The 115,343-nt window shown below is 72.4% G+C and carries 76 protein-coding genes and 2 tRNA genes (2 of these 78 only partly in view); 30 read left to right on the top strand and 48 right to left on the bottom strand.

Annotated elements, in window-relative coordinates; translation table 11 throughout:
- The 3 genes from ACZ63J_RS07540 to ACZ63J_RS07550 all read right to left on the bottom strand — a co-directional run.
- On the bottom strand, positions 1 to 516 hold the 5' portion of the coding sequence (locus ACZ63J_RS07540) for an MBL fold metallo-hydrolase (protein ID WP_465305366.1). 195 nt of this gene lie to the left of the window's left edge; the window shows 516 of its 711 coding nt (coding positions 1-516); it begins with the start codon at positions 514 to 516; the stop codon falls past the left edge of the window.
- A 17-nt stretch (positions 517 to 533) separates the two neighbouring features.
- Complete coding sequence (gene srmL / locus ACZ63J_RS07545) at positions 534 to 1,646, bottom strand: PheS-related mystery ligase SrmL (protein ID WP_465398505.1); 1,113 nt, start codon at positions 1,644 to 1,646, stop codon at positions 534 to 536.
- A 790-nt stretch (positions 1,647 to 2,436) separates the two neighbouring features.
- Positions 2,437 to 2,949 (bottom strand): DinB family protein, encoded by a 513-nt coding sequence (locus ACZ63J_RS07550; RefSeq protein WP_465398506.1) that lies wholly within the window; start codon positions 2,947 to 2,949, stop codon positions 2,437 to 2,439.
- A 44-nt stretch (positions 2,950 to 2,993) separates the two neighbouring features.
- Between ACZ63J_RS07550 and ACZ63J_RS07555 the strand changes: the two genes are divergently transcribed.
- The 3 genes from ACZ63J_RS07555 to ACZ63J_RS07565 are packed head-to-tail and all read left to right on the top strand — an operon-like array spanning position 2,994 to position 7,396.
- Positions 2,994 to 3,854, top strand: coding sequence for a DMT family protein (locus tag ACZ63J_RS07555; RefSeq protein ID WP_465398507.1), 861 nt, complete (start codon positions 2,994 to 2,996; stop codon positions 3,852 to 3,854).
- Positions 3,855 to 3,908: 54 nt separating this feature from the next.
- Positions 3,909 to 5,579, top strand: a complete 1,671-nt coding sequence (locus tag ACZ63J_RS07560) for an ABC transporter ATP-binding protein (RefSeq protein ID WP_465398508.1) — start codon at positions 3,909 to 3,911, stop codon at positions 5,577 to 5,579.
- The gene (locus ACZ63J_RS07565) at positions 5,576 to 7,396 is read left to right on the top strand and encodes an ABC transporter ATP-binding protein (RefSeq protein WP_465398509.1); all 1,821 of its coding nucleotides are present in this window, start codon (positions 5,576 to 5,578) and stop codon (positions 7,394 to 7,396) included. Before ACZ63J_RS07560 ends, ACZ63J_RS07565 begins: the two co-directional genes overlap by 4 nt.
- Here the strand turns inward: ACZ63J_RS07565 and ACZ63J_RS07570 are convergent.
- Entirely contained in the window at positions 7,327 to 8,184 is an 858-nt protein-coding gene (locus ACZ63J_RS07570; RefSeq protein WP_465398510.1) for a LysR family transcriptional regulator, read from the bottom strand. The two genes, ACZ63J_RS07565 and ACZ63J_RS07570, sit on opposite strands and share 70 nt — an antisense overlap.
- Before the next feature lie 75 nt (positions 8,185 to 8,259).
- On the opposite strand from ACZ63J_RS07570, the gene ACZ63J_RS07575 reads away from it, so the two are divergent.
- Positions 8,260 to 8,868, top strand: a complete 609-nt coding sequence (locus ACZ63J_RS07575; RefSeq protein WP_465398511.1) for a dihydrofolate reductase family protein — start codon at positions 8,260 to 8,262, stop codon at positions 8,866 to 8,868.
- A gap of 40 nt (positions 8,869 to 8,908) precedes the next feature.
- On the opposite strand, the gene ACZ63J_RS07580 is transcribed toward ACZ63J_RS07575, so the two are convergent.
- The 4 genes from ACZ63J_RS07580 to ACZ63J_RS07595 form a co-directional block, all read right to left on the bottom strand.
- On the bottom strand, positions 8,909 to 9,118 hold the full coding sequence (locus tag ACZ63J_RS07580) for an MbtH family protein (protein ID WP_465305384.1): 210 nt from the start codon (positions 9,116 to 9,118) through the stop codon (positions 8,909 to 8,911).
- A gap of 10 nt (positions 9,119 to 9,128) precedes the next feature.
- Positions 9,129 to 10,154, bottom strand: coding sequence for an ABC transporter substrate-binding protein (locus tag ACZ63J_RS07585; RefSeq protein WP_465398512.1), 1,026 nt, complete (start codon positions 10,152 to 10,154; stop codon positions 9,129 to 9,131).
- 99 nt (positions 10,155 to 10,253) lie between these two features.
- Positions 10,254 to 10,664 (bottom strand): aspartate 1-decarboxylase, encoded by a 411-nt coding sequence (gene panD, locus ACZ63J_RS07590; RefSeq protein ID WP_465339757.1) that lies wholly within the window; start codon positions 10,662 to 10,664, stop codon positions 10,254 to 10,256.
- Complete coding sequence (locus ACZ63J_RS07595) at positions 10,649 to 28,681, bottom strand: amino acid adenylation domain-containing protein (protein ID WP_465398513.1); 18,033 nt, start codon at positions 28,679 to 28,681, stop codon at positions 10,649 to 10,651. The genes panD and ACZ63J_RS07595 overlap by 16 nt, the downstream gene beginning before the upstream one ends.
- Before the next feature lie 136 nt (positions 28,682 to 28,817).
- Between ACZ63J_RS07595 and ACZ63J_RS07600 the strand changes: the two genes are divergently transcribed.
- The 3 genes from ACZ63J_RS07600 to ACZ63J_RS07610 are packed head-to-tail and all read left to right on the top strand — an operon-like array spanning position 28,818 to position 31,735.
- A complete protein-coding gene (locus tag ACZ63J_RS07600; RefSeq protein WP_465339759.1) occupies positions 28,818 to 29,855 on the top strand; it encodes a FecCD family ABC transporter permease in 1,038 nt (345 codons plus the stop codon).
- Position 29,856: 1 nt separating this feature from the next.
- A complete protein-coding gene (locus ACZ63J_RS07605; RefSeq protein ID WP_465398514.1) occupies positions 29,857 to 30,915 on the top strand; it encodes a FecCD family ABC transporter permease in 1,059 nt (352 codons plus the stop codon).
- A 4-nt stretch (positions 30,916 to 30,919) separates the two neighbouring features.
- The gene (locus ACZ63J_RS07610) at positions 30,920 to 31,735 is read left to right on the top strand and encodes an ABC transporter ATP-binding protein (RefSeq protein ID WP_465339762.1); all 816 of its coding nucleotides are present in this window, start codon (positions 30,920 to 30,922) and stop codon (positions 31,733 to 31,735) included.
- A gap of 56 nt (positions 31,736 to 31,791) precedes the next feature.
- Here ACZ63J_RS07610 and ACZ63J_RS07615 read toward each other — a convergent pair whose 3' ends face one another.
- Complete coding sequence (locus ACZ63J_RS07615) at positions 31,792 to 33,111, bottom strand: lysine N(6)-hydroxylase/L-ornithine N(5)-oxygenase family protein (RefSeq protein WP_465398515.1); 1,320 nt, start codon at positions 33,109 to 33,111, stop codon at positions 31,792 to 31,794.
- Between the two features lie 115 nt (positions 33,112 to 33,226).
- Between ACZ63J_RS07615 and ACZ63J_RS07620 the strand changes: the two genes are divergently transcribed.
- The 5 genes from ACZ63J_RS07620 to ACZ63J_RS07640 all read left to right on the top strand — a co-directional run bounded on the left by ACZ63J_RS07620 (position 33,227) and on the right by ACZ63J_RS07640 (position 39,470).
- Complete coding sequence (locus ACZ63J_RS07620) at positions 33,227 to 34,171, top strand: methionyl-tRNA formyltransferase (RefSeq protein WP_465398516.1); 945 nt, start codon at positions 33,227 to 33,229, stop codon at positions 34,169 to 34,171.
- 56 nt (positions 34,172 to 34,227) lie between these two features.
- A complete protein-coding gene (locus ACZ63J_RS07625) occupies positions 34,228 to 36,315 on the top strand; it encodes an alpha-galactosidase (protein WP_465398517.1) in 2,088 nt (695 codons plus the stop codon).
- A gap of 112 nt (positions 36,316 to 36,427) precedes the next feature.
- Entirely contained in the window at positions 36,428 to 37,699 is a 1,272-nt protein-coding gene (locus ACZ63J_RS07630) for an extracellular solute-binding protein (protein ID WP_465398518.1), read from the top strand.
- Positions 37,681 to 38,652, top strand: coding sequence for a carbohydrate ABC transporter permease (locus ACZ63J_RS07635; protein WP_465398519.1), 972 nt, complete (start codon positions 37,681 to 37,683; stop codon positions 38,650 to 38,652). The genes ACZ63J_RS07630 and ACZ63J_RS07635 overlap by 19 nt, the downstream gene beginning before the upstream one ends.
- Complete coding sequence (locus ACZ63J_RS07640; RefSeq protein WP_465398520.1) at positions 38,649 to 39,470, top strand: carbohydrate ABC transporter permease; 822 nt, start codon at positions 38,649 to 38,651, stop codon at positions 39,468 to 39,470. The genes ACZ63J_RS07635 and ACZ63J_RS07640 overlap by 4 nt, the downstream gene beginning before the upstream one ends.
- Here the strand turns inward: ACZ63J_RS07640 and ACZ63J_RS07645 are convergent.
- The 4 genes from ACZ63J_RS07645 to ACZ63J_RS07660 form a co-directional block, all read right to left on the bottom strand.
- Positions 39,467 to 40,840 carry a GNAT family N-acetyltransferase gene (locus ACZ63J_RS07645; RefSeq protein ID WP_465398521.1) on the bottom strand — a complete coding sequence of 458 codons (1,374 nt, stop codon included), beginning with the start codon at positions 40,838 to 40,840 and terminating at the stop codon, positions 39,467 to 39,469. The genes ACZ63J_RS07640 and ACZ63J_RS07645 overlap by 4 nt on opposite strands.
- Positions 40,837 to 41,901, bottom strand: coding sequence for a hypothetical protein (locus tag ACZ63J_RS07650; protein WP_465398522.1), 1,065 nt, complete (start codon positions 41,899 to 41,901; stop codon positions 40,837 to 40,839). The genes ACZ63J_RS07645 and ACZ63J_RS07650 overlap by 4 nt, the downstream gene beginning before the upstream one ends.
- Positions 41,902 to 41,984: 83 nt before the next feature.
- Positions 41,985 to 42,470: a GNAT family N-acetyltransferase gene (locus tag ACZ63J_RS07655; RefSeq protein ID WP_465439350.1), complete on the bottom strand. Its 486-nt coding sequence runs from the start codon at positions 42,468 to 42,470 to the stop codon at positions 41,985 to 41,987.
- The gene (locus ACZ63J_RS07660) at positions 42,467 to 44,104 is read right to left on the bottom strand and encodes an ABC-F family ATP-binding cassette domain-containing protein (protein WP_465398524.1); all 1,638 of its coding nucleotides are present in this window, start codon (positions 44,102 to 44,104) and stop codon (positions 42,467 to 42,469) included. Before ACZ63J_RS07660 ends, ACZ63J_RS07655 begins: the two co-directional genes overlap by 4 nt.
- Before the next feature lie 148 nt (positions 44,105 to 44,252).
- On the opposite strand from ACZ63J_RS07660, the gene ACZ63J_RS07665 reads away from it, so the two are divergent.
- From ACZ63J_RS07665 to ACZ63J_RS07685, 5 genes are all read left to right on the top strand, one after another.
- Positions 44,253 to 45,164, top strand: a complete 912-nt coding sequence (locus tag ACZ63J_RS07665) for a PaaX family transcriptional regulator (protein WP_465339769.1) — start codon at positions 44,253 to 44,255, stop codon at positions 45,162 to 45,164.
- 2 nt (positions 45,165 to 45,166) lie between these two features.
- The gene (locus tag ACZ63J_RS07670; RefSeq protein WP_465398525.1) at positions 45,167 to 45,946 is read left to right on the top strand and encodes an enoyl-CoA hydratase/isomerase family protein; all 780 of its coding nucleotides are present in this window, start codon (positions 45,167 to 45,169) and stop codon (positions 45,944 to 45,946) included.
- Between the two features lie 149 nt (positions 45,947 to 46,095).
- Positions 46,096 to 48,351 carry a glycosyl hydrolase family 18 protein gene (locus ACZ63J_RS07675; RefSeq protein WP_465398526.1) on the top strand — a complete coding sequence of 752 codons (2,256 nt, stop codon included), beginning with the start codon at positions 46,096 to 46,098 and terminating at the stop codon, positions 48,349 to 48,351.
- A gap of 187 nt (positions 48,352 to 48,538) precedes the next feature.
- Positions 48,539 to 49,717 carry an alginate lyase family protein gene (locus ACZ63J_RS07680; RefSeq protein ID WP_465398527.1) on the top strand — a complete coding sequence of 393 codons (1,179 nt, stop codon included), beginning with the start codon at positions 48,539 to 48,541 and terminating at the stop codon, positions 49,715 to 49,717.
- A gap of 136 nt (positions 49,718 to 49,853) precedes the next feature.
- Positions 49,854 to 49,927, top strand: a tRNA-Pro gene (locus ACZ63J_RS07685).
- Between the two features lie 210 nt (positions 49,928 to 50,137).
- Here the strand turns inward: ACZ63J_RS07685 and ACZ63J_RS07690 are convergent.
- On the bottom strand, positions 50,138 to 50,314 hold the full coding sequence (locus ACZ63J_RS07690; protein ID WP_465398784.1) for a hypothetical protein: 177 nt from the start codon (positions 50,312 to 50,314) through the stop codon (positions 50,138 to 50,140).
- Positions 50,315 to 50,594: 280 nt separating this feature from the next.
- The gene (locus ACZ63J_RS07695) at positions 50,595 to 50,861 is read right to left on the bottom strand and encodes a tyrosine-type recombinase/integrase (RefSeq protein WP_465398528.1); all 267 of its coding nucleotides are present in this window, start codon (positions 50,859 to 50,861) and stop codon (positions 50,595 to 50,597) included.
- 560 nt (positions 50,862 to 51,421) lie between these two features.
- Here ACZ63J_RS07695 and ACZ63J_RS07700 point away from each other — a divergent pair.
- Positions 51,422 to 52,234, top strand: coding sequence for an SAM-dependent methyltransferase (locus ACZ63J_RS07700; protein ID WP_465398529.1), 813 nt, complete (start codon positions 51,422 to 51,424; stop codon positions 52,232 to 52,234).
- Here ACZ63J_RS07700 and ACZ63J_RS07705 read toward each other — a convergent pair.
- The 3 genes from ACZ63J_RS07705 to ACZ63J_RS07715 all read right to left on the bottom strand — a co-directional run bounded on the left by ACZ63J_RS07705 (position 52,224) and on the right by ACZ63J_RS07715 (position 54,313).
- A complete protein-coding gene (locus ACZ63J_RS07705) occupies positions 52,224 to 52,580 on the bottom strand; it encodes a ClpX C4-type zinc finger protein (protein ID WP_465398530.1) in 357 nt (118 codons plus the stop codon). The two genes, ACZ63J_RS07700 and ACZ63J_RS07705, sit on opposite strands and share 11 nt — an antisense overlap.
- Before the next feature lie 26 nt (positions 52,581 to 52,606).
- Entirely contained in the window at positions 52,607 to 52,996 is a 390-nt protein-coding gene (locus tag ACZ63J_RS07710; RefSeq protein ID WP_465305649.1) for a hypothetical protein, read from the bottom strand.
- A 93-nt stretch (positions 52,997 to 53,089) separates the two neighbouring features.
- The gene (locus tag ACZ63J_RS07715) at positions 53,090 to 54,313 is read right to left on the bottom strand and encodes a GDSL-type esterase/lipase family protein (protein ID WP_465398531.1); all 1,224 of its coding nucleotides are present in this window, start codon (positions 54,311 to 54,313) and stop codon (positions 53,090 to 53,092) included.
- 152 nt (positions 54,314 to 54,465) lie between these two features.
- On the opposite strand from ACZ63J_RS07715, the gene ACZ63J_RS07720 reads away from it, so the two are divergent.
- Positions 54,466 to 54,738 (top strand): hypothetical protein, encoded by a 273-nt coding sequence (locus ACZ63J_RS07720; protein ID WP_465305471.1) that lies wholly within the window; start codon positions 54,466 to 54,468, stop codon positions 54,736 to 54,738.
- On the opposite strand, the gene ACZ63J_RS07725 is transcribed toward ACZ63J_RS07720, so the two are convergent.
- The 3 genes from ACZ63J_RS07725 to ACZ63J_RS07735 all read right to left on the bottom strand — a co-directional run bounded on the left by ACZ63J_RS07725 (position 54,735) and on the right by ACZ63J_RS07735 (position 59,687).
- Complete coding sequence (locus tag ACZ63J_RS07725) at positions 54,735 to 55,574, bottom strand: GH25 family lysozyme (protein ID WP_465398532.1); 840 nt, start codon at positions 55,572 to 55,574, stop codon at positions 54,735 to 54,737. The genes ACZ63J_RS07720 and ACZ63J_RS07725 overlap by 4 nt on opposite strands.
- A 91-nt stretch (positions 55,575 to 55,665) precedes the next feature.
- Positions 55,666 to 57,114, bottom strand: coding sequence for a radical SAM protein (locus tag ACZ63J_RS07730; protein ID WP_465398533.1), 1,449 nt, complete (start codon positions 57,112 to 57,114; stop codon positions 55,666 to 55,668).
- Positions 57,114 to 59,687, bottom strand: a complete 2,574-nt coding sequence (locus ACZ63J_RS07735; RefSeq protein ID WP_465398534.1) for a glycosyltransferase — start codon at positions 59,685 to 59,687, stop codon at positions 57,114 to 57,116. The genes ACZ63J_RS07730 and ACZ63J_RS07735 overlap by 1 nt, the downstream gene beginning before the upstream one ends.
- A gap of 139 nt (positions 59,688 to 59,826) precedes the next feature.
- Here ACZ63J_RS07735 and ACZ63J_RS07740 point away from each other — a divergent pair, with 139 nt between their 5' ends.
- The 5 genes from ACZ63J_RS07740 (at position 59,827) to ACZ63J_RS07760 (ending at position 67,180) form a co-directional block, all read left to right on the top strand.
- Positions 59,827 to 60,909 (top strand): sensor histidine kinase, encoded by a 1,083-nt coding sequence (locus ACZ63J_RS07740; protein ID WP_465398535.1) that lies wholly within the window; start codon positions 59,827 to 59,829, stop codon positions 60,907 to 60,909.
- Positions 60,906 to 61,550: a response regulator gene (locus ACZ63J_RS07745; protein WP_465398536.1), complete on the top strand. Its 645-nt coding sequence runs from the start codon at positions 60,906 to 60,908 to the stop codon at positions 61,548 to 61,550. Before ACZ63J_RS07740 ends, ACZ63J_RS07745 begins: the two co-directional genes overlap by 4 nt.
- Before the next feature lie 99 nt (positions 61,551 to 61,649).
- Entirely contained in the window at positions 61,650 to 62,039 is a 390-nt protein-coding gene (locus ACZ63J_RS07750; protein WP_465305483.1) for a hypothetical protein, read from the top strand.
- A gap of 1 nt (position 62,040) precedes the next feature.
- Positions 62,041 to 63,336, top strand: a complete 1,296-nt coding sequence (locus ACZ63J_RS07755) for a DJ-1/PfpI family protein (RefSeq protein WP_465398537.1) — start codon at positions 62,041 to 62,043, stop codon at positions 63,334 to 63,336.
- Between the two features lie 196 nt (positions 63,337 to 63,532).
- Positions 63,533 to 67,180 (top strand): family 78 glycoside hydrolase catalytic domain, encoded by a 3,648-nt coding sequence (locus ACZ63J_RS07760; RefSeq protein WP_465398538.1) that lies wholly within the window; start codon positions 63,533 to 63,535, stop codon positions 67,178 to 67,180.
- A 57-nt stretch (positions 67,181 to 67,237) separates the two neighbouring features.
- On the opposite strand, the gene ACZ63J_RS07765 is transcribed toward ACZ63J_RS07760, so the two are convergent.
- Positions 67,238 to 67,582, bottom strand: a complete 345-nt coding sequence (locus ACZ63J_RS07765) for a hypothetical protein (RefSeq protein WP_465398539.1) — start codon at positions 67,580 to 67,582, stop codon at positions 67,238 to 67,240.
- A gap of 189 nt (positions 67,583 to 67,771) precedes the next feature.
- Between ACZ63J_RS07765 and ACZ63J_RS07770 the strand changes: the two genes are divergently transcribed.
- From ACZ63J_RS07770 to ACZ63J_RS07780, 3 genes are all read left to right on the top strand, one after another.
- Entirely contained in the window at positions 67,772 to 69,031 is a 1,260-nt protein-coding gene (locus tag ACZ63J_RS07770; protein ID WP_465398540.1) for a cation:proton antiporter domain-containing protein, read from the top strand.
- Between the two features lie 133 nt (positions 69,032 to 69,164).
- The gene (locus tag ACZ63J_RS07775) at positions 69,165 to 69,347 is read left to right on the top strand and encodes a CsbD family protein (protein ID WP_465305493.1); all 183 of its coding nucleotides are present in this window, start codon (positions 69,165 to 69,167) and stop codon (positions 69,345 to 69,347) included.
- A gap of 63 nt (positions 69,348 to 69,410) precedes the next feature.
- Complete coding sequence (locus tag ACZ63J_RS07780) at positions 69,411 to 70,292, top strand: alpha/beta fold hydrolase (protein WP_465398781.1); 882 nt, start codon at positions 69,411 to 69,413, stop codon at positions 70,290 to 70,292.
- Here ACZ63J_RS07780 and nrfD read toward each other — a convergent pair.
- From nrfD to ACZ63J_RS07810, 6 genes are all read right to left on the bottom strand, one after another.
- Complete coding sequence (nrfD, locus tag ACZ63J_RS07785; protein ID WP_465398541.1) at positions 70,270 to 71,193, bottom strand: NrfD/PsrC family molybdoenzyme membrane anchor subunit; 924 nt, start codon at positions 71,191 to 71,193, stop codon at positions 70,270 to 70,272. The two genes, ACZ63J_RS07780 and nrfD, sit on opposite strands and share 23 nt — an antisense overlap.
- On the bottom strand, positions 71,190 to 72,035 hold the full coding sequence (locus ACZ63J_RS07790; RefSeq protein WP_465398542.1) for a 4Fe-4S dicluster domain-containing protein: 846 nt from the start codon (positions 72,033 to 72,035) through the stop codon (positions 71,190 to 71,192). Before ACZ63J_RS07790 ends, nrfD begins: the two co-directional genes overlap by 4 nt.
- Complete coding sequence (gene fdh, locus ACZ63J_RS07795; protein WP_465398543.1) at positions 72,028 to 75,255, bottom strand: formate dehydrogenase; 3,228 nt, start codon at positions 75,253 to 75,255, stop codon at positions 72,028 to 72,030. Before fdh ends, ACZ63J_RS07790 begins: the two co-directional genes overlap by 8 nt.
- Positions 75,256 to 75,293: 38 nt before the next feature.
- Positions 75,294 to 77,018, bottom strand: coding sequence for a SelB domain-containing protein (locus ACZ63J_RS07800; RefSeq protein ID WP_465398544.1), 1,725 nt, complete (start codon positions 77,016 to 77,018; stop codon positions 75,294 to 75,296).
- Complete coding sequence (gene selA / locus ACZ63J_RS07805; protein WP_465398545.1) at positions 77,009 to 78,292, bottom strand: L-seryl-tRNA(Sec) selenium transferase; 1,284 nt, start codon at positions 78,290 to 78,292, stop codon at positions 77,009 to 77,011. The genes ACZ63J_RS07800 and selA overlap by 10 nt, the downstream gene beginning before the upstream one ends.
- Positions 78,292 to 78,386, bottom strand: a tRNA-Sec gene (locus ACZ63J_RS07810). The genes selA and ACZ63J_RS07810 overlap by 1 nt, the downstream gene beginning before the upstream one ends.
- Before the next feature lie 54 nt (positions 78,387 to 78,440).
- Here ACZ63J_RS07810 and selD point away from each other — a divergent pair.
- Complete coding sequence (gene selD / locus ACZ63J_RS07815) at positions 78,441 to 79,433, top strand: selenide, water dikinase SelD (RefSeq protein WP_465398546.1); 993 nt, start codon at positions 78,441 to 78,443, stop codon at positions 79,431 to 79,433.
- 31 nt (positions 79,434 to 79,464) lie between these two features.
- On the opposite strand, the gene ACZ63J_RS07820 is transcribed toward selD, so the two are convergent.
- Positions 79,465 to 79,746 carry a ribosomal protein L7/L12 gene (locus tag ACZ63J_RS07820; protein WP_465398547.1) on the bottom strand — a complete coding sequence of 94 codons (282 nt, stop codon included), beginning with the start codon at positions 79,744 to 79,746 and terminating at the stop codon, positions 79,465 to 79,467.
- Between the two features lie 53 nt (positions 79,747 to 79,799).
- Here ACZ63J_RS07820 and ACZ63J_RS07825 point away from each other — a divergent pair, with 53 nt between their 5' ends.
- Complete coding sequence (locus tag ACZ63J_RS07825) at positions 79,800 to 80,366, top strand: isochorismatase family protein (protein WP_465398548.1); 567 nt, start codon at positions 79,800 to 79,802, stop codon at positions 80,364 to 80,366.
- 347 nt (positions 80,367 to 80,713) lie between these two features.
- Here ACZ63J_RS07825 and ACZ63J_RS07830 read toward each other — a convergent pair whose 3' ends face one another.
- Together ACZ63J_RS07830 and ACZ63J_RS07835 are read right to left on the bottom strand one after the other, a co-directional pair.
- Positions 80,714 to 81,610, bottom strand: coding sequence for a serine hydrolase (locus ACZ63J_RS07830; RefSeq protein ID WP_465339790.1), 897 nt, complete (start codon positions 81,608 to 81,610; stop codon positions 80,714 to 80,716).
- Positions 81,607 to 82,485: a LysR family transcriptional regulator gene (locus ACZ63J_RS07835; RefSeq protein WP_465439352.1), complete on the bottom strand. Its 879-nt coding sequence runs from the start codon at positions 82,483 to 82,485 to the stop codon at positions 81,607 to 81,609. Before ACZ63J_RS07835 ends, ACZ63J_RS07830 begins: the two co-directional genes overlap by 4 nt.
- Positions 82,486 to 82,592: 107 nt before the next feature.
- Between ACZ63J_RS07835 and bla the strand changes: the two genes are divergently transcribed.
- The gene (gene bla / locus ACZ63J_RS07840; protein WP_465339792.1) at positions 82,593 to 83,504 is read left to right on the top strand and encodes a class A beta-lactamase; all 912 of its coding nucleotides are present in this window, start codon (positions 82,593 to 82,595) and stop codon (positions 83,502 to 83,504) included.
- Here bla and rimO read toward each other — a convergent pair.
- From rimO to ACZ63J_RS07925, 17 genes are all read right to left on the bottom strand, one after another.
- On the bottom strand, positions 83,495 to 84,880 hold the full coding sequence (gene rimO, locus ACZ63J_RS07845) for a 30S ribosomal protein S12 methylthiotransferase RimO (protein WP_465439354.1): 1,386 nt from the start codon (positions 84,878 to 84,880) through the stop codon (positions 83,495 to 83,497). The two genes, bla and rimO, sit on opposite strands and share 10 nt — an antisense overlap.
- A gap of 4 nt (positions 84,881 to 84,884) precedes the next feature.
- Positions 84,885 to 85,202, bottom strand: coding sequence for a hypothetical protein (locus ACZ63J_RS07850; RefSeq protein ID WP_465339794.1), 318 nt, complete (start codon positions 85,200 to 85,202; stop codon positions 84,885 to 84,887).
- Between the two features lie 95 nt (positions 85,203 to 85,297).
- Positions 85,298 to 85,918 carry an NAD(P)H-dependent oxidoreductase gene (locus ACZ63J_RS07855; protein WP_465439356.1) on the bottom strand — a complete coding sequence of 207 codons (621 nt, stop codon included), beginning with the start codon at positions 85,916 to 85,918 and terminating at the stop codon, positions 85,298 to 85,300.
- Positions 85,915 to 86,853 carry a TauD/TfdA family dioxygenase gene (locus tag ACZ63J_RS07860; protein ID WP_465439358.1) on the bottom strand — a complete coding sequence of 313 codons (939 nt, stop codon included), beginning with the start codon at positions 86,851 to 86,853 and terminating at the stop codon, positions 85,915 to 85,917. The genes ACZ63J_RS07855 and ACZ63J_RS07860 overlap by 4 nt, the downstream gene beginning before the upstream one ends.
- A complete protein-coding gene (locus ACZ63J_RS07865) occupies positions 86,850 to 88,112 on the bottom strand; it encodes an ATP-grasp domain-containing protein (RefSeq protein WP_465439360.1) in 1,263 nt (420 codons plus the stop codon). Before ACZ63J_RS07865 ends, ACZ63J_RS07860 begins: the two co-directional genes overlap by 4 nt.
- Positions 88,109 to 89,362 (bottom strand): ATP-grasp domain-containing protein, encoded by a 1,254-nt coding sequence (locus ACZ63J_RS07870; RefSeq protein WP_465439362.1) that lies wholly within the window; start codon positions 89,360 to 89,362, stop codon positions 88,109 to 88,111. The genes ACZ63J_RS07865 and ACZ63J_RS07870 overlap by 4 nt, the downstream gene beginning before the upstream one ends.
- Positions 89,359 to 94,767, bottom strand: a complete 5,409-nt coding sequence (locus ACZ63J_RS07875; protein ID WP_465439364.1) for a non-ribosomal peptide synthetase/MFS transporter — start codon at positions 94,765 to 94,767, stop codon at positions 89,359 to 89,361. Before ACZ63J_RS07875 ends, ACZ63J_RS07870 begins: the two co-directional genes overlap by 4 nt.
- Positions 94,764 to 97,748: a non-ribosomal peptide synthetase gene (locus tag ACZ63J_RS07880; RefSeq protein WP_465398559.1), complete on the bottom strand. Its 2,985-nt coding sequence runs from the start codon at positions 97,746 to 97,748 to the stop codon at positions 94,764 to 94,766. The genes ACZ63J_RS07875 and ACZ63J_RS07880 overlap by 4 nt, the downstream gene beginning before the upstream one ends.
- Before the next feature lie 11 nt (positions 97,749 to 97,759).
- Positions 97,760 to 103,036, bottom strand: a complete 5,277-nt coding sequence (locus tag ACZ63J_RS07885) for a type I polyketide synthase (RefSeq protein ID WP_465398560.1) — start codon at positions 103,034 to 103,036, stop codon at positions 97,760 to 97,762.
- On the bottom strand, positions 103,033 to 106,485 hold the full coding sequence (locus ACZ63J_RS07890; protein WP_465398561.1) for an acyl carrier protein: 3,453 nt from the start codon (positions 106,483 to 106,485) through the stop codon (positions 103,033 to 103,035). The genes ACZ63J_RS07885 and ACZ63J_RS07890 overlap by 4 nt, the downstream gene beginning before the upstream one ends.
- A 66-nt stretch (positions 106,486 to 106,551) precedes the next feature.
- A complete protein-coding gene (locus ACZ63J_RS07895; RefSeq protein ID WP_465398562.1) occupies positions 106,552 to 109,989 on the bottom strand; it encodes a beta-ketoacyl synthase N-terminal-like domain-containing protein in 3,438 nt (1,145 codons plus the stop codon).
- 412 nt (positions 109,990 to 110,401) lie between these two features.
- Positions 110,402 to 110,632: a hypothetical protein gene (locus ACZ63J_RS07900; RefSeq protein WP_465305653.1), complete on the bottom strand. Its 231-nt coding sequence runs from the start codon at positions 110,630 to 110,632 to the stop codon at positions 110,402 to 110,404.
- 104 nt (positions 110,633 to 110,736) lie between these two features.
- Entirely contained in the window at positions 110,737 to 112,002 is a 1,266-nt protein-coding gene (locus ACZ63J_RS07905) for a PucR family transcriptional regulator (protein WP_465305527.1), read from the bottom strand.
- 9 nt (positions 112,003 to 112,011) lie between these two features.
- On the bottom strand, positions 112,012 to 112,725 hold the full coding sequence (locus tag ACZ63J_RS07910) for an alpha/beta fold hydrolase (RefSeq protein WP_465398563.1): 714 nt from the start codon (positions 112,723 to 112,725) through the stop codon (positions 112,012 to 112,014).
- Between the two features lie 11 nt (positions 112,726 to 112,736).
- Positions 112,737 to 113,840: an FAD-dependent oxidoreductase gene (locus ACZ63J_RS07915; protein ID WP_465398564.1), complete on the bottom strand. Its 1,104-nt coding sequence runs from the start codon at positions 113,838 to 113,840 to the stop codon at positions 112,737 to 112,739.
- Positions 113,840 to 114,526, bottom strand: a complete 687-nt coding sequence (locus ACZ63J_RS07920) for a TetR/AcrR family transcriptional regulator (protein ID WP_465339808.1) — start codon at positions 114,524 to 114,526, stop codon at positions 113,840 to 113,842. Before ACZ63J_RS07920 ends, ACZ63J_RS07915 begins: the two co-directional genes overlap by 1 nt.
- 94 nt (positions 114,527 to 114,620) lie before the next feature.
- Positions 114,621 to 115,343, bottom strand: the 3' portion of a protein-coding gene (locus tag ACZ63J_RS07925; protein ID WP_465398566.1) for an ATP-binding protein. The gene runs 36 nt beyond the window's last position; the window shows 723 of its 759 coding nt (coding positions 37-759); the start codon falls outside the window, past its right edge; its stop codon occupies positions 114,621 to 114,623.

Below are 115,343 nucleotides of genomic sequence, written 5' to 3' on the forward strand. Positions count from 1 at the left end.
GGTGCGGCCACAGCCTTCGAGGAACAGCGTGTCCCCCGAGACGAGCTTGTCCTCGACGAGGAAGCACTGGCTGCCCGGCGTGTGCCCGGGCGTGTGCAGCAGCCGGATGGGGATGCCGCCGACCTCGAGCACGTCGTCGTGGTCGTGCGCGCGCAGATCGGTGTCGGAGACCCCGGTGACCCGGCGGACCCACTCGCTCTCGGCCCCGTTGACGTGGATCGGCACCGGCTGGAGGGCGAGCAGCTCGGCGATGCCGGGCAGGGAGAAGCCCATCATGTCGCCGCCGACGTGGTCGGGGTGGTGGTGCGTGGCGAGCACCCCGGTAAGCCGCATCCCATCGGCCTCAAGGACCCCCAGCAGATCCTGGACGGCGTAGGCCGGGTCGACGAGCACCGCGTCCCGCGTCTCCCGATCGCCGATGAGGTAGGCGAAGTTCACCATCTGCGTCGCAACGGGATCCCCGACAGCGAAGTCCCGCCCGGCGAGCAGCTGCCGGAAGTAGAGCCGATCTGCCATGGCCACACCCTACGGGGTCACTCCGCCGCCCACTGGTGGGCGCTCCCCTGGTGCAGGGCCGCGTAGACGCGGTCGCGCAGGACGTTCGCCTCGTGGTCGGACAGCGTGGTGCCCAGCGGGCGGAGGACCAGCCTGACCAGCAGGTTCTTCTGGTCCGGACGAGCGCCGAGGCGGGCCAGCGCCGGCGGCGGCAGCTGTGCGCACGGTGTCTCCTCGCGGATCTCGACCGACTCCACGACGGCCGCGTCTTCGCCGAGCGCGTCGCGGACGCGGTCGCCGAGGTCTTCGGCGCGGTCGTGCGCCGCGACCACGATGGACAGGTCGCGGCGGACCGGGGGCAGAGCCGACACCGGACGGTAGGGCGCGAGGTCGGTGAGCTGCGCGGCGACCGCCGGGTCGGGTGAGCGCAGGAGGCGGATGTCCGGGATGCCCTTGAGCAGCATCAGCATCCGGTCGAGGCCCAGGCCGAGCGCGAGGCCCGACCAGCCGTCGCGCAGGCCGGCGCGCTCGAGGACCGCGGGGTGGGCGAGGCCGCACTCGGCGATCTCGACCCACTCGCCGTCGTGGTCGACGTCGAGCTGGGCGCCGTCCACTGTGTACGGGTGGCGGCGGTCCTCGAGCCGCCAGTTCCGGTTCGGCAGCAGGGCTTTTAGCAGCGACGTCACCATGTCTTCCAGGTCGGCGCGGCCCAGCGGCCGGCGGGTGAGGCGCCACAGGTCGAGCTGGTGCGGGGTGCCACTGTGGAGCCGGTCGATGCTGTCGCGCCGGTAGACGACGCCCGGGCAGACGAGCAGGACGTCGTCGGCCGGGCTCGCGGCCAGTGCCCGCAGCGCCGCCGGGACCATCGCGCTGGAGTGGCTGCGCAGCATGTGGCCGTCGTCGACGTAGCGGGTGTAGCGCGCGTCGCGGGTGACGTCGGCCGGGTCGTAGCCGAGGTTGTCGTAGTTGTCGGCGACCGTGACCACGCGATCGCCGGGCCACCACCGGACGGCGCAGTCCCACCGGCCGGCCACCGCGGCGACGGCGTGGTCGACGACAAGCTGGACGGCGTGCGGCCCGGCGGCCGGATCGGTGAGATCACGGACGGCGAGATCGCGGATGAGCTGGGCGCGGGTGAGGGTTGCGGGCATGACGGACCTCCGGAGCGTGCGGATCGGTTGAGGGAGATGAGCTCCCCCTGGCCCGGACACCCGGCAGGTCGGTGCGACGGCGATCATGGTGGATCGGACGGGCGCCGTTCAGGCAGCGCCGGCCGCGCGCGTGGCACCAAAACCCCGCTGGCACCCGGAAAGGGCCAGGGGGCCGGTAAATCGGCGGTATCCCGCAACGACGGCCACGGAGTCAGGTTAGCGAGCCGGTCACGCGATTTTCCGCGCTGCCCGAGGCAGCCTCGAACCGCGCGGAAACCGCACCGCGGCAGACCGCCCGTGCCGCCCAGACCAACTGGCGGCCGCTTCGATCGCCGCCCCAGCCGCACTCGCCCGAAACAGAGACCGATCGGCCGCACTTCCCGAACCGGCCCGCGCTGGTCGAGCAAGGCGGCCACCGCCCGAAGTCGGCCGGCACTGACGCAGCACCGGCCCGGCCGCTTGCCTCCGCGAACCAACCCGCATCAACCGGCAAGGCGGCCTCGCCCGGCCACCGAAGCGACCCCGCCCAGTCACCGCGCCCGCGCACCACCGGCGACCTGGCCCGCGCCGCCCGGCCGCAATGCCCGCACCGCCCGGCCACTTCGCCTGCGCCGTCCGACCTGCCCGCACCGCCCGGCCAACCGAAGCGACCCGCCCAGCCAACCGAACCAGCCCGTCTCAACCGGCAAGGCGGCCCCGCACGGCCAGGTCGCCTGCGCCGCCCGCGACCTTGCCAACCGGAGCGACCGCCCAGCCGCCATCCCCGCGCCGCCCCAACCTCACCCCTCCCTCACTCACCCACCTCCCCATCCGCCAACTCCCTCAGCACATCCAAATGCCCCAAATGCCGCGCAGTCTCCTGAACGACATGCGCCACCACCCACCGCACCGTGAACTCCGACCGCCGCCGGGTCTTGTCGTCCGGACCCAACCTCCGTAGCGACTTCTCCGACCGGGCCCACTCCGCGCGATACGCCGCCACCACCGACGCCGGAGTGTCCTCCGGAGCCAAATCCCAGCTCGGGTCCGGCGTCCCCACCCACAGCGACGGCAGGTCCACTCCCCCCGCCTCGATCGACAACCACCACCGCTCGACCGCCGTCAGGTGCTTCAGCACCCCCAGTGCGCTCAACCGGGGTGACGTCGGCAGCGGGGTCGCCGCCGCCTGGTCGCGGGTCAGGCCCGCCACCTTGTTCACCGCCGTCGCTCGGAGGAACTGCAGGAAGTCCAGCTGGAGGCGCAGCTCGTCGGTGGCCAGCGGGGCGGGCCACGACCGGTGCGTCTTCGAACTCGTGTTCGACATGACCGGAACCTACCCCACGGGTCCGACAAAATAGAGTGATCGGCATGTGGTGGGGTCTGCTCTGCGCCTTGGGCGCGGCATGTGCATACGGCGTCGCGTCCGTGATGCAGTCCGTCGCCGCGCAGGCGACCGAGACGGGCGGCGACGGCGTCGACCCGAAACTGCTGGTGCGCGTGCTCGGCCAGTGGAAGTTCGTGCTCGGGCTGTCGCTCGACGTCCTCGGCTTCGTCGCGCAGATCGTCGCCCTGCACGTGCTGCCACTGTTCGTCGTGCAGGCCGCGCTCGCCGCGAGCCTCGCCGTGACCGCCGTCGCCGCGCGGTTCCTCGGTGTCCGGCTCGGACGGCGGGAGTGGGCCGCCATCGCCGTGGTGTGCGCCGGGCTCGGGCTGCTCGGCGCCGCCGCGGAAAGTGAGGGGTCGGACCCCGTCGGGCTCGGGTTCCGGCTGGTCCTGATCGGCGCCGTGCTCGTGCTGGCCGGCGCCGGGGTCGTCGCCGGGAAGGCGCCACGCCGGGTGCGGACACCCGCGCTCGGGCTCGTCGCCGGGCTCTGCTTCGGTGTTGTCGCGATCTCCGGGCGGATCATCCCCAGCCTCGCGCCGCTGGACCTGCTCACCGACCCCGCGACCTACACCGTCGCGGTCGCGGGCGGGCTGGCGATGCTGTTCTACGCGACGGCCCTGCAACGCGGGAGCGTCACCACCTCGACCGCGATGATGGTGCTCGGCGAGACGGTGTTCCCCTCGCTGGTCGGCGTGCTCGCGCTCGGCGACCGGACGCGGCCCGGGTTCGTCGTGGTCGCGATCGCCGGGTTTGCGCTCGCCGTGCTGGCGGCGCTGGCGCTCGCCCGCTTCGGGGAGCCGGCGACCGAATCGCGAACTGAGACGAAGCCGACCGTTTCCCCGTGAGTTCCTTACTTAGACTAGCCTTACCTATCCATAGAGCTGGACAGGGAGGCGCGGGTGAGCACGACCGGACGGGAAGTCCTCCGCCGTTCGATCGCCGGGCAACGGAAGTCGGTGGCGCTCGCGTCGCTGCTGACCGCGGGCCATCAAGGCGGTGAGGCGCTGGTCCCGGTGGTGATCGGCGTCGTGATCGACCAGGCGGTCGCCGGGGGGTCGGTGGGCACGCTGCTGCTCTGGCTGGCGGTCCTGGCGGTGCTCTTCGCCGGCCTGTCGACCAGCTACCGCCTGGGCGCCCGCTTCGGCGAACGCGCCGCCGAACGCGCCGCCCACGACCTGCGGCTCGACGTCGGCCGCCGCGTGCTGCACCCCGGTGGCGGCGCGGAGTCCGGCAACCTCGCCGGTGAGCTGGTGAGCATCGGGACGTCGGACGCGAAGCGTGTCGGCCAGCTCAACAGCGTGCTGCCGTTCGCCGTCGCCGGGCTCGCCGGGCTGCTCGTCAGCGCCGTCGTGCTGCTCACGATGTCGGTCCCGCTCGGCCTGCTGGTGCTGCTCGGCACGCCGCCGATGCTCTACCTCGCGCATCTCGTCGGAAAGCCCCTCGAACGCCGCAGCGAGGCGGAGCAGGAACGCTCCGCCTTCGCCTCCGGCATCGCCACGGACCTCGTCGCGGGCCTGCGGGTGCTCAAGGGGGTCGGCGCGGAACGGGCGGCCGTCGACCGCTATCGGCGGACCAGCCAGGACTCACTCAGGGCGACGCTGAGAGCCGCCCGCGCCCAGGCCTGGCACAACGGCGCGCTGCTCGGCCTCACCGGCATCTTCATAGCGTTGGTTGCGCTGGTTGGCGGAAACCTCGCCGCGGCCGGCGACATCAGTGTCGGCGACCTGGTCGCCGCGGTCGGGCTCGCGCAGTACCTGATCACGCCGTTCTCGATCTTCGCCTGGGTCAACGGCGAGCTCGCGCAGGGCCGGGCGTCGGCCGGGCGCATCGCCGACGTGCTCACCGCGCCGCCCGCGGTCGGCGAAGGTTCCGCGACGCTGCCCGAGCCGTCGAGCGGCCACGTGCGGCTGTCCGCGCTGAGCCGCGGCGCCCTGCGTGAGGTCGACTTCGAAGCGCGGCCGGGTGAGCTGCTCGGGGTGGTCGCCACCGACCCCGCCGCCGCGACCGACCTGCTCGACTGCCTCGGCCGCGCCGCCGATCCCGCGGCCGGCTCGGTGTCGGTCGACTCGGTCGACCTGTCCACTGTGGACCCGAGCCGGGTCCGGGAGGTGGTGCTGGTCGCCGCACACGACGCGGACCTCTTCGCCGGGACGCTCGCCGAGAACGTCGAAACCGGGCCCCGCAGCGGCGAAGCGATGGCCGCGGCCGCCGTCGACGAGGTGGCGAGCGCGCTGCCCGACGGCGTCGCGACCGCCGTCACCGAACGCGGGCGGTCACTGTCGGGCGGCCAACGCCAGCGGGTCGCGCTGGCACGCGCGCTGGCCGTGGACGCGCCGGTGCTCGTGCTGCACGACCCGACGACCGCCGTCGACACCGTCACCGAGGCCCGCATCGCCGCGGGCCTGGCCGAGCTGCGGCGTGGCCGCACGACGATCCTCGTGACCACCAGTCCGGCGCTGCTGGCCGCCACCGACCGCGTCGTCCTGCTCGACGACGGGCGGATCGCGGGCGAAGGCAGCCACCGCGAGCTGGCCGGTCGCGCCGACTACCGGGCGGTGGTGCTGTCATGACCCGCGAACTCCTCCCCGTGGCCGACGGCCGCCGGATCCGCGCCGTCGTCGGCGAGCTGCTCGGCCGATCCAAGGGCCGGGCGACCGCCGCGGCCACGATGCTCGTCGCGGCCACCGCGATCGGCCTGCTCACCGCTCCCCTGCTGGGCCGCGTGGTCGACCTCGTCGCGACGCGCCACCCCGCGAGCGATCTCGTCACGCCCATCGTCGGCCTGGTGCTGGTCGCGCTCGCCCAGGCGGTCGCGACCGCGATCGGCGTCTCGATGGTGGCGCGCCTCGGCGAGACGATCCTGGCCGAGCTGCGCGAACGGTTTGTCGAGCGCGCCCTCGGCCTGCCGCTGGAACAGCTCGAGCGAGCCGGCTCCGGCGACCTCACCGCGCGCGTGACGAACGACGTCTCGGTGGTCGCGGAAGGCGTCCGGCAGGCGCTGCCCGAGCTGGGCCGCTCGGTGCTGACGGTGCTGCTCACGCTGGGCGCGCTGGCCGTGCTCGACTGGCGGTTCCTGCTCGCCGCGCTGGTGGCCGTGCCGATCCAGCTGTGGACCGTCCGCTGGTACGTGCCGCGTGCGAAGCCGTTGTACGCCAGGCAGCGCGAGGCCGTCGGCGCCCAGCAACAGCAGCTGCTGGACACCATCGGCGGCGCGAAGACCGTCCGCGCGTTCCGGCTGGCCGACACCCACCTCGACCGGGTGCGCAAGCGGTCCGACACGGCCGTCGACCTGGCGCTGCGCGGGATCCGGCTGGTGACGCGGTTCTACGCGCGGCTCAACCTGGCGGAGTTCGTCGGGTTGTCGGCGGTGCTGGCGATGGGGTTCCTGCTCGTCGGGGCCGACGCGGTGACGGTCGGGGTCGCGACGGCGGCGGCCCTGTACTTCCACAGCCTCTTCGGGCCGATCACGACGGCGCTCGCGCTGGTCGACGACGCCCAGGCGGCCGCGGCCAGCCTCGCGCGGCTGATCGGCGTGGCCGACCTGCCCGCGGAAGCGGAGCCCGCGCACCCGGCGCGTCCGGCCGACGCGTCGGTGAAGACGGCGGCGGCCGGCTATTCCTATGTGGACGGTCATCCGGTGCTGCGGGACATCGACCTCGGTGTCGCACCTGGTGAACGCGTCGCGCTGGTCGGGGCGAGCGGGGCCGGCAAGACCACGCTGGCCAAGCTGATCGCCGGCATCCACCGCACGGACACGGGTTCGGTCACGCTCGGCGGCGTCGGGCTGGACGAGCTGGGCCCGGAAGCCACCCGCCGGACGGTCGCGCTGATCAGCCAGGAGGTCCACGTCTTCGCGGGCCCGCTGGCCGACGACCTGCGCCTCGCGCGCCCGGCGGCGACCGACGCCGAGCTGCGGGCCGCGCTGGCGAAGGTGGGCGCGCTGACCTGGGTCGACAGCCTGCCGGACGGCCTCGCGACGGTGGTCGGCGAAGGCGGTCACCAGCTGACCGTGACGCAGTCCCAGCAGCTGGCCCTGGTCCGCCTGGTGCTGGCCGACCCGCCGATCGCGATCCTCGACGAGGCCACGGCCGAGGCGGGCAGCGCGGGGTCGCGGGTGCTGGAGGCCGCGGCCGCGGCGGCCCTGGAAGGCCGGACCGCGCTGGTGGTCGCGCACCGCCTCACCCAGGCGGCGGCGTCGGACCGGATCGTGGTCCTCGACGCGGGCGCCGTGGTGGAGTCCGGGACGCACGACGAGCTGGTCGCCGCCGGCGGTCAGTACGCGACGCTCTGGGCGGCCTGGTCAGGACAGCGTGCCGGTCACCCGGTCGCTTCGGCGAGCGCGTCCAGCACCGCCGCGACGGCGGGCGGGTCGGGCGGGTCGCCATAGGTCGCGGCGTGGATCCGGCGGCTGACCCCGGTCTCCGTCGTGTGGATGCCGGGACGGCGGTGGGCTTCCAGCGCGAGCCCGGGCAGGATGGCGACGCCCGCGCCGGCGGCGACCAGTGACTGCACCACGACCATGTCGTCGCTGAGCGAGGCGATGCGCGGGGTGAAACCGGCTCGCGCGCACACCGTGTCCAGCTCTTCACGGCACCGGGCGCAGCCGCCGATCCACCCGGAGTCGCGGTGGTTCTCCAGGCGGTCGCCGGGTTCCCGGGTGACGAGGTGGATCGGATCGTCACCGAGGTGACGCAGCCGGAAGCCCTCCTCGCCCGGGCCTGCGACGTGGTTGAACACGACGGCGATGTCGATTTCGCCGTGGCGCAGCATGCGGAGCGCTTCGACCGGGTGCTCGTCGACGAGGCTCAGCTGGAGTCCCGGATGCACCAGCGCCAGCTTCGCGGCGGCTTTCGGCACGATCGTGGCCAGCGTGGAGGCGTTGGCGGCGAGCCGCACGACTCCCGCCCGCAGGCCGACCTGCGACGCCAGCTCGGTGGCGGCCGCGTCGACCCGGCCGACGATCTCCGCGGCCCGGTGGGCCAGCAGCCTGCCCTCCGGGGTCAACCGGATGCCGCGGCCGACCCGCTGGACGAGCCGGGCGCCGGTGGCGGCCTCCAGCCGGGACAGGTGGTGGCTCACCGACGGCTGCGAATAGTGCAGCTCACGCGCCGCCTCGGTCACCGAGCCGTGCCGCGCCACCGCGGCCAGCACCTCGAGCTGGACCAGGTTCAGCATTCATCAACATTATCAATGTGTCGGCGCCCGGTTTGGCATTGGACGCCATGGGTCCGGCCCGCCAAGCTGGTGCTCATGACGACGGTGACCTGCGACCTCACGATCTCCCTCGACGGCTACGCCGCCGGGGCGAACCAGACCGAACAGCGCCCCTTCGGCGACGACGGTGGCGACGGCTGGGGCGACAAGCTGCACGCCTGGTTCGGCGAAGGCGCCGAGACGCACCCGGACGAGTTCGCGAGGATGATGACCGCGAAGGCGTTCATCATGGGCCGCAACATGTTCGGCCCCATCCGTGGCGACTGGGACCGGCCCTGGACCGGCTGGTGGGGCGACAACCCGCCGTACCACGGCCCGGTCTTCGTGCTCACCCACCACCCGCGCGACCCGCAGCCGATGGAGGGCGGCACCACGTTCCACTTCGTCACCGACGGGATCGAGGCCGCCTTCGCCCGCGCCCGTGAGGCGGCCGGCGACGGGGGCATCTCCATCCACGGGGGCGCCCACACCGTGAACCAGTACCTCGCCGCCGGGCTGATCGACGAGATGCGGCTGCACGTGGCCCCGCTCATGCTCGGCGCCGGGTCCCGGCTCTTCGACGGCGTCCCGCCGCTCGATCTCGAGCAGATCGACGCGCGGGCCGCGAAGTCGGTCACGCACCTGCGTTACCACGTCCGGCACTGACAGCGCCGGGAACCCGGGCGGGCTCCCGGCGCCGCGGTGCTCAGTCGTCCATGGCGTCGGCCAGGGACTTCGGCCGCATGTCCGTCCAGTTCGCTTCGACGTGGTCCAGGCACGCCTGCCGGCCCGCGGGACCGAACGCGACCGTCCAGCCCGCCGGGACGTCGACGAACTCCGGCCACAGGCTGTGCTGGTTCTCGGCGTTGACCAGCACCAGGTAGGTGCCGTCGGGGTCTTCGAACGGGTTGGTCACGGGAGCCTCCTCAGGCGGTGATGTCGGTGCGGGCGCCCTTCACGACGTCGGCCAGCTTCTGGACGACCGGGGCCGCGAGCACCGGGTTGAACCGCGGTTCGGTCGACCAGTCGGCGACCTGGTTCGCCTTCACCGGGGCCAGCTGCGCCCACGTCGGGATCGCCCCCAGCTGCTGGCGCGACAGGGCGAAGGTACGGCTGTCGGAGAGGATCAGGTCGGCCGGGTATTTGCCGGCCTGCTCCCAGCTGAGCGTCTCGAAGTACTCGTCCGGGCCGGCGCCGTCGACGATGTCCATGCCCAGCTCGCGGTAGTAGGCGAGGTCCGAGAAGAACTCCGGCTTGCAGACGTAGAGGTTGTCCTTGTCGCTGGAGACGACGAGGACCTTGAGCCCGGGCTTGGCCTTGAGCGCGGCCTTGAGGTCGTCGGACGCCTTCCGGAAGTCGTCCTTGCCTTTCTTGATGGCCGCGGAGTTCGCGTCGCCGCCCAGCGCCACGGCGAGCTGCTCGTAGCGCTCGATCACCTTGGGCAGCGTGACCTTGTACTCCGACATCGCGACGATCGGCGCGATCGCCTGCACCTTGGGGCCGAGGTCGTCCTTGAGCACCCACAGGTCGGTCGGCTTGGCGCCGGTCAGGCCGGTGACGACCAGGTCCGGCTTGAGCGCGGCGAACTTCTCCATGCTGAAGTCGTCCCAGGCGTTGCCGATCGAGGTGACGGCGTTCAGGTCGATGTTGCCGGCCTGGATCTCCTTGCCGCCGTCGGCCGTCTTCTGCGGGCCGAACACGCCCAGCGGGTGGACGCCGTAGTCCCACAGGGCGGCGGCCGAGCTGGCGTAGGCGACAACGCGGGACGGCCGCTGGTCGCGGGCGGCCTTCTGGCCGCGGTCGTCGGTGAACTCCCATGGCCCCGAGGCGGCGGCCGCCGGCTTGTCGCCGCCGCTGCCGCACGCGGTGAGCGCCGCGGCCGCGGCGAGCCCGCCGGTGCCGATCAGGAATCCACGCCGGCTGAGCCCGGCACCGCCTTGAAACACCGACATGACAACCTCTCACCGAGCCTTTTAGGATAGGCACACCTTATTTAGGTGAGCCTGCCAAAAGCAACCATCGCGACCGACCTGTGTCCACGCCCACCTGCGTCAGTTCCGACCGGACAGCTGGGCTTCCGCGCCAGGAACCGGCTCCGCCGGGTCGTGTCCCAAGTGGACCTGCCGGTTCTCGGCGTCGACGTGCACCACGCGCGGCCGGTGCCGGGCGCGCTCGGCCTCGTCGACCTGGGCGTAGGTGATGATGATGACCAGGTCGCCGGGGTGCACGAGGTGCGCGGCCGCGCCGTTGACACCGATCACGCCGGTGCCCGGCTCGCCGGTGATGGCGTAGGTCTCCAGCCGGGCGCCGTTGGTGATGTCGACGACCTGGACCTGCTCGCCCTCGACGATGTCCGCGGCGGCCATCAGGTCGGCGTCGATGGTCAGGGACCCGACGTAGTGCAGGTCGGCCTGGGTCACCGTGGCCCGGTGGATCTTGGCGTTCATCAGGGTGCGCTGCATCGGTTTCCTTGGTTGTCGGTCAGCAGGGCGGCGAGCCCGGCCGCGGTGGGGGTGCGGAAGAACTCGGCGATCGGGAGCTCGGTCCCGAGCCGTTCGGTGATCCGGTTGCGCAGGACCACCAGCAGCATCGAATGGCCGCCGAGGGTGAACAGGTCGTCGTCGGCGCCGACGGCGTCGACGTCCAGTACCTCCGCGAAGACTTCGCAGAGGGTCTTCTCCAGGGGTGTGTCGGGCGCCCGGCCGCGCCGCTCGAACTCGGGCGCGGGCAAAGCGGCCTTGTCGAGCTTCCCGTTGGGGGTCACCGGAAACGCGTCGAGCGGGACGATCGCCGCGGGCACCATGTACGCCGGCAGCGAGCGGGCCACGAACTCCCGCAGCCGCGCGGGATCGGCGTGGCCCGGGGTGGTGTAGGCGACCAGCTGCTTCTCCCGGTCCTCGCGGACGACGACCAGCGCCTGCGCGACGTCGTCGTGCCGGGTCAGGGCCGTCTCGATCTCGCCCGGCTCGATCCGGAAGCCGCGGACCTTCACCTGGTCGTCGGTGCGGCCGAGGTACTCGAGCTGCCCGTCCGGCCGCCAGCGCACCAGGTCGCCGGTGCGGTACATCCGCTCTCCCGCCGGCCCGAACGGGTCGGCGACGAACCGGTCCGCGGTGAGCGCGGGCCGGTCGTGGTACCCGCGGGCCAGCCCGGCGCCGGCCAGGTACAGCTCGCCCGGCACCCCGGCCGGGACCGGGGTCAGGCCGCCGTCGAGGACGTACGCCCGCGCGTTGTGCACCGGACGCCCGACCACCGGACGTTCGCTGTCACCGATCCGCGCGACCAGAGCGTCCACAGTGGCCTCGGTCGGCCCGTAGAGGTTGTACGCCTCCGTGCCGGGGAACGCGCGCAGTTCCTCCCACAGTGATGGAGAAACAGCTTCGCCGCCGACACCGACCACGCCCAGCGCGCACTTGCCGTCTTCGACGACTCCGGCCGCAGCCAGCTGCGCGAAGTGCGACGGCGTGAGCTCGAGGAAGTCGAGACCGCGGTCGCGCACCACGGCGGCCAGCCGGTCGGGATCGCGGCGGGTTTCGTCGTCGACGACGTGCACCTCGTGCCCGTCGAGCAGCCACAGCTGCGGCTGCCAGGAGGCGTCGAAGAAGAACGCCCACGCGTGCCCGACCCGCAGCCGCCGTCCGCCCGCGGCGGCCACCGCCGGGCGGTAGAGCGTCTCGCGGTGGCTGTGGAACAGGTTGACCAGCCCGGAGTGCGGGACGACCACACCCTTGGGCTTGCCCGTGGAGCCGGACGTGTACAGCACGTACGCCGGGTTCGCGGGTGACGGCGGGGTCAGCGTCGCGGCACTGTCCACAATGTCCTCGACGAAGAGCGCACCGGGAACCGGCGAGGCCGAGGCGCGGCTCGTCAGCACCAGCGCGGCACCGGCGTCGGCGAGGATCGCCGAGATCCGCTCCGCCGGCTGGTCCGGATCCACCGGCAGGTACGCCGCGCCCGTCTTGAACACGCCGAAGATCGCCTCGACGACCGCCGCCGACCGCGGCAGCACCAGCGCGACGACCTGCTCGGGACCCGCGCCGTGCGACGCCAGCCACCGCGCGAGGCGGTCGGTCCGCGCCGCGAACTCCGCGAAGGTGACGCTGCCGGAAGCGTCGCTCACCGCGGTCGCTCCCGGGGTCGCCGCCACCTGCGCGGCCAGCCGGTCGACCACCGTCGGCGCCGCGGTGGTCAGCGGCTCGCCGGCGCCCCAGTCGTGCAGGATCCGCCGCCGCTCCCCGGGCTCGAGGACGTCGATCCGGCTCAGCGGCCGGTCGGGATCCGCGACGACGGCCGCCATCAGCCGCACCAGTCGCTCGGTGAGCGTCCGCGCGGTCGGCTCGTCGAAGAGGTCGAGGCTGAACTCGAGGTCACCTTCGATGCCTTCGGGGGTTTCGACCAGGTCGAAGGACAGGTCGAACTTCGCCTGCCGCAGCCCGGTGTCCCGGTAGGCCGCATCCAGCCCGAGCAGCCGCTCCTGCTCGGCACCCGAGTGGTAGACGGCGAGCATGACCTGGAACAGCGGGTGCCGGGCCAGGGACCGGGCCGGGTTGAGCAGCTCGACGAGGTGCTCGAACGGCAGGTCCTGGTGGGCGTACGCGGCGAGGTCGGCCTCCCGGACGCGCTCCAGCAGCTCCCGGAACGTCGGGTCGCCGCCGGTGTCGGTGCGCAGCACCAGCGTGTTGACGAAGAACCCGGCGAGGTCCTCCAGCGCGTGGTCGGTGCGGCCGGCCACCGGCGTGCCGAGCGGGATGTCGGTGCCCGCGCCGAGCCGGGTCAGCAGGGCCGCCAGCGTCGCCTGCAGCACCATGAACGTGCTGGTGTTGCTGCCGAGGGCCAGCTCCCGCAGGCGGCGGTGGATCTCGGCGGGCACGGTGAACGGCACCACGCCGCCCCGGTTGGTCGAGCGCGCCGGGCGCGGCCGGTCCGCCGGCAGCGCGAGCTCGTCCGGGAGCCCGGCCAGGGTGTCGCGCCAGAACGCGGCCTGGCGGCCGAGGAGGCTGTCCGGGTCGTCGGCGCGGCCGAACATCTCCCGCTGCCACAGCGTGTAGTCCGCGTACTGCACGGGCAACGGCGTCCACTGTGGACGTTCACCGCGCAGCCGCGCGGCGTACGCAGTGTCGAGGTCGCGCTTCAGCGGCGGCAGCGACCAGCCGTCACCCGCGATGTGGTGCACCAGCAGCACGAACACGTGCCGCTCGGGACCGGCCGACACGAGCGTGGCCCGCACCGGGATCTCGGCGTCGAGGGTGAAGCAGTACGACGCCGCGGCGGTGACGCTCTCGTCGAGGTCGGCTGCCGGTTCCGCGACCAGCACCGGCCGCGCGCGTTCGTCGCCCGGGTCCAGCACCACCTGACGGGGTGTGCCGTGGTCCTCGGCGAGGATCGTCCGGAGGATTTCGTGGCGGGACACGACATCCCCGAGCGCCGCCCGCAACGCATCGGTGTCGACCGGCCCGGTCAGCTCCCACGCCCACGGGATGTTGTAGGTCGCGCTCAGCCCGTCGAGGCGGTCGAGGAACCACAGGCGCTGCTGGGCGAACGACAGCGGCAGCACCTCGGGCCGGTCCGCCGGGACCAGCGCGGGGCGGCTCTCACGGCCCCGGTCGAGCAGCGCGGCCAGGCGGGCCGGGGTCGGCGCGTCGAACACCGCCCGGATCGGGACTTCGACGTCGAGCAGCGCGCGGATCCGGCTGACCAGCCGCGTCGCCAGCAGCGAATGGCCGCCGAGGGTGAAGAACCCGTCGTCCGGGCCGACCCGTGGCACACCCAAGACGTCGGCGAACAGCTCGCACAGCGCCTGCTCGGCCGGGGTCCGCGCGACCCGGTCCGAAGTCCGGACCTCGGGGTCGGGCAGGGCGGCGCGGTCGAGCTTGCCGTTGGCGTTCAACGGCAGCTCCGGCAGCACGACGATCGCCGACGGCACCAGGTGCTCCGGCAGCCGCGCCGTCAGCGACGCTCGCAGCGCGGCCGGGTCGCCCGACGGTGCGACGTAGGCGATCAAGCGGTTGTCGCGGGCGATCACCGCCGCGCGGGCCACCGAGGCGGTCAGCACGGCTTCGACCTCACCCGGCTCGACGCGGAAGCCGCGGATCTTGATCTGCTGGTCCGCGCGGCCGAGGAACTCCAAGGCGCCGTCGGGGCGACGGCGGACCAGGTCGCCGGTGCGGTACATCCGCTCCCCCGGCTCGAACGGCGACGCGACGAACCGCTCCGCCGTCAACGCCGGCCGGCCGAGGTAACCCCGCGCGAGCCCGGCGCCGGCCAGGTACAGCTCCCCGCGGACGCCCGGCGGCACCGGCCGCAGCGCGGCGTCGAGCACGTGCGCGCGGGTGTTCGCGACCGGCCGTCCGATCGCCACCGGACCGCAGACCTGCACCAGGCTGTCCCCCGCGACCTCCGAACAACCGTAGAGGTTGACCAGCTTCGCCGACGGCCACTTCCGCGCGACCTTCTCGGCGAGAGCCGTGGAAAGCGGCTCACCACTGGTGATCCACGTCGTCACGGAGTCGAACGCGCCGTCGGCCGTGTCCTCGGCGAAGCTGTCGAGGAGGCTCGGCACCACGGTCAGCACCTGCGCGCCGGACGTCCGCACCAGCTCGGCGAGGGCGTGCGGATCGGTGGCCGTCGTGTCGTCGGCGAGGACCACGGGGTCGCCTGCGACGAGCCCGCCGAGCAGCTCGGTCGAGCCGTCGATGAACGTCAGCGCGCTCTTCGCGACGCGCACGCCTTCGGCGACCGCGCGACCCCAGTGCAGCCGGTTGGCCAGCGCGCGCTGAGTGCCCGCGACGGCCTTCGGGCGGCCGGTGGAGCCGGACGTGAAGATCACGTACGCCAGCCTGTCCGGGCTGATCGACGGCCAGGAAGCCGGTTCTTCACCACGGGATCCGGGCCGGACCAGCCGGTCACCGAAGCCGTCTTCGGCGATGACCAGGTGCGGATCGGCGTCGGCCAGCATCAGCTCGACGCGCTCGGCCGGGTGGTTCAGGTCCAGCGGCAGGTACGCCGCGCCGGTCTTGAGCACCGCCAGGAGCGCGGTGACCAGCTGGGCTGACCGCGGCAACGCGACCGCCACCACCCGTTCCGGTCCGGCGCCGCGCGCGAGCAGCGCCCGGGCCAGTTCCGTCGCGCGCGCGTCCAGCTCGGCGTAGGTCAGGTGTTCGCCGCCGAACACCAGTGCCGTGGCGTCCGGGGTGCGGGACACCTGCGCGGCGAACAGCTCGGCGGGCGTCTCCGCGGGCAGGGGCGTCGCCGGGTCGGCGGCGAGCTGCTCGTGCTCGGCGGCGGTGAGCAGGTCGATCGCGCCGATCCGGGTGTGCGGGTCGGCGACGGCGGTCCGCAGCAGCGCCCGGAGCCGGCCGAGGATCGCCTCGACGCTCGCGCGGTCGAAGACGTCGCTGTTGTACTCGGCGGTGCCGTGGATCCCGGCCTGGTGGCCGGGCCGCTCGCCGACGAAGAACGTCAGATCGGCGCGGGCGGTGCCGGTGCGGACCGGTTCCTCCGCGACGGTCAGCCCGGGGAGTGTGAGGTCGGCGACGGCGTTGTTCTGCCAAGCGAGCATCGTCTGGAACAGCGGGTGGTACGCCAGTGACCGCACCGGGTTCAGCGCCTCCACCAGCCGCTCGAACGGGACGTCCTGGTGGGCGTAGGCGTCGAGGCTGCGGTCCCGCACCCGCGCAACGAGGTCGCGGAACGACGGATCACCGCCGGTGTCCACACGCAGGACCAGGGTGTTGACGAAGAACCCGACGAGGTCGTCGAGCGCCTGGTCGGTGCGGCCCGCGATGGACGTGCCGATCGGGACGTCGGTGCCCGCGCCCAGGCGGGTGAGCACCGCGGTGAGCCCGGCGTGCACGACCATGAACACACTGGCGCCGCAGGCGCGGGCCAGCTCGACCAGTCCACTGTGGAGCTCCGCGTCCCAGCCGAACGCGAACTGCTCACCCTCGTACGACGCCTCGGCCGGGTGCGGCCGGTCGGTCGGCAGCTCGATCCGCTCCGGCAGGCCCGCGAGCGCCTCACGCCAGTAGGCCAGCTGCGGTTCGATCACCGGCTCGCCGAGGACGTCGCGCTGCCACAGCGTGTAGTCCGCGTACTGCACCGGCAGCGGAGTCCACTCGGGAGCGGCACCGGCCTGCCGGGCGGTGTAGGCCGTTGCGAGGTCACGCCACAGCGGCGCGGTCGACCAGCCGTCGGAGGCGATGTGGTGGAACACCAGCACCAGGACGTACTCCCGGCGGCCCAGGCGGAGCAGCTCCGCGCGCAGCGGGACTTCCGACTCCAGCTCGAACACCGTGCCGGCCACTTCGGACACCGCCTCCGCGAGCGTCCCTTCGGTGACCTCACGGGTGTTCAGCGGAATCTCGACGTCGTCGAGGACCTGCTGCCGGGCTTCGCCGTCGATTTCGGGGAAGACGGTCCGCAACGCCTCGTGGCGTTCGACCACATCGGACAGTGCGACGCGCAGCGCCTCGGTGTCGAGGTCGCCGGTCAGCCGGACCGCGGTCGGCATGTTGTACGTCGCCGACGGGCCTTCGAGCCGGTGCAGGAACCACAGCCGCTGCTGGGCGAACGACAGCGGCAGCACGTCCGGCCGCGGCTCGGCGCGGACCAGGGCGGGCCGGGCGGCCGTCGAGTCCGAGGTGGCCAGGAGCGCGGCGAGCCCGGCGACGGTCGGGGTCTCGAACACCGACCGCACCTGCAGCTCGACGCCGAAGACCGCGCGCACCCGCGCGACCAGCCGCGTCGCCATGAGCGAATGCCCGCCCAGGGCGAAGAAGTCGTCGTCGACCCCGATCGAGGACGCGTCGAGGACTTCGGCGAACAGTCCGCACAGGACTTCCTCGACCGGGGTCCGCGGCGCCCGGCCGGCGGTGACCGCCTGCTGGTCCGGGCTGGGCAGCGCCCGCCGGTCGAGCTTGCCCGACGCGAGCAGCGGCAGCCGGTCCAGCACGACGAACGCCGAGGGCACCATGTACTGCGGCAGCCGATCCCGCACGTGTGCCCGCAGGGCGGACACCAGCGCGCTCGTGTCCCGCTGCCCGGCCGGGTGGTTGCCCAAGGTCGCCAACGCGGCCCGCACCGGACGCGCGCGGTGGATCCGCGTCGGCTCCCCCGTGGTGAACACGACCTCGAGCGCACCTTCGTGCGTGGGTGCCGCGTAGACGCGGTACCCGGAATCCTGCAGCCGCTCGAAGTCCACTCCGGACGGCTCGGCGTCCAAAGCGGACAGTGCCGCGTCGGCATCACCGGCGGCGAGCGCGGCGACCGCGGCCAGCTCGCCGGACAGCCGCGCGTCCGGCACTCCGGTGACGCGCAGGCGGGCCGGACGCTCGGCAAGCAGCCGCTCGAGCTCGTCGACCGAGGTGAACGCGACGACGTCCTCCTCGACCGGCGCCGGCTTGGGTGCCTTCCGCAGGACGACGTCGTAGCGGTGCCGGGTCAGCTCGTTGTGGGCGCTGCCGCGCTTGACCCACAGGTCGACGTCGTCGAACCCGTCCAGGCCACGGGCCAGCGCCGGGAAGAAGTCCGGATCGAGCACCAGCTCGCCCTCGCGCGCGATGGCCTGGTCGACCGCGGCCGCGTCGCGGCGGCCGTGGCGCAGCTCGGTCGCCGTGCGGAACGCCCGCAGCGAACGCAGGTTCCGGATGTCGCCGAGGAAGATCACCCCGCCCGGCCGGACCCGCGCGGCAGCCGTGCGGACGACCTCGGCGAGGTAGTCGACACTCGGGAAGTACTGCGCGACGGAGTTGATGATCACCGTGTCGAACGGCTCGCCCGGCAGGTCCCCGAGGTCGTGCGCCGGGCGGGCCGCGACGTGGACCTTGTCCGCGAACGGCGTTGTCGCGAGCTCCCGCCGGAGGTTGGCGATCGCCTTCTCGGACAGGTCGACACCCCAGTACTCCTCGGCGTCCGGCGCGATCCGGGACAGGATCAGGCCCGACCCGACACCGATCTCGAGAACCCGCTTCGGCTCGAGCGCGCGGATGCGGTCGATCGTCGCCGCGTGCCACTCCCGCATCTCCTCGAGCGGGATCTCCGAGCCGTCGTAGCTGGAGTTCCAGCCGGTGAAGTTTTCCTCCAGCCCGCCGGCCGCCGCGTCGGTGAAGACGTTCTCGTGCAGCTCGCGCCATTCACCGACGTGGTCGAGCTCGGCTTCTTCGTCCCGGCCGGCCGCCGGGACGGCGTAGGCGATGAGCCGCCCGTCCCGCGCCAGCACCACCGACTGCCCGACGGCCGGGTGCTCGGTGAGCACGGCCTCGATCTCACCCGGCTCGATCCGGTACCCGCGGATCTTGACCTGGTCGTCGGCCCGGCCCAGGAAGACCAGGCGGCCGTCCGGCAGCCACTTCACCAGGTCACCGGTCCGGTAGAGCCGCCCGCCGAAGCCGAACGGGTCCGCGACGAACCGCTCCGCCGTCAACCCGGGCCGCCCGAGGTAACCGCGGGCCAGCCCGGAGCCGGCGAGGTACAGCTCGGCCACCACTCCGGGCGGCACCGGCCGCAGCCCGGCGTCGAGCACGTACGCCCGGGTGCCGGGGTCGGGGATGCCGATCGGGACGACCGTCGCGTCCGCGAGCTCGACCGGGTCGCTCTCGCCGAGCGTCGAGTTGGTCGTGGCCTCGGTCGGCCCGTAGGCGTTGAACATCCGGCGGCCCGGCGCCCACCGGCGGACGAGGTCCGGCGACACGCGCTCGGTCCCGGCCAGCAGGACGCTGTCCCGCGGGAGGTCGCAGTCCGCGGGCATGGCGTCGAGCAGCGCGGGCGGCAGGATCATGAAGTCCACCGCGTGCCGGTGCGCGTACTCGGTCAGCGCGGGCCCGGCGACCCGGCGCTCGGCCGGTACGACGACCAACCGGCCACCCGAGAGCAAACCGAGGCACAGGTCCCAGAAGGCGACATCGAAGCTCGGCGACGCGAACTGCAGCACCCGGCTGTGCGGGCCGATGCCGAACCGCTCGACCTGCGTGGCCACCAGCTTCGCGACCCCCGAATGCTGGAGGACAACCCCCTTCGGCCGACCGGAAGAACCCGACGTGTAGATCACGTACGCCGCGTTCTCGGGCTTGACGGCCACGGCGGGGTCCTCGGTGGACGTTCCGGCGAGCGCCGGGTCGTCCAGCAGCACCCGGGGCACCCCCGCGGGCAGCTTCGCGTCGATCTCCCGCGTCGTCACGACGCAGACCGGTCCGGCGTCCTCGACCATGTAGGTGATCCGGTCGCCGGGGTAGTCGACGTCGATCGGGAGGTATGCCGCGCCGGCCTTGAGCACGGCCAGCTCGGCGACGATCATCTCGACCGACCGCGGCACGGCGAGCGCGACCACCCGCTCGGGCCCGGCGCCCCGCTCGAGCAGCAGGTTCGCCAGCTGGTTCGCCCGCGCGTCGAGCTCGGCGTAAGTGAGCTCGACGTCCTCGAAGACCAGCGCGACGGCGTCCGGGGCCTCGGCCACCCGGCGGGCGAACAGGCCGGGGAACGTCTCGGTGCCGGCCGGTTCGAGCGACCCGGCCCACCGGGTCAGGACCTGCTCCCGCTCGTCCCCGGCGAGCAGGTCCAAGGCCGCGACCGGGCGGTCCGGCGCGGCCAGCGCCGCGCGCAGCAGGACTTCGAGGCGGCGCAGGATCGCGTCGGCGCTCGGGTGGTCGAGGACGTCGGTGTTGAACTCCAGCACCCCCGCGATCCCGGCTTCGCGTTCGGTCAGCGAGATCGACAGGTCGAACTTCGACGTCCCGGTGGTCACCGGGATCTCGGTGACGGTCAGCCCGGGCAGCGTCACCTCCGCGCGGGTGTTGTTCTGCCCGGCGATCATCACCTGGAACAGCGGGTGGTACGAGAGCGACCGCGCGGGGTTGAGCAGCTCGACGAGCCGCTCGAACGGCACGTCCTGGTGGGCGTAGGCGTCGAGGTTGCGCTCGCGGACCCGCGCCACCAGGTCCCGGAAGGACGGCTCGCCCGCGGTGTCGACGCGCAGCACGAGCGTGTTGACGAAGAACCCGACGAGGTCGTCGAGCGCCTGGTCGGTGCGGCCCGCGATGGGCGAGCCGATCGGCACGTCGGTGCCCGCGCCGAGGCGGGTGAGCAGCGCGGCGAGGGCCGCGTGCACCACCATGAACACACTCGCGCCGGACTCCCGCGCCAGCTCCGTGAGCCGGGCGTGCAGCTCGGCGTCCCAGCTGAACGTGTGCAGCTCACCGCGGAAGGTCGCGGTCGCCGGGTGCGGCCGGTCCAGCGGCAGCTCGATCCGGTCGGGCAGGCCGTCCAGCGTGTCACGCCAGTAGTCGAGCTGGGCGCTCAGCACGCTGTCCGGGTCGTCTTCGCTGCCGAGCAGGTCCCGTTGCCACAGCGTGTAGTCCGCGTACTGCACCGGCAACGGCGTCCACTGTGGACGATCGCCGCGCTGCCGGGCGGCGTACGCCGTGGCGATGTCACGCCAGAGCGGGGCCATCGACCAGCCGTCGGAGGCGATGTGGTGGAACACCAGGGCCAGCACGTGCTCGCGCTCGCCCAGGCGTAGCAGCTCCACGCGCATCGGCGCGTGCCGTTCGAGGTCGAAGGAGCCGCGGACCAGACCGGTCAGCGCGCGGTCGAGATCGGTCACCTCGCGCACCGGAAGATCCACGTCGGCGGCCGGGAGGACGTCCTGGTACGGCACACCGTCCCGCTGCGGGAACCGCGTCCGCAACGCTTCGTGGCGGGCGACCACATCGGACAGTGCGGTGCGCAGCGCCTCGACGTCGACTTCACCTTCGAGGCGCATGATGAGCGGGACGTTGTAGGTGGCGGACGGGCCTTCCAGGTGGTGCAGGAACCAGAGCCGCTGCTGCGCGCCGGACAGCGGCACCAGCGCCGGCCGGGCCACCGGGACCAGCGGCGGGCGCGCGGTCCCGCTCCCGGTGGCGAGCAGCCCCGCGAGGCCGGCGGCGGTCGGCGTCTCGAACACCGACCGGACCTCGAGCTCGGCGTCCAGCGTCGTGCGGATCCGGGCGATCAGCCGGGTGGCCAGCAGGGAGTGGCCGCCGAGGGCGAAGAAGCTGTCGTCCGGGCCGACCCGCGGCAGGCCGAGGACGTCGGCGAACAGCTCGCACAGCTGCCGTTCGACCGGGGTGCGCGGTTCGCGGTCGGACGTCGGCGCGACCGGGTCCGGCGAGGGCAGGGCGCGGCGGTCGAGCTTGCCGTTGGCGGTCACCGGGAGCGCGTCGAGCACCACAATCACGGAGGGGACCATGTGCTCCGGCAGCCGCTCGGCGGCCCGGGCCCGCAGGTCCGCGGTCAGCGTGCTGATCCGGCGGAAGCGGCCGGGGTTGCCGGTGTAGGACAGCAGCGGCCCGGCGCCCGGCCGGAAGGCACCGGCGGGGTCTCCGGTCGTGAAGAGCACGTCCACCGAGCCGTCGCCGGTCGCGGACCAGGTGACGACCGTGCGGTAGCCGTGCTCGTCACCGAACGCGTACCAGTCTTCGGGGTTCACGCCGCCTGGCGCGGTGCGGCCGTTCGGAACACGCTCGATCCGGCTCGGACCGGCTACCTCGTCCACAGTGGACAGGTCGGTGCCCCACACGAGCGCGGGGACTTCGGCTGCCGCGGCCGAGCCGGGCCGCAGGACAACGTCGTAGCGGTACTGGGTCAGCTCGTTCACCGCCCGGCCGCGCTTGACCCGGATGTCCGCGGTGACCCCGTCGAGCCCGGCGAAGAACTCGGGCGCGACGAGGAGCTCCTTCTCCCGCAGCAGGTTCTGCTCGACGTCGCCCCCGCGCGCTTCGGCCACCGCCGTGTGGAAGGCCCGGACCTGGCGCAGGTCGCGGACGTCGCCGACGAACAACGACCCACCCGGCGCGAGCAGGTCGAGGGCCTTGCGCAGCACGTCCAGCAAGTACGTCCCGCTCGGGAAGTACTGGACGACGGAGTTGAGCACGATCGTGTCGAAGAACCCGGCCGGCAAGCCGCTGACGTCGGCGGCGTCGCCGGTCCGCAGTTCGACACGGTCGGCGAGTGCGGGGTCGGCCGCGACCCGGCGGCCCAGCGACGCGATGACCTCGGCGGAGAAGTCGGTGCCCCAGTAGGACTCGCAGTCCGGGGCCAGCTCGGTCAGCAGCAGGCCGGTGCCGACGCCGAGCTCCAGCACCCGCTTCGGCTGTAGCGACCGGATCCGCGTGACGATGGCGTCCCGCCACTCCCGCATCTCTTCCCGCGGGATCGGTTCGCCGGTGTAGCTGGAGTTCCAGCCTTCGAACTCGTCGGCCGCGCCCGCGTACATCGAGTCGTAGAGTTCGCGCCACTCACCGACCTGCTCGGTCTCGTCCACCGAGGACAGTTCGGCGGGCACGACGTACCCGACGAGGCGGACGTCGCCGGGCCGGTCCTCGCGAGCCACGACCACCGCGTGGGCGACGTCGTCGTGCGCGGCGAGGGTCGCGGCGATCTCGCCGGGCTCGACGCGGAAGCCGCGGATCTTGATCTGCTCGTCACCGCGGCCGAGGAACTCGAGGACACCGTCGGCGCGGAACCGGGCGAGGTCGCCGGTGCGGTACATCCGCTCCCCCGGTTCGAACGGCGACGCGACGAACCGTTCGGCGCTCAGCCCGGGGCGGCCGAGGTAACCCCGGGCCAGCTGGACGCCGCCGAGGTACAGCTCACCGGCGGTGCCGGGCGGGACCGGGCGCAGGGCGGCGTCGAGGACGTAGGTCCGGGTGTTCCACACCGGACGTCCGATCGGGACGGTCGTGTCCTCGGGGGACGTCCGCCAGGAGGTGACGTCGACCGAGGCTTCCGTGGGTCCGTAGAGGTTGTGCAGCTCGGCGTCCAGGACCTGGCCGAACTGGACGACCGCGTCGGCGGGCAGGGCTTCGCCGCTGCACAGGACCCGGCGCAGGCCGATGCACTCCCTCGCAGCCGGCTCCTGCAGGAACACCTGCAGCATCGACGGGACGAAGTGGACGGTCGTGACCCCGCGGTCGCGGATCAGCCGGGCGAGGTAGGCGGGGTCCTTGTGGCCGTCCGGCCGGGCGACGACCTCGGTGGCGCCGGTGATCAGCGGCCAGAGGAACTCCCAGACGGAGACGTCGAAGCTGGACGGCGTCTTCTGCAGCACGCGGTCGCCGGCGGTCAGGCCGTACTCGGCTTGCATCCAGAGCAGGCGGTTGACGATGCCCGCGTGCGGCACGACAACACCCTTGGGACGGCCCGTCGAACCGGACGTGTAGATGACGTACGCGGGGTTCTCCGGCCGGAGGACGACGTCGAGGGGCGCGTCCGAAACTCCGTCAAGCAGGGGCAGGTCGTCGGCCAGGACCAGCGCCGGGGCGGCGTCTTCGAGCATGAACGCGATGCGGTCGGCCGGGTAGCCGGGATCGACCGGCAGGTAGGCCGCGCCGGTCTTGAGCACCGCGAGGATGGCCGTGACCAGGTGTGTCGAGCGCGGGAGTGCCAGTGCGACGACGCGCTCGGGCCCGGCACCACGCTCGGCGAGGACGCGGGCGAGGCGGTTCGAGACGGCGTCCAGCTCGGCGTAGGTCAGCTCTTCGTCTTCGAAGATGAGCGCCTTGGCGTCCGGGGTGCGCGCGACCTGGGCGGCGAACAGCTCGGGCACGGTGACCGCGGGGACGTCCTCGACGGTCCCCGACCAGATCGCGGGCAGGGCGTCGCGTTCGGCCGGGGTGAGGACGTCGAGGCCACCGAGGCGGCGGTCCGGCGCGGAGACGACCTGGCGCAGCAGGACTTCGAGGCGGTCGAGCAGGCCGGTCACCGTCGCGCTGTCGAACACCTCGGCGTTGAACTCGGCCTGGCCGTGGATGCCGTCGGCGCGCTCGGTGAAGGAGAACCAGAGGTCGAACTTGGCCGTGCCGGTGCCGACGGGCTGCTCGGTGACGGTCAGCCCGGGCAGCTCGACACCCGCGCCGGGGGTGTTCTGCCACGCGAGCATGGTCTGGAACAGCGGGTGGTGCGCCAGCGACCGCGCCGGGTTCAGCGCTTCGACGAGCCGCTCGAACGGGACGTCCTGGTGGGCATACGCATCGAGGCTGCGGTCCCGCACCCGCGCCACGAGGTCGCGGAACGACGGGTCGCCCCCGGCGTCGACGCGCAGCACGAGGGTGTTGACGAAGAACCCGACGAGATCATCCAGGGCCTGGTCGGTGCGGCCCGCGATCGGGGTGCCGATCGGGATGTCGGTGCCGCCGCCGAGCCGGGACAGCAGCGCGGTCAAGCCCGCGTGCACGACCATGAACGGGCTCACGCCGCACGCCCGCGCGAGGTCGGTCAGCCCGGCCTGCAGGCCGGCGTCCCAGGCGAAGGTGAAGAACTCGCCGCGGTAGGCCGACACCGCCGGGTGCGGCCGGTCGAGCGGGAGCGGGATGCGTTCGGGCAGGCCGTCGAGGGCCGTGCGCCAGTAGTCGAGCTGCGTGGCCTCTTCGGTGTCGAGCAGTTCCCGTTGCCACAGCGTGTAGTCCGCGTACTGGACGGGCAGCGGTGTCCACTCGGGAGCTTCCCCGCGCAGCCGGGCGCGGTAGGCCGTGGCGATGTCGTGCCAGAGCGGAGCGAGGGACCAGCCGTCGGCGGCGATGTGGTGCACGACGAGGACCAGAACGTGCCGTCGCGCGTCGACGGTCAGCAGCGCGGCCCGCACCGGGACGCCGGCGCCGAGGTCGAACACGTCACGAACCAGGCTGTCCACTTCGGAGTCCACATCGGACACCGGGCGGACGCTCAGCTCCACTTCGGCTTCGGGGAGTATCTCCTGGTAGGGCACGCCGTCGGCGGTCGGGAACACCGTCCGCAGGGCCTCGTGCCGCCCGAGGACGTCGTTCAACGCGGACCGCAGCGCCTCGACGTCCAGCTCACCGGTCAGCCGCATGACGAGCGGGACGTTGTAGGTCGCCGACCCGCCTTCCAGCCCGTGCAGGAACCACAGCCGCTGCTGCGCGAACGACAGCGGCAGCCGCTCGGGCCGTTCGGTGACGCGGGTGAGCGGGTGCCGCTCGGTGCCGGTGACGGCGCCGGCCAGCAGGTCGGCGAGCGCGGCCGGGGTCGGGGCGTCGAACACCGCGCGCACCGGCACCTCGGCGCCGACCGCCGCGCGGATGCGCTGGATCAGCCGGGTCGCGAGCAGCGAATGGCCGCCGAGGGCGAAGAAGTCGTCGTCCGGGCCGGCCTGCGGCACCCCGAGGACGTCGGCGAACATCTCGCACAGCAGCTGTTCGACGGGGTTGCGGGGCGCGCGGCCCGGCCCGGCGGTGAACCGCTCCGGGCTCGGCAGGGCCTTGCGGTCGAGCTTGCCCGACGCGAGCACGGGCAGCTTGTCCAGCACCACGAACGCCGAGGGCACCATGTACAGCGGCAGCCGGTCGCGCACGTGGGCACGCAGGGCCGCCACGAGCGCGCCGGTCTCCCGGCGGGCGGCCGGGTTGTTGACGTACGACGCGGGATTGGCCCCCTGGCCGCGCGTCGGCCGGTAGGCGGCGGGCCCCCCGTCGCCTCGGGTGTAGACGGCTTCCAGCTCACCGGCCGCGGCCGCCCAGGTCACCGCGACCCGGTACCCGGCCCGGTCGCCGAGCCGGTGCAGGTCCTCCGGGTCGACGCCGTCCCGGCGGTCCAAGGCCTCGAGCGCCGCGGACAGGTCGCTCGTGTCGAGGGCGCGCACGGCGGCCAGCTCCCCGGCCAGCCGCGCGTCCGGCACCCCGGTGACCCGCAGCCGCTCCGGCGCCTCGGCGGCCAGGAACCGTTCCACCGCCCCGAGATCACCGAACGCGACCACCTGCTCCTCGGCCGCGGGACGCCTCGGCGCCTTGCGCAGGACGACGTCGTAGCGGTGGCGGGTCAGCTCGTTGTGCGCCTCACCGCGCTTCACCCACAGGTCGACGTCGTCGAAGCCGGCCAGGCCGCGGGCCAGCGCCGGGAAGAAGTCCGGGTCGAGCACCAGCTCGCCCTCGCGGGCGATCGCCTGGTCGACCGCGGCGACGTCACCCCGCCCGTGCCGCAGCTCGACGGCCGTGCGGAACGCGCGCAGCGAACGGAGGTTGCGGATGTCCCCGAGGAAGATCGTCCCGCCCGGCGCGAGCAGCCCGGCCGCGGTCCGGACGACCTCGGCGAGGTAGTCCGCGCTCGGGAAGTACTGCGCGACGGAGTTGACGATCACGGTGTCGAACGGCTCGGCCGGCAGCTCGCCCAGGTCGTGGGCCGGGCGGGCGGCGAGATGCACCTTGCCGGCCAGCTCCGGGATCGCGGCGACCTCACGCCGGACGTTCTCGACCGCGCTCTCGGAAAGGTCGACACCCCAGTACGTTTCGGCGTCCGGCGCGATCCGCGAGAGGATCAGGCCACTGCCGACGCCGATCTCGAGGACCCGGTTCGGCCGCAGCGACCGGATGCGCTCGATCGTCGCCGTGTGCCACTCCCGCATCTCCTCGAGGGGGATGTCCGAGCCGTCGTAGCTGGAGTTCCAGCCGGCGAAGTTCTCCTCGATCCCGGTCGACCCGGCGAGCATCTCTTCGTGGACGGCGTGCCATTCCTCGACGTGCCCCTGCTCGGCGGCCGGGTCGCGGTCGGGCACCGGCACGGCGTAGGCGACGAGCTGCCCGTCCCGCGCGACGACGACCGACTGGCCGACCCGCGGGTGTTCGGCGAGCACCGACTCGACCTCGCCCAGCTCGATCCGATACCCGCGGATCTTGACCTGGTCGTCGGCCCGGCCGAGGAACACGAGCCGGCCGTCCGGCAGCCACTTCACCAGGTCGCCCGTGCGGTAGAGCCGGCCGCCGGAGCCGAACGGGTCGGCCACGAACCGCTCCGACGTCAGCGCGGCGCGCCCGAGATAGCCCCGGGCCAGCCCGGATCCGGCGAGGTACAGCTCCCCCACCACACCGACGGGCACCGGCGCGAGGAAGGCGTCGAGGACGTAGGCACGGGTGCCGGGGTCCGGGACGCCGATCGGCACCGCCGAGCCCGGCGCGACGTCGGGGTCGCAGAGGCCGAGCGTCGAGTTGGTCGTGGCCTCGGTCGGGCCGTAGGCGTTGAACATCCGCCGCCCCGGCGCCCAGCGCCGGACCAGCTCCGGCGAGACGCGTTCGGTCCCGGCCAGCAGGACGCTGTCGCGCGGAAGGTCGCAGTCCTCGGGGAACTCGGCGAGCAGCGCAGGCGGAAGGATCATGAAGTCGACACCCTGGGCGTGGGCGTACTCGGCCAGCTCGGGGCCGGGCACCCGCCGCTCTGCGGGGACGACGACCAGCCGGCCGCCCGAGAGCAGGCCGAGGCAGAGGTCCCAGAAGGCGACGTCGAAGCTCGGCGACGCGAACTGCAGCACCCGGCTGTGCGGGCCGATGCCGAAGCGCTCGGTCTGGGTGGCGACCAGCTTCGCGACCCCCGCGTGGGACACCACCACACCCTTGGGCCGCCCGGTCGAGCCGGACGTGTAGATCACGTAGGCTGCGTTGGCGGGCACGATCTCCGCTTCGGGATCCGTCGCCGGCGTGTCGTCGAGACCGATCTCGTCCAGGAGCAGGACGTCGCCGTCGAAGCGGTCGGCCAGCTCGCTCGTGGTCACCACGCACACCGGGCGGGCGTCGGACACCATGAACGCGATCCGCTCGGCCGGGTAGTCCTGGTCAAGCGGCAGGTACGCGGCGCCGGCCTTGAGCACCGCGAGCTCGGCCACGATCATCTCGACCGAGCGCGGCACGGCGAGCGCGACCACCCGCTCCGGCCCGGCGCCGCGGCCGATCAGGACGTGGGCGAGCCGGTTCGCGCGGGCGTCGAGCTCGGCGTAGGTCAGCTCCTCGTCTTCGAAGACGAGCGCGACGGCGTCCGGCGCCTCGCGGACCCGGGCAGCAAACAGCTCCGGCAACGTCGACAGCGGCGTGTCGACGTCCGTGTCGTTCCACTCCTCGAGGATCCGGCGCAGCTCCGGCTCCGGCACCAGGTCCAGCCGCGCGACCGGCCACTGTGGACGTTCCAGCGCGGCGGCCAGGAGGTGCTCGAGGTGGCCGAGCATGCGGTCCACAGTGGACTCGTCGAGGACGTCGGCGCGGTAGTGCACCCCGCCGGTGGTCAGGTTCAGGTCGAGGGGCCGATCCGTCTCGGCGCCGAAGCCGATGTTGACGAGCATCGATCCGCCACGACCGGGCTCGGGCCGCAGCTCGGCGACGAGGTCACCGAACGGAACCCGGTGAGCCCACGCTTCTTCACGCGCCGCGCGCACGCGCTCGACCACTTCGGCGAACCCGGGCGCACCCCCCAGGTCGACCCGCAACGGCACCAGCGCGCCGATGCCGACGACCACGTCCGAGGTCCCCGCGTAACGGGACAGCAGCACCGTGAAGGCCGCGAGCACCGTCAGCTCGTCGACCGCCGGGGGCGACCAGGCCAGCCGGGCCGGCACGGGCTCGGCCGGGTACGGGCGGTCGACCGGCAGCGGCAGCTCCTTCGGCGCCGACGCGAGGCGATCACGCCAGAAACCGAGGTCCGCGACCTGCTGCACAGCGTCACCGTTGCTCACCGGTAGACCAGCCTCCTGCTGCTAGCGACGCCCCGATCGGGGCGCGAACTTAGGTGAACCTAACAAACAGATGGTGAGGATGCACTCCTGTACCATCGGTTAGCCTTACCTAAAATGAGTACCAGTCGGAGGTGCGGTGCGAACAGACCCCGGAGGGATCGCTCTCACGCGACGCCCGCCACACACGGGCCGCGCGCTCGGTCTGCTGGCCGCTTTCGGCGTGCTCGTTTTCCTGTGCCTGCTGAGTGTCTGGCTGGGGTCGAAGGAGATCTCGTTCGACGCGGTCTGGCAGGTGCTGTGGCACAACGACGGCTCCGCGGACGCCGTGATCATCCACAGTGTCCGCCTGCCGCGCACGCTGCTCGCGGTGCTCGTCGGCGCCGGGCTCGGGCTCGCCGGCTGCGTGATGCAGGCGCTGACCCGCAACCCGCTGGCCGATCCCGGGCTGCTCGGCGTCAGCGCCGGGGCCGCGTTCGCCATCGTGTTCTCGATCACCGTGCTGGGCATCAGCTCCGCCTACGGCTACATCTGGTTCGCCTTCGCCGGCGCGCTGGCCGCGACCACCGTCGTCTACTTCCTGGGCACCCGCGGCCGGGCCGGGTCGAGCCCGGTCAAGCTGGCGCTGGCCGGGGCCGCCGTCACGGCGTTGCTCGCCTCCTTCACCAGCGCGATGGTGCTGTCGGACCCGGTGGCGCTCAACCGCTACCGCTTCTGGTCGGCCGGCTCGCTCGCCGGGGTGGACAGCGGCGCGCTGCTGCAGGTCCTGCCGTTCCTCGTTGTCGGTGTGGTGCTGGCGATCGCGAGCGGCCCGGCGCTGAACAGCCTCGCGCTCGGGGACGACGTCGCCGTCGCGCTCGGCCGCAAGCTCGGCCCGCTGCGGCTGCGCGGCGCGCTGGCGATCACGCTGCTGACCGGCGCGGCCGTCGCCGTCGCCGGGCCGATCGTGTTCCTCGGGCTGATCGTCCCGCACGCGGTGCGGTTCGTCATCGGGCCGGACCACCGCTGGCTGCTGCCCTACACCGCGGTGCTCGCGCCGTGCCTGCTGCTGGCCGCCGACATCCTCGGCCGGATCCTGGCGCGCCCCAGCGAGATCCGGGCCGGGGTGATCGTCGCGTTCCTCGGCGCGCCGTTCTTCATCTACCTGGTCCGCCGGCGCAAGCTCGCGGAGGCGTGAGATGACCCAGCTCCACGTGCGGCGCGACCGGGTCACCTTCCGCCTCGCGAAACCGCCGGTGTCGGCCCGCGTCCGGCCGCGGCTGCTGATCGTCTGCCTCGTCCTCGCCGTGCTGACGTTCGTCCTGTTCTGCGTCGGCATGACGATCGGCGACGTCCCGATGAGCGTGTCCGACGTCCTTTCGGGCCTCTTCGGCGGCAGCGACAGCGGGAACGGCTACATCGTCCAGGAACTGCGGCTGCCCCGGGCGCTCACCGGGCTGCTGGCCGGGATCGCGTTCGGCGCGTCCGGCGCGGTGTTCCAGACGATCACCCGCAACCCGCTGGCCAGCCCGGACATGATCGGCATCAACGCGGGCGCGGCCACCGCCGTGGTCGCCGGGATCTCGTTCGGCTTCGGCGGCGGCCTCGGCACGACGACGCTCGGTCTGCTCGGCGGCGTGGTCACCGCGCTGCTCGTGTACGCGCTCGCGTGGCGGCGCGGGACCACCGGCTACCGGATCCTGCTGGTGGGCATCGGGATCTTCGCGATGTGCACCAGCCTGACCGACTACCTGCTCAGCAAGGCCCAGATCACCGAGGCGCAGGCGTCGATCGGGTGGATGGTCGGCAACCTCGCCAACCGCGGCTGGGAACACGTCGTGCCGCTGTTCGCCGCGCTGTGCGTGCTGCTTCCGCTGGTGCTGGCGCTCTCGCGGTGGATGAGCACGCTGTCGCTCGGCGACGAGGTCGCGGCCGGGCTCGGCACGCCGGTGCAGCCGGTGCGGCTCGGCCTGCTGCTGGCGGGCGCCGGGCTGGTCGCGTTCGCGACCGCGTCGGCGGGCCCGATCTCGTTCGTCGCGCTGACCGCGCCCCAGATCGCGCAACGGCTCGCGCGGCTGGCCGCCCCGCCGATCACGGCGTCCGCGCTCACCGGCGCGGTCGTGGTGCTGGGCAGCGACATCCTCGCGCGCGAGATCACGGCGTCCGCGCTGCCGGTCGGCATCGTCACCGGCGTGCTGGGCGCCCCGCTCCTGCTCTGGCTGCTGGCCAGGGCCAACCGATCCGGTTCCGGAGGCTGAGAAGATGACATCGGACGCACCCTCGCTGCGCGTCGAGGGGCTACGGGTCGCCTACGACGACCGGGTGGTCATCGACGGCCTCGACCTCGACCTCCCGCCGGGGGAGATCACCGCGATCATCGGCGCCAACGCGTGCGGGAAGTCGACGCTGCTGCGCACGATCGCCCGGCTGCTCACCCCGAAGTCGGGCGGGGTGTACCTCGACGGCCGCTCGATCCACGACCTGCCGACGCGCCAGGTCGCCCAGCGGCTCGGGATCCTCCCGCAGTCCCCGGTGGCGCCGGAAGGCATGACGGTCGCCGACCTCGTCGGCCGCGGCCGCGCCCCGCACCAGAGCTGGTGGCGGCAGTGGTCGACGTCCGACGAAGGCGCGGTGCAGGCGGCGCTGGAGGCGACGGAGATGACCGACCTCGCCGACCGCCCGGTCGACGAGCTTTCCGGCGGCCAGCGCCAGCGCGCGTGGATCGCGATGGCGGTCGCGCAGGGCACCCCGGTGCTCCTGCTGGACGAGCCCACGACCTACCTCGACCTGGCGCACCAGATCGACGTCCTCGACCTGGTCGTCGACCTCAACCGCGCCGAGGGCCGCACGGTCGTGATGGTGCTGCACGACCTCCCGCAGGCCTGCCGCTACGCCGACCACGTGATCGCGATGAAGGCCGGCCGTGTCGTGGCTTCGGGCAAGCCGGTCGAGGTGATCACCGAGGAGCTGGTGGACGAGGTCTTCGACGTCCGCTGCCAGGTGACCCCGGACCCGATCAGCGGGACGCCGATGGTGATCCCGATCAGCCGTCACCACCCGGCGCCCGCCCGGACCTGAAAGCCGTGAAGGCCTTCCCACCGGCGTGGCGAGAAGGCCTTCACGGTGTTTCGACGTCAGCGGGCGCTCACCGCGTACTCCCCTTCGGGCGCGCGCACCACTCGTCGGTCCACAATGGACTGCAGGATCTCCCCCACCCGCACCGCGGTGTTCGACAGCAGTGACGACGTGATGCCGTGCGTGTGCTCGGTGCCGCCCTGCAGGTAGATCCCGCCGGCCAGAGCCGGTTCCGTCGTCAGCCGGTAGTCCCGCTCGACACGCAGGCGGCCGGACTCGTCGCGCGCGCAGCGAGGGCCGAGCTCGCCGAGCAGCGGGGTCGGGTCCGCGGGGCGGTAGCCAGTCGCGTAGACGACCGCGTCGGCCTCCAGCGCCGTGCGCTCGCCCGTCGTCAGGGACTCGACTGTCGCCGTCACCGCGGTCCCGGTGTCGGTCACCTCGACCGGGCGGGAGACGTTGAACAGCCGCAGCCGCTCCACGCCCAGCACCTTCTCGCGGTAGACGCGGCGGTAGAGCTCGTCGATCAGGTCGACGTCGACGGCCGAGTAGTTGGTCGCGCCGTGGTAGCGCATCAGGCGGTCCTTCACCGGCTCGCCCGCGGCGTAGAACTGGTCGACGGCCTCCGGGTCGAAGATCCGGTTGGCGAACGAGCTGTCGTCGGCCGGGCTGTAGCCGTAGCGCGCGAAGACCGCGCACACCTCAGCGTGCGGGAACTCCTCGTGCAGCAGCGCCGCGACCTCCGCCGCGCTCTGGCCGGCGCCGACCACGACGAACCGGCGCGGGTCGGTGCCGCGCATCGCCTCGACGCGGAACAGCAGCTCGCTGTTGTGCCAGACCCGCGCGCCCGCGGTGACGCCCTCGGGCAGCTGCGGCCGCAGGCCGGTGCCCATCACGAGGTTCCGGGCCCGCAGCGACGAGCCGTCGGAGGCCTCGACGTCGAAGTACACGACCTCCCCGCCGTCGTACACCGGCGTCACCGAGACGACTTCGGTGCCGTAGGAGACGACGTCGTCGACCTTCGCCGCGGCCCACTCGAAGTAGTCGTGGAACTCGACCCGCAGCGGGAAGAGGTTCTTGTGGTTGATGAAGTCGACCAGCCGCCCGACCGAGTGCAGGTAGTTGAGGAAGCTGAACTCGCTGGTCGGGTTGCGCATGGTGACGAGGTCCTTGAGGAACGACACCTGCATCGTGGCGGTGGTGATCAACATCCCGCGGTGCCAGCCGAACCGGGGTTGCCGCTCCAGGAAGTGCGCGGTCACCGGCCGGTCCGAACCGGCGTTGTGCTCGGCGAGCGCGATCGCGAGTGCGAGGTTCGACGGCCCGAACCCCACCCCGACGACGTCGTAGATCGGGACCTGTTCGCCGGCCTCTGCAGTCATGTTGCTCCCTAGCGCGTTCCGGTACCGTTCAGGGAACCCTAACCTAACTTAGGCGAGCCTCGCCTAGTACGTTCGTGGTGATGTTCGTCCCCCGATCACGAAAGGGCACTCTCGAATGCGCGTGGCGATGTTCGGCTACCAGACCTGGGGGCACCGGACCCTGCAGGCGCTCATCGACGCCGGTCACGAGGTCGCCCTCGTGATCACGCACCCGAAGAGCGACCACGCCTACGAGCGGATCTGGGCCGACTCGGTCGCCGACCTCGCCGAGACCCACGGCATCCGCGTCCTGCTGCGCACCCGCCCGGACGACGCCGAGCTGCTGGCCGAGCTGAAGGCGGCCGAGCTCGACCTGATCGTGGCGAACAACTGGCGCACCTGGCTGCCGCCGGAGATCTTCGAGCTGCCGCGCCACGGCACCCTCAACATCCACGACTCGCTGCTGCCGTCCTACGCGGGGTTCTCCCCGCTGATCTGGGCGATGATCAACGGCGAGCCCGAGGTCGGCGTCACCGCCCACATGATGGACGGCGAGCTCGACGCCGGCGACATCGTGCTGCAGCGCGCGATCCCGGTCGGGCCGGCCGACACCACGACCGACCTCTTCCACCGTACGGTCGACCTGATCGCGCCGATCACGGCCGAGGCCATCCAGCTCATCGAGACCGGCTACACACCCGTGCCGCAGGACCGGACGAAGGCGAGCTTCTTCCACAAGCGCGCCCAGCGAGACAGCCTGATCGACTGGACGGCGCCGCCCGCCGAGATCGAGCGGTTCGTGCGCGCGCTGTCCGACCCGTACCCGAACGCGTTCGCCTACCACCGCGGCGAGGAGCTGCGCATCCTCGAGGCGTCGGTGTCCGAAGGCCACTACGGCGGCACACCGGGCCGCATCTTCATCAAGGAGGGTGACGGCGTGGTGATCGTCGCCGGCCCGGACGCCCGCCGCGGCCGGTCGCCCGGCCTGCGCGTCGAGCGGGTCCGGACGGCGGACGGCACGGAGCTGGCCGCGCACGACTACTTCAAGACCATGGGCGGGTACCTCACCGACCGTCCCTGACCGGTCAGCGGGACATCCGCTTGGCGGCCCGGCGCCGCCGCAGCAGGATGTCCCGCATGGCCGGGATCCGCTACCTCGAGGACCACCGCACCTGGGTGCTCACCGGGGAGTCGAGCACGTATGCGTTGCGGCTCAACGAAGACGACGTCCCGACCCACGTGTACTGGGGTCCGCCGCTGCCCGACGGCGACGTGCCCGAGGTCGCCGGGAAAACGCTTCCCTGGTGGGACGGCTTCAACGACCCGAACGAGGGACTCGACGAGCTCGCCGCCGACGGGGGCACCCGGTACTGGACACCGGCGCTGCAGGTCCGGTTCGCCAACGGCACCCGGGCCTTCGAATGGCGGTACGAAGACCACGAGATCGCGCGCGACCACCTGAGCGTCCGGTTCGCCGACCGGCACTACCCGCTGCGGGTCACCCTCCACTACCGGCTGCGCGGCGACGTCGTCGAACGCTGGACCGAGCTGACGGCGGACACCGAGGTCGAGGTCGTCCGGGCCGACTCGGCGACCTGGGCACTGCCGCGGTCCGACGACTACCGCCTCAGCCACGTCACCGGCCGCTGGGCCGCGGAGACCCAGCTGCACCGGGAAACCGTGCCGCACGGCGAAACCGTCTTCGCCAGCCGGCGCGGCATCACCGGCCACCACGCCAACCCCTGGGTGATGGTCGACGACGGCACCGCTACCGAGCGCCACGGCGAGGTCCACGGTGTCGCGCTGGCGTGGAGCGGGTCGTGGCGGCTGACGACCACCCGCTCGTCGACCGGACGGCTGACGGTCAGCGGCGGGTTCGGGCAGGACGGCGTGGTCCACCGGGTCGGACCGGGGCGGCCGCTGACCACCCCGGTCGCCGCCGGCCTGTACACCCGCGGCGGCTTCGGCGCCGCGAGCCGCGCGTGGCACGCCTACGTCCTGAACCACGTCCTGCCCCATCCGGACGAACTGCGCCCGGTGCTCTACAACTCCTGGGAGGCCACGGGGTTCGACGTCAGCGAGGCCGGCCAGCGCGCGCTCGCCGAGCGAGCCGCCGCCCTCGGCGTCGAGCTGTTCGTCATGGACGACGGCTGGTTCGGGGCGCGCACCGGCGACCACGCCGGGCTCGGCGACTGGCACGCCAACCGCGAGCGCTTCCCCGACGGGCTCAAACCGCTGGTCGACGCCGTGCACGGGCTCGGCATGAAGTTCGGCATCTGGGTCGAGCCCGAGATGGTCAACCCCGACAGCGACCTCTACCGCGCGCACCCGGACTGGGTGCTGCACCACTCGCACCGGCGTCGCTCGCAGCTGCGCAACCAGCTCGTGCTCAACTTCGCGCGCGCCGACGTCGCCGCGTGGGCGCACGACTGGCTCGACCGGCTCGTCGGCGAACACGGGGCCGACTTCCTCAAGTGGGACATGAACCGCCCGTTCAGCGAGGCGGGCTGGCCGGCCGACGCGGACCCCGATCGCCTGTGGACCGAGCACACCGAAGCGGTGTACACGCTGATGGACCGGCTGCGCGCGGACCACCCCGGTCTGCGGATCGAGGCGTGCGCGGGCGGTGGCGGCCGGATCGACCTCGGGGTGCTCGCCCGCGCCGACCAGGTCTGGACGTCGGACAACACCGATGCGCTCGACCGGCTGCGGATCCAGCACGGGTACGGCCAGCTCTACCCGGCGCGGGCGATGTCGGCCTGGGTGACCGACAACCCCAACTTCGTCACGGCCCGCTCGGCGCCGCTGCGGTTCCGCTTCCACGTCGCGATGGCCGGGGTGCTCGGCCTCGGCGGTGACATCGTCGGCTGGCCCGAGGCGGACCTCGCGCTCGCCCGCGAGCTGATCGCGCTGTACCGGGACATCCGGCCGGTGGTGCAGCACGGCTCGCTGTTCCGGCTGCGGCCGCCGTCCGGCGACGGGGTGGTCGCCCTCCAGTACGTCCTCGGTGACCGCGCGGTCGTCTTCGCCTATCGGCAGGCCGCGCACTTCAACGCGCCGGAGCGGCCGTTGCGGCTCGAGGGCCTCGATCCCGCTCACCGGTACCTCGATCCGGACTCGGGGACCACACACAGCGGCGCGGTGCTGCTCGCCCACGGGCTGCCCCTCGGCTTGCCGACCGGCGATTTCTCCAGTGTTCTCCGCCGATTGCAGCGAAAGATCTGATCTCTCGGCGCCTCTCGCCACGGTTCGACGGGATTCGACGCTTGACACCCGATCAGACGTCCGATCAAATGCGTCATACATCACATATGGTGGGTGGAGTTCGGGAGGAACGATGAGAAGGTCCCTGGCGCTGGGAGCGGCGGTGCTCCTGGCGGTGAGCGGGTGCTCGGTGGGCGCCGGCGCCGGTAGCGGCGACGGCGCGGAGATCACCTTCCTGACGTTCGAAACCCCGAACCTCACGCCGGCCTACTGGGACACCGCCATCAAGCGCGTCACCGACAAGAACCCGGGAACGAAGGTCAAGAAGCTCGTCGCCCCGACCGCCGACGGCCGGACGTCGTACGCGAAGCAGCTGCTGCAGTCCGGCCAGTTCCCGGACGTGATGATCGCCGTCGACTCGGCGGGCTTCGCCGAAGCCGGCAACCTCTACGCCTGGACGCCGGACGAGCTCAAGGACTTCCAGTTCCCCGAGGCCAACCCCGTCAACGGCAAGTACTACCAGCTGCCGGCCAACACCCAGACCATCCCGCCGGTCTACTACAACAAGAAGATGTTCGCCGACGCGGGCATCACCGCGACCCCGAAGACGTGGGACGAGCTCGTCACCGACGCCGGCAAGCTCAAGGACAAGGGGTTCGCGCCGTTCACCATCGGCGGCGGCAAGGACGGCTTCCCGTCGTCGATGATCCTTTCCGGACTGGTCGGCACCGAGGTCTACAACACGACGCCGGACTGGCTCACCCAGCGCCGTCAGGACAAGGTGAAGTTCACCGACCCGGCGTTCCAGAAAGCGTTCGCCAAGCTGGCCGACCTCGCCGGCAAGGGGTACGTGGACAAGACCAGCGTGTCGCGCGACTACGCGGCGACCGAGCAGGCCTTCCTCGACGGCAAGAGCGCGATGTACCCGATGGGCAACTGGTTCGCCGCCAACGCCGACTCGAAGAAACACGACTTCGACATCGGCGTGTTCGACTTCCCCACCGAAGACGGGAAGCTCGTCGTCCCCGCCTACACCGGCGGCGGGATGATCGTGAACGCCAAGGCCGCGAACCTCGACGCCGCCAAGAAGTTCGCCCTCGGCTTCCAGCTCGACAAGGACCAGCTCGACGCGTCGGTCAAGGCCGACGGCCTGTTCCCGGCGATCAAGGGTTACACCCCGCCGGCCGGCGTCGGCCCGGTCTTCAAGGCCGGCTACGACCTCTACACCCAGGCCGTCCAGCAGAACGCCGTCGTCCACGCCTTCCGCTGGGAGACCGCGGACGACGGGCTGCTGCCGGGCATGAAGGACAAGGTCGACCAGGCCGCCCAGGACGTCATCACCGGCCGCAAGTCCGTGGCCGACGCGTGCACGTTCCTGGACACCGAATGGGCGAAGGCGGGCTGACGACCTTGACCGCCGTGGTCTCCCCGCCCGCCCCACCGAAGCCCCGCCGGGCGCCCGCCCGCGGCAGGCGGCGCAAGCCCGTCCTGCCGCGGGTGTGGCACTTCGCCTCGTTCGGCGCGCCCGGTGTGCTCGTGTACCTCTGTTTTGTGCTGGCGCCGATCCTGATCAGCTTCGGGTACAGCCTCACCAACTACAACCCGTTCAACCCGCCGGTGAAGTTCGTGGGGCTGGAGAACTACCGGCTGCTGTTCACCGACGAGCAGTTTCTCACCGCGTTGAAGGTGACCACGATCCTGACGGTCGTCGTGGTGGTCGTGCCGAACGTCCTCGGTCTCGGCGTCGCGCTGCTGCTGGACCGGAAGGGCTGGCTCTACAACGCCTTGCGCAGCGTGTTCTTCACGCCGGTGATCCTCAGCTCGGTGGTCGTCTCGATCGTGTGGTCCCGGCTGCTCGACGACCAGGGCCCGCTGAACAACCTCCTGCGGGCGCTGGGGATCGAGCACCCGCCGGGCTGGCTGTCCGATCCGGACGTCGCGCTGTATTCGGTCGCCTCGATCGTGTGCTGGCAGATGCTGGGGTTCTGCGTCGTGGTCTACCTCGCCGGGCTGCAGGGTGTTCCGGCGGAGCTGCTGGAGGCCGCGGAGATCGACGGCGCCGGGCCGGTGCGCCGGTTCCGCGCGGTGACCTGGCCGCTGCTCGCGCCGTCGCTGACGATCAACACCGTCGTGCTGCTGATCTCGGCGTTCAAGACCTACGACTACGTCAAGGTGATCACCAACGGCGGCCCGGGTTCCGGGTCGACCGCGACGATCGCGTTCGACGTGCTGCAGACCGGGTTCGACGCCAACCACGTCGGGTACGCGTCGGCGATGGCGGTGCTGATGCTGGTGATCGTCGCGGTCGTGACCACCGTCGTGCTGAGCTTCCTGCGCCGCCGCGAGGTGGACCTGTGACGCGTTCCCGGCTGCGGCCGACGACCGCGCTCGTCGTCAGCACCGTGTTCTTCGTGCCGCTGTACCTGGTGCTGGCCAACGTCTTCAAGCAGGGTGACCGGATCGCCGCGGAACCGGCGGCACTCCCCCTGCCGCCGACCCTGGCGAACATCCACGCCGTGCTGACCCGCCCGGACGGGCTGTTCTGGGTCAGCCTCACCAACAGCATCGTCGTCACGGTGCTGTCGATCCTCGTGCTCACCGTGCTTTCGGCGCTGCTCGGGCACTACCTCGCGCGGTCGGGCAAGCGGTGGACCAAGGCGCTGACGGTCGTGCTGCTGGCCGGGCTGATGATCCCGCCGCAGGTCATCCTCATCCCGATCACCGACGTCCTGCGCGTCACCCACCTGATGGCGACGCTGCAGGGGCTGGTCCTGTTCAACGTCGGGTACTACGTGCCGTTCGGCGTGTTCGTGTTCACCGGCTTCATCCGCGGCGTGCCGGTGGAGCTGGAGGAGGCGGCCCGGCTCGACGGCGCGAACCGCATGCAGGTGTTCTGGCGGGTGGTGTTCCCGCTGCTGCGCCCGGCGACGGCGTCGGTGCTGATCTTCCTCGGCGTGTGGATCTGGAACGACTTCATCGACCCGCTGATCATCCTCGGCCCGAGCCAGGGAACGACGATCACCACCGGCATCTACCGCTCGATCGGCCAGTACCAGGCGGACCTCGGGAGTGTGTTCGCGCTGATGTTCCTGGCGACGCTGCCGGTGCTGATCTTCTACCTGGCGTTGCAGAAGCAGTTCGTCAAAGGCCTGACGGGCGGTGCGACCAAGGGCTAGCGGAGGGCGACCACCTCGGTGGTCAGGGCCTCGGCGATCCGGCGGTAGGTCGGGTGGTCCCGCGGCGCGGCCACGCCGTACACCGCTGACAGCACCTCGGCGACGTCGACCAGCAGGTCGGGCGCGGACAACCGGGGCGAATCGTAAATCCGGCCGGGAGGCTTGAAGAACAGGCGGCAGGGCACGTCTTCACCCGCGCCGAGCGCGGGCTGCCGGTAGTCGACAGCCAGTTCGCGGCAGCCGACGCGGCGGAACGGCGTGCAGTCGGTGCCGGGGCCGAGTTCGGCGTACCAGCCGCGGACCTCGGCCCGGTCGGCGAGCAGCCGCTGTTCGAGCCGGGCGACGAGCGCCGGGAACCGGCCCGAGCCGCGCACGGAGCCCGTGAACGTCACGTAGCCCAGCAGCGCGGCCGCGCTCAGCGTGTGGAACGACGCCATCCCCGACGGCTCCGGGTCGGCCGGATCCGCGCGCAACGCCCACAGGTGATAACCCGGCTCGGTCACCGCGTGCCGGAACTCGTCCTCGCCGACGGCGGTCGGCCCGGGCGGGAACGCGGTCCGGTAGACGTCCAGGGTGCGAGCGAAGTCCTTGTCGTCCGGTCCGGTGACTCTGTGCACGTCGAGCGGCCGCGCGGTTTCGTGACCGACGTAGCGGTCCAGCGGCAGCCGGCCGACGTCGTCGCGCGTGCTCAGGTGCGCCGCCATGCCCCGGTACTCGGCCGAGTCCTCGGGACGCTCGATCCGCATGGCCCACCGCAGGTACTCCCGCACGACGAGGGTGACGGCGGCGGCGGGGACCCGGTCGCGCCAGGCCGCGGACAGCGGCTTGCCGATCAGGATCAGCCCGGTCACCGGCGCCTGCCCCGGCGAAAGCGCGGGCTGCCGGTAGGGGAAGTCGAGGCCGAAGTAGCCGTACCGGTGCCAGATCAGGGCCCGCGCGACCGGATCGAGGTTGTCGGTCAGGGCCGACACCGCCCGCGGATCGTTCATCTCGGCCACCACCCCGGCGAGCTCGAGCCCGCCGGCGTCGGCGGTCAGCACCGTTTCGATGTGGTCGAGCAGTGCCCGGCCGACACCCCGGCCGCGCGCCTCGGGCGAGACGAGCAGGTATTCGATCACACCCGCGGCGGGTTCGGCCAGGTAGTCGGCGATCACCGCGCCGGCCAGCAGTTCGCCGTCGAAGGCGAGGACGATGTGGTAGCTGTTCGGCCCGTACCAGCCCGCTTCCTTCAGCCGCAGGTAGCCGGCCATGTTCTCCAGCGACTCGCGTTCGTCCGGGTCGGGGAACAGGCTGACGTAGAGGCTCCGGTGGAACTCGGCCAGCACGGCGAGGTCGTCCGGGTCCGCGGTGAGCTCGCGGAAGGTGATCACCGCCGGTCGCCTTCGCCGATCGCGCCGAGCAGCCGCTGGAACTCCGTCGAGTCGAGCGCGGGATCGCCGGGCACGAGGAAACCGGACTTCTGCAGCAGTTCGAGCTTGCCGTGGCGCTTGCTGACGTAGGCGGCCTTGTGCGCCAGGCTGTCGAGGTTGTAGTGGAGCGCGTCGACGTTGGTCAGATCCGTGTGCTCCCAGAGCAGGTAGCAGTCCCCCAGCCGCGGCGGCTGGTCCTTCGGCGCGCGCTCGGCGGCCCACCAGCACTGCCAGACGTAGGCGGAGTAGTAGTCCGGGATCTCGCGCAGCGGGTCGAGCCGGTGCTGCTCGGAGTCCAGCAGCAGGCAGTAGTCGAACTCGCCCTGCCACCGGGTGGCCGCGGCGCCCAGCGCCGGGTTGCGCGTCATCAGGTGCGACCGGTGGCAGAGCAACGCGGTCACCTCGGCCTTGAGCGCGCCGATCCCCTTGGCCCGCAGCTCCGGCATGATGCCGCTGCGGATGGCCCGGCCCTTCTCGCCGACCGCGGCCACGAGGATCGAGTTCGCCTCGTCGCCCCGGCCGAGCTGGCCCAGGAAGAACCGTGTCCGGTCCGGCCCGTCCTCGCTCGTGAAGTCCCACGACGGCGCCCATTCCTCGAAGCCCGCGTAGGTCCACTGCTGGATCCCGTTGCGGCCCACCGGGTCCGAGCCGCCCCTGGCCCGCTCCCACCAGCCGGCGTTGAGCAGCACGGCGGGTGAGAACACGCCGGTGACGCGCACCGGCTCCGGGTGGCGCGGCGGGCGGTTCGACGGACCGAGCCGGGCCCGGAGCTGGTCGACGTCCAGCACCTTCGGCGTCCGGTCCCGGCGGGGCACCGACGACGGCATGCCGCCGACGAACTCGGTCGTGTGCAGCACCTTCTGCAGCAGCAAGGTCAGCGGGTCCGCGATCTCGGCGCGGATGATGTCGGCGATCAGCCCGGGCCGGTAAGGGATGTCCACGCCGATCGAAAGCGGGCCGAAACTGCCCGAAATGCGCCACAGGGACTCGGTGTCCGAAACGCCGCCCCGATTGACCGTCATGTCTCCGCCCATCCGCTCGACCGCCGAACGGGTGGTAGGTCGGCGGTGTGCCGGACGTCGTTACAGCGTCAGCCGATGCGGGCTCAGGTGAGGATCTTGACCATGGTGTCGGAGTCCGCGGAACCCGCGCCGACGATTTCGTAGCCTTCGGCGAGATACAGCCGTTGGGCGAAGTTCTTCCGTTCGACGCTGAGCCCGATCCGCCCGATTCCCGCTTCGACGGCGCGGGCTTCGAGCGCCCGCAGCAATGCCCGCCCGACCCCGCGGCCCCGCCACGCCGAGGCGACGCCGATCGTCAGCTCCGGGACGTCAGCGGCGACGAACCCGTATCCCGGTTCCTCGGCCGGAAATAAGCGCAGCCAGGCCGCGCCGACGCGTTCACCGTCCACCTCGGCGACCACGCCCAGGTCGTCTTCGCGCGGCCAGCCCGCGATGTAGTGCGCGGTGTTCGGCGCCGCCAGCACGCGGCGCCGGCTCTTCTTCTTCCACTCCGGCGACCAGTTCACGGCCGCCACGAGCATGTCGGCGAGGAAGTCGCCGTCTTCGCGAGCCGCCTCGCGGATCTTCACAGCTCGCGGACCTTGCCGCCGTCCACCTCGAGCCGGCGGGTGACGTGCACCGCGTCGAGCATCCGGCGGTCGTGCGTCACCAGCAGGAGCGTGCCCGGGTACTTGTCCAGCGCCGCCTCGAGCTGTTCGATCGCCGGCAGGTCGAGGTGGTTGGTCGGCTCGTCCAGCACCAGCAGGTTGACCCCGCGCGCCTGCAGCAGCGCGAGCGCCGCGCGGGTGCGCTCCCCCGGCGAGAGCGTCGCCGCGGACCGCAGCACGTGCGCGGCCTTGAGCCCGAACTTCGCCAGCAGCGTCCGGACGTCGGCGTCGGGCAGCTCCGGCACTTCCCGGGCGAACGCGTCCGCGAGCGGGACGTCGCCGAGGAACAGCTTCCGGGCCTGGTCGACCTCGCCGACCACCACGCCGGGCCCGAGCGCGGCATTACCCTCGTCGAGGGCGATCCGGCCGAGCATCGCGGCCAGGAGCGTCGACTTGCCGGAGCCGTTCGCGCCGGTGATGGCGACCTTGTCCGCCCAGTCGACCTGCAGGTCGACCGGCCCGAGCGTGAACCCGCCGCGGCGGACGACCGCGCCGCGCAGGGTCGCGACCACCGCGCCCGCCCGCGGGGCCGCGGCGATCTCCATCCGCAGCTCCCACTCCTTGCGCGGCTCCTCGACAACGTCCAGGCGCTCGATCATGCGCTCGGTCTGGCGGGCCTTCGAGGCCTGCTTCTCGGTGGCCTCGGTGCGGAACTTGCGGCCGACCTTGTCGTTGTCGGGCTGCTTCCGGCGGGCGTTCTTGACGCCCTTCTCCATCCACGACCGCTGCATCCGCCCGCGCGCCTCGAGCGCGGACTTCGTCCCGGCGTACTCCTCGTACTCCTCGCGCGCGTGCCGCCGCGCGACCTCGCGTTCCTCGAGGTAGGCCTCGTACCCGCCGCCGAAGACGTTCACCTGCTGCTGCGCGAGGTCCAGCTCGACGACGCGGTCGACGGTCCGGGCGAGGAACTCGCGGTCGTGGCTGACCAGGACGGTCGCCGAGCGCAGCCCGGACACGAACCGCTCCAGCCGGGCCAGGCCGTCCAGGTCGAGGTCGTTGGTCGGCTCGTCGAGCAGGAAGACGTCGTAGCGGCTCAGCAGCAGCGATGCGAGCCCGGCGCGCGCGGCCTGGCCGCCGGAAAGCGACGTCATCGGCTGGTCCAGGTCGACGGCGAGCCCGAGGTCGGCGGCCACCTCCGCGGCCCGGTCGTCGAGGTCGGCGCCGCCGAGGGCGAGCCACCGGTCGAGCGCGGCGGCGTACCGGTCGTCCGCGCCGGCTTCGCCCGCGGTGAGGGCTTCGGTCTCGTGGTCGAGCTCCGCCTGGGCCGCCGACACGCCGGTGCGGCGCGCCAGGAACCCTCGCACCGACTCGCCTTCACGCCGCTCGGGCTCCTGCGGCAGGTGCCCGACGGTGGCGGTCGGCGGGTTCAGCCGGATCTCGCCGCCGTCGGGTTTCGCGAGCCCGGCGAGCGTCCGCAGCAGCGTCGACTTGCCGGCGCCGTTGACCCCGACCAGGCCGACGACGTCGCCCGGCGCGACCACGAGATCGAGGCCGGAGAAGAGGATGCGGTCACCGTGGCCCGCGGCCAGGTCCTTCGCGACGAGAGTTGCGCTCATGAGGTAGCCGAGTCTACGGGCACGTGGTGAACTGTCAGATCAAGGTCAAAGCCACCGACGGTGTGTGTCCGGTGGCGCTTTGATCACTGAGTGTGGGTAACCTGTTCGGTTGTCGATACCCCCCGTGCAGTGAGGTTGGTGAACACAGATGGGCGAATCCGCTCCCCCGGTCACCCTCGGCCGCAGGCCGAAACCGAGGGAAGGCCGCCCGTCCGCGCCCCGGCCGCAGGTCAGCCGCCGGCGCGAGGTCAGCCACGCCAGCGCCCGGTCGCTGCTGATGACCGTGCTCGGCGAGTACGCGCTGCCGCGCGACACCCCGGTCTGGACGTCGATGCTGGTCGAGGTGCTCGGCATGCTCGACATCGAGGAGAAGTCGGCGCGGCAGGCCCTGGCCCGGTCCGCGGCCGAGGGCTGGGTGGTCTCCGAGCGCGTCGGCCGCCGGGTGCGCTGGTCGCTCACCCCGCCGGGCCGCCGGCTGCTGACCGAGGGCGCCGACCGGATCTACGCGTTCGGCCGGGAGGAACGCCGCTGGGACGGCCACTGGCTGATGCTCATCGTCTCGGTGCCCGAGGCCAAGCGTGACCTGCGTCACCGGCTGCGCACCCGGCTGACCTGGGCGGGCTTCGGCTCGCCGGTGGCCGGAGTGTGGGTCAGCCCGGACCGCAGCCGCCAGCGGGAGGCCCAGCAGATCGTCAACGAGCTCGGCCTCGACGCCCAGGCGATGTCGTTCACCGCGGCGTACGGCGAGATCGGCGAGCAGGAGTCCATGGTCGCCCGGTCGTGGGACCTGACCGAGCTGAAGGACCGCTACGAGGACTTCATCGACCGGTTCACCGGCCTGCACCCGACCGGCGGCCGCGCGGTGCTGCGGGCGCAGACCGAGCTGGTGCACGAGTGGCGGCGGTTCCCGTTCCTCGACCCGCAGCTGCCCGCCGAGCTCCTGCCGGCGAAGTGGAGCGGGACGAAAGCGGCGGAGCTGTTCCATCACAAACACGTCGACTGGCGCCCCGAGGCCCAGCAGTATTGGGACGACATCGTCGAAGCCGAAGAAGCAGGGTGAACATGACTCAGCAGGTCCGCCTCGATCGTGACGGCGGGCTCGCCGTCCTGACCGTCGACGCCCCGCCGTTGAACCTGTACACGGCTTCGCTGCAGACCTCGCTGGCGTCGGCGATCAGCTCCCTCGAAGAAGCCCCCGCGCGGGCGCTGCTGATCCGCGCCGAAGGCAAGATCGTCAGCGGTGGCGTGGACGTCTCGCTGTTCGACGCCCAGGGCTCGCCCGCCGAGGCGAAGGTGCTGTTCGACGAGATGCTGGCGGTGCCCGACCGGATCGCCGCGCTGCCCTTCCCGACCGTGTTCGCCGCGCACGGCCTGTGTCTGACCTGGGCTTTCGAGGTCGCCGTGGCCTGTGACCTCATCCTCGCCGCTTCGCGCGCGAAGTTCGGGCTGGTCGAGAAGGTCGTCGGCCTGACCCCGACCATGGGCGGCACCCAGCGGCTCGCCGCGCGGGCGGGTGTCGGCCGGGCGAAGGAGTTCGTCATGACCGGCGACACCTACGACGCCGCGACGCTCGAGCGCTGGAACGTCGTCAACCGCGTCCTGCCGGACGAGGGTTTCGACGACGCCGCCCGGGCGTTCGCCGCGCGGCTGGCGACCGGTCCGACCCAGGCCCACGCGGCGACCAAGCGCGTCCTCGACCACTTCTCCGCCGGCGGCGTGCCCGAAGCCAACGCGCACATCACTTCCATCGCCGCGTCGCTGTTCGAAACCGAGGACCTCCGCAACGCCGTGAAGTCGTTCCTCGCCGACGGACCGGGGAAAGCGACCTTCACCGGACGGTGAAACCTCCGTTCGGACAACGGCTTCGGCCGTTCGGGCGCGCACCCGTTTCGTCTTGATCGATGTGGTCTAGACCGGTTATCCGGTGCGGGTTACATTCGGACGTGGTCTAGACCACAGTCCGTCAGCTTCGTGCCGCTTGGAGAACCGCCATGAGACGCACTCCCGCACGACTACGCTCCGCGCTCGCCGCCGTACTGATCGCGGTCGGCGGCGTGGCCGCGTTCGCGCCACCCGCCGCCGCAGCCGGTTCGCTGACCGCCACCCTGGCGATGAGCGGCACCACCGGCACCTACACCGTCGCCAACACCGGAACCGCGTCGGTGAGCAACTGGGCGATCACCTTCACCCTGCCCGCCGGCGTGACCGCCAGCACCGGCGAAAACGGCACGGTGACCCAGAACGGCACCCAGGTCACGCTCACCCCGGCGTACTACATCGCGACCCTCGCGCCGGGCCGCACCACCTACCCGTACAGCCCGACCTTCCGCCTCAGCGCCGCGGCGACGCCGGCGCAGTGCCGCGTCGACAACGCCAACTGCGACGGTTCACCGGACACACCGCCGAGCGCGCCGGCGAACCTGCGCCTGGTCGCGAAGACGACCAAGGCCGTCTCGCTGGCCTGGAACACGTCGACCGCCGGCTCGCTGCCGGTCACCGGCTACGACGTCTACCAGGGGACTTCCCTGGCCGCGTCGGTGACCGGGACCAGCGCGACGATCAGCGGGCTGACGCCGGGCACCGCGTACTCCTTCACGGTGAAGGCCAAGGACTCGAAGGGGACGACGTCCCCGGCGAGCGCGGCACTGGCCGTGACGACGAACAACCCGGCCGACGACACTTCGCCGCCGTCCACACCTGGTTCGCTGCGCTCGACCGCCGCCGACGCGACTTCGGTGTCGCTCACGTGGGCCGCGTCGACCGACAACACCGGTGTCGTCAGCTACGACGTCTACCGCGGTTCCACTTTGGCCACGACGGTGACCACGACGTCCGCGGTCGTGACCGGGCTGGCACCGTCCACTTCGTACACGTTCACGGTGCGCGCCCGGGACGGCTACGACAACGTGTCCGCGCCGAGCAACGCCGTCACCGCGAAGACCGGCGACATCGTCGCGGGGTACGCGAAGGTCGGGTACTTCGTGCAGTGGGGCATCTACGGGCGCCAGTACTTCGTGAAGAACCTCGAAACGACCGGCGCGGCGGCGAAGCTGACGCACCTGCTGTACGCGTTCGAGAACATCGACCCGGTGAACCTGACGTGCCTCTCCGGCGTCACGAAGGGCACCACGGCGAACCCGCAGGACCCGAGCCAGGGTGACGGCGCGGGTGACGCCGAAGCGGACTACTCGCGGCCGTTCGCGGCGGCGCAGTCCGTCGACGGCGTCGCCGACACGGGCTGGGAGTCGTTGCGCGGCAACTTCAACCAGCTGAAGAAGCTCAAGGTGAAGCACCCCAACCTGAAGGTGCTGGTATCACTCGGCGGCTGGACGTACTCGAAGTACTTCTCCGACGTCGCGGCCACGGACGCGTCGCGCAAGAAGTTCGTCTCCTCGTGCATCGACACTTGGATCAAGGGCAACATCGCGTCCTACGGCGGCGCCGGCGGCCCGGGGACCGCGGCCGGGATCTTCGACGGCATCGACATCGACTGGGAGTGGCCCGGCAGCGCCGACGGCCACCCCGGCAACCACTGGAGCCCGAACGACAAGAACAACCTGACGGCGCTGATGGCCGAGTTCCGCACGCAGCTCGACGCGTACGGCACGACGACCGGCAAGCGCTACCAGCTGCAGGCCTTCACGCCGGCGGACCCCGCGAAGGTGACCGCGGGTTGGGATCTTTCGAAGATCTTCAACTACCTCGACGTCGCGAACGTGCAGGGGTACGACTTCCACGGCTCGGGCAGCGACAACTCGTGGGAGCCGAACCGCACCGGCCACCAGGGCAACCTGTACGCCGACGCGGACGACCCGTACAACTTCCACTTCAGCGCGGAAGCCGCGATCAACGCGTACACGAACGCCGGCGTCGATCCACGGCGGCTGACGCTCGGGCTGGCGTTCTACGGCCGGGGCTGGCAGGGCGTCGCCGACGGCGGGAAGCACGGCGAATGGCAGTCCGCGACCGGCGCGGCGCCGGGCCAGTTCGCCGAGGAAGCGGGCACGCGGGGTTACACGAACCTGCTCGCGAGCGTGCCCGCGTGCACGGTCTACCACGACACGGCGGCGGTGGCGACGTCGTGCTTCACCGGCAACGGCGGCCAGTGGTGGACCTACGACGACGCGTGGTCGATCGGGTTGAAGACCACGTGGCTGAAGCAGCGCGGGCTGCTCGGCGTCATGGCGTGGGAGATGTCGGGTGACAACGGGACGTTGATGAACGCGGTCAGCGCGGGTCTCGGCTAGCGGTCACCGGATTCAGCCCGCTGAACGGAAAACGCCTTCCGTTCAGCGGGCTGAACATTTCCCGGGTCTTTTATTCAGAACCCGAAGAAAGGGCCTTCCCGAGCCTTGACGGGCGGTGGTCTGGACCATGAAACTACAGACGCAGCCGCGCGCTGGTGACCCAGACACCGTCGTCTCGAGGAGAGCCATGTCCGCATCCCGCGTGAGAAAAGTCTTCACGCTCGCCGCCCTCGTCCCGCTCGCCCTGGGCTTGATCGCCACGCCGGCGCCCGCCGCGCCGGCGACGTTCACCCACCCGGGCGTGCTGGTCAGCCGTCCGCAGCTGGACTTCGTGAAGGCGCAGGTGAACGCCGGCGCCCAGCCGTGGAAAAGCGCTTACGACCAGGCCAAAGCGAGCACGTACGCATCGCTTTCGCGCACCGCGAAACCCCGTTCCGTCGTCGAATGCGGCCCGTATTCGGACCCGAACTACGGCTGCACGGACGAGCGCGAGGACGCGATCGCGGCGTACACCGACGCCTTGATCTGGTACATCTCGGGCGACGCCCGGTACGCCCAGAAAGCGATCGCATTGATGGACGCGTGGTCGGCGACGATCACCAACCACACCAACAGCAACGCGCCCCTGCAGACCGGGTGGGCGGGCTCATCCTGGCCCCGCGCGGCGGAGATCATCAAGTACACGTACACGAGCTGGCCGAACTCGGGCCGCTTCGGCACGATGCTGCGTAACGTGTACTTGAACAAAATTCTCAACGGCAGCAACAGCAACGGCAACTGGGAACTGTCCATGATGGAGGCCGCGGTAGGCATCTCGGTGTTCCTGGAGGACAAGACGAACTACGACAAGGCGGTAACCCGATACCGCAACCGCGTGGCGGCGTACATCTACCTGTCCTCGGACGGCGCGCTCCCGAAGACGGTCCCCGGCAGCGGTCTGTCCACCCGGGACCAGATCGTCGGCTACTGGCAGGGCCAGGGAACATTCGTGGACGGCCTGACCCAGGAGACATGCCGCGACTTCGTCCACACGGGTTACGGAATAGCGGCGATCGCGGACGTGGCCGAGACGCTCCGCATCCAGGGCCAGGACGTGTACGGCACGGACGTGGGCGAGCGCCTGCGCCAGGCCCTGGGGTTCCAGTCGAAGTACGAGCTGGGCACGGCGGTCCCGTCGTGGCTGTGCAAGGGCAGCGTGAAGAAGGGTCTGGGCCCGGTGACGGAGGTGGGGTTCAACGCCCTCCACGGCCGCCTCGGCATCGCGATGGCCAACACGCAGACACTGACGGAGTCCCGCCGCCCGGCCGGGACGAACGCCCTGTTCGTGGCGTGGCAGACCCTGACCCACGCGAACAACCCAGCGTGACCTCGTCCCTCGCCCGCCCTCCCTGCCGGTTCCGGCTTTCGCCGGGTTTCCGCAGGTCAGGCGGGCGGGGGACCCTGGTTACAAGGTCCTTTCGGAGGCGCGCTAGAGTACTCGTACGCACTGAGAAGTGCGGGTCCGGGCTGTGGCGCAGTTTGGTAGCGCACTTGACTGGGGGTCAAGGGGTCGCAGGTTCGAATCCTGTCAGCCCGACGGACACAGAAGCCGCTCAACTTGGGTGAAAGCCCAGGTCGGGCGGCTTTTCTCTGCCAGACTCACACACGTTGACGATCAGCTTCTTCGCGGCCCGGGGACCAGATGGGGACCGAGCGCAGCCGATCGAGGAAATGATCGGTTTCATCCACAAAGGACTGTGGGGCGCCAGCCCAAGCAAGCCGGCGCCTCACAGCATCCATCCTTCAGCTACTTCTTGTGCTTGGTCTTGTCGACCTCGATGTAGCCCTGCCCCTTCTTGGGCGTCGGCGGCATAGGCTTGCCCTCGACCGCCGTGACTTCAGTCTTGCTGCCGGGGACCTTGTACTGCCCCGACGATGGCGCCGGTGTTCCCGGCCGAATGACCTTACGGGTCATCTCGATCACCTTGCTCTTTCCGCGAGCGCGAACACCTCATACGGCGGACAGCCTTGATGCCGTCTGCCGCCTCCTTGTACGGTCGCAGAGCATGGCCAATGCAACTGGACCCCGGCCGAGGTGTTGACCCCGGTCGGGGTCTTTCCAACTCGCTGGTCCGTAGTCTAGCTCACACTGACGACATATCCACGCACCTGGCACAGCATATGGGTGTCACAGCCGAGTGAAACCCTATCCGTAGTGGTCCAGTAGCATTGAGCGAACACCTGTGCGAGCGGCTATACAACCGTCAGACGGCTCGCAACTGGGGCGTGCTCGGCGACCGAAGGTGTCGAGTTAGCAGCTCACCTGCATCCGTGACCGACTGGCGATCCGGATGCAGATATCGCTGTGTTGTCGTCAGCGAGCCGTGCCCTGCGATCTTCCGAAGGTGATGCACCGGTACCCCGACATCCGCCATCCAGGTCAAACCCTTATGCCGCAGGTCATGGCGTCGCAAGTGGTCATATCCGAGCTTCGCCACAACCTCGTCCCAGGCCGTTGCGTCCCGGAGCACCGCCGTGGTGATTCGGCCACCGCGCGTCCCTTGAACAGCCGGCCGTCCGGCTCGTTGTCAGCGAGCGCGATACACCGCCGGACCAGCTCTCGAATGTCCTCGATCAACGACACCGTCCGAGCTCGCTTCCCCTTGCCCACCAGCCCGCCAGGTGACGGCGTCGTCTGCCGGCGAACCGTCCAGGTCCACGACGAGGTGTCGATATCCCCAACCCAGCAGCCCGAGACTTCGCCGATCCGGGCCGCCGTGCAGGCAGCGAACGACACCACTTCACCCCGAGCCCCGGTACTCCCCCGACGACCGCGCCACCAGGGCATCCGCCCGCGTCGTGAGCGAGACCCAGTCAGGCAGCGCCGGCGACCGTGGATCGTCCAATTCGTTCTCGGCGCGCTCGTGCTCCTGCTGGCAGCCGGTAACCCGCGCCGGGTTGCGGTCGATGCCGTTCCGACAGTGGTGATCGTCGTCGTCTCGAGCAGGCCGTGAGCGAGTCAGCGAAAGCGAAGCGGCCCGACACCCCCGACCGCTAAGGTGGCCCGAGCCTGCGAAGAGGGGGACGAGCTGTGACCGACCAGGAAGGCGCCGACTGGATTCCGCCTGGAGCTGACATCTCCAGGCCCAGTGCCGCACGCATCTACGACTACCTACTAGGCGGAGCCCACAACCTCGCCGCCGACCGGGCCGTCGCGCAACAACTCGAGGCCATCCAACCCCAAGTCGCCACCGTCGCCCGGCGCAACCGGGCCTTCCTCCGCCGCGTCGTGCGGTTTCTGCTCGACCAAGGCATCCGGCAGTTCCTCGACCTCGGCTCCGGCATCCCCACCGTCGGCAACGTGCACGAAGTCGCGCAGGAAGTCGACCCTGCCTCCACAGTCGTCTACGTCGACCATGAACCCGTTGCCGTCGCGCACAGTCTCATGTTGCTCAAAGGCAACTCCCGCGCCGCCGCTTTGGAAGCCGATGCCACCGATCCCGAGACCATCCTGGCGTCCGAGCCCGTCAAACAACTCCTCGACCTGGGGAAACCCGTCGGGCTGCTGGCCATCACCCTCGGGCACTACCTGCCGCCCGAGCCGGACATCCATGCCGTCTTCCGGGCTTACCGGGACGCGCTCGCGCCCGGGAGCTACCTTGCCCTGACGCACCTCACCAACGACTTCGCCGTGCTGCGGGATCCGCGGGTTGCCGAGACCATGAAGTCGACGCAGGACCACATCTACCCGCGGACGCGCGCTGAAGTTCTCAGTCTCTTCGACGGCTTCGAGCTCGTCGAGCCCGGGCTGACCACCTCGGCGAACTGGCGGCCCGACCGGCTGGCCGCCGTTGTCGACCCCGAAGAAGACGGCCTCTACGCCGGCGTTGGCCTCAAGCCGTAGAACCGAAACGCTCCCACGCCGACTGGCGGGTCATCCCCAGCGCCTCGCCGATCTGTGCCCACGTGCCGCCCAGGGAACGAGCTTTGCCGACCCATGCGGCCAGGTTCTGCTGCACCTGCGCGCTCGCCGCCGCGACCGGGCGCAGGTTGGCCAGGACCTGCTCCAGTGACAGGTCGTGCTCCCACGGCGCGATGTGCGGGGCCGACGCCGGCTTGCCCGCTATCACCGACACGCACAGCTGCACGCAGCCGTCGCAGATCAGCACTCCCGGGCCGCTCACCAGCGTCTCGACCTCGGTGCTGGGCTTGCCACAGAACGAACAATGCGCGATCACGGCAGTCGCCACGTCGACCTCCCTTGTCAGGGTGGACCTTACATTCGTAAGGGTGACCCTGACAAGGACAGGAACGCCGACGTCCAGCCGGCGAGCTCGGTCAGCCGGGCCGTCAGCTCCTCGATCTCGGCCCAGCGGCGGTGCTCGCGCTCCAGGTCCGGAACCAGGAAGTCCTCCACCAGCAACAAGAGCGTCGCGATCTCGTAGGCGACGTCGGCGAGCTGCAGGAACGGCCGGTACTCGGCTTCGGCGCCCGTCCCGTTCCGCGCGGCCCAGTCCCGGGCGCCGTGCCCGGCCGTGCGGCACACCGCCACGACCGTGCGCCGGAGGTCGCCGCGGCGGGAGTCCGGTGCGCCTTCGGCCAGCGGGGCGACGTTCCAGGCCACCGACAGCAGGCAGCACCCCGCGTCGTCCATCGAGTTGTTCATCACGGACGTACTCTGCGGACCCGCGGGCACAGTCCCGCCGTTCCGACTCGCGGGGTCACGCCATCGTGTGAAGAACCGGCCCCGATCGAGGAGTCAGCTCCGGGTGAGCATCGGCAGCGAGACGAAGTCCGCGAGCGCCTGCTGGCCGGCGGCGTTGGCGTGGATGCCGTCACCGTTGTCGTACGCGGCCAGGATGCTGTTCGGCTTCAGCGGATCCTTCAGCACCTCGTCGAAGTCCACGACACCCGAACACAACCCGCCACAGGTGTTCCACTTCTGGACGAACAGCGCGATCTCGTGCCGGTCCAGGTTGTTCCGGTCGCCGTACCCCGGCCGGGGTGTGCTCGGCGTGACGTAGACGCTGATGCCCGCGGCCCGCAGCCGCCGGAAGACCTCGCGGTAGCTGTCGAGGATCGTCGCCGCGTCACAGCCGAACGCGAGGTCGTTGGTGCCGTAGTAGTAGAGCACCGACCGGACGCCGTGCAGCGCCAGCACGTCCCGGTCGAGGCGGCTGAGCGCGTCCAGCCCGGCGATCGACGGCGGCGAGCCCGGACAGCTCTTCGCGCTCGTGGTGCCCGAGACACCGGCGTTCGCGACAGCGAGCGGGGCCGACGCCGCGACGATCCGCCGCGCCAGGTCGTCGGTCCAGCGCCGGTCCGCGCCGAGCTGGGTGCAGCCCGGGCCGCAGTTCGTGCTGCCGATGCCGTCGACGACCGAGCTGCCGAACGGGACGACCGTGCCCGTCAGCGCGAGGTTGTGCACGTCGACCGCGCTCACCACGTACGTCGAGCCCACCGTCGAAGTGAAGGCTCCGCCGGAGACGTCGGCGGCGTGGTCACGCGATCCCGGCGGGGTGAGGTAGTTGTCCCGCAGCGCCGCGCCGTGCCGGCCGGGTGTGGCCGTGCCCGCCACGAACATGCTCACCGCGAGGTTCGTGTCCGGGCGCGTGACCAGCCTGGTTTCGTCGCTCCAGACCTCGCCGCCGGCGGGGATCGTGACGGCGCGCTCGCCCGCGAAGGTCAGATCACGCGCTTCCGCGACCGCGGCGCCGTCCGTGGTGAGGCCCGCGGTGGTGTGCCCGATGGTCAGCGGCCCGGCGCCGAAGGTGTTCTGGAGCCGGACGCGCACCGCGTCCCCGCCCTGGCTCAGGTGGGTGACCATCCGCAGCGACTGGCCCGACACCGGCGCGTCGGCCCGGCCGTCCTGCGACTGGGCCCACGAGGTGAACCAGGCGGGCCGCGCCCCCGCCGCGCCCGGCGCGGAGACGACGACGGCCGCAGCCACGGAAACCGCGGCCAGCAAGGCGATCCTGCGCACGGCGCCTCCCTGGTCCACAAAGGACATCCGGGGTGACACCGGCGTCACCGCTTCTGACCGATCGTAGGGAGCCGGTCACGGGGCGACAAGGACACCGGGGCGGTCCTGTCCGATCTTGTCAACCACGCCCGTTTCGAGTTCGATGGGGGAACATGACCCTCAGAGGCCTGCCGCGACCAGGCGAAACTCCTCCCCGGCTCTTCGGTGACCCGTACGAGACCCCGGACGGCACGACCGTCATCACGGTCAGCAGGCCACCCGGGGTGTTCGCGATCCGCGACGGTCAGGCCAAGTGGGAGCCGGCGGTCAACGCGACCCTGGTCGCGGTGCTGGCCGTGACCACCGGGCTCGTCGCGGCGACCCTCGGCACCCTCGCAGTGCTGCGCCGGCCACCGTGGCCGGACCTGTCCGGCTGGAAGCGCTAGGCCTGCTGACCGGCGGCGAGCGCCTCCACCCGGCCCATCGGGCCGTTGTAGTAGTTCTGGTCGCCCGGCAGGCCGCCGCCGCGGGCGAACTGCCAGATGCTCTGCTTGTCCCAGCCCGCGGGCAGCTCGCCGACGTCCGGGCCGTATCGCGCCAGCCACAGCGGGTCGGTGTTGCCGAACCGGTCGGTGTTGCCGGTGCAGGTCTTCCACCACGACGTGCTCGTGTAGATGAGCGCGCTGCGCTTGGCCTTCGCCAGATACGTGCGGGTGAAGTCGGCGATCCACGCCGTCATGTCGGCCGGGCTCTTGCCGTAACAGACGTCGCCGTACGGGTTGTATTCGATGTCCAGCGCGCCCGGCAGGGTCTTGCCGTCCGGCCCCCAGCCGCCGCCGTGGGCGATGAAGTACTCCGCCTGCTCCGCGCCGCCGGAGATGTCCGGGCGCGCGAAGTGGTACGCGCCGCGGATCAGGCCCGCGGAGTGGGCGCCGTCGTACTGGCCGATGAACTGCGGGTTGAGGAACCCGGTGCCCTCGGTCGCCTTGACGTAGGTGAACTTCGCGCCGGCGGCGGCCGCGGCGCCCCAGTCGACCGGGCCCTGGTGCCCGCTGACGTCGTGGCCGAGCGTCTGCCCGGCCGGGTCGACCCGGGCACTCCCCTGCACGCCTTCGTGCAGCGCGATCTGGGTCCCCGCGAAGTTCGTGTCCGCGAGTGAGTAGTCGGGCGCGGCTTCGGCGGGGACCGCGACGACCACCGAGGCGAACGCGGCCAGCGCGCCCGCCGCGGCGAGCCGGGCCCGCCACCGCTGTTCGTCGTGTCCGGCAACGGTTCGGCTCATCGGGGCTCCGATCTCGGTACGGGCACGTTCGCAGCCCATGGTGCCTGCCCGTATCGCTCCCCGCGAGCGATGTGTCACTCGATGTAGTGATCTATAGCTCGGTGGTGATGATCGCTTCGACCAGCACCTCCCCCACTGGGGTGAGTTCGACGACGCCGTCGTCCGGAAGCAGCCGGACGAGCCCGCGCGAGGCCAGCGAACGGAACTTCCCGAGCCACGGCTCCGCGAACAACGACCGGCCGGGGAACCGTTCGGCGTGCAGGGAATCCCGCAACGGCTGCAACGTCGTCAGCGCCATCTTCACCGCCCGCGTCTCCTGCGCTTCCGCCGTGAAGCGCGTCGCCGAGCCCAGGGGAATCCGCCCCGCCTCCACGGTTTCGATGTAGCGCTTCGAGTTGACGTCGGAGATGGCCTCCGACGCGCGGCAGCTCGAGCTGCCGCCCAGCCCGATCGCGACCTCGGCCTCCTGCTTGTCCTGGTCGACCATGATGGACTTCCACTTCTCGGGCCCGAGGCCGTCGCGCGCGAAGTACATCGTCGGGTGCTCGGTGTAGCCCGCCTCGCGCAGGCCGTCGGTGAGCAGCTCCCGCATCTGGTACTGCTCGCCGAGCGTCGGCCAGCGGTGGCCGTCGCGCACCAGCTTGTCCCGGTAGGACGGCAGCTGCCACGCGGCCGGCTTCTCGCCGGTGACGCCGGTGCGGGTGTCGCTGTAGGACGCCAGGTGCAGCTTGGTGCACACCACCGCCGTGACCTCGTTCTCCAGCACGACGTCGAGGTCGCGGCGGACGCTGTCGAGGGTCTGGTCAAGCAGGCCGTACATCAGGTCGATGCTGACCCACTCGAAGCCCGCCGCCGTCGCGTTGCGGACGAAGTCGACGCACATCTGCGCGCTGTGCTCGCGCCCGCACAGCTCCAGCACGTGGTCGTCGAAGGACTGGACCCCGCTGGACAGCTTGGTGCAGCCCAGGTCCCGGAGCAGCTCGAGCTTCGCCGGGGTGAACGTGCTCGGGTCGCCTTCGAACCGGATCGTCGTGTCGGCCGTGAAGCCGAACTCCGACCGGTAGAAGTCCAGCAGGCGGCGGATCTCCGGCTCCGGCAGCAACGACGGCGTGCCGCCGAAGACGTTGAACTCCCCCACTTCGGCGCCGGCCAGGTGCGGCACGGCGTCGAGCCACATCCGGGCCTCGGCGATGTTCAGGTCGACCCAGTGCTTCGCCTTTTCGTACTGCACCTCGGGTTTGCCCTTGACGAGCACCACCGGGTACTGGCAGAAGCGGCAGCGGTAGGCGCACGTCGGGATGTAGGACCACAGGTGGATCGGGCCGGACGACGCCAGCTGCGTGTCGAGGTCGCTGAGGAACTCCGACGGCGAACCGGGGAGGTTGCCCGGGAACACGTGCGCCCCGAACGGGTCCTCCTGGACGAAGTCGAGCAGGTGCCGGTTCTCCGGCGCCTCGAGGACGTCGAGCACGGCGGGCCGGGGCCACGCCGGATCGAGCCCGTGCAGCGAGCCGATCGCCGCTTCGTACGCCAGCGTCATCAGAACACCCCTCCGTTGCCGAAGTAGTTGTGGGCTTCGCCCGATTCCCGGTCTTCGCAGTAGTAGTGGACGAATTCGGCGAAGCGGTCGGGTGGCACCTCCGCCAGGCACGGCGGCAGCGGTGGCGGGTGCCCGATGTCTTCGCCGACGTGCTTGCGCAGGCACGCGAAAAGTTCGTCGGCGAACTCGAGGTACAGCCGGTACGACGGGGTCTTGTACGCGTGGATCGGCGTGAAGTCGACCACGCGCATCTCGGCGCGGATCTCGGCGATCCGCCGGGCGAGCCGGGCGGCCAGGTCCGTGCCGAAGAACGCGATGACGGCGTCGTCCTCAAGGAGCGCGGGTGTCAGCAGCACCGGCAAGATCGTGTTCTTCGGGGTGAAGTCCTTGATCGAGAACTCCCACGCCTGCCGCGCCTCGGCCTCGGTGAGGTCGACGGCGGTCGTCGGCACCGAAGGCCGGATGTCGCGCATGACGATGATGCCGTCCGAGCCGTAGGCGCGGCCCGCGATGACCTCGTCGATGGCGTGGTCGACGCGCCGCGGGTTGATCTCGACCCGCGAGCGCGGCGCGTAGGTGATGGCGTCGCCGCCGCTGGCGACCTTGATCCCGAAGTCCCAGTCGTCGGACAGGTGGTTGACGAACTTGCCGTCCTGCAGCTGGTAGAAGATCTCGATGCCGCCGGCGCGCTCGTAGGCGTCGCGCTCGACGGCAAAACCCTTTCCGTCCGGGAAGCCGCCGAACAGCGAGAACGTGACGGCGCGGCAGCGCAGCGTCCGCTGGATGGCGTCCCACAGCCGTGGCCGGTTCGTGAAGTGCTCCGCGTTGTAGTAGTAGTCGCAGACGCCGATCGCGGCCTTGCTCGTCTCCATCGCCGCGAACAGCTCGGCCAGCCAGTGCGGGTCGACCCGGCAGTCCGCGTCGGCGGACACGAGGTAGAAGCGCTCCCCCGGGTCGGTGTCGGGCCGGTTGCGGCTGCGCGCCGCGGCGAAGTCCATGCCCGCCCGCCGCGCGCACGACACACCTTGCTCGGGCTCGGCGATCACGTGCAGCGCCAGCTCGGGATGGGACGCCGCGAAGGCGCGTGCGATGGCCACGGTGTCATCGGTCGAGTTGTTGTCGACCAGGACGACCTCGTAGCTTTCCTTGTCCAGGGCCTGCTGGTCGTGCAGCGTCCGCAGCACCTCCGGCAGGTTCGCGGCCTCGTTGTACACCGGCAGCACGACGCTCAGCCGCGTGCCGGCGCCCATCGGCGGCGGGTACAGCCGGTCTACCAGCTCGTCGACGACCCGGGTGCCGAACCGCGCCTGCCCGAGTTCGGAGTTCGCCCGCACCACTTCCGCTCGTTTCCCTTCGTCGGTGATCAGCTCGGCCACTTCGCGGGCGAACGCCGCGTCCGGCAGGTCGCGGGTCCGGATGTCCAGCACCGGCGCCCGGAACCCCTTGCTGCCGTAGACGACGTCGTAGAGCTCGTACCCGCTGGTCGCGTACGGCGTCCCGGAGGCGATCGCCTCGCTGACCGGGTTGCCGTAGCTCTCGTAGTCGTAGGAGGTCAGGAACAGCACGACCGTCGTGTGCGCCAGGAGGTCCCGCACCGAATGGCGGCCGGGCACGGCGGTGTCGTACGGCGTCAGCCAGCCGCCGAAGACGACCCGGTCGCGCACGCCGAGCCGGTCCGCCAGCGCCGTGAGCCGGACGTGCTCGGCGGGCGCTTCGCCGACGTCGCCCGCGACGAACAGCCACGCGTCCGGCAGCAGCGCGAGCAGGTGGAGGTCCCGGTCGATGCGCTTCTGCGGGATGATCCGCGTGATCCGGGCCAGCAGCGGGACGTCCTCGGGAATGCCGTGGTCACGCCGGAAGGTCGTGTTGCGCTCGTCGAGCCGCGCGGGCGCGATGGTGAACGCGTTGGGCAGGACGTCGATGTTCCGCAGGCCGGGCACCCATTCGAGCGTCCGCGCCCGGGCCTCTTCGTGCAGGGCGAAGTAGTGGATGTGCGGCGAGTTCCGCGGCGCGGGCACCCCGGGGTACGGGAACCGCCCGTACTTGGCGATGCCCGGCTCGCTCTGCCACATCAGGTCGTGGTCGCGCCAGAACACGAACCGGCCGAGCCGGTGGCGGGCGCCGTACCGGTCGATCGCGCGGTAGAGCGCCTCGGTGTAGGTGAGGTTCTCCGGCAGCGTGCCGTTCTCGACCATCACCATCGTCACGCCGAGGCGTTCCCAGGTGGCGACGATCTTCGCGGCCAGCTCGCCGGCGATCCGGTCGATCTCCGGCCGCAGGCTCTCGTCGCCGCGTTGGACGACCTGCGCAAGCACCCGTTCGACAAACGCGCCGTCGTAACCGCGGACGTCTTCGACGCCCTCGACGCGGTCGAGCGTGACCCACTCGGGCAGCAGCCCGGCCTCGTCGCGGTAGGGCCGGAAGAAGGCGCCCTTGTCGGCCTTGATGTCGTAGCCGAGGTCGAGGTGGACGCGGAGGCCCCGGGCGGCCGTCCGGCGCGCCGTCTTGAGGAACTCGACCACGACCCCGGACAGCGGAGTGGCGTCGAAAGAAACGCCCCAAAGGACTGACATCGATGTCGGACTCCCGTCTCGGCTTCGCCGTCGTCTCAACCCTAACCGCGCCCGCCGGCGGCGGCCGCGTGAGCGAGGAAGCGCTTTCCTTTTGCCGGAAGTGCTTGACCAGCGGCTCCGGACGCCTCAGCATGTCGCCATGAACCGGGCACTGGGGGTGCTGACCTGCGGTGCCTTCCTTTCGGTGGTGCTCGGGGTCCTCGGGTCCGGGGAGCCCGTGCTCTCCCTCGTCCTCGGCGCCGTCTTCGCCGTGCTGGCCACCGCCGGCTTCGGCTGGGTGCGCGAGCGCGGCCGGGCGGTGTGGTCGGCCGCGTACGTCGCCGTCCAGCTCCCCCTGGCCTTCGTCGTCTTCACGATCAACGCCGGGGTCGGGGCGACGCTGTTCCTCGTGGTCCTGGTCAGCCAGTGCGTGGTGCTGCGGCTGCCGCGGCCGGCGATCGCGCTGGTCATCGCCGTGGTCCCGCTCGTGCACCTCGGCATGTCGCTGGGCGAGGGCCTGCGCGAGGGGCTCGGCACGCTCGTGTCGGTGCTGTTCGCGGCCGTCGTCACCGAGCTGCTGCTGCGCGAGCAGCAGTCCCGCGGCGAGCTGGCCGAAGCGCACGAGAAGCTGCGTGACTACGCCGCCCAGGCCGAGCGGCTCGCGACGGCGCAGGAGCGCAACCGCGTCGCCCGCGACATCCACGACGGGCTCGGGCACTCGCTCACCGTCGTCCAGATGCAGGTCAAGGCCGCGCGGGCGGTGCTGCCGACCGACCCCGGCAAGGCCGACGACGTGCTCGCCAAGGCGCAGGAGCAGGCCGAGACCGCGCTGGCCGAGGTCCGCCGCTCGGTGAAGGCGTTGCGCGAGCCACGGCCGACGCCGTTGGCCGACGCGTTGCGGACGCTGGCCTCGGAAGCCGGCGTCCCAGCCGAGCTCACGGTCTCCGGCGCCGAGCGGCCGCTGCCGGAAGAGCACCGCGAGGCCCTGTTCCGGACGGCGCAGGAAGGGCTGACGAACGTCCGCAAGCACGCCGCCGCGGACCGCGTCGACCTGGTCCTGGCCTACGCCGACACCTCGGTCCGGGTCGTCGTCCGCGACGACGGCGCGGGCAGCGACGGCGCCGCGTCCGCCGGGTTCGGGCTGCTGGGGCTGCGGGAACGCGCCGAGCAGCTGGGTGGCAAGCTCGACTTCACCTCGGCGCCGGGCGAGGGCAGCGCGCTGAGCATGGAGGTCCCGGGATGACACCGGTCCGCGTCCTGCTCGTCGACGACCAGGCGCTGTTCCGCGAAGCCCTCGCGACGCTGCTGGCGACCCACGACGGCATCACCGTCGCCGGCGAGGCGGGCAACGGCGAGGAAGCCTTGCGGCAGGCCGCTTCCGTGCGCCCCGACGTCGTCCTGATGGACCTGCGCATGCCGGTCCTCGACGGCGTCGGCGCGACCCGGCGGCTGCGGCTGGCCCACCCGGACGTCCAGGTGATCGCGCTGACGACGTTCGACGACGACGAAGACGTCTTCGCGGCGTTGCGCGCGGGCGCGGTCGGGTACCTGCTCAAGGACGTCTCGTCGGCCCGGCTGATCGAAGCGGTGCTGGCGGCCGCGCGGGGCGAGTCGGTGCTGCAACCGTCGGTCGCCGCGAAGGTCGTCGCGCGGATCGCGGCGCTGTCCGAGCCGACTCCCGAGCCGCTGGTGGTGCCGCTCTCGGAGCGGGAGCGGGACGTGCTGCGCCTGCTCGCCGACGGCCGCAGCAACCGCGAGATCGCCGCGACGCTGTTCCTCGCCGAAGGCACCGTGAAGAACCACGTGACGAACGTGCTCGGCAAGCTCGGCGCCCGGGACCGCACCCAGGCCGCGCTGCGGGCGCGGGACCTCGGCCTGCTCTGAGCGGTCACATGACCCGGGTCATGACTTCCGGCACGTCCCCGCGCGGCCGGCACCCGGGACTCTCGTCCAGGAGCGAAACCGCACTGGAGGGAACCCGAGATGACCACCACCGCCCCACCCCGCAGCACCACCCGCAAGCTCGCCCGGTTCACCGGGCACTACGTCGAGATGGTCGTCGCCATGCTCGTCGGGATGATGGCGCTCGGCGCGCTGTGGCCGGCCGCCTGGCTGGAGCGCGCCGACGTCGACGCGATCGTGATGGCCACCGACATGACCGTCGGCATGGTGGCGGTGATGGCCCTGCGGCGGCACTCGTGGCCGCGGATCGCCGAGATGTCCGCGGCGATGTACCTGCCGTTCGTGGTCCTGCTCGTGCCGTTCTGGCTCGGCGCGATCTCCGGGTCGACGCTGATGGTCGCCGGGCACACGATCATGTTCCCGCTGATGCTCGCCGCCATGGTGTGGCGCCGCGCCGAGTACTGGCACTGACGTGCGCACCGTCCTGAAGTGGTTCGCGCTGGTCGTCGCCGTGCTCGCCGTCCCCGCCGGCGGTGCCGCGATCGCCGCCCTGTCCGCGTTCGACGCCCTCTACTCCCCCGGTCCGGCCCGTCCCCTGCCCGCCGCGACGGCGCCGGTCCACGATCCGGCCAAGCCGACCGCGGTGGTCGTGGTCGGCGACCGCGGGGCCGTCGTCTCCGACACCCTCGCGCCGTACGAGATCCTGGCCGCGACCGGCAGGTTCAACGTCTACACCGTCGCGCCGGAGCGCGAGCCGAAGCCGCTCACCGGTGGCCTCGACCTCGTGCCGGACCTGAGCTTCGACGACCTCGCCGCGCGGCTCGGCCCGAAGGCGCCGGACCTCGTGGTCGTGCCCGCGCTCCCGGACGTCGGCGAGCCCAGCACCGAACCGGTCAAAAGCTGGCTGCGCACGCAGGCCGCCCACGGCGCGAAGCTGCTGAGCGTCTGCAACGGCGGCGGTGTCCTGGCCTCCGCCGGGCTGCTCGACGGACGGCCGGCCACCGCGCACTGGCTCAAGATCGAAGCCTGGGAAGCCGACTACCCGGCTGTGAAGTGGGTGCGCGGGCAGCGGTTCGTCGACGACGGCGACGTCGTGACCACGGCCGGGATCCTGTCCGGCATCGACGGGACCCTGCACTGGGTGGAACGGCTGGCCGGGCGTCAGGTGGCGGCCGACGCGGCGAAGGCGGTCGGCTGGACGCGCTACGGCACCGACGTCCCGGTCCACGCCCCGGCGTCGGCGCCGGACGCGGCCGCGATCGTCAACGCCGCCTTCCGCTGGAACCCGGACGAGATCGGCGTGCTGCTCACCGACGGCGTCGGCGAGATCGAGCTCGCCTCGGTGTTCGACACCGAGGGTCAGTCGCTCTCCTCGCGGACGCTCGCCGTGAGCACCGACGGCGCCCCGATCCGGTCGCGGCACGGCCTGACCTTCGTGCCCCGCGCGGCTTTGGCCGACGCCGACCTCGACCGGCTGATCGTCCCGGGCGCGACGCGCGGGGTGACGCCCCCGCCGGGCGGCCCGGCTCCGGAGTACGTCCACGACCGGCCCGGCTTCGCCTACGACACCGCGGTGAGCGCGCTCTCGCGCAGCACGGACGTCGCGACCGCGCGCTGGACCGCGAAGGTCCTCGAGCTGCCCACCGACGGAGTCGTGTTCGAAGGCCGCGCCTGGCCGTGGCTGCCCACGGCGGTGCCGATCGTCCTGGTCGGGCTGGGGATCGCCGGAGTCGTGGTGGTGCTCCGGCTCCGTCGGCGCCGGGCGTGAGTCCCGGCCGGGCGGCCCCGCTTCGGCCGGGGCCGCCCGGCCTAAAACGATTCAGGAAATAGCCCGTCGAACTGGGAGGCAGGTCCTCGCTGCTTCCAGTGGAGTATTGCGGTCGCGTGATCCTCTGATTACAGTCACATATCACACCGTATTGAAACGTTTAAATACTCCAGTCCCCGCCGTTAGGGAGCCCGCAATGCTGCGTCCCAAGCTCTGGCGCGCGACCACCACCACGCTCGCCGCGATCCTGGTCCTGTCCGCCGCCGCGGTCCCCCCGGCGGGCGCCGCCCCTCCGCCGGATCTCGCCGGGGCGCACTGGATCTGGTACCCGGAGGGCGACGCCCGCGTCTCCGCGCCCGCCGCGACCCGGTACTTCCGCACGACGTTCGACGTGGCCGCCGGATCCGTGTCCGACGCCCAGCTGCTGCTGACCGGGGACGACACCGCCGACGTCTGGCTCAACGGCAAACCTCTCGCCTCCTCGGCCCGCACCGCGGACTCCTGGCGGACGGCGCTCGGCGTGGACCTGCGGCCCGCGCTCACCGCCGGGACCAACACCCTCGCGGTCGCCGTCCGCAACTCGGGCGGCCCGGCCGGGCTGCTCGGCCGGCTGCGCGTCACGACCGCGTCAGGGACCACCGACCGGGCCACCGGCGCCGGCTGGAAGAGCGCGACGACCGCGCCGGAAGGCTGGGAACAGCCGGGCTTCGCCGACGGAGCGTGGGCCGCGGCCGCTGATCTCGGCGCCTACGGCACCGCGCCGTGGGGCAGCGAGGTCGGAACCGCGCTCGCCCCGGCGCCGGTGTCGGTCGCGAGCGCCACGGTCGGGCAGCGGGTGAACCCGATCGGCGTCGACCCGGCACAGCCGCGGTTCGGCTGGAAGCTGACGTCCACGGCCTCGCAGCAGCGGCAGTCGGCGTACCAGATCGTGGTGTCCGCCACCGGGTCCGACGTCTGGGACAGCGGCCGCGTCGCCTCCGCGCAGCAGGCCGACGTCGCTTACGGCGGTCCCGCGCTGGCGTCGCTGACCGCGTACACCTGGCGCGTCCGCGTCTGGGACGGCCAGGGGCGGACGAGCGGCTGGAGCCCGGTGCAGCGCTTCGAAACCGCGCTGCGCGACCCGGCCACCGAATGGACGGGCGCGTTCCTCGGCCGCGCCGCGGCCGGGCCGGACCTCGCCGGCGCGAGCTGGATCTGGTACCCCGAAGGCGATCCGGCCGGCGGGGTGCCGCCGTCGACCCGGTTCTTCCGCAAGGCGCTGACGCTGGCGGCCGCGCCGCCGAAGGCCACGCTCGTGGTGACCGGCGACGACAGCGCGACCGTGTGGGTCAACGGCACGCAGGTCAGCGACTCCCCGCGGGTCACCGACTCGTGGAAGACCGCCGCCGTCCTCGACGTCGGCCCGCTGCTGACCGCGGGCGCGAACACGATCGCGGTCCGGAGCGAGAACACCACGCAGAGCCCGGCCGGGGCGATCGTGAAGCTGACCGTCCCGGGTGGACCGGCGGTGGTGTCCGACGGTTCCTGGAAGGCGAGCCAGGCCGGGCCGGACGGCTGGCAGCAGCGCGGCTTCGACGACAGCTCCTGGCCGGCCGCGCGGGCGGTCGCCGCGTACGGCACCGGGCCGTGGGGCGCCAACGTCGCCGTGAGCGCCCCCGCTCCCCTGCTGCGCAAGAGCTTCACCGTCTCGAAGCCGGTCGCGAGCGCGCGGTTGCTCACCACCGCGCTCGGGCTGCAGGAGACGCACCTCAACGGCGTCAAGGTCGGCGCCGAGGTGCTCGCCCCGGGCTGGACGGACTACGCAAAACGCGTGCAGTACCGCGTTTCCGACGTCACCGGGCAGATCCGGTCCGGCGAGAACGTGCTCGGCGCGCTGGTCGGCAACGGCTGGTACTCCGGCAGTGTCGGCATCGCGGGCAGCCAGAAGTACGGCACCGAGCCGTGGTACTCGGCGCAGCTGAAGCTGACGTTCACCGACGGCACGGCCACCACGGTCGCGACCGACGGCACCTGGAAGACCGGCGACGGCGCGATCCGCGCCGACGACCTCTACCAGGGTGAGACCTACGACGCGCGGCTCGCGAACGGCTGGGACCGCCCCGGTTTCGACGACCGCGCCTGGGCGGCGCCGCGCGTCAAGACCGGCGCGAAGCCGAACCTGGTGTCCCAAGTGGACAACGGCGTCACCGTGCAGCAGGAGTTCAAGCCCGTCGCGTGGACGCAGCCCAAGCCGGGCGTGTGGGTGGCCGACCTCGGGCAGAACTTCAGCGGCTGGAACCGGCTTTCGGTGACCGGCCCGGCCGGCACGACGGTGACCGTGCGGCACGCCGAGGTGCTCAACCCGGACGGCACGATCTACACGACGAACCTGCGCGCGGCGCAGGCGACCGACCGGTTCACCCTCGCGGGCACCGGAAGCGCGGAGACGTACGAGCCGCGGTTCACCGTGCACGGCTACCGGTACGTCGAGCTGACCGGCCTGCCCTCTGCCCCGACGGCGTCGACGCTGACCGGCCGGGCGATGTGGACGTCCGGCGCGCAGGCCGGCACCTTCACGACGTCGAACACGCTCGTGAACCAGCTGCAGCACAACATCCTGTGGGGTGAGCGCTCGAACATGCTGTCCGTGCCGAGCGACTGCCCGCAGCGGGACGAGCGGCTCGGCTGGACCGGCGACATCGGGATCTTCGCCGGCACCTCGACGTTCAACCTCGACGTCGCGAACTTCCTCGGCAAGTTCAGCGACGACCTGGTCGACGCGCAGCACGACGACGGGTCGTTCACCGACGTCGCGCCGGGGGTGCTGAGCGGTTCGGGCACGGCGGGCTGGGGTGACGCGGGCGTCATCGTGCCCTACACCCTGTGGCAGCGCTACGGCGACACCGGCGTGATCAACGAGCACTTCGCCGCGATGGTCAAGTGGGTCGAGTACCTGCGGTCGACGTCGGGCGCCGACCTGATCCGCGACCACCAGACGTTCGGCGACTGGCTCAACGTCAACGACAACACCGCGCAGGACCTGATCTCGACGGCGTTCTTCGCGTGGTCGTCACGGCTGGTCTCGCGGATGGCGGCGGCCACCGGGCACACCGCGGAAGCCACGAAGTACGGGACGCTCGCCGACCAGGTCGGGGCGGCGTTCACGGCCCGCTTCTCGCAGGCCGACGGGACAGTGGGCGCGAACACGCAGACCGGGTACGTGCTGGCGCTGGCGTTCGGGCTGCTCCCCGCGAACCGGGTCCAGCCGGCGGCGGACAAGCTGGCGGCGCGGGTGGCGGCGGCCGGCGGGCACCTCAGCGTCGGCTTCCTCGGCGTCGAGAACCTCCTGCCGGTGCTGGCCGCGCACGGCCACGCCGACGTCGCGTACCAGGTGCTGCTGCAGCCGGAGTTCCCCGGCTGGGGCTACATGATCGGCCACGGCGCGACGACGATCTGGGAGCGCTGGGACGGCATCAAGCCGGACGGGTCGTTCAACGACCCGGGGATGAACTCGTTCAACCACTACGGCCTCGGCTCGGTCGGCGACTTCCTGTACCGCTCGGTCGGCGGCCTGGCCCCCGCTTCCCCGGGGTACGCGTCGCTGCTGGTGGCGCCGCGTCCGGGCGGCGGCTTGACGTCGGCGAAGTCGGCGTACGAGACGCCGTACGGCGGCGCGGTCAGCGACTGGTCGATCTCGGGCGGGAAGCTGACGCTGCGGGTGACGGTCCCGGTGGGAGCGTCGGCGACGGTGCAGGTGCCGACGTCGCAGCCGGGCTCGGTGGTCGCGCCGCCGGAAGCGGTGCCTTCGGCGCCGGGGACGTACTTCGTGCCCGCGGGTTCGTACGTGTTCACCGCTCCGGCGTGAGGTAGAAACGCCCCAAAGCGGCCTTGGGTGCACCCAAGGCCGCTTTGGGGCGTTTTGTCAGTGGCGCAGGGCGACGTTCAGGACGTCCCCCGCGTGGTTCAGGCAGTCCACGCAGATCACCGCGTCCCGCGCGGCGCAGTCCACACGCAGCAACGGACGTCGAAGGCCCAGGAAGGTCCGGCGCTCCCGGCGGCCGCAGAACTCGCAGACCGCCGCCAACGGTGACGTCACCGCGGCCAGGACGTCGCCGGCCCGGGTCTGCCGGTCCGCGCCGTCGCCGGTCACCCGCAGGCCGGCCTGGACGCAGTCCAGGCAGATCGGGCCGGTCTTGCCGGGCACCCGCGGCCCGGCGGTCCGGCCGCAGAACCGGCAGGGCCGGCCGGCCCCGTTCGTCGCCGTCACCGCGGCCCTCCTCCCGGTTCGCCACCCGCCGGTCGCGCCGGAAGGCCTCTCTCCGAGTCACGCTACCCGGCCCCGCGGCGCCCGGCCGATCGCGCTGCGGGGGCCCGGACCCCGACCTAGGCTCGACCGGACCCGGAGCTCGCGGACCTCCCCGCCCCGGTCGCACACCGAGCGGGCAGGAGAACCACCGTGTCGTCGTTGACCGTGCTGTTCGGCGTCGCCGGGCTGCTGGCCCTCGCCGCGGCGATCGTGCCGAAGCTCGTCGCCGACCGCCCGTTCTCGGTGCCGCTGGTGATGCTGGTCGCCGGGATCGTCCTGGGCCTGCTCCCGTTGCCCGCCCCCTACGGCAACGGCTGGAGTGATCCCACCGTCCACCTGCAGGGCGTCGAGACCTTCACCCAGCTCGGCATCCTCGTCGCGCTCGCCGGCGCGGGCCTGTCCGTCGACCGCCCGTTCGGCCTCAAGCGCTGGGGCTCGACGTGGCGGCTGCTCGCGCTGACCATGCCGCTGTCGATCCTGGCGATCGCCGTCCTCGGGCACTGGTGGCTCGCGCTCACGCCCGGCGTCGCCCTGCTGCTGGCCGCGGCGCTCGCACCGACCGACCCGGTGCTGGCCGGCGACGTCGGCGTGCCGCACCCCGACGTCGAGCCGGAACTGGCCAAGGACAACGAAATCCGCTTCACGCTGACCACCGAGGCCGGCCTGAACGACGGCCTGACCATGCCGTTCGTGCTGCTCGGCCTGGCGCTCGCGGGCAGCGAGCCGGAGCTGGACGTCTCCTGGGTGCTGGTCGACCTGCTGCTGCCCCTGGTGATCGGCGTCGCGGTCGGGCTGGCCGGCGGGTGGCTGCTCGGCTGGGCGATCTTCCGGGTGACCTCGGACCGGCTGCGGCTGGCCGAATACGGCGACGGGCTGGTGCTGCTCGCCCTCGCCTTCCTCCCCTACGCGCTCGCGGAAGTGGCCCACGGCAACGGGTTCGTCGCCGTGTTCGTGGCGGCAGTCGCGGTCCGGACGCAGGAGCGCTCGCACGACTACCACGGTGTCCTGCACGCGTTCGGCCACCAGCTGGAACGGCTGTTCGTGCCGCTCGCGCTGCTGGGGCTCGGGCTGGCCATCGGCGACGGGCTGCTGCAGGGCCTGCGCGTCGTCGAGGTGGTGATCGCCGTGCTCGCGGTGCTGGTGGTCCGGCCCGTCGTCGGCTGGCTTTCGCTGCTCGGCTCGTCCGCGGGCCGGCCGGCCACGCTGGCGATCGCGTTCTTCGGCGTCCGCGGCATCGGGACGCTCTACTACTTCGCCTACGCGCTCAACCGGCTCCCGGTGCCGCAGCAGGACGTGCTGTGGCGCGTCGGCGCGCTCGCCGTGGCCGTGTCGGTGCTGGTCCACGGCGTTCTCGCGGAGCCGGCCATCCAGCGGATCGAGCGGATGGGCGGGCATCTCCCGGCGTCCTGAACGGGTGACCGGCCTCACCACGACCACCCGGTTGTGTGATGTGTAGACGGCGAACCGGTGGGTAATCGGAGGACAAGGCCCTTTTGGCGACTGGCCGATCCGGAAATGTCGCCGCGACGGAAGGTGCACCCCCATGAACGACAAGATCGAGAACAAGGGCGAAGAGCTCAAGGGCCGCGCGAAGGAAGCCGTCGGTGACGCCACGGGCAACGAGCAGTGGCAGGCCGAGGGCAAGGCGGACCAAGCCAAGGGCTCGCTGAAGCAGGCGGGCGAGAAGATCAAGGACGCCGTCAAGGGCGTCACGAACAAGGACTGACATGTTCTGCGTGCTGCCGCACCTCCGCTGGGAGGTGCGGCAGCTTCGTGTCCGGGGGTGACCGTGTTCGAAGGCTTCGAGCTCGACCACGTCGACGTCGGCGACGTGACCCTGCGGGTCCGCCACGGCGGGTCGGGGCCGCCGCTGCTGCTGGTGCACGGGCATCCGCGCACCCACACGACGTGGCACCGGGTCGCGCCGCGGCTCGCCGGCCGGTTCACCGTCGTCTGCCCGGACACGCGCGGCTACGGCGAATCGACGAAACCGCCGACCGACGCGGACCACACGCCCTACAGCAAACGTGTCATGGCAGCCGACTGCGTCGCTTTGATGGCGCGCCTGGGACATTCCCGGTTCTTCGTGGCGGGGCACGACCGCGGTGCGTACGTGGCGACGCGGCTGGCCCTCGATCACCCGTCCGTGATCCAGGGCGCGGCGATCCTCGACGCCGTCCCGATCGGCGAAGCCCTCGCCCGCTGCGACGCGCGGTTCGCGCGCGAGTGGTTCCACTGGTTCTTCTTCGCCCAGCCGGAAAAGCCCGAACGGGTGATCACGGCCGACCCCGACGCCTGGTACAACGTCGGCACCAAGAACACGCCGGCCCGGCTCGGCGAGGACAACTTCGCCGACTTCCACCGGGCGATCCACAACCCGGCCACGGTCACCGCGATGCTCGAGGACTACCGGGCCGGCCTGGGGGTCGACCGCGCGCACGACGACGCCGACCAGGCGGCCGGCCGGCGGATCACTTGCCCGACCCTCGTCCTGTGGTCCAGCGAAGACGACCTCGAAGACCTCTACGGCGACGTCCTGGGCGTCTGGCGCGGCTGGACGACCGACCTCCGCGGGCAGGCGATCCGGTCCGGGCACCACATGGCGGAGGAGAATCCCGCCGACCTGGCCGCCGCGCTCGGGGAATTCTTCAGCGGCCTGCCCGCCGGTTGAGCCGTTCCCGTTGCGGGACGACGACGTACTTCGGGTCCTTTGTGGACGCCACACCGGCCGCGTAGACACCGAACCGCGTGCACAGGCCCGAAGCGACGTAAGCCGCCCCGGCGAGGGCGCCTGCCAGCCGGTTGCGGCGGGCCGCCAGCGAAAGCCCCGCACCGGCGACGGTGAGCGCCTTCGCCGCCTTCAGCAGCTTCCCGGCCCGGCCGGTCCGGTAGGGCTCCGACGCCAGCCCCAGCCCGGTCTCCAGGTGGTGCTCGGCGACGAGCTCCGCGACCGCCCCGGCCAGCCCGGCCCGCACGACCGGGCCGGTTTCCCCGGCCGGCACCGCCAGCAGGGCCGCGCCCGCGCCGCTCGTCATCGCGCTGCCCGCGAACAGCACCGGGAGCGTCCCGTGGGCTTCGTGCCACGACGGCGTCGCCGTGTCCGCCAGGAGCACCGCGGTGTAGGTGCACATCGCCGGCCCGAGCACCCCCGCGGCGGCGCCGGCCAGGCGGCCGATCGCCGGCAGCCGTCCACTCAGCTCGGACGCGGCCGCCACCGCCGCCAGCCCCGAGAACGGCGAGAGGATCCACGAACCCACCGAGAGCGGCGACGTCGGCTTCAGGACGCGCAGCATGTGCAGGAACCGCGTCGGCTTGCCCAGGTCGTGGACCAGTGCCACGACGCTCGCGAGCGAGCCACCGGAGGCGACCAGCCGGCCGACCCGGGCCAGTTCCGGCCGCCCGGTGAGGTCGGCTAGGGCGGCCATCGTCGCCGACGCGCCCGCCGCGCCGCCGAGGAACAGGTAGAGCGGCACGTCCGGCTGCTTCCACGCCGGCTCCTTGAGGATCGGCCGGCCGTAGTAGGACTTGAACTCCGCGGGCTCGACCATCGCCCGTTCGCGGCGCGGGCTCACCGGCGCCGGCCCAGGAACGACGCGGCGACCGCCACGGCCACGCCGGCCGCCGTCACCGCGGCCCGCTTCCACATCGCCGGCAGGTCCCGGGTCGTGACGACCGGGTCCGGCGGCAGCCCGTAGACCTCGGGTTCGTCCAGCAGCAGGAAGAACGCGCCGTCGCCGCCGACACCGTCGTCCGGATCGCGGCCGTAGAGCCGCGCCTCCGGCACCCCGGACTCGTGCAGGGTCTTCACCCGCTCGTCGGCGCGGGCGTGCAGTTCGTCCAGCTCGCCGAACTGGATGGAGTCCGTGGGACACGCCTTGGCGCAGGCCGGTTCGAGGCCCGCGCCGAGCCGGTCGTAACACAGGGTGCACTTGAACGCGCGGCCGTCGCTCTCGCGCTTCTCGATGACGCCGTACGGGCACGCGGGAACACAGTAACCGCAGCCGTTGCAGATGTCCTGCTGCACCACGACCGTGCCGAACTCGGTCCGGAACAGCGAACCGGTCGGGCAGACGTCGAGGCACGCGGCGTGCGTGCAGTGCTTGCAGACGTCGCTCGACATCAGCCAGCGCACGCCCGGCTCCTCCTGCGCGGGCGCGCCGACGTCCGGCATTCCGAGGTCCACTGTGGACGGCGCCGGGGCGGCCGGTTCGGATTGCTCGACGAAGGCCACGTGCCGCCAGGTGTTCGAGCCCAGCGCGCCGGTGTTGTCGTAGGACATGCCGAGCAGGTCGAGCCCGCCCGCCTCGGGCACGCCGTTCCACTCCTTGCACGCGACTTCGCAGGCCTTGCAGCCGATGCACACCGACGTGTCGGTGAAGAACCCCATGCGGGGCTGGGTGCCGTATTCAGCCATCGGCTCGCTTCCGGTATTCGGCCACGAACTCCGGCAGCGCGGCCCCGCGCGGGCGCCGTCCCGGCCGGATGTCGCAGGTGGCGGCCTTGGATTCCTGGATGTGCACGTTCGGGTCCAGCACGACCGAGAGCAGGTCGTTGGCCGCGTCACCGCGGGAGAGCCCGTTCGGGCCCCAGTGGTAGGGCAGGCCGACCTGGTGGATCGTCCGGCCGCGGACCTTCAACGGCTTGACCCGGTCGGTGACGAGCACGCGCGCCTCGATCGCCGTCCGGGCCGAGACGATCGTCGCCCACCCGCCGTTCTCCAGCCCGCGTTCGGCCGCCAGCGCCGGGGAAACCTCGCAGAAGAACTCCGGCTGCAGCTCGGAAAGGTAGGGCAGGGTCCGGCTCATCCCGCCCGCGGTGTGGTGCTCGGTGAGCCGGTAGGTCGTGAAGACGTACGGGTACACCGAACTCCGCGACGGGTTGTACGGGTTCGACGGGCTGTCCAGCGTCTGCCGCGTCGGCGACTCCTGCTGGCTGTACAGCGCGTTCCCGACCGGGCTTTCGAAGGGCTCGTAGTGCGTCGGCAGCGGGCCGTCGGCGAGCCCCGCCGGGACGTAGAGCCAGGCCTTGCCGTCGGTCTGCATGATGAACGGGTCGCGCCCGCTCAGCGCGTCCTGCGCCTTGGCGCCCTCGGGCGGCTCGTAGTCCGGCGCCTTCGTCGGCTCGAAGTCCGGGACGTCGAGGCCGACCCACCTGCCCTGCTCGGCGTCCCAGCTGATCAGCTTCTTCCGCTCGCTCCACGGCCTGCCGTCCGGGTCGGCCGACGCGCGGTTGTAGAGGATCCGCCGGTTCGCCGGCCACGCCCAGGCCCAGCCATTGGCGATCCAGTCCTGTTCGGACCCCGGCTGCCGGTTCGCCGCGTGGTTGTGGCCGTCCGCGCGGACCCCGCAGTAGATCCAGCAGCCGCACGCGGTCGAGCCGTCGTCCTTCAGCTGTGTGTACGCCGAGAGCGGGCCGTCGGGGCCGTGGCCGTTGATCTCGGCGAGCACGGACTCCGCGCTCGGGTCGTCGGTCGGGCCCTCGACCGGGTAGCTCCAGGTGAGGTCGCGGATCGGCGCGTCGCGCGGGTCGTCGCCGGCGCGTTCCCGGATGATCCGGCCCAGGTGGTAGTAGAACCAGAGATCGGACCGCGCGTCGCCGGGCGGCTCGACGGCCTTGTGGTGCCACTGCAGGAGCCGCTGGGTGTTGGTGAAGCTGCCGTCCTTCTCGGTGTGCGCGGCCGCGGGCAGGAAGAAGACCTCGGTGCCGATCTCCGCGGACTTCAGCTCGCCCGTCTCGATCTCCGGGCCGTCCTTCCAGAACGTCGCGCTCTCGATCATCTGCAGGTCGCGCACGACGAGCCAGTCGAGGTTGGCCAGGCCGAGCCGCTGGAACTTGCCGTTGGCCGAGCCGACCGCCGGGTTCTCCCCGACCAGGAAGTAGCCCTTGCACTCCCCCTCGATCTGCTTCTGCACGGTCGCGTAGGTGCCGTGGTCGCCGGTCAGGCGCGGCAGGTAGTCGAAGCGGAAGTCGTTGTGCGGCTGGGCCGAGTCGCCCCAGTACGACTTCAGGAGGCTGACGGTGTAGGAGCGCATGTTGCCCCAGAAGCCGGTGCTGCCCGCGTCCGCGGCGACGAACTCGTCGAGGCTCTGGTGCTGGTGCGCGTGCGGCATCGGGATGTAGCCGGGCAGCAAGTTGAACAGCGTCGGGATGTCGGTGGAGCCCTGGATGCCGGCGTGCCCGCGCAGCGCGAGGATGCCGCCGCCGGGCCGGCCCATGTTGCCCAGGAGCGTCTGCAGGATCGACGCCGTGCGGATGTACTGCGCGCCGACCGTGTGGTGGGTCCAGCCGACCGAGTACACCCACGCCGTCGTCCGCTCGCGCCCGGAGTTGGCGGTGACCGCCTCGGCGATCTCGGCGAACTGCTCGACCGGCAGCCCGCAGACGTCGGCGACCAGCTCGGGTGTGTAGCGCGCGAAGTGGCGCTTGAGCACCTGGAAGACGCACCGCGGGTGCTGCAGGGTCTCGTCGCGCTTCGGCTTGGCGCCGATGGCGGCGCCACCGCTGCCGTAGGTGTCGGCCCGGGCGGACTGCTGGTGCGCCTCACCGCCGTGGTGGGCCTCCGAGCCGGGCTCCCCCGGCTGTTCGGGATCGGTGGACCCGGCCGCGGGCACGGTCGGCGCGCCTTCGTACTCCCACGTCGTCATGTCGTACTTGCGCTTCTCGGGGTCGTAGCCCGAAAAGACGCCGTCGAGGTCTTCGGTGTCCTCGAAGTCCTCACGCAGGATGGCGGCCGCGTTCGTGTAGGCGAGCACGTACTCCCGGAAGTCCTTCTCTTCGGACAGGACGTGGTTGATCAGACCGCCGAGGAACGCGATGTCCGACCCGGCGCGCAACGCCGCGTGGACGTGCGAGACCGCGCTGGTGCGGGTGAACCGCGGGTCGACGTGGATGATCTTCGCGCCGCGGGCCTTCGCCTCCATCACCCACTGGAACCCGACCGGGTGACACTCGGCCATGTTCGAGCCCTGGATGACGATGCAGTCGGCGTTGGCGAGGTCCTGCTGGAACGTCGTGGCGCCCCCACGACCGAAGGAGGTCCCCAGACCGGGAACCGTGGCGGAGTGTCAAATCCGGGCCTGGTTCTCGATCTGGATCGCGCCGAGCGCGGTGTAGAGCTTCTTCATCAGGTAGTTCTCTTCGTTGTCCAGGGTCGCGCCGCCCAGGCTGGCGAAGCCGAGCGTGCGGTTGAGCTTGCGACCCTGGTCGTCGGCGTCCTGCCACGTCTCGTCGCGCGTCTTCAGGACGCGGTCGGCGATCATGTCCATCGCCGTTTCGAGCGGCAGGCGCTCCCAGTCGGCGCCGTACGGGCGCCGGTAGAGGACTTCGGTGACGCGGCTCGGGCTGGTCACGAGCTGCTTGCTGGCCGAGCCCTTCGGGCAGAGCCGGCCGCGGGAAATGGGCGAGTCCGGGTCACCCTCGATCTGCGTGACGCGGCCGTCCTTGACGTACACCTTCTGGGCGCAGCCGACGGCGCAGTACGGGCAGACGGACTTGACCACCTTGTCGGCGTCTTCGGTGCGCGCGTGCCATTTCTCCGAACCGTCCGATTTGGCCGCGGCGGCGCGGGCGGTCCGGTCGGGTCCCGTCAGCTGCCGGTAGACCGGCCAGCCTTCGATCCACTGCCGCACACCCATACCCCGCACGGTAATCCCGATACCCGCTCGACGCAGGTCTAACCACTCATCCGGCGGGTGCCGTCGCCGAGCGGCTCGGTCCGGCCCGCCGCGTCGAGGCGCTCCAGCAGCGGGATCATCACCCGGCGGGTGCTGTCGAGGGCCCGGCGCGCCGCGGAGACGGTGAACGGCTGGGGCAGCCCGCGCAGCTCCGCGGCCGCCCGGTCCTCGACGTCCGGCCCGAGCACCACCCCGTCGGACAGTGCCGTCAACCGGCCAAGCCGCACGGCCGCCGCCAGTTCACGGCGGCCGAGGCCCAGCGCCCGCAGTTCGTCCGCTTCGGGCGCGCGGAACGGGTGCTCGGCCAGCTGCTTCTCGACCTTCTCGAGCGCCTTCTCGACTGCCGGGGCGAGGCCCGCGCCCGGCCGCCGGACAAGCCCGCCCGTCACCTCGAACCCCGTGCCCGCCAGCAGCGGGCCGACCAGCTCCGGGGTGGGCAGGCCGAGCCGTTGCCGCAGCGCGTCGACCGGCGTTCCGGCGGCGAGGGCGTCCCAGTCCCGGATGATCGTCGCCGCTTCGGCCCGCAGCCCGGCGAACCGCGCGGGGTCGGCGAACCAGCCGCCGACGCGGTCACCTGTCGCCGTGAGGCCCATCGCGGCGAAGTCCTCGGCGCGGACGAAACCGTGGTGCCGCAGGTAGGTCCGGGCGAGGTCCGGATCGGCCAGTTCGTCACCTCGCGCCCGGGCTGCTCCGCGGCGGGACAGCGGCGGAGGGCGGACGTCGAGGACGTCGAACCCGGCGGCGATCCGGTGCTCGCCGGGGTCGCGGAGCAGCCCGCGGTCGCCCACGCGCAACGGGAGGGCGGTGGTCGTGGTGAGCCGTGCGGTGTCCGTCCCGAGTGGACGGACGCGCACCGGCAGCGCCGCCGTCCCCAGGTGCAGGACCAGGTTCCGGTGCAGGTCCGCGGCTTCGGCGCCGCGCAGCCGGACGTCGAGCTCCGTCGTGGTGAGCCAGCGGCCGGGCGTGCGCAGGACGTCGCCGCGGCCGACGTCACCGCGGGCCGTGCCGCGCAGGTTCACCGCGACCCGGGCCACGGCCTCGACGCGGTCGCGGGGTTCACCGAGGGCCTGCAGGCCGCGGACCTTCACTCTCGCGTTCCCGAGCAGCAGCTCGTCGCCCACTGTGATCGTCCCGGCGGCGAGGGTGCCGGTGACCACCGTCCCCGCTCCCGAAACCGTGAAGGCGCGGTCGATCCAGAGCCGGACGTCGGCGTCCGGGTCCGGCTCGGGCAGGCCGCCGGTCAGCTCGCCGATCGCCGCGCGCAGGTCGTCGAGGCCCGCGCCGGTGACACCGCTGACGGCGACGCTCGGCACCGCGCCCAGCGACGTCGCCGCGATCTCGGCCAGCGCCTCGGCCGTCGCCGCCGCCGGATCGGCCCGGTCGGCCTTGGTGACGACCAGCAGCCCCTGCCGGACATCGAACGCCGCCAGCGCGGCGAGATGTTCCGCCGACTGCGGTTTCCAGCCCTCGTCCGCCGCGACCACGAACAGCACGGCCGGCGCAGGCCCGGCGCCGGCCAGCATGTTCGGCACGAACCGTTCGTGCCCCGGGACGTCCACGAAGGCCACGTCTTCGGCGCCGATGCGCGTCCAGGCGAAGCCGAGGTCGATGGTGAGGCCACGACGGCGTTCCTCGGCCCACCGGTCGGGTTCCATCCCGGTCAGCCGGCGGACCAGGGTGGACTTCCCGTGGTCGACGTGCCCGGCGGTGACGATCACCCGCATCGGCGGACGGCTTCCAGCACCTTCGGGTCCTCTTCCGGGCGGACGGTCCGCAGGTCGAGCAGGCACCGGTCCCGCACCACGCGGCCGACCACCGCGGGCTCGCCCGTCCGCAGCGCCGCCGCGTACCGGGCCGGCAGGCTGACCGCGACGCTCGGCAGCTCGACCCCGGGCGCTCCCCCGCCGCCGACGGCCGCCTCGGACTCGACGGCTTCGGCGCCCAGGTCCCGCAGGTTCCGGACCAGGCTCTCGGCGCGTCGGCGAAGGCTTTCGACGTCCGCTTCGAGGGCCGCGCGCACCGGCGGCAGCGGCCCGCGCAAGGTCGCTTCGAGGGCGGCGAGGGTGAGCTTGTCGACGCGCAGGGCGCGCGCGGCGGGGTGCCGTCGTAGCCGTTCGATGACGTCGGCGTCGCCGAGCAGCAGGCCGGCCTGCGGGCCGCCGAGCAGCTTGTCGCCGCTGGCGGTGACCACCGTGGCGCCCGCCCGCAGCGCGCTCGCCGCGTCCGGCTCGTCCGGCAGGAGCGGATGCGCGGCCAGCAGGCCGGACCCGATGTCAGCGACCACCGGCACCCCGAGCCCGGCCAGCTCGCCGATCGCCACCTCCGACGTGAAGCCGGCGACCCGGTAGTTCGACGGGTGGACCTTCAGCACGAACCCGGTGTCCGGGCCGAGCGCCTCGGCGTAGTCGCGGATCGACGTCCGGTTGGTCGTGCCGACTTCGCGCAGCCGGGCGCCGGTCGAGGCCAGGAGGTCCGGGATGCGGAAGCCGTCGCCGATCTCGACCAGCTCACCCCGGCTGACCACGACCTCGCGGCCCGGGGCCAGGGTGAGCGCGCAGAGCAGCAGGGCGGCGGCGTTGTTGTTGACCACGTGGACCGCGCCCGCGTCCGGCACCGCGGCGGCCAGCGCCGCGAGCGCGCCCCGGCCGCGGCGGGCCCGGTCGCCGGTGGCCAGGTCGAACTCGACGTCCGTCGCCCCGCCGGCGGCGACCAGTGCGTCGAGCGCGGCCGGCGACAGCGGGGCCCGGCCGAGGTTGGTGTGCACGACGACCCCGGTCGCGTTGACCACCGGCCGCAGCGAGGACGCGCTCATCGGGAGGCGCTCGAGGACGGTGTCGACAACGTCGTCCGGGGCGATTTCGCCGCTGCGTGCCGCCTGCTGGACGGCGGTGACGACGGATTTGACCAGGTCACGCCCGAGCGTCGCGGCGGCTTTGGCGACCCGGGGCTCGGCCAGGACCGTGTCGGTGCGCGGGATCGCGCGGCGCGGGTCAGGCATGGCGGAGGCGGACGGGAATCGAACCCGCCAGCGGCAGGACCTGCCGCTCGGCGATTTTGAAGACCGCGCCGGTCACCAGGCCGGATACGCCTCCCTGAACCATGGCCGTCATCCTGCCAAGCCCGGCGCCGGCGGGCACGATGAACCCGTGGGTTACCGGCTGACGCAGTACGCGCACGGCGGCGGCTGTGCGTGCAAGATCCCGCCCGGCGAGCTGGAGGCGGCCGTCCGCGGCCTGACCGGCGCGGCGCCCGTGAATCCGGCCGGCGAGCTGCTGGTGGGCCTCGACACCGGCGACGACGCGGCCGCGGTCCGCATCTCCGGGTCCACCGCCCTCATCGCCACCACGGACTTCTTCACCCCGGTCGTCGACGACGCCTACGACTGGGGACGCATCGCGGCCGCCAACGCGCTGTCCGATGTCTACGCCATGGGCGGGACCCCGGTGGTGGCGGTCAACCTGCTCGGCTGGCCGCGGGAGACACTGCCGTTCGAACTGGCCGCCGAGGTGCTGCGCGGCGGCCTCGACGTCTGCGGCCCGGCGGGCTGTCACCTCGCCGGTGGGCACAGCATCGACGACCCCGAGCCGAAGTACGGCCTGGCCGTCACGGGGATCGCCGACCCGGCGAGGCTGCTGCGCAACGACGCGGGCCGCGCCGGTGTCCCGCTGACGTTGACCAAGCCGCTCGGCGTCGGCGTGCTCAACTCGCGGCACAAGGCGACCGGTGAGCGGTTCGAGCAGGCGATCGACGTGATGACCACGCTCAACGACGCCGCTTCCCGCGCCGCGCTGGCCGCCGGGGCCGTGTGCGCCACCGACGTCACCGGTTTCGGGCTGCTCGGGCACCTGCACAAGCTGGCGCGCGCCAGCGGGGTGACGGCGCGGCTCGACCCGGCGGCCGTGCCCTACCTCGAGGGTGCACGGGAGGCTTTGCGGGACGGGTTCGTCAGCGGCGGGACGCGGCGGAACCTGGACTGGGTGCGTCCGCACGCGGACCTGTCCCGGATCTCCGAGGACGAGGCGCTGCTGCTGGCCGACGCGCAGACGTCCGGTGGCCTGCTGGTCGCCGGGGAGCTGCCGGGGCACCCGGTGATCGGCGAGCTGGTGGCGGCGGCCGGGCACACCATCGTCGTCGGCTGAGTTTCCGGGCCGCCGCGGCGGGTGCGACGGCTCACGCCATCCGCTCGACGGCGTCGCGGGCCTCCTTGAGGTCGGCGCCGGTGTGTTCGCGGTAGACCTTGATCGCCTGGATCTTCTTGCCCTGCCGCAGCAGCTCGGTCACTTCGGCGAGTTCCGGCTCCGCCACGACGACGCCGAGCTGGGCCGTGATGGCGTCGAGCTTCCGTTCCACCCGCTCCAGGCGCCGGCTGAGCTTGCGTTCCGTGGTCGACGCCCCCAGGCCGACGACCCCGACGAGCACGGCGGCGGCGAGCAGCAGCATCCCGTAGTCCATGGGCGTGCATGCTAGTGCCGGAAATTGTCGGTGGCCGCGGTTAGGGTGAGCCCATGACCACGCTGACCGATCGTCCGAACACCGCCCTGCTGGTCGTCGACGTGCAGAACGGTGTCATGAAAGTCTCCCTGGACCGCGACGCCGTCGTGGCCAGGATCGGCTCCCTGGTGGAGAAAGCCCGCGCGGCGGGGGTCGACGTCGTGTGGGTGCAGCACACCAGCGAGGAGCTGCCGCGCGACAGCGAAACCTGGCAGTACGTGCCGGAGCTGGTGCGCCGCGAGCCGGAACCGCTGGTGCACAAGACGTACGGCGACTCGTTCGAGGACACCGAGCTCGAGGCGGTGCTGGCCGAGCGCGGCATTGGCAAGCTGGTGGTGGCGGGAGCCCAGACGGACGCCTGCATCCGCGCGACCCTGCATGGCGCGATCACGCGCGGGTATGACGCGACGTTGGTTTCGGATGCGCACACGACGGAGGATCTGTCGGCGTATGGGGCGCCGCCGCCTGAGGCCGTTATCGCGCACACGAATCTGTATTGGCAGTTTCATACTGCGCCGGGGAGGACTGCGGGGACCGTGGAGACGGAGGACGTGGAGTTTGGGGTGAAGGCGCCGGCGTAGGGCGGGTGCGGGGGGGCCGCCGGGGGGCAGGCAGGTGGGCCGGGGGCAGGTGGGCCGGGGGCAGGTGGGGGCCGGGGCAGGCGGGGGGCCGGGGGCAGGCGGGGGAAGGTGGGCTGGGGCGGACTGCTCAGTTCCAGGTCGCGCTTCGGGTTGCCGGCGTGCACCGGTGGAGCGAGGTCTCGGCCCGAAGATCGCCCATCAACCGGATTTCGAGCTGCGGCGGGGAGTTCGGCCGGTGAAGGTCCAAGCGTGCGTTTGCCTGCCGCAGTGGCCGCTTGCGCGGCACTCGTCGCGCAGCAACCAGGCCGCGGCCGGGCTGCCCGCGTAACTCGCGTTTCGCCGATCTCTCAGCTGCCGCGCAGGTGGTCGCGCAGTGCCCGCGCCACCCGGGACATCAGGACCTCCGCCTCCGGCTGGAGCACCGCCGGGACCGTCGACTCCGTCAACGCCACCACCCCGAACACTCCCCCGTCCGCGTGCTCGACCACGCCCGCCTCGTGCCGCAGGTTCAGCAGCGTGCCCGTCTTCGACGACCACTTCGCCGCGTCAGAAGCGAAGTCCGGCGTCAGACGATGGCGGATCACGTTGTTCGCCATCAGCTCCCGCACCGCCTCGGCCACCGCCGGGTCGATCTTCGACGGTGTCCAGAGCGCCTGCAGCAGGTCGAGCATCGCCCGCGCCGACGCCGCGTTCGCCCGGGTCACGTCGAGCTGCGGGAGCCGATGGCCCTGGCCCGCCGTGCCCGCTCCGATCGCCAGTGAATGCGCCAGGTCGACCTCGCCCGCGTCGAAGCGCTCGGCCGGGGTGTCGACCAGGTCGCGCATCGGGTGCCGGACCGCGATGCCGCTCACCTCCCACGCCGCCAGCATTCGCGCTACCTCGGCCGGGGGTGTCAGGGCGAACAGGGCGTCCGCCGCTTCGCCGTCGCTCAGGCACGTGCTCAGGTACACCAGGTCCTCGACCGCGATCTGCGCCGCATGCCGGAAGCGGGTCAGGCCGATCGGCCCGGGCGTGGTGACGCGGCCGGGGGCGACCTCCAGCCGGTGGGCGCCGTCGAGCTCGCCGCGGCGGATGCGCTCCAGGGTGGCCGCCGCCAGGGGGACCTTGACCAGCGATGCGATCGGGTACTCGCGGTCCGGGTCGATGCCCAGCTCGAGACCGGTCTTCAGGTCGCGGACCAGGAACGAGCCACGCAGGCCGCCGTCGGTCAGCTCCTCGCGCAGCTCGCGGACCAGGGCCGTCATGCGGAATCCTCCTCGGCGCCCAGGCACCGGCCGACGGCGCCCCGCAGCACGGTACGCAACCGGTCCGCGTCCGACCCCAGCGCCGCCGCCACCGTTAACCCGCGCGCCAGGTCCAGCTCGCCCACCGGCCGCCACGGCAACCCCAGCTCGGCGGCCTGCGCGGCCGAGCACAGCAGCAGGTCCGGCGAGCCGAACACCTCCGCGGCCGCCGACGTGAGCGAGTCCGCCACCGCCACCTGCGACGGCTGCAGCCCGACCGCGTCACGCACCCGCAGCACCCGGTCGCGGATGTGCGGGACGTCGTCCTCCGGCTGGAGCCAGACCCGGCGCCGGGCGCCGCCGGACCGTCCGGCCCGCAGGGTCTCCAGGTGCACGACCCGGCCGGACGGCGGCGCGACCCCGGACACGCCCAGCGGCACGGCCCACTCCCCTTCCCCCGCCGGGACGGCCGTGAGCGCGGCCCGCACCTCCTGGGTGCGGACCAGCTCGGCGCGCTCGCCCGGCGGCGCGGCGCGGAACTCCAGGTGGACGTCCAGCGTGCGGGCCTCAGCCGCCAGCTCGGCGAGGTCCCGCACCCCGCAGGTGTCCGGGACGGCCACCCGCATCGGCCGCAGCCGCGCCCGCCGGGCGTCGTGCTCCAGCGTGTCGGCCAGCTGGACGAGCCGCTGGGCCGAGGGCAGCACGTCGCGCCCGAACGGCGTCAGGCGCGCCCGGCGGGTGGTGCGGTCGAAGAGCCGTTCGCCGAAGTGCCGTTCCAGGGCCGCGATGCGCCGGCTGGCGACGGGCTGCGGGATGCGCGCGAGCGCCGCGCCCGCCGTGAAGCTCCCCGTCTCGCTCACGCTCACGAACGCCCGGCAGCCGCCGATCAGGTCCACGACCTCACTCTATGCGATTTTGGCATCAAACCACCTTTTTCCGTCTTCGACAGCATGACCGGATCCGGTGAGACTACGGGTGTCGATCAAGACCGGAAGGAAGCACCGTGCCGTTCCCCCACGTCCGGCGGGCCGCGCTCGCCGCGCTGGTCCTCGTCCCGCTCACCGCCTGCTCCGCGGAGGCCCCGGCGGCGACAGCAACACAGACACCACCGCCACCGGCGTCGTCCACCGTCGCGACGCCCCAACCGGACTTCGCCCCGCTCGAACGCGAATTCGACGCCCGCCTTGGCGTGTACGCCGTCGACACCGGGTCCGGCCGCGAGATCACGCACCGCGCCGACGAGCGCTTCGGGTACGCCTCGACGCACAAGGCGTTCTCCTCGGCGGCCGTGCTCCAGCGCACGAGCGTCCCGGACCTCGCCAAGGTGCTCAAGTACACGCGCGCGGACCTGCAGGCGAACTCGCCGGTCACCGAGAAGCACGTCGGCACCGGCATCTCCCTGCGCGACGCGATCGACGCGGCCCTGCGCTACAGCGACAACACCGCCGCGAACCTGCTGTTCCGCGAGCTCGGCGGGCCGGCCGGGCTCGCCGCCGCGCTGCGCGGGATCGGCGACACGACCACGCACGTCGACCGGATCGAGCCCGGGCTCAACGACCTCGCCCCCGGCGACGTCCGGGACACCAGCACGCCGCGCGCGATGGCCGGCAGCCTGCGCGCGTTCACCCTCGGCACCGCGCTGCCGCCGGAGAAGCGAACCATCCTGACGGACATGATGCGCGCCAACACGACCGGCGCGGCGCTGATCCGCGCGGGCGCGCCCGCGGGCTGGGCCGTCGCCGACAAGACCGGCACCGGCGAGTACGCGACCCGCAACGACATCGGCGTCGTCTGGCCGCCCGGACACGCGCCGATCGTGCTGGTGATCATGACCGACAAGAAGACCGCCGACGCCAAGGCCGACGACCGGCTGCTCGCCGGGGCCGCGAAGCTCGTCCTCGACAGCTACCGCTGAGGCTGGGGAAGAACGCGCGCTTCGAGGTCGATGCCGAACGCGCCGGTGACCTCGGCCCGGACCAGTGAACCCGGCTCGGGCGCGGCGCCGGGGAACTTCACGTGCCCGTCGATCTCCGGCGCCTGGTGCGCCGCCCAGCCGTGGCCGGCCGTCCCGACGACCACCTCGACAACCGAGCCGACCCGCTCTTCCGCGCGGCGGCTGCTCACGTCGTCGGCGAGGACCGAGAGCTCCTCGACCCGCTCGGCAAGCACCGCGGGCGGCACTTTGTCCGGCAGGTTCACAGCTTCCGTCCCGTCTTCGTCCGAGTAGCCGAAGACGCCGATGGCGTCCAAGCGGGCCGCGGCCAGGAACAGCTTAAGTTCGCCGAAGTCCGCGTCGGTCTCGCCGGGGAAGCCGGCGATGAAGTTGGAGCGCACCCCGGCGTCCGGCGTGATCTCCCGGATCCGGTCGAGCAGCTGCAGGAACCGTTCCCGGTCGCCGAACCGGCGCATCCGGCGCAGCACCGGGCCGCTCGCGTGCTGGAACGACAGGTCGAAGTAGGGCACGACCCCGGGGGTCCCGGCGATCGCTTCGACGAGGCTCGGGCGCAGCTCCGCCGGCTGCAGGTAGCTCAGCCGGACGCGGTCGACGAACCCGGCGAGCTTCGGGAGCAGTTTCTCCAGCGCCTGCAGGTCGCCGAGGTCCTTGCCGTACGACGTCGAGTTCTCGCTCACCAGCACCAGTTCCCGCACGCCGTGGCCGGCCAGCCATTCGGCTTCGGCGAGAATTTCGGCCGGGGTGCGGGAGACGAAGGCGCCGCGGAAGCTCGGGATGGCGCAGAACGTGCAACGCCGGTCGCAGCCCGACGCCAGCTTGAGCGACGCGATCGGGCCGCCGCCGAGCCGGTGGCGCAGCACCGGCGGTCCGCTCGCCGGGCCGGTCCGCTCGGTCGTGTGCCCCGGGACGTGGGCGACGACGGCGGCGGGCCGCTCGACCGGGGTGATCGGCAGCAGCGTCCGCCGGTCGCGCGGGGTGTGCGCGGCTCGGGTCCGCCCCTGCAGGACGTCGCCGATGCGCTCGCCGATCTCCGGGTAGTCGTCGAACGACAGCACGGCGTCGGCTTCCGGCAGCGCGTCGGCGAGCTCACGGCCGTAACGCTCGGCCATGCAGCCGACCGCGACGACCTTCGCGCCCGTGCCGGAGGCGGCGAGGACGGCGTCGATGGACTCCTTCTTCGCCGCTTCGATGAAGCCGCAGGTGTTCACCACGACGACGTCGGCCGCGGCGCCGGGTTCGGCGAGCTGCCACCCCGAGTCGTCCAGGCGCGCGGCCAGCTCGTCCGAGTCGACCTCGTTGCGCGCGCAGCCCAAGGTGACCAGGGAGACGGTGCGCACGCCGTCAGTAGGCGACGACGTCGCCGTGGCCCGGCGGCTCGTCGCCGATGGCCGACACGACGACGGAGTCGCCCTTGGGCCCGTCCCCGATCGCCTTGGTCTGGACCAGCACCGGCGAGTCGACCGCGGGCGTGACGACGCCCAGCGGCAGGTAGGCGGTGATCACGAACCCGCTGGCCAGCAGCACCCGAGCCACCCGGCGCCGCCGGTCGCCGGTTTCCCGGACGCTGACGCAGGTGCCCCACTGCTGCCCGGCCGGTGCTTCCGGCGCGGTGCCCTGACGGCCACGGCGTTCTTCGGCCATCCGCTCGAGATCACTCACGGTTCCCCCTCGACGAGTCCGGTGGCGGGTCGGCCCGAGAATCGCACGCCGCGCGAAACCCGCTCAAGGACTTCACCGGAAGTGGCCGGAACCGGTCAGTGACCACCGAACAGGCGCGTCACCGCCGTTTCGACGTCGTCGAGCCACCCGGCGCGCTCCGGCTTCCCGGCGTCGGCCACCACCCGCAGCACGAGCCGCGTGATCTCCGGCTCGCCGAGGTAGGGCGCCAGGCAGCGCCGCCAGATCGCGTCGAGCGGGTCGCCGAACAGGGTCCGCTCGCGCTCCTCGGTCGTGTCGGAGGTGTTGACGACCAGCAGCCGCCGCAGGCTGAGCAACGACTCGGGCGCGCCGCCCGCGTCGTCGAGCCGGTAGGCGACGCCGGGGACGAGGATCCGGTCGAGCCAGCCGCTCAGGATGGCCGGCGGTTTGCCCCACCAGTTCGGGTGGACCGCGACGAGCCCGCCCGCGTCCCGCAGTTCCTCGCGGTGCCGCCGGACCAGGGGGTCCGGTTCGGCGGCGAGGAAGTCTTCCGCGCCGGTGCCGCTGGTGTAGGCCTCTTCCGCGGTCAGCACCGGGTCGAAGCCTTCGGCGTACAGATCGTGGAACCGCACGGGCACGTCGGCGCGGGTGAGCGTGTCGACGATCCGTTCGGCGAGCGCGTGGTTGAAGCTCCCCGGCCGGGGGTGGGCGAGCAGGACCACCACGGGAGCCGTCATCCGGTCATCGCCACGAGGATGCGCCGCTTGCCGGTGAACGGTTCGCGCCCGTGGGCCATCAGCATGTTGTTGATCACCATGATGTCCCCAGCCTGCCACGGGAACGCGTAGCTCACCTCGTCGTAGACCTCACGGATCTTCTCGAGGTCCGAGCCCGGGATCGGGCTGCCGTCGGCGAAGTGGGCATTGCGCGGCAGATCGGCTTCCGGGTACAGCTCCAGCAGCGCCTCGCTGACCTCTTCGCCGAGGCTCGAGACGTGGAAGAGGTTGGCCTGGTTGAACCACACGGGCTCGCCGGTGTGCGGCTCGGTGGTGAACGACGGCCGGACGTGCCGGGTGCGCAGCCCGTCTTCGGTCCACTCGAAGGTCTGGCCGTTGCGGGCGCAGTAGTCCTCGACGACCGCGCGGTCCTCGGTCTGGAAGGCCTCCTGCCAGGTCAGGCCGAGCCCTTCGCGGAACGCGCGGGTGTAGGTGACGCCGCCCGCGAACCGCTCCCGCAAGTCCTCCGGCAGCAGCCGGTACATCGCCCGGCTGTCCGCGATCGGCGTGGCCCCACCGGTCTCCGCCGCGGTGTCACACAGGAAGAACAGCCGCGCGGGCCAGCTCGCCGAGTAGGAGTTCTCGTTGTGCATCGGGATCGACTCGGCCGGCGGGTACTCCGTCGAGGTGTAGATGTTGCCGGCGACCGCCGAGCGCGGGGTCGACCGCTCGGTGTAGGTCAGCAGCGCCCCGCCGATCGTCTCGGTGACCTGGTTGAACAGGTCCAGGTCGGTGGGCAGCCCGCGCAGCAGGAGCGCGCCGTGGTCACGCAGGTGCGCTTGCAGCCGCGGCAGGTGCGCCTCGACCGACCCGAGGCCGGTAGCGTGGTGGACGGCGATCCGGGTGTGGGCGTTGCCTTCCAGCTGCTCCAGCGGCGCCGTGAGATCGGCGGTCATGACTCCTCCAGTTCGAATCGGACCAGCTTGGTGGCCTCGGTGTGCAGCGCGGCCAGGTCGTCGGCGTCGGCGAAGCCCGCGACGAGGACGTTGACCGCATAGATCTCCTGGTCGTCGGTGAGCACCTGGCCGGGCGAGACGATGGTGACGACTTCGAGGACCTCGGGCAGGTCGGCGACCTGGTCGGTGCCCTCGACGCGCACCAGGCGCCCGGCGCCCTCGGCGTAGACGACCAAGTAGCCGACGGGAACGGGCAGTCCGGCGCCGCGCGCGGGCGGCGGGGTGCCGAGCGCGAGCGAGACGGCTTCGGCAGTGACGTCGATGCCGGTGGCGAGCTTCAGCAGCGCGGGCTGCGCTCCCCCGGCGCACCGCCCGGCGTTCACCTCGACGACCACCGGGCCGCGGGTCGCGTCGTCGATCACCTCGACGTGCGCGACCGTGTTGTCCAGCCCCAGCGCGAGCACCGCGCCGGTCGCGGCGCGCTCGATCGGCACCGCCCGCTCGGGCCCCAGCCCGAACGGCGGGCAGACCATGGCGAGCTCGAACTTCCGGTCGTCGACCAGCGGTTTGCCGACCACCGTGACGGGCTCGGCGACGCCGTGGCGGACCAGGACGTCCACGGCGTACTCCGGGCCGTCGAGGAACCCCTCGACCAGGAACACGCGCAGCGGGTCGAGCCCTCCGGGCAGCAACCGGTGGTAACGCGCGTCCTCGGACTGCGGCAGCCGGGTGACCAGGAGTTCGTATGCCGCGGCCAGCTCATCCACTGTGGACACCGCGCGGACGAGTGTGCTCGCGGCGCCGTTGACCGGCTTGACGATCGCCGGCAGCCCAACCTGGGCGGCGATCTTCGCCGCGTCGGCCGGGTCGGTGAACAACGCGCACCGAGGGCCCGGCAGTCCGGCGTCGGCGAGCGCCTTACGGACGGCGAACTTGTTGTGCGCCAGGGTGAACACGGCCGCCGGGCAGCGCGCGACCCCGAGCAGCTCGGCGACGCGGGCGGTGCTCGCGATGATCCCTTCGGCGGCGGTGAGCACCGCGGCGGGTTCCCGGTCGCGGAGCGCGTCGGCGACCGCGCCGGCGTCCCGGACGTCGTCGACCACAACGAACCCGTCCACGAGCGCGGCCAGCTCCGCCCGCTCGGCGTCGTCGAGGGGCTCGGTGACCAGTTCGGCCCGGAAGCCCTCCCGGCGCACGGCCGCGACGACGTCGCCGATCCAGTGCCCGCGTGTCTCGCGGACGACGAAGGCGGTCTTCACGAGACCTCCAGGCGGACGAGCTTGCTCGCCTCCGCGTGCAGCGCCGCGAGGTCGTCGTGGTCGGTGAACCCGGCGACGACGAGGTTCACCGCGTACGTCTCCTGGTCGTCGGTGAGCACCTGACCCGGCGACACCGTGGTGACCACGTCGACCACCTCCGGCAGCGCCGCGAGCTCGTCGAGGCCGCCGACGCCGGTCAGCGTGCCCGAGCCGGACGCGTAGAGGATCAGCATTCCCAGCGGGATCGGCAGCTTCGCCGGTTCCCGCGCGGGCGAGGGCGCGCCGAGGGCCAGCGCCGTGAGCTCGGCGAAGACGTCGATGCCGGTGCGCAGCTTCGCCAGCAGCGGCATGATCGAGCCCGCCGGGCGCCCCGCGTTGACCTCGACGATCGTCGGGCCGCGCTCGGCGTCGTCGATCACCTCGACGTGGGCGACGGTGTTGTCCAGCCCCAGCGCGAGGACCGCGGCGGACGCGGCTTCGGTGATCAGCGCGGCGCGCTCGCCGGTGAGTCCCGCCGGCGGGCAGGACAGCACCAGCTCGAACTTGCGCTCGTCGATCAACGGCTTGTCGAGCAGCTCCACGGGCTCGGCGACGCCGTCCCGGACCAGCACGTCGACCGCGTACTCCGGGCCGTTCAAGAACCCTTCGACGAGGAAGGTCTTCGACGGGTCGAGCGACCCCAGCGGACGGTGGTAGCGCGGGTCCGGGGACTCGGGCAGCCGCGCGGCCAGCACCTCGTAGGCGGCCGCCAGCTCGTCCACAGTGGACACTGTACGGACGAGGTTGCTCCCGGCGCCGTTCACCGGCTTGACGATCGCCGGCAGACCGACCCGCTCCGCCACGTCCGCGGCCTCGGCGGCCGAGGAGATCACTGCGAACGCGGGCCCGGTCCCGCCGAGGGCCTCCCGGACGGCGAACTTGTTCGCGCACAGGGCGAACACCGAAGCCGGGCATCGGGCCACCCCGAGCAGCTCGGCGACCCGGGCGGTGCTCACGATCGCCCCGTCGGACCCGGTCAGCACAGCCACCGGGGCGCCGACGGCCGCGCGGATCGTCGCGGCGACGGCCTCGGGGTCGTAGACGTCGTCGATCGCCACGACGTCGTCGACGACCGCGGCCAGCGACGCGCGTTCGGCCGCGTCCACCGGCGGCGCGAGCAGCACCGCGCGGTGACCGGCCGCGTGCACCGCGGCGGCGACTTCGCCGACCCAGTGCCCGCGGGCCTCCCTGATCAGCACCACGACACTCACGCGGCCTCCTTCCCGGCGACGGCGAGCTTGCGCTCCCGCTCCTGCGCGCCGACCAGGTCGTCCGGCAGCGAGTCGGGCACCTCGGTGTCGAAGCGGCGCAGCAGCTTCACCGCGAACCCGCCGACGTTGACGAGCAGCAGGACCAGGGCGTAGACGACGTAGGCGAGCCCGACGCCGCGGCCTTCGCCGGTCCCGAGCACCGCGCCGACCGAGCCTTCGAGGGCGCCGCCGGGCGCGAGCAGCGGGGAGAACCAGCCGACGGCCAGGGGCGCCAGGACCGCGAACCCGATCGGCAGGGTCGACCAGGTGATCGTCTGGTTGATCGCGAACACCCGGCCGTGGAACCGCTGGGGCACCTTGACCTGCACGAGCGTCGCGTAGATGCCCTGCGACACGGCCATCGCCGCGGCCAGCAGGAACACGCCCGCCGCGACCACGACGAGCGACGGCCGCAGGCCCATCACCAGGCTGCCGACGGCGATGCCGACGTTGCCGACGAGCACCCCGACCATCCGCCGGTGCCGTGGGCCGCCCCACAACGCCATGCCGACCCCGCCGGCCACCGCGCCGAGCGCCTCGGCCAGCGCCACCTGCGCGACGTCGGTGACCGTGCCGAACGAGAGCACCAGCGGCGAGACGAGCACCAGCGCGGGCGCGAGGAAGACGTTGGCCAGCGCGAAGTACAGCAGCATCGTGCGGAAGCCGCGGTGGTTCCACGAGTACTTCAGCCCGCCCGCGATCGCCGTCAGCAGCGGCTCGCGCGGGCGCCAGCCGAGCAGGTCGGGGAACCGGACGAACAGCAGGCTGACGATGGCGAAGACGTAGCTCGCCATGTCGAGGACCAGGATGCCCGACAGCTGGATCGCGGCCAGCAGCCCGGCCGCGATCACCGGCATGAGCAGCTGCGCGAAGCCGTTGGACAGCTGGGCGAGGCCCATCGCGTGGCCGAGGTACTGCTTCGGGACGAGCTGCGCGACCGACGACTGGTAGGCGATCCGCTGCAGTGACCCCGCGACCGAGCCGAGCGGGATCAGCACGTACAGGAACCACAGCTGCAGGTTGCCCGCGGTCAGCAGCAACGCCAGCGCGAGCTGGATGACGCCGGCGATCGCGCTGGCCGCGATCATGATCTTCCGGCGGTCGCCGCGGTCGACGAGCGCGCCCGCCACCGGCAGGATCAGCACCCCGCACAGCAGGGCCAGGGCCCACAGCAGGCCGAGGTCGGTGACCGAGCCGGTCTTCGTGTAGAGCCAGATCGGCACGGCGAACGACGTCAGCGCCGAGCCGGTCGAGGAGACCAGCTGCCCGACCGTGACGGTGACGAACCGGGCCATGCTCGGTTTCACCGTGGGCTTCTCGTCCACTGTGGACGTGTGCGTGTCGTGCACCGCCCAGCCCGCGTCCTCGCCCTTCGCCGAGACGTGCAGCTCGCCGGGATCGTCCAGGACGGGGTGGACGCGGGTGAGGATTTCGGCCAGCTCGTCCGCACGGTAGCGGAGGAAGAAGTGCCCGGCCTGGTCCAGCACCACCAGCGCGGTGTGGTCGGTGAGGAACTCCCACTCGCGGTAGCGCTCGGCGTAGTAGTCGGTGACCGGGTCCTCCGAGCCGACCACCGAGATGATCGGCGCGCGCAGCTTGGCGACGCGGGCGTCGAGCAGGCCGCTGAAGTACTCCTCGGCGGCCCGGCTGTCGGCGCGCATGGTGCTGATGATCCGGTCGGCCTGGGCCGGGTCGAGGTCATCGGTGTCGACGCCCATGCCCTTGAGCCAGTTCGCGTAGTAGCGGTTGCTGCGCAGCTTCTCCAGCCGCGTGCGCAGCGTGCCGACCGCCCCCTTGATCCGCGCGAACGGGAAGATCGCGCCGATGTGGACGACTTCCAGCCGGCGTCCGCGCTCTTCGAGCCGGCGCGCGACCCCGACGGCGAGCGCGTTGCCGACCCCGCAGTGACCGTAGATGGCCAAACGGCCGTCGATCCGCTCGAGGACCTCGTCCGCGAGCCGCTCGACCAGTTCGTCGAACGGGACGGCTTCCTCGCTCAGGCCGACGTCGTGGCCGGGGATGGCCACCGAGAACAGCGAGTATCCGCCGGGCAGCGCGTCCGCCAGAGGCTGGTAGACGATCGCGCTGCCGCCGCCGTACGGGAAGCAGACGTAGGTCAGCGTCGGCTTCGCCACCGGTTTGGTCAGCTCGTAGAGCAGGTGCCCGGAGTCGTCGCGGTCCCTTTCCAGGAACGTCGCCAGCTCGCGGATCGTGCGGTGCTGGAACAGGTCCATCACCCCCGCCTGGTGCCCGGCCTTCGCGATCCGCGCGACGACCTGGGTGGCGAGCATCGAGTGGCCGCCGAGGTCGAAGAAGTCGTCGTCGACGCCCAGTTCGTCCACCTTGAGGACGTCCCGCCAGATGTCCGCGAGGAGGATCTCCACGGGCGTCGAAGGCGCGACGAGCTCCGTGCTCGTGTCCCGGCTCGCGACCGGCGCGGGCAGGGCCTTGCGGTCGAGCTTGCCGTTCGGGGTCAGCGGCAGCTCGCCGAGACTCACGAACGACGGCGGCACCATGTAGTCCGGCAGGGTCTGCTTCAGTGCTGTCCGGAGCGCCCCGGCCTCCGCGTCGCCGACGACGTACCCGACGAGCCGCTTGTCCCCCGGTGTGTCCTCACGGACGAGCACCACGGCGTCGCGGACACCGTCTTGCTCGCGCAACGCGGTCTCGATCTCGCCGAGTTCGATGCGCAGGCCGCGGAGCTTGACCTGGTGGTCGATGCGGCCGAGGAAGGCCAGGGTGCCGTCCGGCCGCCAGTGGGCGAGGTCGCCCGTGCGGTACATCCGTCCACTGTGGAACGGGTCCGGGACGAACTTCTCGGCCGTCAGCTCGGGCCGGTGGTGGTAGCCGAGCGCCAGGCCGGCGCCCGCGATGTGCAGCTCGCCGGGCACACCGACCGGACACGGCCGGCCGCGCCGGTCGAGGACGTAGATCCGGGTGTTGCGGATCGGCGCCCCGATCGGCACCGACGCGACTTCCGCCAGCGCTTCCGGTGTGCAGTGCCAGGCGGTGACGTCGATCGCGGCTTCGGTCGGGCCGTAGAGGTTGTGGAGTTCGCAGTGCGGCAGCCGAGCGGTGAACTCCCGGGCCGTGCCGAGCGGCAGCTCCTCACCGCTGCACACGACCCGCCGCAACGCCGGCACTCGGTCGACGCCCGGTTCGGCCAGGAACAGGCTCAGCATCGACGGCACGAAGTGCGCGGTGGTGATGCCCTCGGCGACCAGCAGCTCGCGCAGGTACGCCGCGTCCTTGTGGCCGCCCGGCTCGGCGAGCACCAGCCGCGCGCCGGTGGTGAGCGGCCAGAAGAACTCCCACACCGAGACGTCGAAGCTCGCCGGGGTCTTCTGCAGCACCGAGTCCGACGCGTCGAGGCTGTACGCGTCCTGCATCCAGTCCAGGCGGTTAACGATGCCGCGGTGCCCGTTCGGCACTCCCTTCGGCCGCCCGGTCGAGCCCGAGGTGTAGATGACGTACGCGGGATCGTCCGCGCCCGCCAGGGGTTCCGGGGGTGTGACCGGGCCGGTCAAGCCGTCGAGCACCACGACGGTCGCGTCCCCGGCCGGGAGGCTGTCGCGGAGGGCGGCCTGGGTCAGCACCACCGGCGCGGCCGCGTCGTCGAGCATGAACGCGAGCCGGTCCGCCGGGTACTCGGGGTCGAGCGGCACGTACGCGCCCCCCGCCTTCAGCACCCCGAGCAGGCCCACGACCAGCTCGAAGGAGCGGTTCGCGAAGACACCCACCAAGGTGCCCGGCCCGACACCCAGCTCACGCAGGTGGTGCGCCAGCCCGTTGGCCCGCTCGTCCAGGTCCCGGTAGGACAGCGACTCACCGCGGAACGTCAGCGCGGGCGCGTCCGGCGTGCGGGCGACCTGAGCTTCGACGAGCGCGTGCAAAGTGCCCGGCGGGATCTCGCCCGCCGTGGTGTTCCACTCGTTCAGCACCAGATCGCGGTGTGCGTCGCCGAGCAGGTCCAGTTCGGACACCGGGCGGGCCGGGTCGGCGACGATCGACCGCAGCAGCGTGACCAGCCGGTCGGCCATCCCGGCGACGGTTTCCGCGCCGAAGAGCGCGGTGTTGTGGACGAACTTGCCGATCAGCCCGGACTCGATCTCGATGGCGTGGAACTCGAAGTCGAACCGGGTCGAGGGCAGGTCCATCGGCAGCCAGCGGAAGTCCACTTCGGACTCCCCCGCCGCGTCCATCCGGCCCATCTCGTAGTTCTGCAGCGCGAACATGGCCTGGAACACCGGCGAGCGGCTGACGTCCCGCGGCACACCGAGGGCGTTGACCAGCCGTTCGAACGGGACGTCGGCGTGGTCGAACGCGTCGAGCACGTGCCGCCGGGTCCGCGCGAGCAGCTCGGTGAACGCCGGGTCGCCGTCGAGCCGGGCGCGCAGCGGCAGCATGTTGATGAACATGCCGACTACGCCTTCCAGCTCGGGCAGCCCGCGCCCGGCCGACGACGACCCGACCGCGAAGTCCTCCTGCCCGGAGTACCGGGACAGCAGCACCTGGTAGGCGGCGAGCAGGGTCATGAACAACGTGACGCCGTGCTCGCGGCTCAGCTCGCCGAGCGCGCGGGCGAGGTCCCGCTCGACGAAGAACTCGTGGATCGCGCCGTCGAACGTCTGGGTCGCCGGCCGCGGCCGGTCGGTGGGCAGTTCCAGCGGCTCGACGCCCCGCAGGGTCTCCTGCCAGTGGTCCAGCTGGCGGTCCAGCTCGGCGCCGGTCAGCGTCCGGCGCTGCCAGTGCGCGAAGTCGCCGTAGCCGATGGTCAGCTCGGGCAGCCCGGCCGCGGTGCCGTGGTAGTGCGCGGCGAGGTCGCGCAGCAGCAGGTCGACCGACCAGCCGTCCCCGACGATGTGGTGCGTGCAGACGGCGAGGACGTGCTCGGTCTCGGAGATCCGGGCCAGGGTGGCCCGCAGCAACGGTCCGGCGGCCAGGTCGAACGGCTCGGCCGCGGCGGCGTCCACTGCGGCCCGGGCCTCCGCTTCCCCCGCCACGTCCACAATGGACAACGGAACCGAGACGGTCGGTTCCAGGTGGACGGCCGGTTGACCGTCCTCGCCCGCCGGGAACCGCGTCCGCAGTGCCTCGTGCCGCGCCGGGAGGGCGTCCAGCGCGGCTTGCAGCCGGTCGACGTCCAGCTCGCCGGTGAGACGGATCGGCACCGGGATGGTGTAGGACGTCGTCCCGGGCGCGAACTGTTCCATGAACCAGACGCGTTCCTGCTGGTAGGACAGCGGGACGGGGTCGCCGTCCGGGCGCCGGGTGATGGTCGCGGCCGGTTCGGCCCGCCGGCGCAGCCGCCGTTCCAGCAGGGCGCGGCGCGCGGCCGCGCTGCTGGTCTCGTCGATCGTCGTCACGCCTGCCCGCCTTCGGCCAGCTGGGCCCGGACCTCTTCGTCGCTGAGCTGGTCGAGGTCCTCGGCCAGCCGCCGTTCGACCTCGGCCGCGAGCCCGGCGACCGTGGTGAACGAGAACAGGCCGCGCACCGGGAGGTCGACCCCGACCTGCTTGCGGATGCGGGCCATCGCGCGGATCGCCAGCAGCGAGTTGCCGCCGTGGGCGAAGAAGTCATCGTGCACACCCAGCTTCTCGACCCCGAGGAGTTCACCGAGCACCTCGGCGACCAGCTCTTCGGCCGCGGTGCCCGGCGCGACGTATTCCGTCTCGCCGCCCAGCCCCGGATCGGGCAGCGCGGCCCGGTCGAGCTTCCCGCTGGCCGCCACCGGCAGGGCGTCCAGGGTGACGAAGACCGTGGGCACCAGGTAGTCCGGCAACGTCGTCCGCAGCGCTTCGGCCGCGCCGTCGGCGTTCCCGACGACGTACCCGACCAGGGTGCCCTCGCGGACGGCCACCGCGGCGTCGCGGATGTCCGGAAGGTCGCGCAACGCGGCTTCGACCTCACCGGGCTCGATCCGGTAGCCGCGCAGCTTGACCTGCTCGTCGGTGCGGCCGAGGTACTCGAGTGTCCCGTCACGACGCCAGCGAGCGAGGTCACCGGTGCGGTACAGCCGGCCGAACGGGCCTTCGGGGAAGCGTTCGGCGGTCAGCTCGGGCAGGCCGAGGTAACCGTCGGCGAGCTGCGGCCCGCCCAGGTGCAGCTGGCCCGCGACACCGGGCGGGACCGGCCGGAGCCGGTCGTCGAGGACGTAGACGCGAGTGCCGGGCACCGGGCGGCCGATCGGCACCGGCCCGTCGACCGGACCGGACAGCCGGTGGATGACACAGCCGACGGTCGCCTCGGTCGGGCCGTACTCGTTGGTGACGGTGCTCCCGGAGAACGGCCGCACGGCCTCGCCGAAGAGCGCTTCACCGCCGAGCACCAGGTCACCGGTCGGATAGGACTCCTCTGGAAGCACGGCCAGATGGGTCGGGGTCGCCTTGACGAAGTCGGGCCGACCGGTGTCCACAATGGAACCACCCGCGACGAGCGGGCCCAGCAGGGTCGTCACGGTCAGGTCGAACGACGCCGACGTGTGCAGCAGCGCACGTCCTGCCAGGCTCGGGTACGCCTCGCACGCCCAGCCCAGGTAGGTGGCGAGCGCGCGGTGTCCGATCTGGACGCCCTTCGGCCGTCCGGTCGAGCCGGACGTGTAGATCACGTAGGCGATGTCGTCCGGACCGGGCTGGGGCGGGTTCTCCGGCGAGGACCCGGCCCACACCGCCGGATCACCCAGGTCCAGAGCCTCCGCGTCGAGCGTCACACCGCTCGTGAGCACCACGCGGGCGTCCGCGTCAGCCAGGATCAACGCCTGCCGCTTGCCCGGGTTGGCTGGGTCGAGCGGAACGTAGGTGGCGCCGCTCTTGAGCGCCCCCACGATGCCCACGACCAGGTCGGCCGAGTTCGGCGCGCACACCCCGACCACCCCGCCGCGGCCGAGCCGGTGCGCGACGCGGTTGGCCCGGGTGTTCAGCTCGGCGTAGCTGAGCCGCACCCCGCCCAGGTCGACCGCGACGGCGTCCGGCGTCCGTGTCACCTGTTCTTCGAACCGGGCGACGACCAGCGGAGCGTCCTCAGTGGACGTGCCGCTCCACTCCTCGAGGACCTGGACCCGCTCGGCGTCCGACAGCAGCGGCAGGTCCGCCACGGCCACCTCGGGGTTGTCGACGGCGGCGGTCAGCAGGCGGAGGAACCGGTCCACCATGGACTCCGCGGTGGCCCGGTCGAACAGGTCCGTCCGGTAGAGCAGCCGCCCGCCGGTCGCGGTCAGGTCGATCGCGACGTCGTCCTTAGCCGTCGAGTACCGGACCGGCTCGATGCCCGAGTCGGGGATGAAGTTGAACCCGAGCTGGTAGAGCGCCTGCACACCCCCGTCCCGCTCCGCGCGCACCTCCTCGGCGACCAGCTGGAACGGCACCCGGCCGTGCTCGATCGCGTCCAGCACCGCGGTGCGGACCCGGCCGACCAGGTCGGCGAACGCCGGCTCGCCCCCGCAGTCCACCCGGATGGCGAGCTGGTTGACGAACATCCCGATCAGCGGCGCCAGCCCGGGCAGATCCCGCCCGGCGACCGGCACCCCGACCACCACATCGTCCGAACCGGACAGTCGGGCCAGCAGCGCGACGTACCCGGCGAGCAGCACCATGAACGGCGACGCCGAGAGCCCGCGGCCGACCTCGCCGACCCGGGCCGGCAGCCCGTCGGGCAGGGTGAAGTCGACCTGGTCCCCGGCAAAACCGAACTCGGCGGGCCGCGGCCGGTCGGTCGGCAGGCTGTGCACCGGCGGGAGCCCGGCCAGCCGCTCGCGCCAGTAGTCCAGCTGGGCACGCAGGAGGGGCAGCTGACCCCGCTGCCAGGCCGAGTAGTCGGCGTACTGGATGGCGAGCTCGGGCAGCTTCGGCAGCCGTCCTTCGACGGCGGCATTGCAGGCCTCGTTCAGCTCGCCGGCCAGGACCAGCACCGAGCCGGCGTCGAACACCGCGTGGTGCACCACAAAAGTGAGCACCCAGCCGGCGTCGGCGAGCCGGCACAGCTGGGCCCGCCACGGCGGCGCGCCGTCGAGCGGGATCGGGCGCCGGGCGACCTCCTCGGCCAGCTCCGCGGCCCGCCGGTCCGCGTCCGGGACCGTCCGCAGGTCGTGCACCTCCGGCTCGATCGGCACGGCGGCGTGCACGATCTGGACCAGCTCACCACCGTCCATCCGGAACGCCGTGCGCAGTGCCTCGTGGCGCCCAACGACCACGCCTATCGCGGCCCGCCACTGCCCTTCGGTGAGCGGCAGGTCCTGCCGCACCTGGCAGGGCAGGTTGTACACCGGGGACGCCGGGTCGAGCTGGTTCGACAGCCAGATCCGCTCCTGCCCGAACGAGGCGGGGAACGTCCATTCCTTCTTCTCGGTCATGGTCTCCTGCTTCAGCGCTCGAGCTTGGGGATGGCGGCCGGGGTGGGTTCGGCGGCGGGTGCGGCGCCGGCGCGCAGCTCCTCGATCCGCTCGACCAGGGCGGCCACCGTGGAGGATTCGAACAGCGTCTTCATCGCCAGCCGCGCGCCGGTGGTCTTGCGGACCTGCGCGATCAGCTGGATGGCGACGAGCGAGTTGCCGCCGAGGGCGAAGAAGTCGTCGTGGATGCCGATGCGCTCGACACCGAGGACTTCGGCCCACTGCCGGGCGATCTCCGCTTCGAGGTCCGTGCGCGGGGCGACGTAGTCGTCCTCGGACTGCGGCACGACCGGCTCGGCGACGTCGGTCTCTTCCAGCGACTCCGCGGTCACCCGGCGGGCGAACAGCTCCCGCACCGGGCGGGTGCTGATCACGACCTGGCCGCCGAGCCCGGGCGTCAGCGCCCGCAGGAACGCTTCGGCGCCGTCAACCGGCCGGATCCCGGCCGAGTCCACAGTGGACTTCGCCGCGGCCGCCGTGAGCCCGCCGCTGACCGCGCCTTCGTCCACCTGGCGCAGCACGAAGTCCTCGATCTCGACCAGCACCCGGCCGTCGTCGCCGCACAGGGTCAGGTCCGCGGCGATCACCTGGTCACCGCCGCCGTCGCGGTACCGCAGGTGGCTGTGGAAGCTCGCCGGCAGAACGTCGTGCACCACCACCCGGCCGTAGCTCATCGGCAGGTAGGTGCCGCTCCCCCGGCCGCGGCCGAACGCCGTCGCGACGTCGAGCAACGCCGGGTGCAGCCCCCAGCCGGTGTCGAAGACCGGCGCGACGAGCGATGCCAGTTCTTCGTGCGCGCCGACGTGGTGGGTGCGCAGTGCGGCCCAGCGCGGGCCGAAGGTGACCATGCTGGTCCGGCCGGTGCCGAAGGCGTTGCCGTCGTCGAGCACGCTCGTCCGGGCACGCACGGCGTTGAGGTCCACAGTGGACATCACCGCGGCCGGGACCCAGCCCGCGGAGCCGCGGACGTGCACCTTGGTCACCCCGGCCGCGCGGCTGGTCACCGTGAAGCCGTCACCGTCGAAGCCGACCCGGTACTCCGCGACCGTGCCCTCGGGCATCGAGAACGGCTCCAGGAAGGCGACGTCGCGCAGTTCGACGACGTGGCCGTCGGCCGGTTTCGGCAGCGTCGCCTCGACCGCGGCGCGGACGGTCTCCAGGTGTCCCGTGCCCGGCACGACCGGGACCCCGGCGATCCGGTGCTCGTCGAGCAGCCAGTGCCCGGCCGCCGACACCAGCCCGTGGCAGCCGTCGCCCGTGCGGGTGGTCAGCACCGGGTGGGTGACCGGGCCGTCCGCCCGGGTGCGGGTGGAGCGGATCGCGGTCGGCGCGGCGACCTCGGCGGCCATGCCGACCTCGTCCCAGCCGCCCCAGTCGTGCGCGACGACCCGGGCCCGCCAGCCGTGGTCACCGCGGGCGTAGGCGTCGAGGAAGTTGTTGGCCGCGCAGTAGTCGACCTGCCCGAAGTCGCCGGAGACCGCGGTGACCGAGGAGCACAGCGCGACGAAGTCCATCGGCCGGTCGGCGAACACCTCGGCCAGCGCCAGGGTGCCCGCGATCTTCGGGGCGAGCACCGCTTCGGCGGCCGCCCGCTCCTTGACCTCCGCGACCCCGCCGCCAGGCAGCCCGGCCGCGTGCACGATGCCGTCCAGCCCGCCGAACTCGCGCTCGGCCAGCTCGCGGACCTCCCGCAGCCGTGCCGGGTCGGTGACGTCGGCGGCGAGCACGTGCACCACCGCGCCGGCGGCCTCCATCCGCCGGATCGCGAGCATCGCGCGCCCGGCCCGGTCGGCGCCGCCGGACGCGGCCAGGTGGGCGTCCCACTTCTCCCGCGGCGGGAGACCACCGCGGGTCAGCAGGATCAGCTTCGCCCGGACGCGCAGGGCGAAGTCCTCGGCCAGGGTGACGCCGATGCCGCCGGTCCCCCCGGTGATGAGGTACCGGCCGCCGTCCCGCAGCACCGGTGTTGCCACTTCCGGAACCGTGAGCTGCGTGTGCTCGAGGACCCAGCGGCGGCCGGCGCTCAGCGCCACCTCGGCCGGGGCGTCCGCCGGGGCGAACAGCTCGGTGACGACCTCGGCGGACACGGCGCTCGTGTCGATCCGCCGGACCACCGTGCCGGGGACCTCCAGCGGCAGCACCCGCGCGATGCCCGCGAGCGTCGTGTGCTCGGGCCGGGTCAGGCCGGTGCCGGTGACGTCGGCGGTCCCGCTGCTCAGCAGGTCGATCCGCACCGGCTCACCCCAGGCCTGGACCAGGGTGAGGACGCTGAAGAACCCACGGTCCTGGGCGGCCATGCCGGTCTCGGCGCCGCCGAGCGTCCACGCGTGCACGATCCGCTCCGGCCGGACGCCGAGCGCGGTGACCAGGGCGTCGTAGTCTTCACGGACCCCGGGCCGGACGGTGAAGCCGGTTCCGGTGACGGTGAACTCCGCGCCCGGCCGGACCTCGGTGACCACAACCCCGGCGTCCCGCAGCAGGCCGGGCAGCACGTCGTCGTCGACAAACGCGAGGCACGACCCGAACGGCTCGCGCCGCAGCTCCGGACCGGCCTGGCGCCACGACGGCACGGCGAACCACTCGTCGAGGGGCGACGGCCCGCTGGGCCGCACCGGCTCGACAGCCGCGTCCGCCGGGTCGGGGTCGACCCAGAACCGCTTGCGTGCGTAGGGATACCCCGGCAGTGGCACCCGCGAGCCGGGCGCCAGGGAGTCCACGGCAATGCCGTGTGTCCACAAGAGACCGGCCGCCGCGTACAGCGTTTCGACGTCACCCTCCCGCTCGGTGCGTCCCGGCAGGCTCGGCTGCGGCGCGGGCAGGCCCTTCGGCACCTGGCCGCGGGCCAGCCCGGCCAGCTGGTGGCCCGGGCCGCACTCGACGAGCGCCCACCGCTCGCCGCCGGCGAACAGCGTCCGCACGCAGTCGCCGAACCGGACCGCCTGCCGCAGGTGCGCGGCCCAGTACCCCGGGTCGGTGGCCTGGGCGTCGGTGATCCAGTCCCCGGTGAGGTTCGACAGGAACGGCAGAGTGGGCGCCGACCGCGGCACCGCGGCGACGGCTTCGGTGAACTCGGCCAGGATCGGGTCCATCATCGGCGAGTGGAACGCGTGCGACGTCACCAGCTCACGACACTGGACGTCAGTCGCCTTGAGCAGCGCGGCGAAGTCAGCCACGGCGTCCGCCGGCCCGGCGACCACGCAGGTGCCCGGCCCGTTGACCCCGGCGATCGCGAGCCCCTCGGGCAGCCGCTTCGCGACCGCCTCTTCGTCGAGCTGGACCGCGAGCATCGCCCCGGCGGGCATCGCCTGCATCAGCTCACCGCGCCGGACGACCAGCCGCAGCGCGTCGGCCAGGCCGAACACCCCGGCCACGGTCGCCGCGACGTACTCCCCGACGGAGTGCCCGATCATCGCGCCCGGCCGCACACCCCAGCTCTGCCACAGCTTCGCCAGCGCGTACTCGACGACGAACAGCGCGGGCTGGGTGAACCGCGTCTCCCGCAACGCGGCGTCCCCGCCGCGGTCGAAGATCAGCTCCTTCAGGCCCGGCACCCCGGCGAGCTCGCAGCACTCGTCGACGGCCGCGGTGAACACCGGCTCGGAGCGGTACAGCTCGGCGCCCATCCCCGCGTACTGCGAACCCTGCCCGGAGAACAGGAACGCCACCTTGAGCTCATCAGCTTGCGCCGTGCCCAGACGGCGTGCGTCGCGCAGGCCGTCGACCGCGTCCTCCGGATCCCGGACGACGACGGCCGCGCGGTGCGGGTACTCGGTGCGGCCGGCCGCGAGGGTGTGCGCGACGTCGGCCAGGTCGAGGTCGACGTCCCCGGCCAGCCGGTCGGCGAGCCGCTCGACCGCGGCGGACAACGTTTCCCCGGTCTTGGCGGAGACACGCAGCAGGTGCGCCGGGTGCGGGCGGCGGGTGCGCTGCGGCGCCGGGGCCTCCTCCAGCACGACGTGCGCGTTGGTCCCGCCGACCCCGAACGAGCTGACGCCGGCCCGCCGCGGGTTCTGGGCCGCCTCCCACTTCGTCACCGTCCGCGCGGGGTAGAACGGGCTGCGCGGGAAGTCGATGCCCGGGTTGGGCTCGTCGTAGTTGATCGTCGGCGGGATGAGCCCGTGTTCCATCATCAGCACGGTCTTGATCAGCGCGACGACGCCGGCGGCCTGGGACAGGTGGCCGATGTTCGACTTCACCGAGCCGAGGGCGCACCAGCCGGTGTCCGGCACGCCGTGGCCGTACACAGTGGACAGTGCGGTGACCTCGATCGGGTCGCCCAGCGCGGTCCCGGTGCCGTGCGCCTCGACGTAGCCGATGGTGCGCGGGTCGACCCCGGCCATGCCGACCGCCTGCGCGATCGCCTCGGTCTGCCCGGCGACGCTCGGCGCCGAGAAGCCGACCTTCGTGGCGCCGTCGTTGTTGATCGCGTTGCCCAGCACCACGCCCCGGATGTGGTCGCCGTCCTCGAGCGCCTGCGCCAGCCGCTTGACCAGCACCACGCCGACCCCGCTGCTCCACACCGTGCCGTTGGCGCCGGCGTCGAACGCGCGGACGTGCCCGTCCGGCGAGGTGAAGCCCTCGACGCCCATGTACCCGATGCCGTGCGGCATCTCCAGGTTCACGCCGCCGGCCAGCGCCATGTCGCACTCGCCGTTGCGCAGCGCTTCGCACGCCAGGTGCACCGCGACCAGCGACGTCGAGCACGCCGTGTGCAGCGCCAGGCTCGGGCCGCGCAGGTTCAGCTTGTAGGACACCGATGTCGTCAGGTAGCTCGGCTGGTTGCCGGTCGACATCCCGATGCCGCCGTGCTGCGACGCCATCACACGCTTGTTGCGCAGCAGGTTCTCGATCAGGTAGCCGGTCCGCCCGGTGCCGCCGTAGACGCCGATCGCGCCGCGGTAGCGGGCCGGGTCGTACCCGCCGTCGGTCAGCGCCGAGTGGCAGGCTTCGAGGAACACGCGGTGCTGCGGGTCGGTGATCTCGGCTTCACGGCTGGTCATGCCGAACAGCTCGGCGTCGAACTCGTCGAAGCCGTCGACCACCGTGGTCGCGTTGACCCAGCTCGGATCGTCCAAAGTGGCCGGGTCGGCGCCGCGGGCCAGCAGCTCCTCGCGGCCGGCCGGCCTGATGGACTCGACACCGTCGACGAGGTTGCGCCAGAACTGCCGGAGGTCACCGGCGCCCGGCACACGGGCGGCCATCCCGACGATGGCGATCGGCTCGGCGCCGGGTTCGGGGTCGTGGGTCACTGGGCTGGCTCCTGTTCCTGGCCGGTCGTGCCGGCACTGCGGCGGGGTCTTCTGGACGGCGTGCGTCCCCGGCGGGCGGCGACACGCTCGGCGGCGCGGGCCAGTTCGGGGCTGGTCCCGGGCCGGGCGTGCAGGTAGGCCGCCAGGGCGCGGACGGTGGGGTGGCTGAACAGCTCGACGACCGGGATCCGGCGACCGAGCCGGTCGATGAGCAGCGCGTGCACCTTCATCAGGGCGAGCGAATGGCCGCCGACGTCGAAGAAGTTGTCGGTGACACCCACACTTCCGACGCCGAGCACCTCCCGCCAGGCCTGCGCGATCACCGCCTCGGCGGCGGCGAGCACGGCGACGTCGGTGACCTCCGGAGCGGGCGCCGGCCGCGCGCGGGTCATCGCGTCCGGCGCGGCCGTGCGCACCGAGGGCCGCGGGGTCGCGGGCAGGCAGGTCCCGACCGGCCGGTCCGGCGCGGCGGCCAGCCCGGCGAGCAGGTCCGCGTAGTCCGCGGCGAGCGCGGTCATCCGGGCGGCGTCGAACAGGTCGGGGTTGTAGAGCAGCTCGACGCCGTCACCGAGGACGTAGACGGTCAGGTCGAACGGCGAGCCCGGCTTCTCGACGGGCAGCCAGCCGGCCCGCACGCCGGGCAGGTCCAGGCGCGGCTCGGTGAAGTTCAGGATGTTCACCATCACCTGCACCAGCGGGGCTTGCGCGGGGTCGCGGCCGACACCCAGCGCCTCCACCAGCTTCTCGAGAGACGCCGCCGGGTGCGCGGTCGCGGCCAGCAGCTCGGCCCCGCCGCGCCGGGCGTGCGTGGCGAAGTCCGCGTTGTCGTCCGCCCGCAACCGCACCGGCAGGATGTCCACGAAGAACCCGGCGAGGTGCTGGGTCTCGGGCAGCTGCCGATCGGCGACGACCGTGGCGACCAGGTGGTCGTCCCCGCCGGTGAGCCGGTGCAGCAGCTGCCCGAACGCCGCCAGCAGCACCCCGGCCCGGGTGGTCCCGGTGCGCGCGGCGAGATCCCGGACGGCGTCGGCGGCTCCGTCCGGAAACGCCTGGTGCACACTCGCGCCACGGTAGGTCTGCACGGCGGGACGCGGCCGGTCCCGCGGAAGGTCCACTGTGGACGGCGCACCGGCCAGGTGCTCGGTCCACCAGGCGAGGTCCACGGCTTCCCGGCGGCCGTCCCGGTCCGCACGCCACGCCGCGTAGTCCGCATAGGACGCCGGGAGCGGCGGCAGTTCCTCGCCGCGGTAGGCAGCCGCGAGATCGGCGCAGAGCAGCTCCTGCGACCAGCCGTCGAACACGGCGTGGTGCAGAGTCAAGCCGAGGACGTGGTCGTCCGGGCCGAGCTGGTAGAGCCGGACCCGCCACGGCGGCTCGCGCTCGAGGTGAAGCGGTGTCGCCGCGTCGACGGCCAGCCGGTCGGCGAGGAACGGCTCGATCAGGCTGGTCATCGGCACGGGAACGTCGTCGACCGGCAGGCAGTCGGCCCGCGGGACACCGTCGACCGGGCGGATCCGCCAGCGCAGCACGTCGTGCCGTTCGGCGACCGCCCGCAACGCCGTCCGCAGCGCGCCGACGTCCAGCGGGCCGGACAGCCGGAACGCCATGGTGATGTTGTACGGCGCGGCGTCGGGGGCGAGCTGGTCGAGGAACCACAGCCGACGCTGCGGAGGGGACAACGCGGGCGCGTGCCCGGTGGTCAGGCCGGGCCCGGTGAGCGGGGCGGCCGCGGCCACCCGCCGTTCGAGCCCGGTGAGGGTCCGCCCGGCGAAGACGTCCTCGACGGAGACGTCGGCGGCCAGCTCCGAGCGCAGGGCCGCGACCAGGCGCATCGCGGCGATCGAGTCGCCGCCGGCCAGGAGGAAGTCGGGTCCGGCGGCCGCGCCGAGCACCTGCCGCCACACCCGGGCCACGGGAGACGCGGATTCGGGCGCGACCTCGACCGGGGTGTCCGCGAGGGCGCGCAGCGCGGGCCGGTCGACCTTGCCGGTGACGGTGTTGACCGGCAGCGTGGCGAACCGCCGGATCACCGCCGGGCGCATCGCCTCGGTGAGCCGGTCCCCTGCGTGCGCGCGGATGTCCTCATCGGACGGTGCCGACGCCGGGGCGAGGAACGCCACCAGCCGGGTGCCGCCGGGGCCGGGCACGGCTTCGACCGTGACGGCGTCGACCCCCGGGTGTGTGGCGAGCGCGGCTTCGACCTCGCCCAGCTCGATCCGCTGCCCGCGGACCTTGACCTGCCGGTCGGCCCGCCCGGCGAACTCGAGCCGGCCGTCCGGCCGCAGCCGGGCCAGGTCGCCGGTGCGGTAGGCCCGCTCCCCCGGCTCGTGCGGGTCGTCGACGAACTTCCGCGCGGTCAGCTCCGGGCTGCCGAGGTAGCCGGCGGCCACGCCGGGGCCGCCGATGAGCAGCTCGCCGATCTCACCCGGCGGCACCGGCCGCAGGTGGTCGTCGACGACGTGCGCGCGGTGGTTCGGCGTCGGGGTGCCGAGCGGCAGCGGGTCGGCCGGCAGCCCGGTCACCTCGTCGGTGACCACCACGACCGTCGTCTCGGTCGGGCCGTAGACGTTGAAGAACCGGCGGCCGGGCAGCCAGCGGGCGGCCAGCTCGGCGGGCACCGGCTCACCGCCGCAGGCGACGATCCGCCAGCCGGGCACGTCCGCCGGGTCGAGCAGCGACAGCAACGTCGGTGTGATGAACCCCCAGTCGACGTCGTGCTCGACGACGAAACTGCGCAGCCGTTCCGGGTCGGCCCGGTCGGCCGAGCCGGCCAGCTGCACGGACCCGCCGACGGCCAGCGGCACGAAGACGTCCATCGTGAAGGCGTCGAACCCGAGCGAAGAAATGCCGAGCACCCGCGTGCCCGGGCCGACCCCGAGCCGGTCCGCGAACCCGGTGACGAACGCGACGACGTTGCGGTGGCTGGTCAGCACGCCCTTCGGCCGGCCGGTCGAGCCGGACGTGTAGAGCACGTGCGCGGTGTTCTCCGGACCGGCCGGGCAGCTGCCGGGTGCCGCGGGCGGCGGGACGTCGAGCGCCTCGATCCCTGCCACCGCCCCGAATTCGGCGACGGCGGCGTCCCCGATCACGAGCGAGACCCCGGCGTCGGCGGTGATCGTGGTCAGCCGGGCCCGCGGGCCGCCCGGGTCGAGCGGGACGTAACAGCCGCCGGCCAGCAGCACCCCGAGCACGGTGGGCACCAGCGCGGGCCGCCGGTGCGCGCACACCCCGACCCGGGTTTCCGGGCCGGCGCCACGCTCGCGCAGGGCCGCCGCCACACCCCAGGCCGCGGCGACGAGCTCAGCGTAGGTGAGCCGGCTTTCGCCCTGCCGGACGGCGAGCGCGTCCGGCGTCCGTGCGGCCTGCGCCAGGACCAGGCCGGCGACCGTGGTGTCCGGACAGGACAGTGACGGGCCGTGGATGCCCGCGAAGGGCAGCGTGTCGGTCACGGTGAACTCCCCAGTTCGGTGTGCGGCCCGGGACCGCGGTGGCGGCCGGGCGGTGAAGGGTGCGGATCACGGGTGGTCACCCGGGACCGGCGGGTCGATCCAGAACCTGCCGCGGTGGAACGGGTGCCCGGGCAGCGGCACCCGGCCCGGCTCCGCGCCGTCGTGGCGGGCGGCCCAGTCGACGGTGTCGCCGCCGAGCCAGCGGGCGGCGAGCTCCCGGGCCGCGCCGGGCGGTCCGGCCAGGTTGTCCTCGCCGGTCAGGAGGGTGTCGAGAGCGTCGACCGCTTCGGCCGCGGTCGTCGCGACCACGGCGGCGCGGCAGGCGAACTCGCGGCGGCCGACCGCGAGCGTGTAGGCGACGTCGGCGAGCTCGGGCGGGTCGGCGGCGAGCCGCTCCCGCAGCGCGGAAAGCGTCTCGAGCAGGGCTTCGCGGTCCCGCGCGGACACCGGCAGGACGTACGGGCCGTCGGCGGTGACCCGCGGCCCGGCGGCCGGCGCCTCCTCGACGACCACGTGGACGTTCGTGCCGCCCAGGCCGAACGCGCTGACCCCGGCGACCCGGCACGGCGCGTCCGGCCAGTCGATCGCCTTGACCGGCACGTAACAGGGCCCGCCGGCCAAATCGGCCTCCGGGTGCGGTGCGGTGAAGTGCAGGCTGGGCGGGATCACGCCGTGGCGCACGGAAAGCACGGTCTTGAGCAGGCCCGCCACCCCGGCGGCCGCGTCGAGGTGCCCGATGTTCGTCTTGACCGAGCCGAGCGCGCACGTGCCGGGCGGGACGTCCCGGTACACCCGGTTCAGCGCGGCGACCTCGATGGCGTCCCCCAGCGGGGTGCCGCTGCCGTGCGCCTCGATCAGCCGGACGTCGGCCGGGTCGACCTCGGCCACGGCCAGCGCCTCGGCGACGGCGGCCGCCTGGCCCGCCGGCCCCGGCACGGCGTACCCGGCGCGCTCGGCACCGTCGTTGGTCATCGCCCAGCCGGGCAGCACGGCGTGGATGTGGTCCCGGTCGGCGAGCGCGTCGGACAGCCGCCGCAGCACGACGACCCCGGCGCCGGAGCCGAACCCGGCGCCGTCGGCCGCGACGTCGAACGAGCGGCACCGGCCGTCCGGCGACGCCATCCCGCCCGCGCGGTACCGCGGCCACGTGATGCTGACACCGCCCGCGAGCGCGAGGTCGCACCGGTATTCGGCGAGGCTCTGCGCGGCGAGCCCGACCGCGGCGAGCGAGCTGGAGCAGGCACTTTGGACGGCCACCGCGGGCCCGGTCAGCCCGAGCCGGTAGGCGACCTGGCCGGGCAGGTGGTCGGTGAGCTGGCGGCCGAGGAGCCGGCCCTCCCAGTCGTCGGGGTCGACGTCGCCGGTCACGGCCGGGTTGCCGAACAGGTGGAAGAGGAAGTACCGGTTCACCCCGGCGGAGGTGAACACCCCGACCGGGCCGTGTTCCCGCGCCGGGTCGCGGCCCGCGTCCTCCAGCGCCCGCCAAGCCGTCTCGAGGAAGAGGCGGTGCTGCGGGTCGGTCCGGGCCGCTTCTTCTTCGGTGAAGCCGAAAAAGGCCGCGTCGAAGTCTTCGATGCCGTCGAGACGGCCGCCGGCGCGGACGTGCGCGGGATCCGCGCGCAGGCCGGGACCGATGCCGAGCGCGGCGAGCTCGTCGTCGGTGTAGTCGTGGATCGAGTCGACGCCGGCGCAGAGGTTCCACCAGAACGCGGCCGCGTCCGGCGCCCCGGGGAAGCGGCAGGCCAGCCCGACCACGGCGATCAGGTCGCTGCCCGGCTCGTCCTCGTCGCCGGTCCCGGCCACGGCTCGCGGCGCGTCCGAAGTGGACTGTTCCAGGTAGCCGGCCTGTGCCGCGATCGTCGGGTGTTCCAGCAGGCCGAGCAGCGGGACGTCCACATCGAACTCCGCCGCCAGCCGCTGCTGGACCCGGCCCAGCAGCAGGGAATGCCCGCCGACGTCGAAAAACGCGTCGTCGGCGCCGATGCGGTCGTGCCCCAGCACCGCGCACCAGATCGTGTGCACCCGGCGCTCGGCCGGTGTCATCGGCTCGGCCGGGACCGGCGCGGGCGGGCGCGGATCCGGAAGCGCTTCCTCGTCGAGCTTCCCGGTGACGGTGAGCGGGAACGCCGGGACGGTGGTCACGGCGTTCGGCACCGCGTGGGCGGGCAGGGCTTCGGCCAGCCTGGTGCGCAACGCTCGCCCGTCCGGGCGCGCGTCCGGCCCGGGGACGACGTAGGCGAGCAGTTCGCCGTCGCGGACGATGGCCCGCGCTTCGGCCACGCCGGGCAGCTCACCCAGCCGGGCCTCGATCTCGGTCAGCTCGACCCGGAACCCGCGCACCTTCACCTGGCGGTCCAGCCGGCCGAGGCAGACCAGCGCGCCGTCCGGCCGCACCTGCCCGAGGTCTCCGGTGCGGTAGCTGCGGACGCCGTCGGCGGTGGTCGCGAAGGCCGGGCTCGGCTGGCCGAAGTAACCGTCGACCAGGTACCGGCCGCTGACCTCGAGCTCGCCGCCGTCGAGCACGGTGAGGGTGTAGCCGGGCAGGGCGGCGCCGATCGGCAGCGGGCCGGTCGCGTCCGGGCCGACGTCGGCCGCGGTCAGCCGGTGCTGCGCGGCGAAGGTCACCTCGGTCGCGCCGTAACCGTTGACGTACACACAACCGGCGGCGAACCGGCCGCGGCGGACGTCGGCGTAGGTGGCCTGCTCACCACCCAGGAGGACGGTCCGCACCGAGGGCAGGTCACCGTCGAAGGCGTCGAGGAGGTGGCGGTAGACCGTCGGGGTCGAGTGGTAGACGGTGACCTCGTGCCGCGCGAGCTCACGCGCCGCGTGGGCCACGCCGTGCGCGCGGACGTCGACCGGCACGACGGTGGCGCCGGTCAGCAGCGCCGGGTACAGGTCGGGGATCGCCGCGTCGAAGCCGAAGGAGGCCAGCAGGCTGAGCCGGTCGGCGGCGGTGACGGCGAGGGTCGTGATCTGGTTGTCCACCACGTGCAGCAGGTTGCGGTGGGTCTGCGCCACCGCCTTGGGCGGGCCGGTGGACCCGGAGGTGAACAGCACGTAGGCCGGCGCGTCCGGGTCCGGGTCGGGCACCGGCAGCGGCGCGGTGTCCGACCCGGACCGGACGACCCGTGCGGACCCGTTACGGCACAAGGCTTCCGCGAGGTCGGCGTGCTCGGGATCGGCGAGCACGGCCGACACGCGCGCCGCCGTGACCTGGTGGGCGAGCCGGTCCCGCGGGAACGTCGGGTCCAGCGGGACGTAGGCGCACCCGGCGGACAGGGTGCCCAGGATCGCGGCGATCGTGGCGGTGCCGTGCCCGGTGAGCAGGCCGACGAACTCCCCCGGCCGGACCCCGGCGTCGAGCAGCCGGGCGGCGTGCCCGCCGGCCAGTCCGGCCAGCCGGGTGTAGCTCACCGCCGAGTCGTGCTCGAGCACCGCGATCCGCTCGGGCGAATGCCGGACGATTCCTGCAAAACGTCTGATGCAGCCGGCTCGCGTCATCGCTCGGCGTCGGCTCCCGAAGGCGAGTGGGCGCGCGAAAACCACGGCGGTGAAGTCGGCTTCATCTCACTCCCCAGTGCGATTCATGACGAAGAATCACGCCAGGTTAAGGGTCACGAAGCCGAAGTGGGATACGTAATCCGCAGAGTTGCACCGAATGGCCCATCGATCCCGGGCCGGAGGTAGCAGTTTCCCACGTGATCCACACTCCCAATGCCCGCTGTCCCCCTCGGACGGCCACTGTGGACATTCGGGTGACTACCCCACGTAACGGGCACTCGAGATGACTCGGTCGGATATTCACCGACCACGGATCGACGTTTTGTTTCGGCGCAGCCATTCGCAAAATCGATTCAGCGCGCGCCGAATCCGCGCCATCCGGCGCGCCGAAGGCGTAGGCGTGGGGTCCGCGCTAACCGGCGTTGGCCAGCAGGCCCGGTCCCGACGGCGAGCTCTCGAGCAGGCACGCGTGACACGGCATCCCGCGCACCCCGTCCAGGACCTCGGCCTCGCCCGGGTGGATCGCCTCGCCGCACAGGGCCGTCAGGTGCTCCGGCACCGGGCCCGACGGGACGGGGATCAGGTGACAGACTCGTCTGCTCTCGCCGACGACGCCTCGGCGTAGCCGCACCAGCGCGAGCATTCCACCGTTTTCACCCATAGCCGAAAGATAGGCCGAACGGCCGAGCCCGGCTTCGTGCTCCCGACCCAACGATCTTGGGCCGGGGTGGTCCGGGATACCAAACGTCAGGCCGCGGCCAGCACCGCCGCGCCCAGCCGGCGGCACAGGTTCAGGGCGAGCTCGACGTCCAGGCGGCCCTCGGCGAGCCCGCGCGGCAGCAGCTCCTGCGCTTTGCGGACGCGGTACTGCACGGAGTTCTTGTGCATCGTCAGCTCGGCCGCCGCCGCGGTGTAGCTGCCGCCGGTCGCCAGGAAGACGCGCAGGGTCTCGCGCAGCCGGGCGCAGTTCTCGTCGTCGGCGCCCAGCGGGCCGAGGGTGCTCGCGACCCACAGCCGGGCCGCGTTCAGGTCGCTCGTCATCAGGGCCACCGTGCCGACGTCCCGGAAGGTCAGCACGCGGTCGCAGTGCTCGCCGGCCGCGAGCGCCAGCGCGTGCACCCGGCGGGCCTGCTGGTGGGTGTCGCGGAAGCCGTCGACGCCGGTGCCGGGGTCACCGACGGTCACGCGCACCCCGGGTTCGGCCTGCTCGAGCGCCGCGTCGAGGTGTTCGCGGCGGACCGACGCGCCCGCGGCGAGCGGGAGCCACACCCACGCGCCGGCTTCGTCGCGGGGCACGAACAGCGGCCGGCCCTGCCCCTGGACGCGGTCGAGCACCGCGCCGGCGACCGACTCCAGCACCGACAGCGCGTCACCGGCGTGGCCCTCCGCCGCGTGCCAGACGATCATCCCCACGTGCGTGCCGCGCAGGCGGTAGCCGATCAGCGCCTCCGCCGCGTCGACGTCGACCGGCCCGCCGCCGTCCCCGAGCAGGTCCTGCACCTTCGCCGCCCGCGCGGCGCTCCGGTTGAGCAGCCACCGGTCGCGTTCGTCCTGGTAGACGCTCACGAGCTGGCGGACCACCCGGGTGATGAACTCGTAGGCGACCTTCAGCAGCCGGCGCATCATGGCCCCGAGCAGGGCCGCGTCGTCGACCAGCCGGGTGCACTCCTGGAACCCGAAGTCGAGCATCGCGGCCTGCCCGAGGTCGTACGCGCGGATCAGGTCGAACACCGGCGTGCCGCGCTGGGCCAGCCGCCGCGCGTACTCCATGGCCGCGGCCGGCGGCTCGACGGTCGCGGGGTCGATGCCGTGCCGGAAGATCTGCAGCGCGGTCTCGATGTTCTGGTAGACGCTCGCCGACAGCAGGCTCACCATGCGCTCGTCGTCGTTGACCAGCTGCGGCAGGTCGTTCGCGTAGAGCTGCACCAGCTCGCCGGTCAGCTCAGCCGCCCGGTCCGCCAGCGTGGCGGCGATCTGCCGGATCCGCTCCGAGACGAGTTCTTCGTCCACCATGGAGCCACCCTAAGGGGTGATCGATTCACCGCGGCCGAGAAACTCGTCGATCAAGCCGAACGTTTCGGCCGGAGCCTGCAGGTGGGGCATGTGTCCCGCGCCCGCGACGACCTCGAACCGCGCGGCGGGGAACGCGGCCGCGTACGCCTTGCCGAACGCCGGCGGGACGACGACGTCGTCCGCGCCCCAGACCAGCAGCGCCGGGATCCGGACCCGGGCCAGCCGCCGCCGCAGCTTCGGGTCGGCGACCGCGGGGCCGGCGTAGGCCCGTAGCGCGGCCATGTCGTCGGCCGACGGGCCGGGCGCGCCGGGCGGCGGCGCGGGCATCCGCACCGGCTGCTCCTCGATCTCCGGGCCGATGCCGTCGAGGACGACCAGCGCGCCGAGGCGCCGGCCGCGGTCGCGAACGGCCATTTCGGACGCGACCCAGCCGCCGAAGGAGCTGCCGACCACGACGACGTCGGAGAGGTCTTCGTCGTCGAGGAGGTCGAGGTAGGTGACGGCGAGGTCGTCGACCCCGGTGAACCAGTCCGGCCGCGGGGTGCCGGCCCAGCCCGGGTGGGTCGGGGCGAGCACGCGGGTGTCCGGTGCGAAGTGCTCGACGATCGGTTCGACGCCCCGCGGGCCGGCGCCGCCGTGCAGCGCCAGCACGGTCCGGGTGCCGCTTCCGGTGTCGACGAGGGAGATGTCCAGCCCGGGGTGGGGAGACAAGGTGCGGGTCATCGTGGTGCCTTTCAGTGGTGGGTGGCGTGGGCCAGCATCTGGTCGACCATCGCGGCGGGCGCGTCCGGCCGGAAGCAGGCTTCGAGGTTGTCCGCCGAGTCGCGGGCCGCTTCTTCCGCCCGCGGGAACAGCGTGTTTTCGTAAGCCGAGAGAGCGCTTTCGACGTTGTCGTGCCCGGCCAGCGCGAGGGCCAGCTCGGTGGCGTCGAGCATCGCGAGGTTCGCGCCTTCGCCGGCGAACGGCGACATCAGGTGCGCGGCGTCGCCGAGCAGCGTCACGCCCGGCACCCGGTCCCAGCGGTGGCCGACCGGCAGCGCGTGGATCGGGCGCGGGACCAGGCCGTCGTCACTGTCCACGATGAGCGACCGCAGCCCCGCCTCGAAGTCGGCGAAGAGCTCGAGCAGCCGTTCGCGGTCGGCCAGGCCGGTCACCGCGGCAGGGTCATCGGTCTTCACGGCGGCGTACACGCGGATCCGGCCGCCGCCGTTGCGCTGGGCGATCAGGCCCTTCCCGCCGGCCAGCGCGAACATCGAGCCCGAGCCGACGAGCGCCGCCGCGGCCGGGTGCCGGGTGTCCACATCGGACAGATGAGCCTCGACGAAGGAGAGCCCGGAGTAGACCGGCGCCGCGGCCGACAGCAGCGGCCGGACCTTCGACCACGCGCCGTCCGCGCCGACGACCAGGCCGGACTCGACGACTTCGCCGGTGTCCAGGGTGATCGAGCCGGGCGCCACCGCGGTCACCTTGGTGCCCCAGCGGACGACGCCGGGTGGCAGCGACTCGACCAGGATCCGCTTGAGCTTCCCGCGGTCCACCTCCGGCCGCGTGCCGCCGCTCTCTTCGGCGGTCTCCTCGAACCGGACGACACCGTGCCGGTCGAGGATCCGCAGTGCCTCGCCCTCTTCCCGGGCGACCGCGCGGAACTCTTCGGTCAGGCCGGCTTCGGCCAGTGCGCGCAGGCCGGACTCTTCGTGCAGGTCCAGCGTGCCGCCCTGGTCGCGGGCGGTCGGGGACGCGTCGAGCTCGTAGACGGTCGCCGTGATCCCACGGGTGTGCAGGACGCGGGCGAGAGTGAGACCACCCAGGCCGCCGCCGACGATGGTGACGGAAGACATCAGGACTCCTCGGGTTCGGGACGCGGAGTGGCGAACGCGCCGTTGAGCAGCGCGTCGAACGCCCACCGCGAGCGGGCGGGGCCGGGGCCGGACACCAGGTCGGCGGCCAGCGCGGCGATGTGCGGATGGGTCGCCGGGGACGCGGTGGTCAGCGAGCCGACCATGTCCTCGTGCTCGCGGTCGGCGCCCGGCTTCTCCCGGCGGCCGCCGTTCTCGGCGGCGGTCGCGGTGGCCGTCAGCAGCAGGACGTCGACCGCCCAGGCGGCCTGCCCCGGCGCCATGCCGCCTTCGTCGAGCAGGGCGAGCACCGCTTCGACGAGGGTCAGGTAGTGCGGCCCGCTGAGCCGGGTGACGAGTGCGACGCGGGCCAGGCTCGGGTGCGCGAACAGCACCGACCGGTAGGAGTCCAGCACGGCCCACAGGCGTTCGCGCCAGTCCCCAGCGCCGCCGAGGTCGACCTCGGCGAGCAGCTCGTCGAGCACCGCGGCGTGCAGTTCTTCGGTGTCCTTGACGTAGACGTAGAGCGACGCGGCCCCGGTGTCGAGCTCCTTGGCGAGCCGGCGCATGGTCACGCGCTCGACGCCTTCGGCCCGCATCAGGGCGACGGCGGTCGTCACGATGCCTTCGCGCGTCAACGCCGGTTTCGCCGGGCGCTCCCGGCGGTTGTAGGTGCTTTCCGGAGCCATGCCCCCACTGTAACGAACATGTTCGTAACGAGCACGTTCGGAACGAACATGTTCGTATGAGTCAGGTCACAACCCGGGTTCCTTCTCTGATGACTCAGGGCCCGATCGAGTGCGGCCGGCGGCGTTCCGGCAGGGCCAGGACCGCCCAGACGACCTTGCCGCCCGTCCAGCGGGTGCTGCTCCCCCACGCCCGGGCGGTCTGGGCGACGATCCGCAGCCCCAGCCCGGGCTCCAGGATGTCCGGCCGCTCGACCAGGACGGCCGGGCGCGGGTCGTCGTCACTCACGGCGATGGTCAGCAGGTCCTGGCGGAGCTCGAGCCGCAGCCGCGGTTCGGACGACGTGTGCCGGGACGCGTTGTCGGCGAGCTCGGCCGCGATGAGCGTCCCGTCGTATTCGAGGGCGGGCACGCCCCATTCGCGGGCCTGGTCGCGCACGAAAGCCCGAGCCTGCGCGATGCCGGTTTCCCCGCGGCTCAGCGTCCGCTCGGCCCGCCGGCGGATCCGGTCCGGCAGCGCGGCTTCGGCGGCTTCGACGTCCGCGTGCACGGGCACGAACCGGCCCACGCCGTAGTTGGCGAACGCGCGCAGGTGCCCGGCCTGCCGGGTGACGAGCGCCATCGGGATGCCCGGCCACTCCTCGAGCCGCCGGGCGACGAACGGGAACACGGCGGGCGGACGGCCGCCCAGCTCCAGGCCGTCGATGTCGGCGACGAGCCCGGGCGGAGCGTCGGCGCCGATCTTCAGGAGGCCGTCGCGCAGGAAGGGGTACCCGGTGAGGTCGAGCTCCCCGGTGATCGTCACCAGCGCGCTCGAGGC

Source organism: Amycolatopsis sp. NPDC104863, from assembly GCF_055582965.1.

Bases quoted from the DNA above. Each gene is read 5' to 3' on its own strand.
- srmL (WP_465398505.1), bottom strand. From the start codon at position 1,646: ATGCCCGCAACCCTCACCCGCGCCCAGCTCATCCGCGATCTCGCCGTC.
- ACZ63J_RS07550 (WP_465398506.1), bottom strand. From the start codon at position 2,949: ATGTCGAACACGAGTTCGAAGACGCACCGGTCGTGGCCCGCCCCGCTG.
- ACZ63J_RS07555 (WP_465398507.1), top strand. From the start codon at position 2,994: ATGTGGTGGGGTCTGCTCTGCGCCTTGGGCGCGGCATGTGCATACGGC.
- ACZ63J_RS07565 (WP_465398509.1), top strand. From the start codon at position 5,576: ATGACCCGCGAACTCCTCCCCGTGGCCGACGGCCGCCGGATCCGCGCC.
- ACZ63J_RS07570 (WP_465398510.1), bottom strand. From the start codon at position 8,184: ATGCTGAACCTGGTCCAGCTCGAGGTGCTGGCCGCGGTGGCGCGGCAC.
- ACZ63J_RS07575 (WP_465398511.1), top strand. From the start codon at position 8,260: ATGACGACGGTGACCTGCGACCTCACGATCTCCCTCGACGGCTACGCC.
- ACZ63J_RS07585 (WP_465398512.1), bottom strand. From the start codon at position 10,154: ATGTCGGTGTTTCAAGGCGGTGCCGGGCTCAGCCGGCGTGGATTCCTG.
- panD (WP_465339757.1), bottom strand. From the start codon at position 10,664: ATGCAGCGCACCCTGATGAACGCCAAGATCCACCGGGCCACGGTGACC.
- ACZ63J_RS07605 (WP_465398514.1), top strand. From the start codon at position 29,857: ATGACCCAGCTCCACGTGCGGCGCGACCGGGTCACCTTCCGCCTCGCG.
- ACZ63J_RS07610 (WP_465339762.1), top strand. From the start codon at position 30,920: ATGACATCGGACGCACCCTCGCTGCGCGTCGAGGGGCTACGGGTCGCC.
- ACZ63J_RS07615 (WP_465398515.1), bottom strand. From the start codon at position 33,111: ATGACTGCAGAGGCCGGCGAACAGGTCCCGATCTACGACGTCGTCGGG.
- ACZ63J_RS07620 (WP_465398516.1), top strand. From the start codon at position 33,227: ATGCGCGTGGCGATGTTCGGCTACCAGACCTGGGGGCACCGGACCCTG.
- ACZ63J_RS07625 (WP_465398517.1), top strand. From the start codon at position 34,228: ATGGCCGGGATCCGCTACCTCGAGGACCACCGCACCTGGGTGCTCACC.
- ACZ63J_RS07630 (WP_465398518.1), top strand. From the start codon at position 36,428: ATGAGAAGGTCCCTGGCGCTGGGAGCGGCGGTGCTCCTGGCGGTGAGC.
- ACZ63J_RS07635 (WP_465398519.1), top strand. From the start codon at position 37,681: ATGGGCGAAGGCGGGCTGACGACCTTGACCGCCGTGGTCTCCCCGCCC.
- ACZ63J_RS07650 (WP_465398522.1), bottom strand. From the start codon at position 41,901: ATGACGGTCAATCGGGGCGGCGTTTCGGACACCGAGTCCCTGTGGCGC.
- ACZ63J_RS07660 (WP_465398524.1), bottom strand. From the start codon at position 44,104: ATGAGCGCAACTCTCGTCGCGAAGGACCTGGCCGCGGGCCACGGTGAC.
- ACZ63J_RS07665 (WP_465339769.1), top strand. From the start codon at position 44,253: ATGGGCGAATCCGCTCCCCCGGTCACCCTCGGCCGCAGGCCGAAACCG.
- ACZ63J_RS07670 (WP_465398525.1), top strand. From the start codon at position 45,167: ATGACTCAGCAGGTCCGCCTCGATCGTGACGGCGGGCTCGCCGTCCTG.
- ACZ63J_RS07675 (WP_465398526.1), top strand. From the start codon at position 46,096: ATGAGACGCACTCCCGCACGACTACGCTCCGCGCTCGCCGCCGTACTG.
- ACZ63J_RS07680 (WP_465398527.1), top strand. From the start codon at position 48,539: ATGTCCGCATCCCGCGTGAGAAAAGTCTTCACGCTCGCCGCCCTCGTC.
- ACZ63J_RS07710 (WP_465305649.1), bottom strand. From the start codon at position 52,996: ATGAACAACTCGATGGACGACGCGGGGTGCTGCCTGCTGTCGGTGGCC.
- ACZ63J_RS07720 (WP_465305471.1), top strand. From the start codon at position 54,466: ATGACCCTCAGAGGCCTGCCGCGACCAGGCGAAACTCCTCCCCGGCTC.
- ACZ63J_RS07725 (WP_465398532.1), bottom strand. From the start codon at position 55,574: ATGAGCCGAACCGTTGCCGGACACGACGAACAGCGGTGGCGGGCCCGG.
- ACZ63J_RS07730 (WP_465398533.1), bottom strand. From the start codon at position 57,114: ATGACGCTGGCGTACGAAGCGGCGATCGGCTCGCTGCACGGGCTCGAT.
- ACZ63J_RS07735 (WP_465398534.1), bottom strand. From the start codon at position 59,687: ATGTCAGTCCTTTGGGGCGTTTCTTTCGACGCCACTCCGCTGTCCGGG.
- ACZ63J_RS07740 (WP_465398535.1), top strand. From the start codon at position 59,827: ATGAACCGGGCACTGGGGGTGCTGACCTGCGGTGCCTTCCTTTCGGTG.
- ACZ63J_RS07745 (WP_465398536.1), top strand. From the start codon at position 60,906: ATGACACCGGTCCGCGTCCTGCTCGTCGACGACCAGGCGCTGTTCCGC.
- ACZ63J_RS07750 (WP_465305483.1), top strand. From the start codon at position 61,650: ATGACCACCACCGCCCCACCCCGCAGCACCACCCGCAAGCTCGCCCGG.
- ACZ63J_RS07760 (WP_465398538.1), top strand. From the start codon at position 63,533: ATGCTGCGTCCCAAGCTCTGGCGCGCGACCACCACCACGCTCGCCGCG.
- ACZ63J_RS07775 (WP_465305493.1), top strand. From the start codon at position 69,165: ATGAACGACAAGATCGAGAACAAGGGCGAAGAGCTCAAGGGCCGCGCG.
- ACZ63J_RS07790 (WP_465398542.1), bottom strand. From the start codon at position 72,035: ATGGCTGAATACGGCACCCAGCCCCGCATGGGGTTCTTCACCGACACG.
- ACZ63J_RS07800 (WP_465398544.1), bottom strand. From the start codon at position 77,018: ATGCGGGTGATCGTCACCGCCGGGCACGTCGACCACGGGAAGTCCACC.
- selA (WP_465398545.1), bottom strand. From the start codon at position 78,292: ATGCCTGACCCGCGCCGCGCGATCCCGCGCACCGACACGGTCCTGGCC.
- ACZ63J_RS07820 (WP_465398547.1), bottom strand. From the start codon at position 79,746: ATGGACTACGGGATGCTGCTGCTCGCCGCCGCCGTGCTCGTCGGGGTC.
- ACZ63J_RS07825 (WP_465398548.1), top strand. From the start codon at position 79,800: ATGACCACGCTGACCGATCGTCCGAACACCGCCCTGCTGGTCGTCGAC.
- ACZ63J_RS07830 (WP_465339790.1), bottom strand. From the start codon at position 81,610: ATGACGGCCCTGGTCCGCGAGCTGCGCGAGGAGCTGACCGACGGCGGC.
- ACZ63J_RS07855 (WP_465439356.1), bottom strand. From the start codon at position 85,918: ATGACGGCTCCCGTGGTGGTCCTGCTCGCCCACCCCCGGCCGGGGAGC.
- ACZ63J_RS07860 (WP_465439358.1), bottom strand. From the start codon at position 86,853: ATGACCGCCGATCTCACGGCGCCGCTGGAGCAGCTGGAAGGCAACGCC.
- ACZ63J_RS07880 (WP_465398559.1), bottom strand. From the start codon at position 97,748: ATGACCGAGAAGAAGGAATGGACGTTCCCCGCCTCGTTCGGGCAGGAG.
- ACZ63J_RS07895 (WP_465398562.1), bottom strand. From the start codon at position 109,989: ATGACGCGAGCCGGCTGCATCAGACGTTTTGCAGGAATCGTCCGGCAT.
- ACZ63J_RS07900 (WP_465305653.1), bottom strand. From the start codon at position 110,632: ATGCTCGCGCTGGTGCGGCTACGCCGAGGCGTCGTCGGCGAGAGCAGA.
- ACZ63J_RS07905 (WP_465305527.1), bottom strand. From the start codon at position 112,002: ATGGTGGACGAAGAACTCGTCTCGGAGCGGATCCGGCAGATCGCCGCC.
- ACZ63J_RS07910 (WP_465398563.1), bottom strand. From the start codon at position 112,725: ATGACCCGCACCTTGTCTCCCCACCCCGGGCTGGACATCTCCCTCGTC.
- ACZ63J_RS07915 (WP_465398564.1), bottom strand. From the start codon at position 113,840: ATGTCTTCCGTCACCATCGTCGGCGGCGGCCTGGGTGGTCTCACTCTC.
- ACZ63J_RS07920 (WP_465339808.1), bottom strand. From the start codon at position 114,526: ATGGCTCCGGAAAGCACCTACAACCGCCGGGAGCGCCCGGCGAAACCG.